The 114,791-nt window shown below is 64.8% G+C and carries 107 protein-coding genes (2 of these 107 running past the window's edge); 49 read left to right on the top strand and 58 right to left on the bottom strand.

Annotation, left to right across the window (positions count from 1 at the left end):
* A protein-coding gene (locus tag XI08_RS42675; RefSeq protein ID WP_271579010.1) for a peptidoglycan -binding protein crosses the window boundary here: on the top strand, positions 1-92 show its end. The gene continues 937 nt to the left of window position 1, outside the view; the window shows 92 of its 1,029 coding nt (coding positions 938-1,029); the start codon falls outside the window, past its left edge; its stop codon occupies positions 90-92.
* 117 nt (positions 93-209) lie between these two features.
* Entirely contained in the window at positions 210-650 is a 441-nt protein-coding gene (locus XI08_RS42670) for a GNAT family N-acetyltransferase (protein ID WP_271579009.1), read from the top strand.
* 155 nt (positions 651-805) lie between these two features.
* Here the strand turns inward: XI08_RS42670 and XI08_RS42665 are convergent, their stop codons facing one another.
* Positions 806-2,656 (bottom strand): ABC transporter ATP-binding protein/permease, encoded by a 1,851-nt coding sequence (locus tag XI08_RS42665; protein WP_271579008.1) that lies wholly within the window; start codon positions 2,654-2,656, stop codon positions 806-808.
* A 202-nt stretch (positions 2,657-2,858) separates the two neighbouring features.
* Here XI08_RS42665 and rpmE point away from each other — a divergent pair, with 202 nt between their 5' ends.
* The gene (gene rpmE / locus XI08_RS42660; RefSeq protein ID WP_025034016.1) at positions 2,859-3,086 is read left to right on the top strand and encodes a 50S ribosomal protein L31; all 228 of its coding nucleotides are present in this window, start codon (positions 2,859-2,861) and stop codon (positions 3,084-3,086) included.
* 197 nt (positions 3,087-3,283) lie between these two features.
* Here the strand turns inward: rpmE and rcdA are convergent, their stop codons facing one another.
* Complete coding sequence (rcdA, locus tag XI08_RS42655; protein WP_027544193.1) at positions 3,284-3,793, bottom strand: protease adaptor protein RcdA; 510 nt, start codon at positions 3,791-3,793, stop codon at positions 3,284-3,286.
* 505 nt (positions 3,794-4,298) lie between these two features.
* Positions 4,299-4,490, bottom strand: a complete 192-nt coding sequence (locus tag XI08_RS42650; protein WP_011084320.1) for a DUF1192 domain-containing protein — start codon at positions 4,488-4,490, stop codon at positions 4,299-4,301.
* A gap of 113 nt (positions 4,491-4,603) precedes the next feature.
* On the opposite strand from XI08_RS42650, the gene XI08_RS42645 reads away from it, so the two are divergent.
* From XI08_RS42645 to XI08_RS42635, 3 genes are all read left to right on the top strand, one after another.
* Entirely contained in the window at positions 4,604-5,602 is a 999-nt protein-coding gene (locus XI08_RS42645; protein ID WP_271579007.1) for an NAD(P)H-quinone oxidoreductase, read from the top strand.
* Positions 5,603-5,741: 139 nt separating this feature from the next.
* The gene (locus tag XI08_RS42640) at positions 5,742-8,618 is read left to right on the top strand and encodes an EAL domain-containing protein (RefSeq protein WP_027544196.1); all 2,877 of its coding nucleotides are present in this window, start codon (positions 5,742-5,744) and stop codon (positions 8,616-8,618) included.
* An 80-nt stretch (positions 8,619-8,698) separates the two neighbouring features.
* On the top strand, positions 8,699-9,121 hold the full coding sequence (locus XI08_RS42635; protein WP_271579006.1) for a hypothetical protein: 423 nt from the start codon (positions 8,699-8,701) through the stop codon (positions 9,119-9,121).
* A 71-nt stretch (positions 9,122-9,192) separates the two neighbouring features.
* On the opposite strand, the gene XI08_RS42630 is transcribed toward XI08_RS42635, so the two are convergent.
* Together XI08_RS42630 and XI08_RS42625 are read right to left on the bottom strand one after the other, a co-directional pair.
* Positions 9,193-9,387 (bottom strand): hypothetical protein, encoded by a 195-nt coding sequence (locus tag XI08_RS42630; protein WP_271579005.1) that lies wholly within the window; start codon positions 9,385-9,387, stop codon positions 9,193-9,195.
* Between the two features lie 61 nt (positions 9,388-9,448).
* The gene (locus tag XI08_RS42625) at positions 9,449-9,712 is read right to left on the bottom strand and encodes a DUF7662 domain-containing protein (RefSeq protein WP_167771096.1); all 264 of its coding nucleotides are present in this window, start codon (positions 9,710-9,712) and stop codon (positions 9,449-9,451) included.
* Between the two features lie 153 nt (positions 9,713-9,865).
* On the opposite strand from XI08_RS42625, the gene XI08_RS42620 reads away from it, so the two are divergent.
* Positions 9,866-11,362 (top strand): sensor domain-containing diguanylate cyclase, encoded by a 1,497-nt coding sequence (locus XI08_RS42620; protein ID WP_271579004.1) that lies wholly within the window; start codon positions 9,866-9,868, stop codon positions 11,360-11,362.
* A 227-nt stretch (positions 11,363-11,589) separates the two neighbouring features.
* Here XI08_RS42620 and XI08_RS42615 read toward each other — a convergent pair whose 3' ends face one another.
* Complete coding sequence (locus XI08_RS42615) at positions 11,590-12,465, bottom strand: UTP--glucose-1-phosphate uridylyltransferase (protein ID WP_027544200.1); 876 nt, start codon at positions 12,463-12,465, stop codon at positions 11,590-11,592.
* A gap of 202 nt (positions 12,466-12,667) precedes the next feature.
* Between XI08_RS42615 and XI08_RS42610 the strand changes: the two genes are divergently transcribed.
* Together XI08_RS42610 and XI08_RS42605 are read left to right on the top strand one after the other, a co-directional pair.
* The gene (locus tag XI08_RS42610) at positions 12,668-14,062 is read left to right on the top strand and encodes a lytic murein transglycosylase (protein WP_442869931.1); all 1,395 of its coding nucleotides are present in this window, start codon (positions 12,668-12,670) and stop codon (positions 14,060-14,062) included.
* A gap of 169 nt (positions 14,063-14,231) precedes the next feature.
* A complete protein-coding gene (locus tag XI08_RS42605) occupies positions 14,232-15,944 on the top strand; it encodes an SGNH/GDSL hydrolase family protein (protein ID WP_271579002.1) in 1,713 nt (570 codons plus the stop codon).
* A 112-nt stretch (positions 15,945-16,056) separates the two neighbouring features.
* On the opposite strand, the gene XI08_RS42600 is transcribed toward XI08_RS42605, so the two are convergent.
* Together XI08_RS42600 and XI08_RS42595 are read right to left on the bottom strand one after the other, a co-directional pair.
* Complete coding sequence (locus tag XI08_RS42600; RefSeq protein WP_027544203.1) at positions 16,057-16,431, bottom strand: CsbD family protein; 375 nt, start codon at positions 16,429-16,431, stop codon at positions 16,057-16,059.
* Positions 16,432-16,573: 142 nt separating this feature from the next.
* On the bottom strand, positions 16,574-17,311 hold the full coding sequence (locus XI08_RS42595) for an SDR family NAD(P)-dependent oxidoreductase (protein WP_271579001.1): 738 nt from the start codon (positions 17,309-17,311) through the stop codon (positions 16,574-16,576).
* A 98-nt stretch (positions 17,312-17,409) separates the two neighbouring features.
* On the opposite strand from XI08_RS42595, the gene XI08_RS42590 reads away from it, so the two are divergent.
* A complete protein-coding gene (locus tag XI08_RS42590) occupies positions 17,410-18,189 on the top strand; it encodes an SDR family NAD(P)-dependent oxidoreductase (protein ID WP_271579000.1) in 780 nt (259 codons plus the stop codon).
* A 208-nt stretch (positions 18,190-18,397) separates the two neighbouring features.
* Entirely contained in the window at positions 18,398-19,285 is an 888-nt protein-coding gene (locus XI08_RS42585) for a TauD/TfdA dioxygenase family protein (protein ID WP_271578999.1), read from the top strand.
* A gap of 160 nt (positions 19,286-19,445) precedes the next feature.
* Here the strand turns inward: XI08_RS42585 and XI08_RS42580 are convergent, their stop codons facing one another.
* Entirely contained in the window at positions 19,446-20,090 is a 645-nt protein-coding gene (locus XI08_RS42580; RefSeq protein WP_027544207.1) for a YqgE/AlgH family protein, read from the bottom strand.
* Positions 20,091-20,232: 142 nt separating this feature from the next.
* Here XI08_RS42580 and XI08_RS42575 point away from each other — a divergent pair, with 142 nt between their 5' ends.
* From XI08_RS42575 to XI08_RS42565, 3 genes are all read left to right on the top strand, one after another.
* Positions 20,233-21,075 (top strand): protein-disulfide reductase DsbD domain-containing protein, encoded by an 843-nt coding sequence (locus tag XI08_RS42575; RefSeq protein ID WP_271578998.1) that lies wholly within the window; start codon positions 20,233-20,235, stop codon positions 21,073-21,075.
* A gap of 246 nt (positions 21,076-21,321) precedes the next feature.
* The gene (locus XI08_RS42570) at positions 21,322-22,689 is read left to right on the top strand and encodes a flippase (RefSeq protein ID WP_442869930.1); all 1,368 of its coding nucleotides are present in this window, start codon (positions 21,322-21,324) and stop codon (positions 22,687-22,689) included.
* A gap of 188 nt (positions 22,690-22,877) precedes the next feature.
* Positions 22,878-23,702: a sulfite exporter TauE/SafE family protein gene (locus XI08_RS42565; protein ID WP_271578997.1), complete on the top strand. Its 825-nt coding sequence runs from the start codon at positions 22,878-22,880 to the stop codon at positions 23,700-23,702.
* A gap of 139 nt (positions 23,703-23,841) precedes the next feature.
* On the opposite strand, the gene XI08_RS42560 is transcribed toward XI08_RS42565, so the two are convergent.
* The 12 genes from XI08_RS42560 to cysG form a co-directional block, all read right to left on the bottom strand.
* Entirely contained in the window at positions 23,842-24,630 is a 789-nt protein-coding gene (locus XI08_RS42560) for a 3-hydroxybutyrate dehydrogenase (protein ID WP_027544210.1), read from the bottom strand.
* A 1-nt stretch (position 24,631) separates the two neighbouring features.
* On the bottom strand, positions 24,632-25,807 hold the full coding sequence (locus XI08_RS42555) for a DUF3734 domain-containing protein (protein ID WP_027544211.1): 1,176 nt from the start codon (positions 25,805-25,807) through the stop codon (positions 24,632-24,634).
* Positions 25,808-25,885: 78 nt separating this feature from the next.
* Positions 25,886-26,389: a CAP domain-containing protein gene (locus XI08_RS42550; RefSeq protein WP_271578996.1), complete on the bottom strand. Its 504-nt coding sequence runs from the start codon at positions 26,387-26,389 to the stop codon at positions 25,886-25,888.
* A 125-nt stretch (positions 26,390-26,514) separates the two neighbouring features.
* Positions 26,515-27,549, bottom strand: coding sequence for a sulfate/molybdate ABC transporter ATP-binding protein (locus tag XI08_RS42545; protein ID WP_271578995.1), 1,035 nt, complete (start codon positions 27,547-27,549; stop codon positions 26,515-26,517).
* Complete coding sequence (cysW, locus tag XI08_RS42540) at positions 27,539-28,450, bottom strand: sulfate ABC transporter permease subunit CysW (protein ID WP_271578994.1); 912 nt, start codon at positions 28,448-28,450, stop codon at positions 27,539-27,541. Before cysW ends, XI08_RS42545 begins: the two co-directional genes overlap by 11 nt.
* 10 nt (positions 28,451-28,460) lie before the next feature.
* The gene (gene cysT, locus XI08_RS42535; protein WP_271579125.1) at positions 28,461-29,267 is read right to left on the bottom strand and encodes a sulfate ABC transporter permease subunit CysT; all 807 of its coding nucleotides are present in this window, start codon (positions 29,265-29,267) and stop codon (positions 28,461-28,463) included.
* 70 nt (positions 29,268-29,337) lie between these two features.
* Positions 29,338-30,339 carry a sulfate ABC transporter substrate-binding protein gene (locus XI08_RS42530; protein ID WP_271578993.1) on the bottom strand — a complete coding sequence of 334 codons (1,002 nt, stop codon included), beginning with the start codon at positions 30,337-30,339 and terminating at the stop codon, positions 29,338-29,340.
* A gap of 108 nt (positions 30,340-30,447) precedes the next feature.
* Positions 30,448-31,179 (bottom strand): phosphoadenylyl-sulfate reductase, encoded by a 732-nt coding sequence (locus tag XI08_RS42525; protein WP_271578992.1) that lies wholly within the window; start codon positions 31,177-31,179, stop codon positions 30,448-30,450.
* Positions 31,176-31,691, bottom strand: a complete 516-nt coding sequence (locus XI08_RS42520; protein WP_271578991.1) for a DUF934 domain-containing protein — start codon at positions 31,689-31,691, stop codon at positions 31,176-31,178. The genes XI08_RS42525 and XI08_RS42520 overlap by 4 nt, the downstream gene beginning before the upstream one ends.
* Positions 31,678-33,333: a nitrite/sulfite reductase gene (locus XI08_RS42515; RefSeq protein ID WP_271578990.1), complete on the bottom strand. Its 1,656-nt coding sequence runs from the start codon at positions 33,331-33,333 to the stop codon at positions 31,678-31,680. Before XI08_RS42515 ends, XI08_RS42520 begins: the two co-directional genes overlap by 14 nt.
* 28 nt (positions 33,334-33,361) lie before the next feature.
* Positions 33,362-33,670 carry a DUF2849 domain-containing protein gene (locus XI08_RS42510; RefSeq protein WP_027544220.1) on the bottom strand — a complete coding sequence of 103 codons (309 nt, stop codon included), beginning with the start codon at positions 33,668-33,670 and terminating at the stop codon, positions 33,362-33,364.
* A complete protein-coding gene (gene cysG / locus XI08_RS42505; protein WP_271578989.1) occupies positions 33,667-35,091 on the bottom strand; it encodes a siroheme synthase CysG in 1,425 nt (474 codons plus the stop codon). Before cysG ends, XI08_RS42510 begins: the two co-directional genes overlap by 4 nt.
* A 245-nt stretch (positions 35,092-35,336) precedes the next feature.
* On the opposite strand from cysG, the gene cysD reads away from it, so the two are divergent.
* The 4 genes from cysD (at position 35,337) to XI08_RS42485 (ending at position 41,070) form a co-directional block, all read left to right on the top strand.
* A complete protein-coding gene (cysD, locus tag XI08_RS42500; protein ID WP_027544222.1) occupies positions 35,337-36,131 on the top strand; it encodes a sulfate adenylyltransferase subunit CysD in 795 nt (264 codons plus the stop codon).
* 20 nt (positions 36,132-36,151) lie between these two features.
* Positions 36,152-38,068, top strand: a complete 1,917-nt coding sequence (cysC, locus tag XI08_RS42495; RefSeq protein ID WP_271578988.1) for an adenylyl-sulfate kinase — start codon at positions 36,152-36,154, stop codon at positions 38,066-38,068.
* Between the two features lie 396 nt (positions 38,069-38,464).
* A complete protein-coding gene (locus XI08_RS42490; protein WP_271578987.1) occupies positions 38,465-40,630 on the top strand; it encodes a malate synthase G in 2,166 nt (721 codons plus the stop codon).
* A gap of 239 nt (positions 40,631-40,869) precedes the next feature.
* Positions 40,870-41,070, top strand: a complete 201-nt coding sequence (locus tag XI08_RS42485; RefSeq protein WP_027544225.1) for a CsbD family protein — start codon at positions 40,870-40,872, stop codon at positions 41,068-41,070.
* 129 nt (positions 41,071-41,199) lie between these two features.
* On the opposite strand, the gene XI08_RS42480 is transcribed toward XI08_RS42485, so the two are convergent.
* Positions 41,200-41,355 (bottom strand): Thivi_2564 family membrane protein, encoded by a 156-nt coding sequence (locus XI08_RS42480; RefSeq protein WP_042335954.1) that lies wholly within the window; start codon positions 41,353-41,355, stop codon positions 41,200-41,202.
* Positions 41,356-41,627: 272 nt separating this feature from the next.
* Between XI08_RS42480 and XI08_RS42475 the strand changes: the two genes are divergently transcribed.
* A complete protein-coding gene (locus XI08_RS42475) occupies positions 41,628-43,721 on the top strand; it encodes a methyl-accepting chemotaxis protein (protein WP_271578986.1) in 2,094 nt (697 codons plus the stop codon).
* Between the two features lie 246 nt (positions 43,722-43,967).
* Here the strand turns inward: XI08_RS42475 and XI08_RS42470 are convergent, their stop codons facing one another.
* Together XI08_RS42470 and XI08_RS42465 are read right to left on the bottom strand one after the other, a co-directional pair.
* Entirely contained in the window at positions 43,968-44,621 is a 654-nt protein-coding gene (locus XI08_RS42470; protein ID WP_271578985.1) for a DUF2865 domain-containing protein, read from the bottom strand.
* A gap of 17 nt (positions 44,622-44,638) precedes the next feature.
* The gene (locus XI08_RS42465) at positions 44,639-45,424 is read right to left on the bottom strand and encodes a L,D-transpeptidase (RefSeq protein ID WP_271578984.1); all 786 of its coding nucleotides are present in this window, start codon (positions 45,422-45,424) and stop codon (positions 44,639-44,641) included.
* Positions 45,425-45,631: 207 nt separating this feature from the next.
* Here XI08_RS42465 and XI08_RS42460 point away from each other — a divergent pair, with 207 nt between their 5' ends.
* The 6 genes from XI08_RS42460 to XI08_RS42435 all read left to right on the top strand — a co-directional run bounded on the left by XI08_RS42460 (position 45,632) and on the right by XI08_RS42435 (position 50,353).
* The gene (locus tag XI08_RS42460) at positions 45,632-46,744 is read left to right on the top strand and encodes an AI-2E family transporter (protein ID WP_271578983.1); all 1,113 of its coding nucleotides are present in this window, start codon (positions 45,632-45,634) and stop codon (positions 46,742-46,744) included.
* Between the two features lie 77 nt (positions 46,745-46,821).
* On the top strand, positions 46,822-47,193 hold the full coding sequence (locus tag XI08_RS42455; protein WP_271579124.1) for a DUF883 family protein: 372 nt from the start codon (positions 46,822-46,824) through the stop codon (positions 47,191-47,193).
* 77 nt (positions 47,194-47,270) lie between these two features.
* Entirely contained in the window at positions 47,271-47,726 is a 456-nt protein-coding gene (locus XI08_RS42450) for a hypothetical protein (protein ID WP_027544231.1), read from the top strand.
* A gap of 322 nt (positions 47,727-48,048) precedes the next feature.
* Positions 48,049-49,191, top strand: a complete 1,143-nt coding sequence (locus XI08_RS42445; RefSeq protein ID WP_271578982.1) for an OpgC domain-containing protein — start codon at positions 48,049-48,051, stop codon at positions 49,189-49,191.
* An 84-nt stretch (positions 49,192-49,275) separates the two neighbouring features.
* Positions 49,276-49,884 (top strand): TetR/AcrR family transcriptional regulator, encoded by a 609-nt coding sequence (locus XI08_RS42440; protein ID WP_049823339.1) that lies wholly within the window; start codon positions 49,276-49,278, stop codon positions 49,882-49,884.
* A gap of 109 nt (positions 49,885-49,993) precedes the next feature.
* Positions 49,994-50,353: a RidA family protein gene (locus XI08_RS42435; RefSeq protein WP_049823340.1), complete on the top strand. Its 360-nt coding sequence runs from the start codon at positions 49,994-49,996 to the stop codon at positions 50,351-50,353.
* A gap of 12 nt (positions 50,354-50,365) precedes the next feature.
* Here the strand turns inward: XI08_RS42435 and XI08_RS42430 are convergent, their stop codons facing one another.
* The 15 genes from XI08_RS42430 to urtA form a co-directional block, all read right to left on the bottom strand.
* Complete coding sequence (locus tag XI08_RS42430; protein ID WP_027544235.1) at positions 50,366-52,024, bottom strand: CHASE domain-containing protein; 1,659 nt, start codon at positions 52,022-52,024, stop codon at positions 50,366-50,368.
* A 301-nt stretch (positions 52,025-52,325) separates the two neighbouring features.
* Positions 52,326-52,949, bottom strand: a complete 624-nt coding sequence (gene ureG / locus XI08_RS42425) for an urease accessory protein UreG (RefSeq protein WP_027544236.1) — start codon at positions 52,947-52,949, stop codon at positions 52,326-52,328.
* A 161-nt stretch (positions 52,950-53,110) separates the two neighbouring features.
* Entirely contained in the window at positions 53,111-53,839 is a 729-nt protein-coding gene (locus XI08_RS42420) for an urease accessory protein UreF (protein WP_333929537.1), read from the bottom strand.
* Positions 53,820-54,473, bottom strand: coding sequence for an urease accessory protein UreE (locus tag XI08_RS42415; protein ID WP_271578981.1), 654 nt, complete (start codon positions 54,471-54,473; stop codon positions 53,820-53,822). Before XI08_RS42415 ends, XI08_RS42420 begins: the two co-directional genes overlap by 20 nt.
* Before the next feature lie 14 nt (positions 54,474-54,487).
* Positions 54,488-54,787: a putative quinol monooxygenase gene (locus tag XI08_RS42410; RefSeq protein WP_027544239.1), complete on the bottom strand. Its 300-nt coding sequence runs from the start codon at positions 54,785-54,787 to the stop codon at positions 54,488-54,490.
* A gap of 121 nt (positions 54,788-54,908) precedes the next feature.
* A complete protein-coding gene (ureC, locus tag XI08_RS42405; RefSeq protein WP_271578980.1) occupies positions 54,909-56,624 on the bottom strand; it encodes an urease subunit alpha in 1,716 nt (571 codons plus the stop codon).
* 37 nt (positions 56,625-56,661) lie between these two features.
* Complete coding sequence (locus tag XI08_RS42400) at positions 56,662-57,201, bottom strand: HD domain-containing protein (RefSeq protein WP_271578979.1); 540 nt, start codon at positions 57,199-57,201, stop codon at positions 56,662-56,664.
* Positions 57,202-57,431: 230 nt separating this feature from the next.
* The gene (locus XI08_RS42395; RefSeq protein ID WP_271578978.1) at positions 57,432-57,737 is read right to left on the bottom strand and encodes an urease subunit beta; all 306 of its coding nucleotides are present in this window, start codon (positions 57,735-57,737) and stop codon (positions 57,432-57,434) included.
* A 112-nt stretch (positions 57,738-57,849) separates the two neighbouring features.
* The gene (locus XI08_RS42390; RefSeq protein ID WP_007605424.1) at positions 57,850-58,152 is read right to left on the bottom strand and encodes an urease subunit gamma; all 303 of its coding nucleotides are present in this window, start codon (positions 58,150-58,152) and stop codon (positions 57,850-57,852) included.
* Between the two features lie 24 nt (positions 58,153-58,176).
* Positions 58,177-59,007: an urease accessory protein UreD gene (locus tag XI08_RS42385; protein WP_271578977.1), complete on the bottom strand. Its 831-nt coding sequence runs from the start codon at positions 59,005-59,007 to the stop codon at positions 58,177-58,179.
* Positions 59,008-59,039: 32 nt separating this feature from the next.
* Positions 59,040-59,735, bottom strand: a complete 696-nt coding sequence (gene urtE / locus XI08_RS42380) for an urea ABC transporter ATP-binding subunit UrtE (protein ID WP_271578976.1) — start codon at positions 59,733-59,735, stop codon at positions 59,040-59,042.
* A 3-nt stretch (positions 59,736-59,738) separates the two neighbouring features.
* Positions 59,739-60,500 (bottom strand): urea ABC transporter ATP-binding protein UrtD, encoded by a 762-nt coding sequence (urtD, locus tag XI08_RS42375; protein ID WP_027544245.1) that lies wholly within the window; start codon positions 60,498-60,500, stop codon positions 59,739-59,741.
* Positions 60,497-61,675 (bottom strand): urea ABC transporter permease subunit UrtC, encoded by a 1,179-nt coding sequence (urtC, locus tag XI08_RS42370; RefSeq protein ID WP_027544246.1) that lies wholly within the window; start codon positions 61,673-61,675, stop codon positions 60,497-60,499. Before urtC ends, urtD begins: the two co-directional genes overlap by 4 nt.
* Complete coding sequence (gene urtB / locus XI08_RS42365) at positions 61,672-63,279, bottom strand: urea ABC transporter permease subunit UrtB (protein WP_271578975.1); 1,608 nt, start codon at positions 63,277-63,279, stop codon at positions 61,672-61,674. Before urtB ends, urtC begins: the two co-directional genes overlap by 4 nt.
* A gap of 84 nt (positions 63,280-63,363) precedes the next feature.
* Positions 63,364-64,686 carry an urea ABC transporter substrate-binding protein gene (urtA, locus tag XI08_RS42360; protein ID WP_271578974.1) on the bottom strand — a complete coding sequence of 441 codons (1,323 nt, stop codon included), beginning with the start codon at positions 64,684-64,686 and terminating at the stop codon, positions 63,364-63,366.
* 481 nt (positions 64,687-65,167) lie between these two features.
* Here urtA and XI08_RS42355 point away from each other — a divergent pair, with 481 nt between their 5' ends.
* The 3 genes from XI08_RS42355 to XI08_RS42345 all read left to right on the top strand — a co-directional run bounded on the left by XI08_RS42355 (position 65,168) and on the right by XI08_RS42345 (position 67,564).
* Positions 65,168-66,760 carry a DEAD/DEAH box helicase gene (locus XI08_RS42355; RefSeq protein WP_271578973.1) on the top strand — a complete coding sequence of 531 codons (1,593 nt, stop codon included), beginning with the start codon at positions 65,168-65,170 and terminating at the stop codon, positions 66,758-66,760.
* Between the two features lie 23 nt (positions 66,761-66,783).
* Positions 66,784-67,074 (top strand): translation initiation factor IF-1, encoded by a 291-nt coding sequence (gene infA, locus XI08_RS42350; RefSeq protein ID WP_027544250.1) that lies wholly within the window; start codon positions 66,784-66,786, stop codon positions 67,072-67,074.
* A gap of 277 nt (positions 67,075-67,351) precedes the next feature.
* Positions 67,352-67,564, top strand: a complete 213-nt coding sequence (locus tag XI08_RS42345; protein ID WP_011084262.1) for a cold-shock protein — start codon at positions 67,352-67,354, stop codon at positions 67,562-67,564.
* Between the two features lie 203 nt (positions 67,565-67,767).
* Here the strand turns inward: XI08_RS42345 and XI08_RS42340 are convergent, their stop codons facing one another.
* Positions 67,768-68,259, bottom strand: a complete 492-nt coding sequence (locus XI08_RS42340; RefSeq protein ID WP_027544251.1) for a pilus assembly protein N-terminal domain-containing protein — start codon at positions 68,257-68,259, stop codon at positions 67,768-67,770.
* 156 nt (positions 68,260-68,415) lie between these two features.
* Entirely contained in the window at positions 68,416-69,243 is an 828-nt protein-coding gene (locus XI08_RS42335; protein ID WP_271578972.1) for a sterol desaturase family protein, read from the bottom strand.
* A gap of 268 nt (positions 69,244-69,511) precedes the next feature.
* On the opposite strand from XI08_RS42335, the gene XI08_RS42330 reads away from it, so the two are divergent.
* From XI08_RS42330 to XI08_RS42285, 10 genes are all read left to right on the top strand, one after another.
* On the top strand, positions 69,512-69,676 hold the full coding sequence (locus XI08_RS42330; protein WP_027544253.1) for a Flp family type IVb pilin: 165 nt from the start codon (positions 69,512-69,514) through the stop codon (positions 69,674-69,676).
* A 76-nt stretch (positions 69,677-69,752) separates the two neighbouring features.
* Positions 69,753-69,893, top strand: coding sequence for a hypothetical protein (locus XI08_RS42325; protein ID WP_271579131.1), 141 nt, complete (start codon positions 69,753-69,755; stop codon positions 69,891-69,893).
* A gap of 117 nt (positions 69,894-70,010) precedes the next feature.
* Positions 70,011-70,535, top strand: coding sequence for an A24 family peptidase (locus XI08_RS42320; RefSeq protein ID WP_027544254.1), 525 nt, complete (start codon positions 70,011-70,013; stop codon positions 70,533-70,535).
* 128 nt (positions 70,536-70,663) lie between these two features.
* A complete protein-coding gene (cpaB, locus tag XI08_RS42315) occupies positions 70,664-71,464 on the top strand; it encodes a Flp pilus assembly protein CpaB (RefSeq protein WP_027544255.1) in 801 nt (266 codons plus the stop codon).
* An 11-nt stretch (positions 71,465-71,475) separates the two neighbouring features.
* The gene (locus XI08_RS42310) at positions 71,476-72,951 is read left to right on the top strand and encodes a type II and III secretion system protein family protein (protein WP_271578971.1); all 1,476 of its coding nucleotides are present in this window, start codon (positions 71,476-71,478) and stop codon (positions 72,949-72,951) included.
* Between the two features lie 20 nt (positions 72,952-72,971).
* Positions 72,972-73,706 (top strand): CpaD family pilus assembly protein, encoded by a 735-nt coding sequence (locus XI08_RS42305; RefSeq protein ID WP_027544257.1) that lies wholly within the window; start codon positions 72,972-72,974, stop codon positions 73,704-73,706.
* Positions 73,703-74,971 carry an AAA family ATPase gene (locus XI08_RS42300; protein WP_271578970.1) on the top strand — a complete coding sequence of 423 codons (1,269 nt, stop codon included), beginning with the start codon at positions 73,703-73,705 and terminating at the stop codon, positions 74,969-74,971. The genes XI08_RS42305 and XI08_RS42300 overlap by 4 nt, the downstream gene beginning before the upstream one ends.
* 21 nt (positions 74,972-74,992) lie before the next feature.
* Positions 74,993-76,456 carry a CpaF family protein gene (locus XI08_RS42295; protein WP_271578969.1) on the top strand — a complete coding sequence of 488 codons (1,464 nt, stop codon included), beginning with the start codon at positions 74,993-74,995 and terminating at the stop codon, positions 76,454-76,456.
* Between the two features lie 16 nt (positions 76,457-76,472).
* The gene (locus XI08_RS42290; protein ID WP_271579122.1) at positions 76,473-77,450 is read left to right on the top strand and encodes a type II secretion system F family protein; all 978 of its coding nucleotides are present in this window, start codon (positions 76,473-76,475) and stop codon (positions 77,448-77,450) included.
* 9 nt (positions 77,451-77,459) lie between these two features.
* Entirely contained in the window at positions 77,460-78,434 is a 975-nt protein-coding gene (locus XI08_RS42285; protein ID WP_027544261.1) for a type II secretion system F family protein, read from the top strand.
* A gap of 61 nt (positions 78,435-78,495) precedes the next feature.
* Here the strand turns inward: XI08_RS42285 and XI08_RS42280 are convergent, their stop codons facing one another.
* The 3 genes from XI08_RS42280 to XI08_RS42270 all read right to left on the bottom strand — a co-directional run bounded on the left by XI08_RS42280 (position 78,496) and on the right by XI08_RS42270 (position 81,401).
* Entirely contained in the window at positions 78,496-79,308 is an 813-nt protein-coding gene (locus XI08_RS42280) for a tetratricopeptide repeat protein (RefSeq protein WP_271578968.1), read from the bottom strand.
* Between the two features lie 90 nt (positions 79,309-79,398).
* Complete coding sequence (locus XI08_RS42275) at positions 79,399-80,901, bottom strand: metallophosphoesterase family protein (RefSeq protein ID WP_271578967.1); 1,503 nt, start codon at positions 80,899-80,901, stop codon at positions 79,399-79,401.
* Between the two features lie 296 nt (positions 80,902-81,197).
* Positions 81,198-81,401, bottom strand: coding sequence for a hypothetical protein (locus XI08_RS42270; RefSeq protein ID WP_027544264.1), 204 nt, complete (start codon positions 81,399-81,401; stop codon positions 81,198-81,200).
* A 204-nt stretch (positions 81,402-81,605) separates the two neighbouring features.
* On the opposite strand from XI08_RS42270, the gene XI08_RS42265 reads away from it, so the two are divergent.
* Complete coding sequence (locus XI08_RS42265) at positions 81,606-82,979, top strand: leucyl aminopeptidase family protein (protein WP_271578966.1); 1,374 nt, start codon at positions 81,606-81,608, stop codon at positions 82,977-82,979.
* Positions 82,972-83,826, top strand: a complete 855-nt coding sequence (locus XI08_RS42260) for a C40 family peptidase (RefSeq protein WP_271578965.1) — start codon at positions 82,972-82,974, stop codon at positions 83,824-83,826. The genes XI08_RS42265 and XI08_RS42260 overlap by 8 nt, the downstream gene beginning before the upstream one ends.
* Positions 83,827-83,955: 129 nt before the next feature.
* Here the strand turns inward: XI08_RS42260 and XI08_RS42255 are convergent, their stop codons facing one another.
* The 6 genes from XI08_RS42255 to XI08_RS42230 form a co-directional block, all read right to left on the bottom strand.
* Positions 83,956-85,593, bottom strand: coding sequence for an ABC transporter ATP-binding protein (locus tag XI08_RS42255; protein ID WP_271578964.1), 1,638 nt, complete (start codon positions 85,591-85,593; stop codon positions 83,956-83,958).
* 4 nt (positions 85,594-85,597) lie between these two features.
* Entirely contained in the window at positions 85,598-86,776 is a 1,179-nt protein-coding gene (locus XI08_RS42250; RefSeq protein ID WP_027544268.1) for an ABC transporter permease, read from the bottom strand.
* Entirely contained in the window at positions 86,776-87,885 is a 1,110-nt protein-coding gene (locus XI08_RS42245; RefSeq protein WP_092186685.1) for a microcin C ABC transporter permease YejB, read from the bottom strand. The genes XI08_RS42250 and XI08_RS42245 overlap by 1 nt, the downstream gene beginning before the upstream one ends.
* 2 nt (positions 87,886-87,887) lie before the next feature.
* Positions 87,888-89,774 (bottom strand): extracellular solute-binding protein, encoded by a 1,887-nt coding sequence (locus XI08_RS42240; RefSeq protein ID WP_271578963.1) that lies wholly within the window; start codon positions 89,772-89,774, stop codon positions 87,888-87,890.
* 14 nt (positions 89,775-89,788) lie between these two features.
* Positions 89,789-91,705, bottom strand: coding sequence for an extracellular solute-binding protein (locus XI08_RS42235; RefSeq protein ID WP_271578962.1), 1,917 nt, complete (start codon positions 91,703-91,705; stop codon positions 89,789-89,791).
* 210 nt (positions 91,706-91,915) lie between these two features.
* Positions 91,916-92,470 (bottom strand): c-type cytochrome, encoded by a 555-nt coding sequence (locus XI08_RS42230; protein ID WP_027544272.1) that lies wholly within the window; start codon positions 92,468-92,470, stop codon positions 91,916-91,918.
* Positions 92,471-92,689: 219 nt separating this feature from the next.
* Between XI08_RS42230 and XI08_RS42225 the strand changes: the two genes are divergently transcribed.
* Together XI08_RS42225 and XI08_RS42220 are read left to right on the top strand one after the other, a co-directional pair.
* Positions 92,690-93,430 carry a 3-deoxy-manno-octulosonate cytidylyltransferase gene (locus XI08_RS42225; protein ID WP_271578961.1) on the top strand — a complete coding sequence of 247 codons (741 nt, stop codon included), beginning with the start codon at positions 92,690-92,692 and terminating at the stop codon, positions 93,428-93,430.
* 21 nt (positions 93,431-93,451) lie between these two features.
* The gene (locus tag XI08_RS42220; protein ID WP_271578960.1) at positions 93,452-94,312 is read left to right on the top strand and encodes a prephenate dehydratase; all 861 of its coding nucleotides are present in this window, start codon (positions 93,452-93,454) and stop codon (positions 94,310-94,312) included.
* Positions 94,313-94,457: 145 nt separating this feature from the next.
* On the opposite strand, the gene XI08_RS42215 is transcribed toward XI08_RS42220, so the two are convergent.
* Positions 94,458-95,474, bottom strand: coding sequence for an LLM class flavin-dependent oxidoreductase (locus XI08_RS42215; protein WP_271578959.1), 1,017 nt, complete (start codon positions 95,472-95,474; stop codon positions 94,458-94,460).
* Positions 95,475-95,850: 376 nt separating this feature from the next.
* On the opposite strand from XI08_RS42215, the gene metF reads away from it, so the two are divergent.
* From metF to XI08_RS42200, 3 genes are all read left to right on the top strand, one after another.
* Positions 95,851-96,771, top strand: a complete 921-nt coding sequence (gene metF / locus XI08_RS42210; RefSeq protein WP_271578958.1) for a methylenetetrahydrofolate reductase [NAD(P)H] — start codon at positions 95,851-95,853, stop codon at positions 96,769-96,771.
* A 4-nt stretch (positions 96,772-96,775) separates the two neighbouring features.
* Complete coding sequence (gene metH / locus XI08_RS42205) at positions 96,776-100,633, top strand: methionine synthase (protein WP_271578957.1); 3,858 nt, start codon at positions 96,776-96,778, stop codon at positions 100,631-100,633.
* A gap of 366 nt (positions 100,634-100,999) precedes the next feature.
* Complete coding sequence (locus XI08_RS42200; protein ID WP_271578956.1) at positions 101,000-102,004, top strand: DUF3592 domain-containing protein; 1,005 nt, start codon at positions 101,000-101,002, stop codon at positions 102,002-102,004.
* 16 nt (positions 102,005-102,020) lie between these two features.
* Here the strand turns inward: XI08_RS42200 and XI08_RS42195 are convergent, their stop codons facing one another.
* Entirely contained in the window at positions 102,021-102,650 is a 630-nt protein-coding gene (locus tag XI08_RS42195) for a glutathione S-transferase family protein (RefSeq protein WP_271578955.1), read from the bottom strand.
* Positions 102,651-102,799: 149 nt separating this feature from the next.
* The gene (locus XI08_RS42190) at positions 102,800-103,102 is read right to left on the bottom strand and encodes an ArsR/SmtB family transcription factor (protein ID WP_027544280.1); all 303 of its coding nucleotides are present in this window, start codon (positions 103,100-103,102) and stop codon (positions 102,800-102,802) included.
* Positions 103,103-103,165: 63 nt separating this feature from the next.
* On the opposite strand from XI08_RS42190, the gene XI08_RS42185 reads away from it, so the two are divergent.
* Complete coding sequence (locus XI08_RS42185) at positions 103,166-104,113, top strand: threonine/serine dehydratase (protein WP_442869920.1); 948 nt, start codon at positions 103,166-103,168, stop codon at positions 104,111-104,113.
* The gene (locus XI08_RS42180; protein WP_333929443.1) at positions 104,074-104,553 is read left to right on the top strand and encodes a DUF6636 domain-containing protein; all 480 of its coding nucleotides are present in this window, start codon (positions 104,074-104,076) and stop codon (positions 104,551-104,553) included. The genes XI08_RS42185 and XI08_RS42180 overlap by 40 nt, the downstream gene beginning before the upstream one ends.
* Before the next feature lie 115 nt (positions 104,554-104,668).
* Here the strand turns inward: XI08_RS42180 and XI08_RS42175 are convergent, their stop codons facing one another.
* The 4 genes from XI08_RS42175 to glpK form a co-directional block, all read right to left on the bottom strand.
* The gene (locus XI08_RS42175; RefSeq protein ID WP_271578952.1) at positions 104,669-106,843 is read right to left on the bottom strand and encodes a DnaB-like helicase C-terminal domain-containing protein; all 2,175 of its coding nucleotides are present in this window, start codon (positions 106,841-106,843) and stop codon (positions 104,669-104,671) included.
* Between the two features lie 612 nt (positions 106,844-107,455).
* Positions 107,456-108,049, bottom strand: coding sequence for a GNAT family N-acetyltransferase (locus XI08_RS42170; protein ID WP_271578951.1), 594 nt, complete (start codon positions 108,047-108,049; stop codon positions 107,456-107,458).
* 93 nt (positions 108,050-108,142) lie between these two features.
* The gene (locus tag XI08_RS42165) at positions 108,143-110,590 is read right to left on the bottom strand and encodes a penicillin acylase family protein (RefSeq protein ID WP_271578950.1); all 2,448 of its coding nucleotides are present in this window, start codon (positions 110,588-110,590) and stop codon (positions 108,143-108,145) included.
* Positions 110,591-110,663: 73 nt separating this feature from the next.
* A complete protein-coding gene (glpK, locus tag XI08_RS42160; protein ID WP_271578949.1) occupies positions 110,664-112,169 on the bottom strand; it encodes a glycerol kinase GlpK in 1,506 nt (501 codons plus the stop codon).
* 196 nt (positions 112,170-112,365) lie between these two features.
* On the opposite strand from glpK, the gene XI08_RS42155 reads away from it, so the two are divergent.
* Positions 112,366-113,724 (top strand): MBOAT family O-acyltransferase, encoded by a 1,359-nt coding sequence (locus tag XI08_RS42155; protein WP_271578948.1) that lies wholly within the window; start codon positions 112,366-112,368, stop codon positions 113,722-113,724.
* Between the two features lie 11 nt (positions 113,725-113,735).
* Positions 113,736-114,623 (top strand): hypothetical protein, encoded by an 888-nt coding sequence (locus XI08_RS42150; protein ID WP_271578947.1) that lies wholly within the window; start codon positions 113,736-113,738, stop codon positions 114,621-114,623.
* Positions 114,624-114,626: 3 nt separating this feature from the next.
* Here XI08_RS42150 and XI08_RS42145 read toward each other — a convergent pair whose 3' ends face one another.
* Positions 114,627-114,791 carry the end of an SDR family NAD(P)-dependent oxidoreductase gene (locus XI08_RS42145; RefSeq protein ID WP_271578946.1) on the bottom strand. 609 nt of this gene lie beyond the right edge of the window, so only the last 165 of its 774 coding nucleotides appear in the window; the start codon falls outside the window, past its right edge — the gene reads right to left on this strand; its stop codon occupies positions 114,627-114,629.

The following is a 114,791-nucleotide window of genomic DNA, read 5'->3' as shown; positions in this document are numbered from 1 at the left end:
GCTTCGGCGAATTCCAGCCGCTCGACACCGCCAATACGGAGGACGCCTACAAGCGCAACCGCCGCATCGAGCTGAAGCTGACGGAGCGGTAGGGTGTCGGATACACCACAGCTCGTCATTGCCGGGCTTGACCCGGCAATCCATCAAGGAAGATTCTTTCGACGTGGATGGATGGCCGGGTCGAGCCCGGCCATGACGAGTGTCCACCGATGATCCACCTCCGCCCCTACCGCCCCGAGGACGAGGCCGCCGCCATCGACCTCTGGCATCGCACCTGGCAGCAGGCCTATCCGCAGATCGACTTCGCCGCGCGGCTGGACTGGTGGCGCGAGCGCTGGCGCAAGGATCTGGTGCCGAAGGCCTCGATCGTCGTCACCGAGCAGGATGGCGCGCTGACCGGCTTCGTCACCATCGACGGCGAAGGCTATCTCGACCAGCTCGTGGTCGATCCCGCATCCTGGGGTTCGGACGCGGCACGGCTGTTGGTGGACGAGGCCAAGCGCCTGTCGCCTTCAGGCGTCACGTTGCTCGTCAACAAGGACAACGCCCGCGCCATCCGCTTCTACGAGCGCAACGGCTTTGCCCATGCCGGCGACGATTTGAATCCGACCTCGGGTCGGCCAGTGCTGAAGATGGTGTGGAGGCCGTAGAGGTTTGCTGCCCACCCCACCCTCCGCTGTCATGCCCCGGCTTGGCCGGGGCATCCAGTACGCCGCGGCTTATCGGTTGATCACTATCGTCGCGGAGTACTGGATTCCCCGCCTTCGCGGGGAATGACACCGTAAGTGAGGCTGCGCTCAGCGCCTTACGCCCCCTCGAACTGCAGCCTCGCCAGCCTCGCATAGAGACCGTTCGCGGCCACGAGCTCGGCATGCGTGCCCTGCTCGACGATCTTGCCGTGGTCCATCACCAGGATGCGGTCGCAGGACAAGACGGTTGCGAGGCGGTGCGCGATCACCAGCGTGGTGCGGTGGCGCATCAACTCTTCCAGCGCGGTCTGCACCAGCGTCTCGCTTTCGGCATCGAGCGCGGAGGTGGCTTCGTCGAGCAGCAGCAGCGGCGCATCGCGCAGGATCGCGCGCGCGATCGCGATGCGCTGGCGCTGGCCGCCGGACAGCGTCACGCCGCGCTCGCCGAGCGGGGAGTCGAAACCTTCGGGCAGGCGGCGGATGAACTCGGCGGCATGCGCGAGTTCGGCGGCGCGCTCGACCTCGGCATCGGTCGCATCGGGCCGGCCGAAGCGGATGTTCTCGCGGGCACTCGCGGCGAACACGCTCGATTCCTGCGGCACCAGCGCGATACGGGAACGGAAATCACGCGGATCGGCCGACCTGACCGGCACGCCGTCGAGCGAGATCGCGCCGCTGCGCGGATCGTAGAAGCGCAGCAGCAGATGGAAGATCGTACTCTTGCCGGCGCCGGACGGACCGACGATCGCGACCTTCTCGCCGGGCCGCACGGTGAACGACACGGCGTCGAGCACCTTGACGTCGAGCCGCGCCGGATAGGCGAAGCTGACCTGGTCGAACCCGACCTCGCCGCGCGCCGGCACCGGCAACGCGCGCGGGGTCGCGGGCGCCTTGATGTCGGGCTGCACATGCAGGATCTCGAACAGGCGCTCGGCAGCGCCGGACGCCGCCGAGACCTCGCCCCAGACCTCGCTGAGCTGGCCGAGGCCGGCGGCCGCGAACGCGGCATAGAGCACGAACTGGCCGAGCCGGCCCGGCGAGATCGCGCCGGTGAGCACGTCGCGCGAACCGATCCAGAGGATCGCGACCACGCTTGCGAACACGATGAAGATGATGATGGCGGTGAGCACGGCGCGCGCCTGTGTCGAGGTGCGCGCGGCCTCATAGGCCTGCTCGACCTCGCCGCCGAACCGCTTCTCGGCAAACCGCTCGCTGGTATAGGCCTGCACGGTGCGGATCGCGCCGACCAGCTCGCCCGCATAGGCGGAGGCCTCGGCGAGCGTGTCCTGCGCATTGCGCGACAGACGCCGCACCCAGCGCCCGAAAGCGACCAGCGGCAGCACGATCAGGGGAATGGCCAGCAGCACGAAGCCCGACAGCTTCGGGCTGGTGATCACCATCATCGCCGCGGCGCCGAAGAACATCATCAGGTTGCGCAGCGCGATCGACACCGAGGCGCCGACGGCGGATTTGATCTGGGTGGTGTCGGCGGTGAGCCGCGAGATCAGTTCGCCGCTGCGCGCGGAATCGAAGAAGGCGGGCGAGAGCGACAGCAGATGAGCGAAGACGTCGCGCCTGAGGTCGGCGACGATGCGCTCGCCGATCGTCATCACGAGGTAGTAGCGCGCGGCGCTCGCCAGCGCGAGCACGGCGACGACCGCGATCATCACCGAGAAATAGCTGTTGATCAGCTCGATGCCCTCAGGCGTCAGGCCGAAATCGATCATCCGGCGCACCGCGACCGGCACCAGCAGCGTGGTCAACGCGGCGATCGTGAGCGCGACGAAGGCCAGCGCGGCCCGGCCGCGATAGCGGGCCACATAGGGCGCGAGCGCCAGCAGCGGCCGCAGCTTGGCGCGGCCCTTGGCGGGCTGCTCGATCAGCTCGGCTTCGATGGACGGGGCCTCAGGCGGCGCGGCATCGCGCTCGTCGCGGTACTGGTCGTCAAGCCGTTCCACAGCGCTCATGAGATCGGACCCAGGGAGACAGATGTGATCCACATAGGCCGGTGCGGGGGGAGTGGCAAATCCGGGATGTCCCTTAGGGGGCGGCCCGGTTCTCCTTTGCCCACAATGGCTTGTTTTGAAGGGTCCTGTGGGGTATAGAGCCGGCCAAATCCGTCATTCGATAGCCACTCAAGCAAGGCGCCGGTCGCCCCAGGGAATTGCCATGAAAGCCGAAATTCATCCGAATTATCATACGATTAAGGTCGTGATGACCGACGGAACCGAGTACCTGACCCGCTCGACCTGGGGCAAGGAAGGCGACACTCTGAACCTCGACATCGACCCGAAGTCGCACCCGGCCTGGACCGGCGGCAACGCCCAGATCATGGATCGTGGCGGCCGCGTCTCGCGCTTCCAGAAGAAGTTCTCGGGCTTCCTCAAGAAGGATTGATCCGGCCGTTTCGGCCGCGACGAAAAACGCCCCCGGGAAACCGGGGGCGTTTTTGTTTTTTCGGCTGTCATTCCGGGGCGGCTCGCAGAGCCGAACCTCAGGTGCGCAATTGCGCACCGGGGAATCTCGAGATTCTCTGGTGCGCAAGTGCGCACCATAGTTCGATGCTTCGCATCGCCCCGGAATGACGAAATCGCTTACCGCTCGAACGCGGCCTTCAGCGCGTTGAGGTGCGGCACCAGCGGGTTGCCGATCGCGATGTGCTCGGCCGGCGGGGTGTGGATGGTGGTGTCGAGGCGGCGCACGCGGGTCTGCAGGCTCATCGAGCGGTGGATCAAATCCTGCAGCTGCAAGGGCAGCTTCTCGATGGTGTCGGCGGGGCCCGGATCGGCCGCGCTGAGCTTGACCTTGGTCTTCTCGCGGTTGGCTTGGACCAGCGTCATCTCGCCTTCCTTCACCGCGCGGTGCAGCAGCAGCCAGGAGGCGAGCTGCATCAGGCGGGTGGTCAGGCGCATGCTCTCGGTCGCGTAGGTGAGGCTGACGGCGCGATCGAGCGCCTTGGCCTCGGTGCGGCCGGCACCGTCGAGATAGGCGGCGGTCTCTTCGACGAGGTCCATGCCCTCGCGGAACAGCGTGCCGAACGCCGCAGAATTGGTGAACCGCTCGCTGAGTTGAACGAGAGCGCCGTCGGCCTGCAAACGTTCCATGGTTAACGCCCCTTACGCAACTGTTTACCTGTCCGGCTTTGCGCCGGCTTATGATGAACAAATCATTGCGCGGGCGGGACGCGGAGTCCAGCGACAAGCACGGATATGGTTTCCGCGGGTCTTTCCTCGGAATTCAACCGCAACGAGACGCAAAAAAGAGCCGCCGGAAGACCGGCGGCTTTGAAAGTTGATAACAGGGAGGCGTCAAACAGAGTGGACAGGAGCCACTCGGTGTCCAAACGAGGACAGTTCTAGTCATAAACCCGAAAGCTTAATCGACCGTAAACGAACTAATTTTTTGAGATTTCGTTAGCCATGTCGGTCAGTGGCCGAGTGCACTGCGGAACAAAACCCTCTCCGTCGCCCCGGCGAAGGCCGGGGCCCATAACCACAGGGTGGAGTTGTCGCGCCAGCTGGTAATTACGAGTGATCGCCAAATGACTTGCACGGAGCATGGGTCCCGGCCCCCCGTGCGCAATTGCGCACTAGGCCGGGACGACAACGATTACGACTTGAAAATACTGTTCGCCGCATCGCGCGAGGCGCGCTTCTTCGCGGCAGCTTCTTCCAGCCTTGCGATCTCGGTCTTGAGCAGGGCGACGCGCTCGGTCAGTTCCTCCACGGACAAAAGTGAGAGATCCTGTCCGATTTCATGCGTGATCTTCTTGCGCGGGCGGTCGTCGTCTTCCGTCGCCATGATCGTTCCTCCTGCGTTCGCACCGGTCACACGGCTGAGGCGGTTGCCAGCTTGGACCGCGCTGGCTAAGCAATGGCCTCGTTTCCTCCCGCACCTTTGCTCAAGGACACATCATGGACAAGCTGCCCGCGCAAATGACCGTGGTCGCCATCTCCAAGCCCGGCGGACCGGAGGTGCTGGTGCCGGAACAGCGGGCGCTGCCGCAGCCCGGTCCCGACGAGATCCTGGTCAAGGTGCAGGCCGCCGGCGTCAACCGGCCCGACGTGGCGCAGCGCTCCGGCGCCTATCCGCCGCCGCCCGGCGCCAGCGACCTGCCGGGCCTCGAGATATCAGGTGAAGTCGTCGCCGTCGGCAGCAATGCCAAGCGGCACAAGATCGGCGACAAGGTGATGTCGCTGGTCGCCGGCGGGGGCTATGCGCAGTACTGCATCGCCCAGGACGCCCAGGCGATGAGCGTGCCGCCGGCGCTGTCGATCAAGGAAGCCGGCGCATTGCCGGAAACCCTGATGACGGTCTGGCACAACGTGTTCGAGCGCGGCGGCCTCAAGGCCGGCGAGACGCTGCTGATCCATGGCGGCTCCTCCGGCATCGGCACCATGGCGATCCAGCTTGCGAAAGCCTTTGGCGCGAAAGTGTTCGTCACCGTGGGCTCGCAGGACAAGATCGATGCCTGCCTCAAGCTCGGGGCCGACCGCGCCATCAACTACAAGACCGAAGACTTCGTCGCCGTGGTGAAGGCAGAGACCGGCAATGCCGGCGTCAACCTGATCCTCGACATGGTCGCCGGCGAGTATGTGGACCGTAACTACGACGCCGCCGCGGTCGACGGCCGCATCGTCCAGATCGCGACCCTCAACGGCCCAAAGGTCAGCGTCAACATCGCCAAGGTCATGGTCAAGCGCCTGACCCATACCGGCTCGACGCTGCGCCCCCGTAGTAATGCGGACAAGGCGGCGATGGTGGCCGCGATCGAGGCGAAAGTGATGCCGCTTCTGCGCGAAGGCCGGGTCAAACCGGTGATGGACAGCGCTTTCCCGCTGGAAAAGGCGGCCGATGCCCACCGGCGCATGGAGACGAGCGCACATATTGGCAAAATTGTGTTGGAGGCATAGGCCTCTGACCCACAGGGCAAGGCGGAAACCCTTTGATTTTCCTCGCTTTCGTGGCATCTATCGCGACGCACCGAACCAATTCTGTCCGGTCTGAAATCGCCTTGCACACGAAGTTTGCGTCGAACGCGGAGAACTGACCTTGCGTCTGATCAGGTGCCTCGCGCCCATCGCGCTGGGCCTCATGATTGTTGTCGCCGCGCTCCCGGCGCGCGCGCTCGACGCCGTCAGCGTCCGCGGTGACGCGCCCGCGATCGACCTCACCGGCGTGCTCGAGCATCAGCGCAGCGATGCCGACCGCATCCAGGTCTCGACCGCGCCCGGCACCGACGGCATCGTCCGCCGCATCGAGGTGCGCGCCCGCGAGGGCGGCCAGAACTGGGTGGTGTTCGCGCTCGCCAACAACACCGACGACCAGCTCGACCGCCTGATCGTCGCCCCGCATTACCGCATCGTCTCGTCAGGCCTGCTGTGGCCCGACCTCGGGCTGTCGCGCATCGCGACCATCACGCCCTCGACCGGCGACCGGCCGGAGCGGCAGGAAAGCCCGACCGCCGACGTCTTCCGCGTCACGCTCGACCCCGGCGCGGTCATCACCTTCGTCGCCGAGCTGCGCACCGACAAGCTGCCGCAACTCTATCTGTGGGAGCCCGAGTCCTACAAGGACAAGGTCAACTCGTTCACGCTCTACCAGGGCATCGTAATCGGCATTTCGGGGCTCCTGGCTCTCGTCCTCACCATCCTGTTCGTCGTCAAGGGCAGCATCATGTTCCCGGCGGCCGCGGCGCTGGCCTGGGCGGTGCTGGTCTATATCGGGGTCGATTTCGGCTTCTGGGGCAAGGTGCTCGACATGTCGAACAACGCCGAGCGCATCTGGCGCGCGGCGGGTGAAGCGATCCTGGCGGCGACGCTGCTGGTGTTCCTGTTCGCCTATCTCAACCTCAGTCGATGGCACGTGCGCTATTCGCACATTACGGTGGGCTGGCTCGCCTTCCTCGGCTCGCTGGTCGCACTCGCGCTGTTCGACCCGGCGGTGGCCTCCGGCATCGCGCGCATCTCGCTGGTGCTGATCGCCTTCGCCGGCTTCGCGCTGATCGTCTATCTCTCCACCCACGGCTTCGACCGCGCGGTGCTGTTGATCCCGACCTGGTTCCTCCTCGTGGTCTGGGTGGTCGCGGCCGGCATGACGGTGGCAGGCTCCGTCACGAACGACATCGTCGGCCCGGCGCTGCTCGGCGGCCTCGTGCTGATCGTGATGCTGATCGGCTTCACGGTGATGCAGCACGCCTTCGCCGGCGGCGGCGCCACCACCGGCGTCGTCTCCGACATCGAGCGGCGCGCACTGGCGCTCGCCGGTTCCGGCGATCTGATCTGGGACTGGGACGTTTCCGCCGACAAGGTCTTCACCAGCCCCGAGACCGAAGCCCTGCTCGGCCTCAAGCGCGGCACGCTGGAAGGCCCGGCGGCATCGTGGCTGGAAGTGCTGCATCCGCTCGACCAGGACCGTTTCCGCGCCGCGCTCGACAGCGTGCTCGACCAGCGCCGCGGCCGCCTGGTGCAGGATTTTCGCCTGCGCACGCCGGACGGTCACTTCATGTGGTTCGCGCTGAAGGCGCGGCCGGTGGTCGGCTCCGACGGCGAGGTCTCGCGCGTGGTCGGCACGCTCACCGACGTCACCGAGCTGCGCAACGCCGAGGAGCGCCTGCTGCACGATTCCGTGCATGACAACCTCACCGGCCTGCCCAACCGCAAGCTGTTCATGGACCGGCTGGGTGGGGTCGCGCATTTCGCCAAGACCATGCCGACGCTGCGGCCGACGCTGATGGTGATCGACCTCGACCGCTTCAAGCAGGTCAACGATTCCGTCGGCATCGCTGTCGGCGATTCCATCCTGCTGACGCTGGCCCGCCGCCTCACCCGCATCCTGAAGCCGCAGGACACGCTGGCGCGGCTCGCCGGCGACCAGTTCGGCCTGATCCTGCTCTCGGAGCAGGATCCCGCCCGCATCACCGCCTTCGCCGAGACCATCCGCAAGACCATCCGCGCGCCGATCGCCTTCAACGAGCGCGAGATCTTTCTCACGGCCTCGATCGGGCTCGCGCTTTCCGATCCTCAGACGCAGTTGACGGACGAGATCATCAAGGATGCCGAGCTGGCGATGTATCACTCCAAGCGCATCGGCGGCGACCGCATCGACGTCTACAAGCCGGCGATGCGCGCCCGCAAGACCGACCGCCTGACGCTGGAGAGCGAGCTGCGCCGCGCCATCGAGCGGCAGGAGCTCACCATCCTCTACCAGCCGATCGTGCGGCTGGAGGACCGCTCCGTCGCGGGCTTCGAGGCGCTGGCGCGCTGGGACCACCCCAAGCTCGGACGCATGGCGCCGTCAGAATTCATCACCATCGCGGAAGAGACCGGCCTGATCGTCGACCTCGGCATGTTCGTGCTCGACCAGACCGCAAAGCAGCTCTCTATCTGGCAGCGCGCGATGCGCTCGCGCGAGCCGATCTTCGCATCCGTCAACGTCTCCTCGCGGCAATTGCTGCGCCATGACCTGATCCACGACATCCGCACCGTGCTGTCGCGCTCCTCGGTGGCGCGCGGCACGCTGAAGCTCGAATTGACGGAATCGCTGGTGATGGAGAATCCGGAGCACGCGGCGCAGATGCTGACGCGCATCCGCGAGCTCGGCACCGGGCTGTCGCTCGACGATTTCGGCACCGGGCACTCCTCGCTCGCCTATCTCCAGCGCTTCCCGTTCGACACCATCAAGATCGACCAGTCGTTCGTGCGCACCACCAACCGCGGCACCCGTCCGGTGATCCTGAAGTCGATCATCGCGCTCGCGCACGACCTCGGCATGGACGTGGTGGCGGAAGGCGCCGAGACCGATTCCGACGCGGTCGAGCTCTACCAGATGGGCTGCGAATACGCGCAGGGCTTTGCCTTCGGCGAGCCGATGGACGCCGATGCGGCGATGCGCCTGCTGACGGAAGTGCGGCTGGAAGCGGCGAGCTAACCTCCCTCTCCCTTTTTTGAGGCGCCGCCCGCGAAGCGCGCGGGGTGAGGTGCCGATGAGGCCGTGCTTGATCCAGATCAATGGGCCTCTGCTCAACCGCCGCGAAAAATGGCGCGCAGCATTCGATCCAGAACGGTTTCGTCATCGAGGTCGTTGGGCTCACCACTGTCGTTCTCGGCGTGCCCACACGCGTCAAGCGCAACGGCTCGGATGAGCAAACCAAGCGTCCTTCTCAGGAGTCACGGATGACCCGGCACCTTTTCTACGCGATCACCCTCATAGGCACCGGAATGTTCCTCGCCTCGTCGGCCGAAGCAGTGACGGCTGCACGATGCGAGGATCGAGGCGCAAACTGCGTCGGCACATGTGCCGACTACACCGGCGGGGCCGGTGACGTTCGGGGCCGCCAGAACGTGTGCGTGCGCGCCTGCGACCGGCAGACGACCCGATGTCTGATACGAGCACACGCCGCCGACGAACGCTGGCCCCGTGAGCGCCAATGAAGGCCTTGGTTCGGCACCGCGGCTAGCGGCAACCGTTCTCACGCTCGCGGCGGATCGCGCGTCCACCTGATCTAGCTCGGCCTGCGGCGCAACCCCATGACCAAGCCGAGACCAACCAGTAGCGAAATCGCCGCAAGACCGCCCCAGACCATTCCCGCCTGCTCGAGATAGACGTCCTGCGAGACCGGGTCGTAGCAGCGGCCGAGCTCGTTAAAGCAGTTGCGCCAGCGCCAGTAGCGGGCCTCGAAGGCCAGCGCGAAGAGCACGCCCAATCCGATCAGCGCTGCGCCAGAAACCCCCTCAGCCAGCGCAGGATCATGCGGCTCGCTACCACCGTTTCTGCGACTTCTGCTTCCTGAATCGCACGCTCTGGCCGTCCGGCATCCGTGTCGCCACGAACCCGGCGGCGAGGCAGGCCTCGCGCTGCGGCATCTGGATGTCGGGGCTGCGCAGGCTGTCCCACCATGAGGCGCGGTTCGCCGCGCGCGGCAGGGCCGCGCCGATGATCTCCTCGATCTGTTCAAAGCTCAGCACGAATTCGTCCTGCTTCTGCCGCAGCAGATAGTCGCGCAACGCGTCGTAGTCGTTCACCGTCGTCCTCTCGTCCGAAGCCGGGTTTGCCCGATCAGGCCTGCCCAAAACCGTGAGCCGCATCAACCGTTTCTTAACTCATTGCGGCAGTGCCGTCCTACCTTAAACACTACTCAAGCTTTCGGGCGCATCCACTAGGATCGGGAGCAAACGATGCTGTCTGGATGGCGCGAAGTCATGGCCCGCCGGCCGTGGCGAGTCTCGGCGAAATTGCTGATCATCTCGTCCGTGGTGACGGTGATCGGCTTTTCCGCCATTTGCGTCAACGTCATGCTCGACATGCGCCGCGGCGAGGAGGCGCTCGCCCGCCAGACGCTGGAAAACCTGGCGACGACCATCGAGTCCGACGTCAGCCGCAACATCGAGATCTACGACCTGTCGCTGAAGGCGGTCGCCAACAACATGCTGCTGCCCGAGCTCGCGACAGTCTCCAAGACGGTCCGCCACCTCATCCTGTTCGACCATGCGACCACGGCACGGCATTTCGGCGCGATCCAGGTATTCGATCCCGACGGCAGGCTGACCATCGACGCCTCCTCGCTCGATCCCCTGCCTGAGGTCAGGAGCGACGAGGATTACTTCAGGGTTCATCGCGACAATCCGGAAGCCGGGCTCTTCATCAGCCGGCCGATGCTGTTCCGCGGCGCCTATTCCATCGTGCTCAGCCGGCGCATCAGCGACACCGACGGCGGCTTCCTCGGCGTCGTCGCCGGCTCGATCCGCTTCAGCTATTTCCACGAATTGTTCGAGCGCCTGAGCCTGGACCCTGACGACACCATCACCGTGCTCAGGCGCGACCGCACAATCATCATGCGGCGGCCGTTCGATCTCGATGTGATCGGCAAGAACCTCGCCGAGCGGCCGGCCTGGAAGGCCGACAATCTGAAGGTCGGCAGCGCGTTCGCCGGACAGGGCCCGGTCGACGCGACCCCGCGGCTCTACGTCCGCAGCAGCGGGTCCAGTCCGCTGTTCGTGGTGGCCGGCAAGCCGCTGAGCGCCGTGTTCGCACTGTGGCAGAAGGAGGCAATCCGCATCGGCGCCGTGGTGCTGGCGCTTGCGCTGTTCGTGCTGGGATCGACGCTCGTGCTCGCACGCGAGATCGGCCGACGCGCCGAGGCCGAGCGCAAGCTCGAGGAGATGGCAACGACGGACGCGCTCACCGGCCTGAAGAACCGCCGCAAGTTCGATGCTGTCATCGACGTTGAATGGCGGCGCGCGATGCGCCAGAAGACGCCGGTCGCGCTCCTGATGATCGATGCCGATCACTTCAAGACCTACAACGACACGTTCGGCCACCAGGCCGGCGACCAGCTGCTGGTCGGCATCGCCATCTGCATTTCCGATTCGGTGAGCCGCGCCGGCGACTGCGCCGCGCGCTATGGCGGCGAGGAATTCGCGGTGCTGCTGCCGAACACCTCCATCACCGAGGCCTTCAGGATCGCCGAGGCGATCCGCGGCAAGGTGCTGGGCTGGTCCGACGATACGGCGACGTCGACGGTCTCCTGCGGCATCGCCAGCCTCGTCCCTGCCGCCGGCATGGACTGGTCGATCCTGGTCGCCGCCGCCGACAAGGCGCTCTATGCCGCCAAGGCCGGCGGCCGCAACCAGTCCGTGGTCGCGAGCCTTCCGAAGCTGTCGCTGGTGGCGTGAGGAGCGGCGCGTCGTAAGCGGTGCCGCACACCACACTCACGGTGTCGTCCCGGCGCAGGCCGGGACCCATACCGCGTGATCTATCGTTGCGGACGATAGCAGTACCGAACGACGAATCTTCGCCAAACCACTCCCTGGGGTTATGGGTCCCGGCCTTCGCCGGGACGACATCGTGGAGGGATGGTGGCTTCCCAAACTCGAGATGCGTGCGCGGAAATAGCCCCGCGCTACTGCCCCAGATACTTCTTCATCTCCGCGATCAGTCCGTCGCGCAGCTCGGGGCGCTTCAGGCCGTATGCGATGTTGGCGCGGAGGAAGCCGGGCTTGGAGCCGCAATCATGGCGCTCGCCCTCGAATTCGACGCCGTAGAATTTCTGCGACCTGGCGAGGCCGATCATGGCGTCGGTGAGCTGGATCTCACCGCCGGCGCCGCGCTCCTGGGTCTCCAGGATCTTGAAGATCTCCGGCTGGAGGATGTAGCGGCCGGTGATGGAGAGGTTGGAGGGCGCGGTGCCCTTGGCCGGCTTCTCGACCATGCCGTCGACCTCGAACATCTTGCCGCTGCGCTTGCCGACGCCGCAGATGCCGTATTGATGGGTGAGATGGTCGGGCACCGCCTCGACCGCAACCAGGTTGGATTTCTCGCCGAGCGAGGATGCCATCTCGATCATCTGCTTCAGGCAGCCCGGCGTGTTGAGCACGAGCTCGTCGGGCAGTACGACCGCGAACGGCTCGTTGCCGACGATGTCGCGCGCGCACCAGACCGCGTGGCCGAGGCCGAGCGGCGCCTGCTGGCGGGTGAAGCTGACGGCGCCGGCTTCCGGCTGGTTCTGCGCCAGGATCTCCTGCTCGGCCTTCTTGCTGCGCGCAGCCAGCGTCGCGTCGAGCTCGAACATCTTGTCGAAATGATCTTCGATGACATTCTTGTTGCGGCCGGTGACGAAGATGAAGTGCTCGATGCCGGCTTCCCTCGCCTCGTCATAGACGTACTGGATCAGCGGCTTGTCGACGATGGTCAGCATTTCCTTCGGCATCGCCTTGGTGGCGGGCAGGACGCGGGTGCCGAGGCCGGCGACGGGGAATACGGCTTTGCGAATTTTCATGGGATCGATCGAATACCTGAGGACGTGAACGGAGCAATGTGATCTTGCTAGCTTGTTTGCAGCCGCTAACAAAGGCGGATGTGGGGCCTCGCCCTCATGGAGTTGAGAAAAAGGCCGACACCAAAATTTCATCTTTGTTAGGCTATTGGCAACCGCACCGGGCCTCCTGATGGCGGATTTTTGGCCGGACAGGTGGGACATGATGCAATCAGTGGCAGGGCTGGCAAAACGTGCTGGATCCGTGACCAGCGGAGCGTTGGTTGCGGCTGCCTTGCTGCTGCCGGCTTGCGCGCAGGCCCAGGCGCAGAACGGCCTGTCGAACCTGTTCGGCGGTATTTTCTCCGGCTCGAATCCGGCGCCTGCGCAAGCCCCGCCAGGCCCCGGCGGCGCGCAAACAGGAGCCCAACCTTGGAGCGGCGAGGACGGTGCCTCGGGCCATCCGCTGATGACGGCGGCGGCGATCCGCGAGGCCGCCGGCAATTTCAACAATTGCGTTGCAGGGATGTGGCCCGATGCCGCACGGCGCGGCATCACCCAGGAAAATTTTCAAAGCTTCACCGCAGGGCTCGCGCCCGACCTGCGCATCATGGACCTGATGGACTCGCAGCCGGAGTTCACCAAGTCGATCTGGGACTATCTCGACATCCTCGTGAACGACAACCGCCTCGCCAAGGGCCGCGAGGTGCTCGCCAAGTACAAGGCGCAGTTCGATGCCACCGAGAAGGCCACTGGCGTCGATCGCTACATCATCGCCTCGATCTGGGGCATCGAGTCCAATTACTCGACGCAGATGGGCGACCGCAGCGTGCTGCAATCCACTGCGACGCTCGCCTGCATCGGCCGCCGCCAGGCCTATTTCAAGGACGAATTCCTCTCCGCGCTGGAGATCCTCAATCGCGGCGATCTGCGCCCTGAGCAGATGCGCGGCTCCTGGGCCGGCGCCTTCGGCCCGACCCAGTTCATGCCGACCGCGTTCAAGCGCTTTGCCGTGGACGGCGATGGCGATGGACGGCGCGACGTCGTCGACAATCCCACCGACCTGATCGCTTCCACCGCCAACAACCTGAAGAAGGACGGCTGGCAGGCCGGCCAGACCTGGGGCTTTGAGGTCGTGGTGCCCCAGGGATTCAACTACATGCAGGCCGACCGCGCCAAGGCGATGCCGATCGCGCAGTGGGAGAAGCTCGGGCTCAAGCGCCCGACCGGCCAGCCCTTCCCGCATCCGGCCGAGAAAGCCTATCTGCTGGCGCCGGCGGGCGCGCAAGGGCCGGGCTTCCTGATGCTCCAGAACTACCGGGTCATCATGAAGTACAACCCGGCCGAGGCCTATGCGCTGGCGATCGGTCATTTCGCCGACCGCCTGCGCGGCGGGGCGCCCTTCGTGCAGCCCTGGCCGCGGCAGGAACGCGAGCTGTCGCGGACCGAGCGGCTGGAGCTCCAGCAGCTGCTGGCCCAGCGCGGCTTCTACAAGGGCACCCCGGACGGCCAGTTCGGCGGCCAGACCCGGGAGGCGCTGCGCAACTTCCAGGCCTCGATCGGGGTCCCCGCCGACGGTTTTGCCTCCTCGGACGTGCTGGAACGGCTGCGCGGACGGTAGAATCGGGCCGAAAGTAACCCTGAACGGGGATTTTGCCTGCCGGCCTTGACGGGAGCCGCTGTTCCCCGGTGTATGGCCAAAGAATCTGCAACGGAATCTGCCCGTTTGGCGCCTGATTCCGTTATTATATCGAGCCTATCCAGACCCCGTTGCGCGTGCCCGAGATCGCATGTCGAAGAAGTCCCTGTTCAAGGCGCTGACCGAGACCGGCCCGTTGATCGCGCTGGGGACGGCGCTTGCGATTCTGGTGTCGGTCGCAGGACCCGCCTCGGCGCAATTCTTCAACTTCCCCGGCTTCGGCGGCCCGCCGCAGCGCTCGGCGCCGCCGCCACCGCGTAGCGGTGGAGGTGGAGGCGGCGGCGGCTGGTTCGGCGGCGACTTCTTCGCGCCGTTCCAGCAGCAACAGCCGCAGGCGCCGCGCCAGGATTTTTCGCGCGCGCCGGCGCCCGCCAAACGCGACACGATCCCGGACAAGAACGTGCTGGTGATCGGCGACGCCATGGCCGACTGGCTCGCCTACGGCCTGGAAGACGCCTACAGCGAGCAGCCCGACATGGGCGTGATCCGCAAGCACAAGACCACGTCCGGCCTGATCAAGTACCAGCCGAAGGGCGAACCTTCGGACTGGGCGGCTGCTGCCAAGGGCATCCTCGAGACCGAGAAGCCCGACATCATCGTCGTCATGCTCGGCCTCAACGACCGCATCGCCATCCGCGAGCCCGTCGCCGACAAGCCGGCAGACAAAGACAAGAAGAACGACAAGAACGACAAGGGTGCGCGCGCCAAGCCGCAGGGCAAGCCGGGCGATGCAAAACCCAACAGCCCCGACACCGCCGCCAAGCCGGACGACAAGCCGGCGGATACCGATCTGCCGCAGGATGACGCCGACAACGCCGACGCGCCGCAGACCGCGGCTCCCGAGAAGACCGCGCGCAACCCGAACGGCCTCTACGAATTCCGCGACGACCGCTGGGTCGAGCTCTACGGCAAGAAGATCGAGGAGCTGGCCAACGTGCTGAAAGCCAAGGGCGTGCCGGTGCTCTGGGTCGGCCTGCCCGCGATCCGCGGCCCGAAGGGCACGGCGGATATGCTGTTCCTGGATTCGCTCTACCGCGAGGGCGCGGCCAAGGCCGGCATCACCTATGTCGATGTCTGGGACGGCTTTGTCGACGAAGCCGGCCGTTTCCTCCAGAAGGGCCCGGACTTCGAGGGCCAGATCCGTCAGCTCCGCACCTATGACGGCGTCTTCTTCACCAAGCCCGGCGCGCGCAAGCTGGCTCACTATGTCGAGCGCGAGATCACGCGCCTGCTCGCCGGCCGCTCCGGCCCGATCGCGCTGCCGAGCGAACCGGCAACGCCCGACACCAGCGCCGAGCCCGGCAAGCCCGCACCGCGGCCGCTCGCCGGCCCGATCGTGCCGCTGGTTGCCGCCTCGATCTCGACCGATCAATTGCTGGGCGGCCCGGGCTCGCGTCCTGCCGCCGTCGATGCGCTCGCTGCGAAGACGATGGTGAAGGGCGAGCCGCTGGCGGCCCCCGCAGGCCGCGCCGACGATTATGCCTGGCCGCGCCGAGAAGTCGGCCGCGAGCAGGCCAAGGGCGATATGCCGATGGCCGCGACCACGCCTGACGGCAGCGCTGCTGCTCCCGGCACACCGAGTGCGGCCGCCGCGATCGCGCCGCCGAAACTCGCACCGAAGAAGCCGCCGGTGGTGCAGCAGCCGGCCCAGGCGGCGCCGTCGTTCCGTGATTTCTTCGGCTTCGGCTCGCCGCAGCCAGCGCCGCGTCAGTTGGCACCGGCGCCAGGGCCGCGCAATCCAGCTCAAAACCCCGCGATCCCGCGTCCGCCGGGCAATGTCGGGCGAGCGGCGGAAGTCCGGTAGTCCTTGCTCTGAATTGAGGTGTCATTCCGGGCGCGCCTCTTGGCGCGAGCTATGGTGCGCAATTGCGCACCATAGCTCGCGCTTCACGCGGCCCGGAATGACGGCACGGTTTCTAGCCGTAATAGCGCCAGCGCGGCGGCGGGCGACGTGCGGGCCGTGACATCAACAGCGCGAGCGCGAAGCCGATGCCGCCGGCGATCAGCAGTGAGCCGAGCGGATTGTCCTGCACCTTGCGCGCAATCGCCTGCGTGCCATCGCGAAAAGTCTCGCCGCTGTTGTCGTAGGCATCCTTGGCGTAGCCGGCCGCTACCTCGCCGGCGTCACGCACGGCGTCCTTGGCCTGGCCGTAGAGATTCTGCACGGTGCCGGCGGCCTCGCGCGCCTTGCCCGATGCTTCTGTCTGCGCATCGCCCACCAGATCTCCGACTGCGCCTTCCGCGCGGCCAGCGAATTCCTTGGCCGATCCGACAATTCGATCCTTGTCCATGTGGTCCTCCTCGGGGGTCAGCCGGAGTAACCGATCAGGCGCAGCGCAGTTCCAAGTGATGACGAAAGTGTAGCCCGGGTGAGCGTCGCGATACCCGGGAACGGTGCAAGCAAGGTCCCGGATGTCGCTGCGCTCATCCGGGCTACAAGATCAGCCCGCCATCGACGACCAGCGTCTGGCCGATGATGTAGGACGACAGCGGCGAGGCCAGGAACAGCGCCGCGCCCGCCATGTCGGCCGGCGTGCCCAATCGCCGCAGAGGAATGCGCGACAAGGCACCTTCGAGCCGCTTGGGATTGTCGGTCGTGACCTTCGTCATCTTGGTGTCGACGAGGCCGGGCGCGATGCCATTGACGCGAATGCCGTCCTCGGCCCAGGCCTCCCCTAACGTGCGCGTCAATCCGACCGCGCCGGTCTTCGACGCGTTGTAGGCGGGGTTGCCCATGGTGGAATGATAGGCCGCGGTCGACGACACCATGATCAACGCGCCCTTCGCATCCCGCAACATGGAATGAAACCGCGTCGCACAGGCCATCAGGCTCATCAAATTGACCTCGACCACCTTGCGAAAACCGCTCATCTCGAACTCACCACGACGATAGATCACCGCGCCCTGTGCCAGCACCAGGATGTCGAGCCGATCGAAGGACGGCTTGAAGGCTTCGATCGCACTGTGGTTGCTGACGTCGAGCTGCGCGTAAGCAAGACCGGCGAGATCGGAGCCTTCCTCCGCCGAATATTCCGCAGGCTGAGCACGTGTACCGCAAACCGCGACACGCGCGCCCCTGGCGCGAAAGGCCTGTGCGATGCCGTTGCCGATGCCGCTGGAGCCGCCGACAACCAGCACCTGCTTGCCTGTGAAATCGAGCTCGTTCGCCATCGCGGCCTCCCCTTTTGTCTTGCTTGTTTGACCTGTCTGCGGATCGATGCCAGCCTTGTCCATCTCATAACAAGAAACAAGAGACGCGAGGAAACGGCATGTCCGAATTCAAGGAGCTCAGCCGGTCGGTGAAGGGCCTGACCGTTCTCGTCACGGGTGCGGCGAGCGGCATGGGGCGCGCGACGGCGCGCGTGTTCGCCGCCGAAGGCGCGAACGTTGCCGTCACCGATTACGACGAGCAAGGCGCGATCGCCGTCGCGAAAGAGATTGCCGCGAACGCCGGATCAACGAAGGCGTGGAAGCTCGATGTCGCCGACGGCGGCGAGATCAAGCGCGTGGTCCATGACATAGCAGCGCATTTCGGCGGGCTCGACATCGTCGTCAACAATGCCGGCATCTCCGTGCGCGTCGCGATCGATGACGAGACGTACGAAGATGCCTGGGCCAAGGGCATCGCGGTGATGCTGACGGCGCATCCGCGCATCATCCGCGCCGCGCTGCCACACCTGCGCAAGTCGAAGAGCCCGCGCATCGTCAACATCGCCTCGACCGAGGCGCTCGGCGCCACCGCATTGCACAGCCCCTATTCGGCGGCGAAGGGCGGCGTGGCGAGCCTGACCCGCTCGCTCGCGGTGGAGCTCGGCCGCGAAGGCATCACCGTCAACTGCATCTGCCCGGGCCCGATCCGCACCGCCATCACCGACCGCATCTCGGAGGAGCACAAGACCATCTATGCCAAACGCCGGACGGCACTCGGCCGCTACGGCGATCCCGAGGAGGTCGCACATATGACGCTGAGCCTGTGCCTGCCGGCCGCGTCGTTCCTGACCGGCGCGGTGATCCCGGTCGACGGCGGCCTGATGGCCCGGAACGCGTAAGAGGCATCCAAAGGGCGTAGCCCGGATGAGCGAAGCGACATCCAGGACTTTGCCTGCACCGTTCCCGGGTATCGCTGCGCTCACCCGGGCTACATCTTGCCTGCTACTGGCTGCCATGCGCCCCGAGCGTTGACAACTACGAGTGCGGGAGTAGCTTTTTCGGCAACAGAGCGGGAGCAACCGCTCGCGGTCCGCGGGAGAAAACGCCATGACGATCGCCATCCGGCAGCTTCAGACGCATTTTGCCGGCGAGGTTTCCGGCCTCGATTTGCGAAAGCCGCTCACGCCGGATGAGGCCCGCGAGGTCGAGTCCGCCATGGACAAATACGCGGTGCTCGTTTTCCACGACCAGGACATCACCGACGAGCAGCAGATGGCTTTCGCGCTGAACTTCGGCCAGCGCGAGGATGCACGCGGCGGCACGGTCACCAAGGAGAAGGACTACCGGCTGCAATCCGGCCTGAACGACGTCTCCAATCTCGGCAAGGACGGCAAGCCGCTGGCCAAGGACAGCCGCGCGCATCTGTTCAACCTCGGCAATTGCCTGTGGCATTCCGACAGCTCGTTCCGCCCCATTCCTGCAAAATTCTCGCTGCTGTCGGCGCGCGTCGTGAACCCGAAGGGGGGCAACACCGAATTCGCCGACATGCGCGCCGCCTATGACGCACTGGACGAGGAGACCAAGGCCGAGATCGAGGACCTCGTCTGCGAGCATTCGCTGATGTATTCGCGCGGCTCGCTCGGCTTCACCGAATACACCGACGAAGAGAAGCAGATGTTTAAGCCGGTGCTGCAACGCCTCGTCCGCACCCATCCCGTCCACCGCCGCAAGTCGCTGTATCTCTCGTCGCATGCCGGCAAGATCGTCAGCATGAGCGTGCCGGAGGGACGGCTGCTGTTGCGCGATCTCAACGAGCACGCCACGCAGGCCGAGTTCGTCTACGTCCACAAATGGAAGCTGCATGACCTCGTGATGTGGGACAACCGCCAGACCGTGCACCGCGTCCGCCGCTACGACCAGTCCCAGCCCCGCGACATGCGCCGCGCGACGGTGGCGGGGACGGAGCCGACGGTGCAGCAGCAGGCGGCGGAGTAGCGCTTCACACACCGAACGTGGTCATCGTCCGGCTTGACCAGGCGATCCAGTACTCCGAGACGGTTGTGATAGATCCGAGACGCCGCGGCGTACTGGATGCCCCGCCTTCGCGGGGCATGACAGCGAGGTTAACGCACGACACCCGAATGTGCCGCACCAGCTACGCGTGTCCCGCCTCGTTCGAGAGCATGCCGGGATCGATGCCGATCTTGCGCAAGGCGCGGCCGTATTTTTCGTCGACGTCGTCGCCGAAGATCAGGTCCGCATCCGCATCGCAATGCAGCCAGCCATTGCTCTGGATCTCGGTCTCGAGCTGGCCCGGCGCCCAGCCGGCATAGCCGAGCGCGAGGATGGCGTGCTTGGGGCCGGAACCGTTGGCGATCGCGCGCAGGATATCGACGGTTGCAGTGAGGCAGACGCCGTCGTCGATCCGGAGCGTCGCGTTCTCGATGTAGAAATCGCTGGAATGCAGCACGAAGCCGCGCCCGGTATCGACCGGACCGCCGCGCAGCACCTTCATGCTTTCGGCGTTCTCCGGCAGCTTGATGTGCTCGCCCTTCCTGATGATGCCGAGCTGCTGCAACAGTTCGGGGAAGTCGATGCTGCCGGCGGGATGGTTGACGATGATGCCCATGGCGCCTTCGGCCGAATGGGCACAGAGATAGATCACCGAGCGCTCGAAGCGCGCATCGCCCATCACGGGCATGGCGATCAGGAGGCGGCCGTCGAGGTAACCGGCCGAACTGGGGGGCGCGGGACCCGTGCTGCGGGTGCTTTCGCCCGTCCTCTTGCCTGTGGGAGCCATCGGTGAAGCACTCCGGTTTCAATTCCTATCCTGATGTTGGGCCCGGCCGCTGTCAAATCAAGGCTTGCAGAGACTTGATTCGAGTGCATCCATCACAAGCAATTCAATGGTTTGCCCCGGGTTGCCCCTGTAAAGACGTACCATGCTCACAAGAGTTCCCCTGCGTGCGGCGATCGGCGTCGCGACAACCCTGCTTGCGTCGTCGCTGGCCCCCGCAGCTCGCGCCGACGACGCCTCGCCCTGGCAGCGCGACGGACATTCCGCGGTGCGCCTATTGGCGGGATCACGCAGCGGCGCCGTGCTGCTCGGCGGTATCGCCTTCCAGCTCCAGCCGGGCTGGAAGACCTACTGGCGTACGCCCGGGGATTCCGGCGTTCCTCCCCGGTTCGACTTCTCGAAATCGGAGAATGTCGAAGCGGTGACGGTCATGTGGCCGGCGCCGCTGAAATTCGACGACGGCGCGGGCGGCCACTCGATCGGCTATCGCGACCAGGTCGTGCTGCCCCTGCGCATCGTCGCCAAGGCCGCTGACAAGCCGGTGACCTTGCGCGCCGAGATCAACTACGCGGTGTGCGAAAAGCTCTGCATTCCTGTCGAGGCCAGCGCCGAGCTCGGCTTCAACAGCGTCGCCTCGACCGAGGACGCGAACTTGCGTGCAGCGCTCGACACCGTGCCGAAGCCCGCAAATATCGGCGACCCCAATCCGCTGACCATCCGCGACGTCAGGCGCGACGGGCCCAAGAACGTGGTGGTCGACGTCGTCGCGCCGGCGGATGCGCGCAAGGTCAATTTGTTCGTCGAGGGGCCGACGCCGGATTGGTCGCTGCCGATCCCGGCACCGGTCGAGCCCAGCCCGCCCGGCGTGAAACGCTTCTCCTTCGAGCTCGACGGGCTGCCGCCGGGCGCCAAGCCCGACGGCGCGGCGCTGAAATTCACGCTGGTCGCGCCGGATAAGTCGTACGAGTTCAATACGAATTTGGAGTGACTGTCGTCCCGGCCTAGTGCGCAATTGCGCACGGGGGCCGGGACCCATAGCCACCGAGCCTGGTTTGGCGAAGACTAGTCGTACGGGATTGTCACCGCACCCCATCGATAGATCACGCGGTATGGGTCCCGGCCTTCGCCGGGACGACACCGGTGACCCAACCGAATCTTAACGAATGGTTGCTAATTCCCAGGGTTACTGCAGCAAGGCTGCCGCTGCATGCGGGACGCCTGGGGACTCTTCGAATTGGCCGTGATGGATGCAGAACCCGCAACGAGCGGACCGGCCGGGCTGATCGCGCGGCTGCGGGCTAAGCTCTCGGGCGGATCGAGCGAAGCGTCGCTGACGCGGCGGCTGGCCGGCACCATCTTCATCATCCGCGTCATCAGCGCGGGCCTTGCCTATTTTTCGCAGGTTCTGCTCGCGCGCTGGATGGGTACGTCCGACTACGGCATCTATGTCTATGTCTGGACCTGGGTGCTGCTGCTCGGCAGCATGATGGACTTCGGCATCTCGGCCTCCGCACAGAAGATCATTCCGGAGTATCGCACCAACGGCGAGCACGCGCTGCTGCGCGGCTTTCTCTCCGGCAGCCGCTGGCTGACCTTTGCCGCCTCCACGCTGATGTCACTCGGCCTCGCCGGCATCGTCAAGCTGCTCTCGCCCTGGATCGATCCGGCCGAGGTGCTGCCGCTCTATATCGGCTGCATGACGCTGCCCGCCTTCGTCGTCGCCAACACCCAGGACGGCATCGCGCGCTCGCATGACTGGATGCAGCTCGGCCTGATGCCGCAATTCATCATCCGCCAGGCGCTGATCATCGGCATCACGGCCTCTGCCTTCCTGCTCGGCTATCATCTCGGCGCGGCCGCCGCGATGGTCGCGAGCCTAGGTGCGGTGTGGATCGCGATGACCGGGCAGATGGTGGTGCTGAACCGCAAGCTCGCCGGCCACGTCGAGCCCGGACCGAAGGCCTATGATGTCGGCGGCTGGCTCGCCGTCTCGCTGCCGATCCTGCTGGTGGAGAGCTTCTACCTGCTGCTGTCCTACACCGACGTGCTGGTGCTTCAGCAGTTCCGCCCCTCCGACGAGGTCGGCGTCTACTTCGCGGTAGTGAAGACGCTGGCGCTGGTCTCGTTCATCCACTACGCGATGTCGGCAACGACAGCGCACCGCTTCGCCGAATACAACGCTAGCGGTGACAAGGCACGGCTGTCGGCCTATGTCGCGCATGCCATCAGCTGGACGTTCTGGCCGTCGCTGGCGGCGACCATCGTGCTGCTCGCGCTCGGCAAGCCGCTGCTCTGGCTGTTCGGGCCGCAATTCGTGGTTGGCTACGACATCATGTTCGTCGCCGCAATTGGCCTGGTCGTGCGCGCCGCGATCGGACCGGTCGAGCGACTGCTCAACATGCTCGGCCAGCAGAAGATGTGCGCGCTGGCCTATGCGCTGGCCTTCGTGATGAACGTCGTGCTCTGCATCGCGCTGGTACCGCGCTACGGCGGCCATGGCGCCGCGGCCGCGACCTCGATCTCGCTCAGCTTCGAGACGGTGCTCTTGTTCTGGATCGTGCGGCAGCGCCTCGGCCTGCACGTGCTGGCGTTCGGCAAATAGACCCCTCGCCGGCCCTGCCCCTTGGGGAATGCCTGTTGCGTAACAGGCCCGGGAACGAGGCGAAACGACTGCCGATCGGCAGTCGGTAGCATGATTTTTCTTATTTGGTCCAGGTGGTTGCCTCCCAGGGAAAATTTATTCTACGTCGTATTGCCCAACCGACAAGATAAACCTAAGATTCCCGGGACATGATTGATCCACTCTACGTCGCCTCCGGCTTCGGCGTCGGCCTGCTTGTCGGGATGACCGGCGTTGGTGGCGGCTCGTTGATGACGCCGCTGCTGATCCTGCTGTTCGGCGTCCATCCGTCCACCGCGGTTGGCACCGACCTGCTCTATGCCGCGGCCACCAAGACCGGCGGCAGCTTCGTCCATGGCTGGTCGCGCAGCGTGCACTGGCCGGCGGTGCTGCGGCTCGCCTGCGGCAGCCTTCCGGCAAGCGCCCTGACGCTGTTCGTGCTGTGGAAGCTCGATCTCAGAAGCGATTCCGAGCGCAGTCTCGTCAATCTCGTGCTGTGCTTCGCCCTGCTGCTGACCGCAACGTCCCTGATCTTCCGCAAGGCGATCATGGAACGCTACCGCAGGAAGCTGGAGCGCGTCGACGAGCGCACCACGGCGATTGCGACCGTGGTCACCGGAATCGTGCTCGGTGTGCTGGTGTCGATTTCATCCGTCGGCGCCGGCGCAGTCGGCGTGACCGTGCTGCTGCTGCTCTACCCGCGCCTGCCGATGGCGACCATCGTCGGCTCCGACATCGCCCACGCGGTGCCGCTGACGCTGGTCGCGGGCATCGGACATTGGGCGCTTGGCGACGTCGATTGGGCCCTGATGGGCGTGCTGCTGCTGGGCTCGCTGCCCGGCATCATCGTCGGCAGCTTCAGCGCGACGCGCGTCCCCGAGACGGTGCTGCGCCTGACGCTTGCCAGCGTGCTGTTCGTGGTCGCCGGCAAGATCATGTTTGCGGAGCTGAACCTGTCATCCGCGTTCGTGACGGCTCTGGCCTGGACGCATTAGGCCAGAGACGGCGCCCCACTCTCACTGTCGTCGCCCGGCTTGACCGGGCGACCCAGTACTCCGAGAAGGCCGTGGTCAAATCGATAAGCCGCGGCGTACTGGATGCCCCGGTCAAGCCGGGGCATGACCAAGAGTGGATTTACTCCGCGGTCCAGCCACCGTCGATCGAGAGGTTGGTGCCGGTGATCTGCGCGGCATCGTCGCTGCACAGGAACAGCGCCAGTGCGGCGACCTGCTCGGAGGTGACGAACTCCTTGGTCGGCTGCGCGTCGAGCAGCACGTCGTTGATGACCTGCTCACGGGTGAGATTGCGCGCCTTCATCGTGTCGGGAATCTGCTTCTCGACCAGCGGCGTCCAGACATAGCCGGGGCTGATGCAGTTGCAGGTGATCTTGTGGGTCGCGACTTCCAGCGCCACGGTCTTGGTGAGACCGGCGATGCCGTGCTTGGCCGAGACGTAGGCCGACTTGAACGGCGAGGCGACCAGCGAATGCGCGGAAGCTGTATTGATGATGCGGCCCCAGCCCTTCTTCTTCATGCCGGGCACCGCGGCGCGGATGGCATGGAAGGCCGAGGACAGGTTGATCGCGATGATCTGGTCCCATTTCTCCGGCGGAAATTCCTCGATCGGCGAGACGAACTGGATGCCGGCATTGTTGACGAGGACGTCGACCGAGCCGAAGGTCTTCTCGCCGAGCGCGATCATCCCGGCGATCTCGGCCGGCTTGGTCATGTCGGCGGGCGAGTAGATCGCCTTCACGCCAAAGTCCGACTCGATCTTCGCGCGTTCCTTCTCGATGTCCTCGGGCGAGCCGAAGCCGTTGATGACGACGTTTGCACCGGCCGCCGCGAAGGCGCGGGCATAGGCGAGCCCGATGCCGCTGGTCGATCCGGTCACGACGGCGTTCTTGCCTGACAGACTACCCATTCTATTCGCTCCTTTTTGCCGGGGGTGCGGAGACGTCCCCCGTGAGATCGTAGGTCACCATGGTCTCGCCGGATTGCGGCTGATCGAGCGTGTCCTTGTGGCGCATCGACATGTGCACGTCGCGCACGCCGGCTTCCCAATGCTCGACCATGGCCACGTGCGAGAAATCGTAGTCCTTGGACGAGGATTCGTAGTTCTTGCTGCGGTAGATCAGGTGCACCACGGTGACCGTGCTCTCACGAGCTGCCTTCGCAAGGAATTCGACGGAAGGGTCGTTCTTGAGATAATCGGGCAATTTGGAAATCAGGTCGCGCACCGCCCTGCGGGCGTTGTGGATCTGCTTGTTCTTGTCGGTGTTCATCCGCGTGCGGCTGGAGAAGCGGATGTCCTTCTCGCGCTCGGTGGCCTCCAGCAGCGAATTCGGCAGGTCGCCGCGGGCGCTGAACAGATCGACCTGGAAGATCAGCATGTCGCGAGCCAGCTCGGCATCGAGCACGTAATCGAGCGGCGTGTTGGAGGCGATGCCGCCGTCCCAGTAATGCTCGCCGTCGATGACGACGGACGGAAAGCCCGGCGGCAGCGCGCCGGAGGCCATGATGTGCTCGGGACCGATCTTCTTGCCGAGCTTCTTGAACTCGTAATTGTCGAAATATTTGAAGTTGCCGGAGGTGACGCCGACGGCGCCGACGGAGAAGCGCGTCTTGAGGTCGTTGATGCGGTCGAAATCGACCAGCCGCTCCAGCGTCTTCTTCAGCGGCGCGGTGTCGTAATAGCTCTCCGCCTCGGGATGGCCCGGCGGCCACATCGGCGCGGGCGGCACGCGCGGGACGAAGAAGCCGGGCACGCCGAAGGTCGCGATCAGCGCGGCGCTGGTGGAGTTGAACAGTTCGCGGCTGTGGTCGCTCTTGCCGATCGGCTTCCACGGCACCGGCGCCGACACCATCTCCCAGAATTCCTTCAGCCGCTTGACGCGGGTGTGGCCTTCATTGCCGGCGATGATGGCGGCGTTGACCGCGCCGATGGAGATGCCGGCGACCCATTCGGGCTCGAAGCCATAGCCGCACAGCGCCTGATAGGCGCCGGCCTGGTACGAGCCAAGCGCGCCGCCGCCCTGCAAGACGAGGACGCGTTGCGCATTCGCGGGGACGCTGGCGGATTGCGGACTATGATCTGTCATCGGGGAACAATAGCAAATGGCGAGCCACCGTGGCGACAGTCCGCCGCGGCGTCAATGCATCCCGGGATCAAGTCTGGCTTATCGGGGATCCGTCGAGGCCAGGATCATGGTCCAGAACACCTTGTACTTGGTGTTCGGAGCATAGCCGGCCGCAATGCCCAATTTTGTGACACCGCTCTTGAGCATGTTGGCCCGGTGCGGGGGCGAGTCGCGCCAGCCGGAAAACGCTTCCGCCAGCGTATGATAGCCCGCCGAGACGTTTTCGACCGCCACGGTCGCGGGATAGCCGCCGGCACTGAGCCGCTTTGCCAGGGGCGCGCGAACGTCATGGTCCATCTTGTTGGCCGCAGCCATCGCCTGGGACTGGGATTCGGCGAGCAGCATCAGGTCGGGGTCGACCACGACGGTGCCGAGGGCGTTGTTCTGGCGGTATTGCGAGATCATCACCGCGGCCGCCTGCGCGTCGAGCTTGGCGCCCGGGACCGCCATATCGGCATACATCGACGGCTGCTGGACCGGCGCTTCGTTGCCGGCACAGCCGGCGAGCAGCAAAGTGATTGATATTGCGGCCGCAGCGCGCATGAATCGGGGCCCCCAAATGAAGGGCCGTTGTTGCATACCAACCGTGGCTGAAAGGTGAATTTTGCGGAAAATCGTGCCCGTCATTCCGAGGCAGTGCGCAGCACTGAACCCGGAATGACGATGCCTTAGCCCGCAAATATCCGGTAGCGGCGAGGCTCGAGGCCAATCCTGTCGCCGACATGCAGTTCCCTGCCGCGGGGAGCATCGATCTCGATGGTCTCGCCGCCCGATAGCGCCACCTCCGCGCGCTGCACCGGCCCGAAATTCCGGACGTGCTGCACGGCGCCTTCGAAGGCGCCGCTGCCAGGCGGGCCGACCAGCATGTCATGTCGCCGCACGAACAGTTTTGACGCGCCAGGAGCAAGGCCGTCTACCGCGAGCTGGAGCGGTCGGTCGCCGAGCTGGACCACGCCGTTGGAAATCTGGACCGGAAGCTCGATGGATTCGCCGATGAAGCCGTGGACGAAGGCGGTCGCGGGGCTCTCGTAGACGTCATCGGGCGAGCCGATCTGCTCGATCCTGCCCTTGTCCATCACCACGACGCGGTTGGCGACTTCCAGCGCCTCCTCCTGGTCGTGGGTGACGAAGATCGAGGTGACGTTGATCTCGTGATGCAGCGAGCGCAGCCATCGGCGCAGCTCCTTGCGCACCTTGGCATCGAGCGCGCCGAACGGCTCGTCGAGCAGCAGGATGCGCGGCTCGATCGCGAGCGCACGGGCAAGCGCAATGCGCTGGCGCTGGCCGCCGGAGAGCTGGCTCGGATAGCGGTCGGCGAGCCAATCGAGCTGCACGAGGTCGAGCAGCTCTTTCACCCGGGCGCGGATCTTGGTCTCCTCTTTCCGGACCGCGCGCGGCTGCACGCGCAGGCCGAAGGCGACGTTCTCGAACACCGTCATGTGGCGGAACAGCGCGTAGTGCTGGAACACGAAGCCGACGTGGCGCTCACGCGCGCCTTGCGCCAGTGCGTCCTCGCCGTTGAAGGAGACTTCGCCCGAATCCGGCCAGTCGAGGCCGGCGATGATCCGCAGCAGCGTGGTCTTGCCGGAGCCCGAGGGTCCGAGCAGCGCCAGCAACTCACCATTGTCGACCTTGAGGTCGACGCCGTCGAGGGCGGCAAAACTGCCGAACTTCTTGACGAGATTCCTGACTTCAATTGTCACTTGCGTCGTCTCCTTCGTCCAGATGACGTTCGAGAACGGTTTTTGCGATCAGCGTGATCAGCGCCAGCATCGCCAGCAGCGAGGCGATCGCGAAGGCGGCGACGAACTGGTACTCGTTGTAGAGAATCTCGACCAGCAGCGGCATGGTGTTGGTCTCGCCGCGAATATGGCCCGACACGACCGACACCGCACCGAACTCGCCCATCGCGCGCGCGTTGCAGAGCAGGACGCCGTAGAGCACGCCCCATTTGATGTTCGGCAGCGTGACGCGGAAGAAGGTCTGCAGGCCGGAAGCGCCGAGCGAGATCGCGGCTTCCTCCTCCTGCGTGCCCTGTTCCTGCATCAGGGGGATCAGCGCGCGTGCGACGAAGGGGAAGGTCACGAAGGTGGTCGCGAGCGCGATGCCGGGCACCGCGAACAGGATCTGGATGTCGTGATCCCTAAGCCAGCCGCCGAAATAACCCTGCGCGCCGAACAGCAGCACGAAGACGAGGCCCGAGATCACCGGGCTGACCGAGAACGGCAGGTCGATCAGCGTGATCAGGAAGGTCTTGCCGCTGAAATCGAACTTGGCGATGGCCCAGGCGGCGACGAGGCCGAACACGAGATTGAGGCCGACCGAGATCGCCGCGACCAGCAGCGTCAGCTTGATCGCGGCCAGCGCCTCCGGCTCGGCGAGCGCGGCGAGATAGGCGAGGATGCCCTTTGAGAACGCCTGCGCGAACACGACGACCAATGGCAGCACGACGAAGACCGAGAGGAACAGCACCGCCAGCGTGATGATGGCGATGCGCACCGCCCTCGGCTCGGTGCGAAGGTTGTCACGCGCCGCCGCCGCGTGCGCACGCGCCTTCGCATCGGGCGAGGAGAGCGAAACGGAATCTGCGATCTGCATCGTCATCGCATCCTCCTCAACGCGCCGGGATCCGGCTCTGCGCCCAGCGCTGGAGCCGGTTGACGGCGAAGATGGTGACGAAGGACACGACGAGCATGACCACCGCGATGGCGGTCGCATCGGCGTAGCGGAATTCGGAGAGACGGATCACGATCAGCAGCGGCGCAATCTCGGAGACATTAGGCAGATTGCCGGCGATGAAGATCACCGAGCCGTATTCGCCAACGGCGCGCGCGAAGGCGAGCGCGAGGCCGGTGAGCAGCGCCGGTCCGAGCGAGGGCAGGATCACGCGGCTGATGGTCTGCCAGCGGCTCGCGCCCAGGCTGCCCGCGGCCTCCTCGATCTCGGGGTCGAGATCCTGGAGCACCGGCTGCACCGTGCGCACCACGAAGGGGATGCCGATGAAGATCATGGCAACGAAGATGCCGACCGGCGTGAACGCCACCTTGATGCCGAGCGCCGCGAGCGGCGCGCCCAGCCAGCCCTTCTCGGCGAACAGCGAGGTCAGCGCGACGCCGGCGACCGCCGTCGGCAGCGCGAAGGGCACGTCGACGATGGCATCGAAGATTCGCCGGCCGGGAAAGCGGTAGCGCACCAGCGCCCAGACGATGATGCTGCCCATCACCAGATTGACGCAGGCCGCCGCGAAGGCGAGGCCGAACGAGACCCGCAGCGCGTTCAGGGTGCGGCGGCTCGAGAGGATGTTCCAGAACTGCTCGGGGCTCAGCTCGAGCGATTTCAGGAACAGGCCGGCGAGCGGAATCAGGATGATAATCGACAGCCAGGAAAGCGTCAGTCCCATGGTGAGACCAAAGCCCGGCAATGTCCGGCGTCGTGCTGCTGCAACTGCGCTCACCAGGCCCCCTGCTAAAGCCTCCTAAAACGGCGCCCGATCAGTTCTTGTAGATCTGATCGAAAATGCCGCCGTCGGCAAAATGTTCCTTCTGCGCCTTGGTCCAGCCGCCGAAAACGTCGTCGATGGTGAAAAGCTCGACCTTCGCGAAGGAGTTTTCATATTTTTTGGCGATCTCGGCGTCGCGCGGACGGTAGAAATTGCGCGCGGCGATCTCCTGGCCCTCCTTGGTGTACCAGTACTGGAGGTAGGCGTCGGCCGCGTTGCGGGTGCCCTTTTTATCGGCAACCTTGTCGACGATCGCGACCGGCGGCTCCGCGAGGATCGATTGCGGCGGCGCGACGATCTGGAATTTTTCCGGACCGAATTCCTTGAGCGCGAGATAGGCCTCGTTCTCCCAGGCGAGCAGCACGTCGCCGACGCCGCGCTCGACGAAGGTCACGGTGGCGCCGCGCGCGCCGGTATCGAGCACCGGCACCTGCTGGTAGAGTTTGCCGATGAACTCCTTGGCCTTGTCGGCTGATCCGTATTTCTTCTGCGCGAAGCCCCAGGCCGCCAGATAGTTCCAGCGCGCGCCGCCCGATGTCTTCGGGTTCGGCGTGATCACGGCAACGCCCGGCTTGAGCAGGTCGTCCCAGTCCTTGATGCCCTTCGGGTTGCCCTTGCGCACCAGGAACACGATGGTCGACGTGTAGGGCGATGAATTCTGCGGCAGACGCTTCTGCCAGTCGGCCGTCGTGAGGCCCTTGCTCGCGATCGCATCGATGTCATAGGCGAGCGCGAGCGTCACCACATCGGCCTGCAATCCGTCGATCACCGCGCGCGCCTGCGAACCGCTGCCGCCATGCGACTGCTTGATCTCGACGCTCTTGCCGGTTTCCTTCTGATAGGCACCCGCAAACGCCTTGTTGAACTCGGCATAGAGCTCCCGCGTCGGATCGTACGAAACGTTCAACAGGTTGATGTCGGCGGCGAGAGCCGAGCTTGCCCAAAGCAGTCCTGCCACGAGCGGAACGATACGGCGCAGCATGTCCATCTCCATTCACCTCGACGACGTCGGCGTCATCGATGGCAGGCATAACTCGGGGCGAAACGCGCTTAAGTCAACGGAACCGGATTTTCTTGTTCGCGGCGTCGCAGCCTGACTGTGCTACGAAGTCTTCATCGTGTGGATGCCGCATTCTGTCTTGGCCCGGCCACGCCAGCGACCGGCGCGTGCATCCTCGCCTTCGGCCGTTCTGCTGGTGCAAGGCATACACCCAACCGACAGGAAACCGGAGGCAGCCAGTGGATGACGCGGCAATTTGGCGCGGACGAAAATCGCATCGAGTTCCTCGCGCGAGACGTTGGCGAAGGGGTTGAACTTCAGCCGCGTGCCGTCGTCCTCGACCACCGGAATGTCGGCGCGCGCATTGCCCTGGAAGCGCTTGCGGCCGTTGATCCAGGCATCGAACGGCTTCAGCGCGCGCGCCAGCGGCTCCACCTTGCGGATGCGGCAGCAGGCGTCGGGATCGGAGAACCAGAGGTCGCGCTCGGGATCCTCGCGCGACAGCGTCTCCTCCGCCGGCTTGATCGAGCGAACGTCCTTGAGACCCAGCGTCGCGACCAGCGTGTCGCGATAGGCGAGCGTCTCCTCGAACAGCCAGCCGGTGTCGAGGAAGATCACGGGGATCGCAGGATCGACGTCCGCCATCACCTTCAGAAGCGTCGCCGATTCCGTGCCGAAGGACGACACCACCGCAAGCTTGTCGCGGCCGACCGTCTTCAGGGCCGCGGCGATGATTTCCGCGGGCGAGGCGTCGCGCAACGCGCGATCGAGCACCTCGGCCGAGGGCAGCGCGGAAACGGACACCGGAGATAGCTGAGGCGCAATGGCGTTCACGTGCCGACACCTTCCGAGTGACGCAACTGCATGCGCCGGTGCAGCGCAGTGATGCGGCCGTCGCCGGTCGGCTGGTAGAACACCGAATAGCGCTTTGCGGTCTGCATGAAGGCTTCCGCATCGGCCTGCTTCTTGACCTCGAAGGAATCGAAGCCCGCGCGCAGCATGAACACGAACTGGTCGCGCAGCACCTGTCCCGTCGCACGCAACTCGCCGCGATAGTTGTAGCGCTCGCGCAGCAGCCGCGCCTGACTGTAGGCACGCCCGTCGCGGAAAGTCGGGAACACCAGCGCAACGGCGGCGACCTTGCCGAGATACGGCACGAGCTCGTCGATGTCGCGATTGTTCGGCCAGATCACGCCGACCTTGCCGGCACGCTTGAGCAACGCATCCGCCTCGCCGACGAAGCGCTCGGCCGGCACCAGGATGTCGCCGCCCTCGGGCAGCGGCGTGTCGACGGCCAGCTTGACGAAGCTGTCGTCGGCGATTTTACCGCCGTTAACGAGTGGCATAGACACGCTCCTTGAAGGGTTCGACGCCGAGGCGCTTCACCGTGTCGATGAACAGCTCCTCCGGACGCTCGCGCAGCGCGAGATAGGCTTCCACGATGTCCTCGACGACGTCGGCGACCTCGTCGAACTTGACGCCGGGGCCGATCAGATTGCCGAGCGCGGCGCCCTCGTCGGCGCGGCCGCCGATGGTGATCTGGTAGACCTCCTCGCCGTTCTTCTCGACGCCGAGAATGCCGATATGGCCGACATGGTGATGGCCGCAGGCATTGATGCAGCCCGAGATGTTGATGTGCAGCCGGCCGATCAGGTTGGCGAGCTCGTGATTGGCGAAGCGCCGCGTCAGCTCTTGCGCGATCGGGATCGAGCGCGCATTCGCCAGCGAGCAATAGTCGAGCCCGGGGCAGGCGATGATGTCGGTGATCAGATTGACGTTCGGCGTCGCCAGCCCGAGCTTGTCGAGCGCCTTCCACAGCGCCGGCAGGTCGCGCTTGGCGACGTGCGGCAGCGCCAGATTCTGCTCGTGGCCGACGCGGATTTCGCCGAAGGAATATTTGTCGGCGAGATCGGCGAGCGCATTCATCTGCTCGGCGGTGGCATCACCCGGAGGCGCGCCGATCGGCTTCAGCGAGATCGTGACGATGGAATAGCCCGGGTTCTTGTGCGCGGCGACGGAGTTCTTGCGCCACGCTTCGAAATCAGGATCGGCCGCGGCCTGCCGCAACTCGTCCGGCATGTGCGGCAGCTTCTCGTACGCCGGATAGATGAAGCGCGAGCGGATGTCCTCGATCACCTCGTCGTCGATCTGGAGCGAGGAGTTGCGGATGTGCTGCCACTCGTCCTCGACCTCGCGGGAGAATTTCTCGATGCCGAGCTCGTGCACCAGGATCTTGATACGGGCCTTGTAGATGTTGTCGCGGCGTCCGTACTGATTGTAGACGCGCAGGATGGCCTCGATGTAGCTGAGGAGATCGCGGCCGTGCACGAAGTGCTTGATGGTCTTGCCGATGAACGGCGTGCGGCCGAGACCACCGCCGACCAGGACCTCGAAGCCGGTTTCGCCCTTCTCGTTCTTGATCAGGCGCAGGCCGATATCGTGGACCTTGATCGCGGCGCGGTCGTGGTCCGACGCGGTGATCGCGATCTTGAACTTGCGCGGCAGGAACGAGAATTCCGGATGCAGCGTGGTGTGCTGGCGGATCAGCTCCGACCAGATGCGGGGATCCTCGATCTCACCGGGCGCGACGCCGGCCCACTGGTCCGAGGTGACGTTGCGCATGTTGTTGCCGGAGGTCTGCATCGCGTGGATGCCGACCTCGGCGAGATCGGCCAGCGCGTCCGGCAGGTCCGACAGCTTGATCCAGTTGAACTGGATGTTCTGGCGCGTGGTGAAATGGCCGTAGCCGCGGTCGTATTTGCGCGCGACATGGGCCAGCGCCCGCAACTGGTTCGACGCCAGCGTGCCGTAGGGAATCGCGACGCGAAACATGTAGGCGTGGAGTTGCAGATAGACGCCGTTCTGCAGGCGCAGCATCTTGAACTCGTCCTCGGTGAGCTCGCCGGAGAGGCGCCGCTTCACCTGGTCGCGGAATTCCGAGACGCGCTCGTTGACCAGCGTGCGGTCGATTTCGTCGTAAGCGTACATGAAGAATGCCTTAGAGCTCTGCCAACATTCAGACGGGCAAGCCGATCGTCACGCCATCGCGGCGAATCTGCTCACGCAGATTACCCGGCAGGATCTTGCCGGCCTCGTCGACTTGCACCGGCGCGATATAGGGGCCGATCGCGCCGACGTCATCGGCCACGGCCTCGGCGAGCAAGGCTTTCGCTTCGTCGGAGTTTCGCACGATCGCGGCATCCGTCAGTTCCACGGACCAGCCCTTGGCAGCCGTGCGATAGACGACGACGCCGTCCCAGGTCCGGTTGGCGGTCACGACGGAGGGACCCGTAATTTTCAGCTTTTGTTGCAGAGGAGAGGTCATTCGGCAGCATCCAGGAGGTCAGAGATGATTTGCTTGGGTGTTTGGCGGCGAAGCGAGCCGGCATGCCGGACCACGTCACCGATGATGAGGATGGCGGGACCGCCATGGGTCCGCCGCACGAGCTCGGGCAGGTCGCGCAGTGTGCCGATCGCGCCTTGCGCATCCGGCCGCGTGACGCGGGCGAACACACCGACCGGCGTTTCCGGCGAGCGGCCGGCGGCGAACAGGCCGGCGCGGACGGCGGGCGCCGCGGTCATGCCCATGTAGACGACGACGGTCATTTTGGTGTCGGTCAGCGTCGACCAGTCCACGGCTTCCGCATCGCGCGCCTTGTGCGCGGTGAGGAAGGTGATGCGGGTCGCTTCATGACGATAGGTGAGCGGCACCTCGAAATCGGCGGCACCGCCGAGCCCGGCGGTGATGCCGGGAATGATCGAATAGGCAACGCCCGCCGTGCGCAGCGCTTCGACCTCTTCGCCGCCGCGGCCGAACACGAAGGGATCGCCGCCCTTCAGCCGCACCACGCGCTGGCCGGATTGCGCGGCCTCGATCATGCGCTTGTTGATGGCGTCCTGGCCGATACCGGGCTTGCCAACGCGGCGGCCGACCGCGACGCGCGTGGTGTCGCGGCGGATGCGGTCGAGAATTTCAGGCGAGACCAGCTCGTCATGGAAGACGATGTCGGCGTCCTGGAGCGCACGCAGCGCCTTGATGGTGAGAAGGTCGGGATCGCCGGGACCGGCGCCGACCAGCGCCACCGAGCCTTCCGGCTTGTCGGCACGCGCGAATTCGGAGGGATTTGAGATAGCCTTGAGCGTCGCATCCGCCTCGCCCTTGCGGCCGGCGAGCACGGAGGCACCGATCGGGCCGTCGATGACGCGCTCCCAGAAGCGACGGCGCAGCGGAAACTCGGCAATGCGCTCGTTGATGGATTTGCGGAAACCGCCGATGAACTCGGCGAGTTCGCCGATGCGCGCCGGCAGCAGCGCCTCGATCTTCTCGCGTACGCGCCGCGCCACCACCGGGGACGTGCCGCCAGTGCCGACCGCGACCACGACATCGCCGCGATCGACGATGGCCGGGAAGATGAAGCTGGAATGCTCGAGATCGTCCATGACGTTGACGGGCAGGCCGAGCGCCTTCGCCCGCGCCGACATCGCAACGCCGACATCGCCCGCACCCGCGCAGACGATGGCGATGACGCCTGAGAGATCGGCGGTGAGCGGATCGCCGGTCGCGATCTCAACGCGCGCGGCGTCCTCGGAGCTGAGGCTCAGATCCCGATTGCCATCGATCGCATGCACGCGGATGCGCGCGCCGGCAGCGGCGAGCACGCGCAGCTTGGCGCGCAAAAGCTCACCCGCGCCGATGAGAACCACCGGACCGGCCTTGAGATCGAGGAACACGGGCAAGAACCGCATACGATACTCGCTTCCCCCACATCCGGGGTTGACTGGAATTATTTTCTATATATGTGTCGTTTCGAGCGCGCAAAGAGAAAATTTTTTCTTCTCTTCTGCGCTGCAACTATAGAATTTTCGCCTCCAAACGCAAAGTGGCAGAGATGCATCTTCTCAAGGACGATTCCGCAGCTGTCGGAGTGAGCAGCCCCGCCCTCGTCGGACGCTCGGGCTCGCAAGAATTTTCTGCTGATGTTGCGCCCAGCATGGACCATCTGGACCAGCTCGAGGCGCAGAGCATCTACATTTTCCGCGAGGCCTTCGCCCGCCTGAAGAAGATCGCCCTGCTGTGGTCGCTCGGCAAGGACTCCAACGTCATGATCTGGCTGGCGCGCAAGGCGTTCTTCGGCCGCATGCCGTTCCCGGCCCTCCATGTCGACACCGGCAAGAAGTTTCCGGAGATGTATCGCTTCCGCGATCATTACGGCAAGGAGTGGGATCTCGACCTGCGCGTCGAGCCCTGCCCGCCCATCGATGCTGTCGACCCAACGCTTCCGCCGGCCGCCCGTTCCGCCGCGCGCAAGACCGAAGGTCTCAAGATGGCACTCGGCAAATACGGCTTCGACGGCCTGATCGCCGGCATCCGCCGCGACGAGGAGGCCACCCGCGCCAAGGAGCGCGTGTTCTCGCCGCGCGGTCTCGAAGGCAATTGGGACGTGCGCGACCAGCCGCCCGAGTTCTGGGATCATTTCAACGCCTCGCCGCCGCAAGGCGCGCATTTGCGCATCCATCCGATCCTGCATTGGACCGAGGCCGACATCTGGGCCTACACCAAGCGCGAGAACATCCCGATCATCCCGCTCTATCTGTCGCAGAACGGCAAGCGCTACCGCTCGCTGGGCGATCAGGACATCACCAATCCGGTCGTTTCGACCGCGTCGACCATCGACGAGATCCTGGTCGAGCTCGAGCAGACCAAGGTGCCGGAGCGCGCGGGACGCGCGCTCGACCACGAGACCGAAGACGCCTTCGAGCGTCTGCGCGTCGCCGGCTATCTCTGACCTCAGGACGCACCGCGGCCATGAACATGATCGTCACCCCCGCTTCGCCCGCGACCCCGAACGGCACCACGCGCCCGCAGGTCCGCATCGTCATCGTCGGCCATGTCGACCACGGCAAGTCGACGCTGGTCGGCCGCCTGCTGCACGAGACCGGCAGCCTGCCCGACGGCAAGCTGGAGATGCTGAAAGCCGTCAGCGCGCGGCGCGGCATGCCGTTCGAATGGTCATTCCTGCTCGACGCGCTCCAGACCGAGCGCGACCAGGGCATCACCATCGACACCACGCAGATCCGCTTCCGCACCAATTCGCGTGACATCGTGCTGATCGACGCGCCCGGCCATGCCGAATTCCTGCGCAACATGATCACCGGCGCCTCGCAGGCCGACGGCGCGGTGCTGATCATCGACGCGCTCGAAGGCGTGCGCGACCAGACAAGGCGGCACGGCTATCTCTTGCATCTGCTCGGCGTGAAGCAGGTCGCGATCGTCGTCAACAAGATGGACCGCGTCGACTTCTCTGCTGAACGTTTCAAGGAAATCAGCGACGAGATCTCGGCGCATCTGCAAAGCCTCGGCGTGAAGCCCACGGCCGTGATCCCGATTTCCGCACGCGACGGCGACGGCGTCGCGGAGCGCACCGACCGCATCGGCTGGTACAAGGGTCCGACCGTGGTCGAGGCGCTGGACCAGCTCGAGCCGGCGCGCCCGCTGGAAGCGCTGGCGCTGCGGCTGCCGGTGCAGGCGATCTACAAGTTCGACGACCGCCGCATCGTGGCGGGCCGCATCGAATCCGGCAGCCTGATTGCCGGCGACGAGATCGTGATCATGCCGGCCGGCAAGATCGCCAGGATCAAGACGGTCGAGAGCTGGCCGGCGACGCCGATTGCCGGACGTCAGGGCGCGGGCCGCTCGGTCGGCATCACGCTCGACCGCGAATTGTTCATCGAGCGCGGCGACATCGTCGCGCATACAGGCAGTGCCCCGCGCGAGACGCGCCGCCTGCGCGCGCGCATCTTCTGGCTGCACGACAAGCCGCTGGCCAAAGGCGACCAGCTCCTGGTCCGCTGCGGACCGAAGGAAAGCCGCGCCACCGTCGTCGCCATCGAGAAGGCGGTCGATCCCGGCGAATTGTCGAGCGTCGAGAACAAGGCGATCGGCCGCAACCATGTCGGCGAGATCGACATCTCTCTTTCGAATCCGATTGCCACCGATCCCTACACCGAGAATCCGCGCACCGGACGTCTCGTGATCGAGGTCTCCGGGCGCATCGCCGGCGGCGGCCTCGTGCTGTCGGTCGATGCCGGCCAGCGCGCGGTGCCCGTGGACATCGTGCCGGTGGAATCGGCGCTCCGTCCCGACGAGCGCTCTGCGCGCTATCAGCACAACGGCGCCGTGGTCTGGCTCACCGGCCTGCCGGCCTCCGGCAAGTCGACGCTGGCGAAGGCGCTGGAACGGCGGCTGTTCACCAATGGCGGCTCGCCGATCCTGCTCGACGGCGACACGCTGCGCGCAGGCCTCAACGGCGATCTCGGCTTCTCCGCCGCCGACCGCAGCGAGAACATCCGCCGCCTGGCTGAAGTCGCGACGCATCTCGCCCGCAACGGCCACATCGCGATCGTCGCCGCCGTCTCGCCCGCCCGCGAGGACCGCGCCACCGCGCGCCGCATCGCCGACACCGCGTTCCGCGAGATCCATGTCGCGACACCGGCCGGCGTCTGCGAGGAGCGCGACCCCAAGGGCCACTACAAGAAGGCCCGCGCCGGCGCGCTGGCGTCGTTCACCGGCATCGGCAACGACTACGAGGTGCCGCAAGCGGCCGAGCTCGTGATCGACACCTCGACACGGACGGTCGCCGAGGCGGCAGACGAGATCGAACAGATGCTGAAGACATCAGGCGTGCTGTTCGACGAAGTCGTGGATCTCGCCGCGAATATTTGAGGCGCCGATTATCGCGCCACATCATCGGTGTCGTCCCGGCCTAGTGTGCAATTGCGCACGGGGGCCGGGACCCATACCGCGTGATCTTTCAGTGGGGATGAGGTGCGAGTCCCGGACTACTAATCTTCGCCAAATTTCTCCCTGTGGTTATGGGTCCCGGCCTTCGCCGGGACGACGCCGGGGAGAGAGCGCGCCCGTTGCTTTGGCATTTGACGCCAAGTGCCGCCCTCGCTGGCCTCCACCTCTTCTTGACATTTTGACAAACCCCTGGGGGTCTTCTCACCGCCCCGTTTTTGGGGCTAATAGGACCCCGAAAGCCGCTCCCTTGGAGCGCATTTTGCTGCTGTCGGGTCAAAAGCAGCCAAAAAACAGCCATTTCCAACAAGAAAGACCATCATGAAACGCGTCGACGCCCACGGATTGAAGATCGCTCCCGTCCTGTTTGACTTCATCGCCAAGGAAGCGGCCCCGAAAACGGGGATCGCGCCGGATGCGTTCTGGGCCGGGGTTGCCGCCATCATCAAGGACCTCGGGCCGAAGAACCGGGCGCTGCTCGCGGTGCGCGACACGCTGCAAGCCAAGATCGACGACTGGCACCGCGCGGGCAAGGGCAAGGCGTTCGACCTCAATGCCTATACCGCCTTCCTGAAGGAGATCGGCTATCTCGTCCCGGAGCCGGCGACGCAGAAGGTCGAGACCGCCAATGTGGACGAGGAGATCGGTAAGATCTGCGGCCCGCAGCTCGTCGTGCCCCTCACCAATGCGCGCTATGCGCTGAACGCGGCGAACGCGCGCTGGGGCTCGCTCTATGACGCCTTCTACGGCACCGACGCGATCCCGCACGATCCGTCCGAGAGCGGCAAGGGCTACAACAAGGCGCGCGGCGACAAGGTGATCGCGAAGGCCAAGTCCTTCCTCGACGCCGCCGTGCCGCTCGCGACCGGCAGCCACACCGACGTCACCGCCTACAGCGTCGTCGCGGGCCAGCTCGCGGTGAAGCTGAAGAGCGGCAATGCGACCGCGCTGAAGAACGCGGCGCAGTTCGCCGGCTTCCAGGGCGATGCGGCCGCGCCGAGCGCGGTGCTGCTCGTCAACAACGGCCTGCATGTCGAGGTGACGATCAACCGCAACAGCGCGATCGGCAAGGACGATCCCGCCGGCGTCGCCGACATGGTCATGGAGGCCGCGGTCTCGACCATTCTCGACATGGAGGACTCGGTCGCCGCGGTCGACGCCGAGGACAAGGTGCTGGTCTACCGCAACACGCTCGGCCTGATGAACGGCACGCTCTCGGCCGACTTCGAGAAGGGCGGCAAGACGCTGACGCGTTCGCTCAACGCCGACCGCAGCTACAAGACGCCGGACGGCAAGGGCGAGGTCAAGCTGCACGGCCGCAGCCTGCTGCTGATGCGCAATTGCGGTCACCACATGTTCACCGATGCGGTGCTGGACGAAAAGGGCGAGGAGGTCCCGGAGGGCCTGTTGGATGCCGCCGTCTCCGGCCTGCTCGCCATCCACGACCTCAAGGGCAATTCGAAGGTCAAGAACAGCCGCACCGGCTCGGCCTATATCGTCAAGCCGAAGATGCACGGCCCGGACGAGGTGTCGTTCACGTGCGAGATTTTCGACCGCGTCGAGAAGATGCTCGGCCTGCCGGAGAACACGCTGAAGGTCGGCATCATGGACGAGGAGCGGCGCACCACCGTCAACCTCAAGGCCTGCATCCAGCGCGCCTCCAAGCGCATCATGTTCATCAACACCGGCTTCCTCGACCGCACCGGCGACGAGATCCACACCTCGATGGAAGCGGGCCCCATGATCCGCAAGAACGAGATGAAGGCGCAGGCCTGGATCAAGGCCTACGAGGACTGGAACGTCGACATGGGCCTGATCGACGGGCTGCCCGGTCATGCCCAGATCGGCAAGGGCATGTGGGCTGCGCCCGACAAGATGGCCGACATGCTTCAACAGAAACTCGCCCATCCGCAGGCCGGCGCCACCACCGCCTGGGTGCCCTCGCCGACCGCCGCGACGCTGCACGCGCTGCACTACCACCAGGTCAACGTCATCGCGCGCCAGGAGGAGCTGACCAAGGGCGGGCCGCGCGCGAAGCTGTCCGACATCCTCACCATTCCGGTGTCGAAGTCGAACTGGGCGCCCGACGACGTCAAGCAGGAGATCGACAACAACTGCCAGGGCATCCTCGGCTATGTCGTGCGCTGGATCGACCAGGGCGTCGGCTGCTCCAAGGTGCCCGACATCCACGATGTCGGCCTGATGGAAGACCGCGCCACCTTGCGCATCTCGAGCCAGCATCTCGCCAACTGGCTGCATCAGGACGTCATCACCGAGGCGCAGGTGATGGAATCGCTGAAGCGCATGGCCGTCGTCGTCGACAAGCAGAACGCCGGCGATGCCATCTACAAGCCGATGGCGCCCGCCTTCGACGGCGTCGCCTTCAAGGCCGCCTGCGACCTCATCTTCAAGGGCCGCGAGCAGCCGAACGGCTACACCGAGTACATCCTCACCGCGCGCCGCCGCGAGGCGAAGGCAGCGGGGTAAGCCCGGATACGCAAACAGCAAAAGCCCCGGCTCACGCCGGGGCTTTTTTGTTGAGCACCCGTAGCCCGGATGGAGCGAAGCGCAATCCGGGGCCGGCAGGTGCTTGGGGCAAGACCCGGATTACGCTTCGCTCCATCCGGGCTACGATACGAGAACGCGGCGGGCGAAACGTCGCGGCGCGAGGAGGAACGGCTGCGCGCCGCTCGCGTTGTCGGGCCATCAACCAACGGGAGATCGTCATGGACTGGAATCGCATTGAAGGGAACTGGAAGCAGTTCAAGGGTTCGGCCAAGGAGAAGTGGGCCAAGCTCACCGACGACGACCTCAAACTGATCGAGGGACGCCGCGAACAGCTCGAGGGCCGGCTCCAGGAACGCTACGGCAAGGCCAAGGACCAGGTTCGTCAGGACGTCGACGACTGGCTCAAGACGCTGCACTAGACGCGGCAAATAAAGCCCCGGCGTAAGCCGGGGCTTTTTTGTTGAAAGAGCCGTAGCCCGGATGAGCGAAGCGACATCCGGGACGGCGGGTCCCGCATATCGCTTCGCTCATGCGGGCTACAGGCCTCGCTAGAACACCGTGAGATATTTCAGCAGCGACACCACGCCGATGATGATCACGATCACGCGCGCGATCTGCTTGGCGCGGCCGTCCATCGGCAACATGTTGATGAGATAGAGCACGAGAATAACGACGAGAAAGGTGACGAGTACGCCGACCAGCATCGCGAGGCCCCCTTCAGGCAGATTGCTAACGATATCCTAACGTCTGTCTCGCGCGCAGGTTCCATCCGGGCAACCCATTGCAACTTCTAGTAAATGCGTACTTCTACCGGCAGGCCAGCGGCCGAAAACTTTACCCTTTTCCTTTCAGATGCAGAAACCGTTTGAGCCCCTGAGGCGCAAACGGCGTGCGATTGCCGATCTGCCGCGCCCCCGTTTGCCGATGTTGCCGGGCGTCTTCACGAAATTTGCAATGGGAATTTGGGGGGACTTCGATGCTCAATCGTCTGACCGTATCCGCGCTGCTGAAGGCAGTGATCGCGATCACGTCGGTCTGTGTGGTGATCGTACTCTCGCTCACCGCCTATGAATCCTGGGATCGCCTGAAGACCGCCAACCGCATTTCGCAGATCGCGGACGCCTCCGCCGATCTGTTCAAGGCGATGCACAATCTGCGCACCGACCGCTCGACCACCAACCGGCTCCTCAACTCGACCGACCCGATGGACGGCGAGATCGAGAAGTATCTGCGTGCAATCCGCGACGCCCAGATGCCGGCGATGGCACGCGCGCTGGAGCTGTTGCCGACCATGGACTTTCCGCAGTCCGGCACGCTGGTGCCGGAGCTCGCGCGCCTCTACAAGTTGCTGAGCGAGGAGCAGAAGCAGTTCTGGGAGGACGTGGCCAAGCCCAAGGACCAGCGCCGCGCGGGCCTGCCGAAGGAATATATGGAGACGACGCAGGGCCTGCTCGAGACGCTCGACAAGCTCTCGAGCGTCCTGGCCGCCACCGTCAACCACCAGGACGCCGTGATCGACCAGCTGCTGTCGATCAAGCAGAGCGCCTGGCTGCTGCGCAACACCGCGGGCGAAGCCTCGCTGATCGTCTCGACCGGACTCACCGCCGGCCGCATCGCGCCGGAGACCCGCCTCGCCTATACCCAATTTGTCGGCGGAACGAGCGCGATGTGGAAGGCGCTGGAATTGTCGACGTCGGGCATGCAGCTCCCGCCCGCATTGTCGTCCGCCGTGGCGGCGGCCAAGAGCGCCTATTTCGATCCGCAATATCTGGCCCTTCGCGACCGCCTGGCCAATATGCTTGCCAATGGCGAAAAGGCCGAGATGACCGCGAACCAGTGGACACCGGTTACGGTGGGCCGTCTGGCCAGCGCGGTTGCCGTCGCCGAGACGGCACTCGACGCCGCCAAGAGCCATACGCTGGAACAGCGCTCCGCAGCTCAACGCGCGCTCATCATGCAGCTCGCACTTCTGGCGCTCGCCATCGCCCTCGCCGTGGGCGCCATCATGCTGGTCAACCGCCGCGTCATCCATCCGCTCAACACCATCCGCGACGCCATGCTGAAGGTCGCCGGCGGCGACCTTGCCGTGGACAGCGGCTATCTCGACCGCAAGGACGAGATCGGCGCGCTCGCCGGCGCGCTGGAAGCCTTCAAGCAGCAGGCGACCGACAAGCTCAAGATCGAGGAGCAGGAGCGCGCGCGCAATGCGGGCGCTTCGGCACGCCAGCGCGCGATCGAGGTTTATGTCGGCGAGTTCGAGGGCGCGGTGCGCAAGACGCTCGGCGAATTGAGCGAGGCCTCCGGCGCGATGCGCAAGACCTCGGGCGACCTGTCAGCGGTGTCACGCCAGACCAACGACCGCGTGCAGGTCGCCGGCAAGGCCTCCAATGACGCCTCCATGAGCGTCGACAGCGTGGCCGCCGCCGCCGAGGAGCTCTCTGCCTCGATCAACGACATCAGCCAGCAGGCCGCCCATGCCGCAGGTATCGCCGGCCGCGCCGTCACCCAGGCGCGCGAAACCGACGGCACCGTGCAGGGCCTGGCAAAATCCGCCGGACGCATCGGCGAGGTCGTCGGCCTCATCAACACCATTGCGGCGCAGACCAATCTGCTCGCGCTCAACGCCACGATCGAGGCGGCGCGCGCCGGCGAAGCCGGCCGCGGCTTTGCCGTGGTCGCCTCCGAGGTGAAGTCGCTGGCGAGCCAGACGGCCAAGGCCACCGAGGAAATCTCCGAGCAGATCGCCGACATCCAGCGGGTGGCCGGCGACGCCATCAACGCGATCCAGACCATCGGCGGCATCATCGGCGAGGTGAACGAGGTCGCAACCGCGATCGCGGCCGCCGTGCAGGAGCAGGGCGCGGCGACGCAGGAGATCACCCGCAGCACGCAATTTGCGGCGCAGGGCACCAAGAACGTCTCGGACAACATCACCGGCGTGAAGGCCGATGCGGACGCCGCCGCGGCGGCCGCGGACAACGTCAAACACGCCTCCGAGATGCTGGAGAGCCAGAGCCGCCAGCTCGGCGAGGACGTCACCGGCTTCCTCGGCAAGATCCGCGCGGCGTAGGGAAGCGGGGTTGGAGAGAAGGCTGTAGCAACCCCCTCGGTGTCGTCCCGGACAAGCGAGCACAGCGAGCGCTGATCCGGGGTCCATACCCCCGGCGGACCATTGTCGCGCGAGCTGGCAACTCCGAGTCTTCGCCAAACCACGCCCTGTGGATATGGATCCCGGATCTACGCGCGCTTCGGGCGCGCTTGTCCGGGACGACGATTTAGGATTGAGGCACCACATCGCATCACACGCGATGCGACCCTATTCCTTCGCCACCACCGGCACCTGGCGGAACTTGGCGCGGACCGAGTCCGGCAGCGGGGAGAAGTTCATCGCGACGCCGCGGCGATCGCCAGCGTTGCGGCCGGCGACCACCAGGCCATCGGCGCCCGCGACGATGTCACCCTTGCGCAAGGTGGGGTCGTCCTCGACCTTGATCTGGGCGAGACCGACCGGATCCCTGCCGTTGCAGGTGCAGCCCGACACGATCTCGTTGCGGTAGCGGAAGGCGTTCGGCAGGTCGGAATACGACTTTCCGCTCTCGGTCGTGGCGTCCTCGATGTTGCTGCCATAGACCAGCGAGGTTTCCGAGGTCGGGCAGAAGCTCTTGCAGGATTGCGCCTTGCTCTCGGCGTCATTTCCCTGCGCGGGGAAGTAACGGCCATCGCAACCGCGCACGCAATAGGCGGCGCCGCCGCCATAGGCAGCCCGCTGCCGCGGCGTGTCGTAGCGCGGCATGTCGTCATTGGGGAACGGCATCCGGAGCTCCGGCGGCGGGCGCATCCGGAAGCCGCCGAACAGCGCCGAGAAGAAATCCTCCGCATGCGCCGCCGGCATCAGCGCGAGGCCGAGGGATGCGGTGGAGAAGATCGCCGCGGCGCCACCGGCCAGTCTGCTGATCGAACGTCTCTTCATGCGCTTTCACCCAGTTCTCAGTTCACGGCCGACGTCGAGATGTTCAGGGCCTGCCGGCCCGAGGGTAGCGTCGTCGCCGCAGGGCGCTTGCGCCAAGAATCACTCCCCTTGTCGCCGCCTTTCGCCATCAGCGGCACGTTCTTCGGCAGCACCACGACCCTGGCGCCGATATTGACGCGGCTGAACAGGTCGGTGACGTCTTCGTTGGTCATGCGGATGCAGCCCGAGGAGACGAACTTGCCGATGGTGGTGGGATCGTTGGTGCCGTGGATACGGTATTCGCTCGAGCCCAGATACATCGCACGCGCGCCGAGCGGATTGCCGGGTCCGCCGGCAACGAAGCGCGGCAGGTAGGGCTGGCGCGCGATCATCTCGGCCGGCGGATGCCAGTCCGGCCATTCCGCCTTGCGGCTGACGCTCTGCACGCCCGACCAGGTGAAGCCCTCGCGGCCGACGCCGACGCCGTAGCGGATCGCCCGGCCGTTGCCGAGCACGTAATACAGGTAGGTATTGCCGGTATCGATCACGATCGTGCCGGCCGGCTCGCCGCGGTCGAAGCTGACGACCTGCTTGCGCAGCCGGTCGGGCAATTGGGCATCCTCGTCGGCCGTTTGCGCCGGCTCGCTGATATAGCCCTGCGAATAGCTCGGGCCTTGTTGATACGCCTGCGGTAGCATCGGCACATAGCCCAGCGTCTGCGCGCTTGCGCTGGCGAAGGGCACCGCGAGCAGAGCAGTTGCGAAGGCAAAAGCTGCGGCGGCGCGCGGCGAGAAGCTGCGACGGACTAAAGAGACCTTTGTCATGTGCTGCCCCATTGGATACGTGCATCTCAGGTGATGCGGCTTCCCAACAAACGCAGCCGGGCCGACTCAAGTTCCGCCGCCATCTGCGGCGGCGACGTCACAGTCAAGCGAGCGCAACTTCACGAAGCCGCGATGGAACCGCGGCGCCCCTCCGGCGTTTCCCGATGACCAATGGGCGCCCGGACACCTCCGTGCGGGAGAGATATTGTGCGCGTCCTTCCCAGTGAACGTCTGATTTCCGGCAACGGCGAAGGCGCCCCACTCCCCGACAGCCATAGCGAGCTGCCGCCGATCATTCGCCGCACCGAGTTCGTCGCCTATGCACTCGCCGGCCTGCTTCTGATCGCCGTGATCGGGGTGCTGTATTTCGCCAAGGCGTTCTTCCTCCCGGTGGTGATGGCCGTCGTCGCCGGTACCATGCTCTCGCCGGCCGCAGGCTTTCTGGAACGGCGGGGCGTGCCGCGCGCGCTCGGCGCCGTGCTGCTCGTGACCGCGGTGACGACGGTGGTCGCCTTCGTCGTCGCGCTGATTGCCGTGCCCGCGATGGAATGGAGCTCGCGCCTGCCGGAACTGGGCGCGCAGTTGAAGGAGAAGCTGCACGTTTTCGACCGGCCGCTGGCGCTGTGGAAGGAGCTGCAAACCATGGTCGGCGGCTCGGAGGGTCTGCCAAGCCTGCCGCTGCCGAAGGCCGAATGGGTGCAGCCGACGCTGGAATTCCTGTCGCCCACCTTCGCTGAATTCCTGCTGTTCTTCGCCACCCTGATCCTGTTCATCGCAAGCTGGCGCGACCTGCGGCGGGCGCTGATCATGAATTTCGGCGACCGAGACGCGCGGCTGCGCACGCTGCGGATTCTCAACGAGATCGAGGTTCATCTCGGCAACTACCTGTTGACCGTCACCGTCATCAATATCGGCGTCGGCGTCGCGACCGGCATCATCTGCGCCATCACCGGCATGCCAAATCCGGCCGGGCTCGGCGCACTCGCGGCGGCGCTCAACTTCATACCGATCATAGGACCGGTCGCCATGTTCGTGGTGCTGGCCCTGATTGGGCTGATTGCCCTCCCGACCATTGGCGGCGGCCTGATGGCGGCCCTCGCCTTCGGCGGCATCACCTTCCTGGAGGGACATTTCATCACGCCGACCATCATCGGCCGCAGGTTGTCGCTGAACGCACTCGCCGTCTTCATCGCGCTGGCCTTCTGGACCTGGCTGTGGGGACCAATGGGCGCGTTTCTGTCGTCGCCGCTCCTGATCGTGGGCCTCATCATGAAGGAGCATCTGTTGCCGGAAGATTCGCCGCAGCTCCCGCAGGCGTGACGGGCTCCCGCGAACGGAACTTCCGTCACGACGAAACGTTTTCCGCCCATCTCACCGCCAACAGTTCGGAGTTTGCGATGTCAATAGCCGACGGCGAAACCAGGATGAGAGACTGGATCGACAAAGCCACCGCAGAACGCCTCGAGAAGGATGTAGCAGCCGTGAAAAACGATATCGCCGCCCTTACCGACCAGATAACCGACGCGCTCAATGCCTTTGCCAATTCGGCGGGAAAGCAGGCCCGGCGAGGCTACAAGCAAGCGCGCGAGAACGTGGATTCGACGCTCGACGACATGTCCGAGCGCGGCAGCGCCATGATGGGCGCGGCGCAGGATGCCTATGGCTCGATCGAGGAGACGCTGGAAGACGCCATCACCGCGCGGCCGCTCGCGACCGTCGGTATCGCGCTCGGCATCGGCTTCCTGATCGGCGTCGCCTGGCGCCGGTAAAGCGCGGGACGGTCCCTGAGATCGCGGCGGCGCGGCCGCCGTCGCCTCGGGCTTGTGGGGGATTGAGGAGCAAGGGCATGTTTCAGCGTATTATCGACGGCATCAGCGCATCGACCGGGACGACGGTCCGTCTGACGTCGCTCGCCGCAGGCGCCGCACTCGCGCTCTTCATCACGACATGCTTCCTTTGCGCGGCCGCGTTCATCTCGGTGCTGGAAAAATACGGACCGGTGCAGGCCTGCCTCGCCGGCGCCGGCATCTTCTTCCTGCTGACGCTCACCGCGGCGGGTACCTATTGGGGCTACAAGCGCGAGGTGCAGAAGCGCGCCCAGATCGCGGCCGAGCGCGCCGCGAAGTCGGCGGCCTCGAGCATGCTCACCGATCCCGTGCTGCTCGCCACGGGACTCCAGATCGTTCGCGCCATTGGCGTCAAGCGGCTGTTGCCGATCCTGGCGATCGGCGGCGTCGCACTCGGAATCATGGCGAGCCGGGCCGGCGTATCCGACGAGGCATCGGCTGAACCTGCCGAGTAACGGTACGGGCACCACGCCGATTTGAATTATCTCCAGCTGCCGGCAGGGCGATCATGGAGGGTCCGAGCGCGCGGACTGTGAACCTCCCGCCGCCAGGGGTTGCCGACCTCGGAGGCGCGGGCCGCGATCGCAGGGCAGGTCCGCTTCCTTTGCAGAAATTGCGTCCCAGACGGGCTGAGGGCGGACACGCGAACGCACCGGCGCGTCTTGCATAATTTTTCGCCAATCGGACAAACCTGACCTACTCACGCAAACGCTACTCGGATAGGTAGGTGGTTGCCGCTAAAAGCAGCGCCCCTGATTCCGAAAGTCATTTTCCGCGATGAAACCGTCCGTCAAGGCGAACCTCGCCGCATTCCATCCCGACGCCAGGCTGTATTTGACGCTCGGCATCGCCAACTGGTCGGTGTTCGTCGACCACATCCCGAACAACGTCGTCAACCTGCTGACGCTGCGCAATTTCGGCTTCAGCGGCGCCGCCGACCTGTTCGTGTTCGTGGTGGGCTACGGCGTCGCCATCATCCACGGCAGGATGGCGTTGGAGCGCGGCTACATCGTCGCGGCAACGCGCGTCTTTCGCCGCGTCTGGCGGCTCTACGCCGCCTATGTCGTGCTGTTCGTGATCTACATCGACGCCATCGCCTACGTCGCCTCGCAATCGATGGCGCCGGAGATCATTCACGAATACAACATCTCAGGGATTCTCGAGCACCCGCTGCGCATCCTGGTCCGTGGCCTGGTGCTCCAGGAAGAGCCGCTGAACCTCGACCTCCTGCAACTGATGATCCCGCTGATGGCGTTCTTTCCGCTCGTGCTGTGGGGGCTGCTTCGATGGCCGCACCTGACGCTGGCGGCATCGGTCGGGCTGTACGCCGCGGCGCGCTGGTTCGACTGGAATTTCCGGGTCTATCCAGACCAGGAGTGGACCTTCAATCCGCTGTGCTGGCAGATGCTGATGGTGCTGGGCGGCTGGTTCGCCGTGACAGGCGCCCCCGGCCGTGCGCTGCGTGGCATGTCCTGGCTGCGGAGCCTCGCAGGCGCCTATCTCGTCTTTGCGATGGCCGTCACCCTGATGCGCCATTCGCCGACGCTGTCCGCCCATTTGCCGGACCTCCTTCTCAACAGCATCGCGCCGACCGACAAGGAAAACCTCGCGCTCTATCGCGTGGTCCACTTCCTCGCGCTCGCGCTCATTGCGACCCATCTCATTCCGGCCGATCATCCCGGCCTGAAATGGCGGCCGCTTCAGGCGGTGATCATATGCGGCGAGGAATGGCTCGCGGTGTTCTGCGTCGCAGTGTTCCTCTCCTTCGCCGGCCATCTCCTCCTGATCACGGGGCCGAACCTGGTGGTGATGCAGGTCGCGGTGAGCATCGTTGGCTTCGCCGCGATGATCGCGGTCGCCTATTACATCATCTGGTCGAAGCGGCAGGACCTGCCTGCGGCCCTGCGGCAGCAGACCTGACAACATAATCGTGCGATTCTGCTAGGCCGAGACCTGTGGCTGCGCTATGCGGAGGAACTCTGCGTGAGGAGACCGGGCGTGGCGATGGCGAAAGGCGGGGGTGAAGAGGCTGACAGCGCGCCCAGGCGCGGCCGGCCGCGGTCGATCGAGACCTCCAACGCCATCCTTGAAAGCGCCTATGCGCTGATGGCCGCCACCGGCCTTGCCGCCACCACCATCGACGCGGTCGCGCGCCACTCCAGCGTCTCCAAGATGACGATCTACAAATGGTGGCCATCGCGCGAGGCGCTGCTGATCGACGCCTTTCTCCACCATGCCGCGCAAATGCTGCCGCTGCCCCCGGTGAGCTCCGGCACGCCCGCGGCACGCGCGCGCCGCCATGCCGCGGCCTATGCCGAGGCGCTCCAGGGCGAGTTCGGCAAGGTGCAGCTCGCCGTCATCTCCGAATGCATCTCCAAGACCGGCTCGGCCGAGCTGTTCTACGCACGCTACCTGCAATTCCGCCGCGACGCGCTGGTGGAGATGATCGCCGCGGGCCAGAAGGACGGCAGCGTCCTGGCCGAGGGGGCGCCTGAGGACCTCTATGACGCGATCTATGGCGGCCTGTTCTACCGCTACGTCTTCGGCATCGCGCCGATCACGCCGGCTTACGCACGCAGTCTGGTCGATCTCGTATTGCGACCGAAGGGCTAGATCAGGCGCTGAAAATGCCCGCCGTCCGTCCCCGCCTCAAGTTCCACGCCTTGGTGATAAGAACGCGTGGACATCTCATGTCTTTTCCCACAGGAGCATCAGTCTCATCATGATCAAACGCATCTTGCCATACGAAGGATTGCTCCACGAAGTGGTCGAGCATGGAGGCGTGCTTTACATCGGCGGAATCGTCCCTGAGGACACGAGCCTTGACATGTCAGGTCAGGCAAACGATGTGCTTGGCCAGCTGTCGCGTCTCCTGGAGACTCTCGGATCTGACCTGGCCAACGTCTTGCAGGTGACTATTTTCATGACGAATCTGAGCGAGAAGGCTGCGTTCAATGCGGCCTGGAAGGCGCACTTCGCAGAAGCTCATCTGCCTGCGCGCGCCGCCGTCGGCGTGGCCGATCTCGGTTCAGGCGTCAAGCTCGAGATGACCGCAATCGCTGCTCGACCGACCTCGAGCTGAAGTGCGCGAGGTTTATCGCACAGGCCTCACCGGGGCCGAGAGCTTGTCCGTGCGGTCGCGCTCGGACATATCGACGACCGTCTCCATCGGAGCGGTCAGCTCGTAGACATAGGAGACGTCGGTGAAGTAGCGCTTGGCGGTTCCGCCGAGCGCTTCGGGCGCGACGCGGTCGAGCAGGATCAGGCCGAAATCGGAATCCGGGCGGCGCGTCGCCTCGCTGGTGTTGAACTCCTCCCAGCGGAAATGGAAGACCTCATCGGTCCCCTCGCCCGTCACCGTCCAGTTGGCGGTGATGTGCGGATGCTTGCCGACCAGCGACAGGCCTTCGTCCGAATGCGAGGCGAGCTCGAAAAACAGAAGTGACAGGCTCTGCGCCGCGCGCGCGCTCACCGCGATGTCAGGACCGGTGACGGCGATGCGGTCCGCATGCGGAATGGCGCGCGCCTCGAACAGGCCCTTCAGCTTGACGCCCTGCCACTGGCTCTCGCTGAGCAGCGAGACCACGTTGGACATGGCGTGGATGCGGCCGATCAGCAGCTCGCGCGCGACGTCGATGTCCGAGCCGTGGCGCAGCGTGCGCGTCACGATCGACTGGATCACCGCCAGGATGTTCTTGACCCGGTGGTTGAGCTCGTCGATGACGGCGGTCAGGCGGCGCTCGAAGCCGATCCGCACCTGGATTTCCCGGCTGAGCCTCAAATTGTTGTAGGCGACATAGCCGAACAGGCCGCACACCATCGCGGTGATCGCAAAGCCGATCGCTGCCACGATGACCGCAGTCTGCTCGGCACGCCGCGCCGAATTGGTTTTGGCGTAATAGCCGAGCTGCCAGTCGCGGCCGCCGAAGCTCACGGTGCGCGTCGCCGATGGCGCCGGCCCGTCCACCGCCGTCATGCGCGTGGAGACAATGCCCTGGTCGTTGGCGACGAGCTCGCCGCCGTCCTTGCGTGGATCCTTGAGCGCGACCGCGAACAACGACATGTCGTCGTTGGTCAGCATCAGCGAGGCGAGCTCGTAGGAGAATGTGACGAACCCGGCCGGCTCCGTTGCCCCCTCGGGAATCACTGGAGCAGCCACGATGATGCCGATCGGACCATTCCCGCGCAGCAGCGGCACCGGGTCGGAGGCAACCGACCGCTTCTCGATCCGAGCCCGGGCGAGCATCGCGCTGCGCACCGGATCCTGGTCATAGCTGCGGCCGGGCAGCGCCTTGGTCTCGTCGCTGCGCGGCTCGAGATCCATCAGCACGTCGATCGGATGGGTGAGGCTCGCGGGGGCGATGGGCTTGTCGCTGTAGTCCCGGATCTGCGGCTTCGGGAAGCCGGCGGCCGCGATCGCGGCCTGCGCCGCAACGAGCTCGTTCGGCTGCAGCCGGGCGACCCAACCGGCCACCACGAAATCGGTCTTGAAGGCGTAGATCGCCGAGCGCAGCGGCTCCAGCATGTTGGGCTTGAGCACCGACGGCGCGCGGAATAGGCCGGAGGCGACACGCGCGAGCAGCTCGCGCTCGGTCAGCCGGTCCTGCACCAGGCTCGCATGGACGTCGATCGCACGCGCGAGCGCGATCCGGTCCAGCGCCAGCTCCTGGTCGTGGACGCGATAGGCGGCAAGCCCGGAAAGCAAGGCTCCGAGCAGGGCAATGAAGCCGATGATGAAACCCAGCCGGACCACGCGACTACTCAGACCGAAGCAGGAGGTCGGCAATAAACACGGAGCATATGAACGCCGCTCGAACGGCCAAGTGCCGAAACAGGATGAACCCCGATGGCGGAGATAATGGAGGAGGAGGCATCAGTACGCAACTTGGGTCGCCTGATAAGCTTAATCCGCCCGGCCGGCCGGTCGTCCGTCCGGAATGGATTTGCCCCGGGTACCGGAGGTAATCAATCGCCGTGTCCCAAATTTGTTCCGCGGATACGGTCTGCCTCAGGCGTTAACGGCGGAAAAGGCCTGTGCCAAGTCGTCGCGTCCGTCAGCCCGCCCGTTTCAGGCCGCCTTTGGCCTCGATGAAGCCGACGATGCGGTCGAGCCCCTCGCTCTTCTTCAAATTGGTCATGACGAAGGGACGCGCGCCGCGCATCCGCTTGGCATCCGTCTCCATCTTCTCCAGGGAAGCACCGACATGGGGCGCAAGATCGATCTTGTTGATGACCAGGAGGTCGGACCGGGTGATGCCGGGGCCGCCCTTGGACGGGATCTTGTCGCCGGCCGCCACGTCGATCACGTAGATGGTGAGGTCGGCAAGCTCCGGGGAAAAAGTGGCAGCGAGATTGTCGCCGCCGGATTCGATCAGCACGAGGTCGAGGCCGGGGAATTTCGCGCGCATGTCCGCGACCGCTGCGAGGTTCATCGAGGCATCTTCGCGGATCGCGGTGTGCGGGCAGCCGCCGGTCTCGACGCCGGCAATGCGATCCGGCGTCAGCGAGCCCGAACGCACCAGGAATTCCGCATCCCATTTGGTATAGATGTCGTTGGTGATTGCCGCGATGTCGTAGTGTTCGCGCATGGTCTTGCAGAGCAGATCCATCAGCGCGGTCTTGCCCGATCCGACCGGACCGCCGACGCCGACACGCAAGGGGCCGTGAGATTTCGACATGTAGCTCGCTCTCTCCTAGTGTCGTCCCGGCGAAGGCCGGGACCCATAGCCACCGAATGCAATTGATGCGGTAGGCTGTGGCTGCAGTTGTGTATCGCCACAAAGACTTGTGGTTATGTGTCCCGGCCTTCGCCGGGACGACGGAATGCGGCGCGACCCGCTCACGACCTGAACAGCCGCGTGTACTGCGTCTCGTGCCGCAGGCTGGCGAGGTCGGCGCGAAACGTCGCGCTGCCGAGATCGTCCAGCGTCGCACTCAGCGCACGATTGGCGGTCGCGGCAACCGCTGCTTCCAGCCGCACCAGCACGCGCTGGCTGTCGGTCTGGCCGAGCGGAATGAGGCGACTGGCCGCGGAAATCCAGTTCGAGACCACAGCGTGCAGGAAGGCGTGCAGCGTCGGCGCCAGCGGAACGCCGTGCATCGCGGCGACCACGCCGACCGCGACGGGATAGACCAATGGCGTGCTGCATGCCGCAACCACGGCATCCAGTCCCTCAGCATCCCACGCGGCGCGGGCGATCTCGATGAAGGCGCGGCCCTGCGAGCTCGTTTCGAGCTGCCGCTCGCGCGACGGCACGAACGCCGCGGCGAGCTCAGCGATGTCGCGCAAGGCGGTCTCCTCGCCCGCTTCAGTGGCGCGATAAGCCTGGACCAGGAACGTCGCATCGCAGAAGCCCGAACCGTCGCCGAGCATCGCATCGAGCCAGTCGGCGAGCGTCGCCGTGTCGGTGATATCGCCCGCCTCGACCGCCCATTCGATCCCGCTGGAATAGGAGAAGCCGCCGACGGGAAACGCCGGCGACAGCCAGGTCATCAGCCGGTACAGCGCCGCCGCCTCGCACGCGGCGAGGTCACCGGCATTGACCGGCTCATTTGTGGTCATGAGCATGTTTGTGGCCGTGGTGGTGGTCGGGATGGTCGCAATGCTCGTCGTGATGATGGTGATCGTGCCCATGGTCATGCGCGGCATGATCATGGGCATGGTGATCGTGGCCATGATGATCATGGCCGTGGTGATCATGATGATGGTCGCCATGATCGTGATGGCCGTGATCATGATGCGCATGGTCATCGTGCCCGTGCGCATGACCGGCATCGGCGTAGGCGCCGCCTTCGGGATCGAACGGCGCCTCGATCTCGACGACACGCGCGCCAAGCCCCTTCACCATGGCCTCGATGACGTGGTCGCGGCGGATGCGCAAGGCTTTGGCCATGATCTGCGTCGGCAAATGACGGTTGCCGAGGTGCCAGCCGACGCGGATGAGGTGGTGCGGATCACGGCCGCGGATCTCGAGCAGCGGCTCGGGCACCGCAACCACTTCGACCAGCCGGCCGTCCTCCAGCACCAGCGCATCGCCGCCGCGCAGTGCAACGGCGTTCTCCAGGTCGAGCAGGAATTCGAGCCCCCGCGTCCCCGTCATCGCCATGCGGCGGCGGTGCCGATCGTCGAAATCGAGCACGACCGTGTCCGCTGGTGCTTCGGTGAAGCGGTGCTGTCCCCTAACCTGCGTCGCCCGGATCATTCGCTTCTACCCTGTTACCGTGTCTCGACCTTCTCGGGCGTGATCACTTCGACCTTCGGCGGCGCCGTGAAGCACTTCACCGCAATGCGGCCGAACGTCTTCATGTGCTCCATGCCACGGTGCGGCACCAGCGCCTCGGCATTCTCCCACTGCTCGACGAACACCATCTTGGTCGGATCGGTGACGCTTTCATGCATATCATAGGCGATATTGCCGGGCTCTTTCCGCGTCTCCTTGATGCAGGCGGTGGCGGCTGCAATGAACTCGGCGCGCGTCTCGGGCTTGATGGTCAAGGTGGCAACGACGTAAATCACGAGAAATCCTCCCGGCTTTTCTTCTGGGTTCAAGGTACCGGGCGGGACATTAGACCAGGCGGGATCGAACGCAACACCGTAAAACCGTCCCCGGACAGGCTCCGGGGACCGGGGCGCTATTTCAGTACATGAAATATCGCTGCGCCATCGGCAGCACTTCGGCGGGCGCGCAGGTCAGGAGCTCGCCGTCGGCGCGGACCTCATAGGTCTCCGGATCGACCTCGATCTTGGGCGTGGCGTCGTTGTGGATCATGCTCTTCTTGGAGATTTTTCCGCGGGTGTTCTGGACGGCATAGAGCTTCTTCTCGATACCGAGCTTGCGCGCCAGCCCGCCGGTGATCGCGGCCTTGGAGGTGAACACCACGGAAGACGCCGTGCGCGCCTTGCCGAAGGCGCCGAACATCGGCTGGTAGTGCACCGGCTGCGGCGTCGGGATCGAGGCGTTGGGATCGCCCATGGGCGCGGCAACGATCGTGCCGCCCTTGACGATGCAGTCCGGCTTGACGCCGAAGAAGGCCGGCGACCACAGCACGAGATCGGCGAGCTTGCCCTTCTCCACCGATCCGATCAGCTTCGAGACGCCATGGGCGATCGCAGGGTTGATCGTGTATTTGGCGATGTAGCGCTTGACGCGGAAATTGTCGTTGTCCTTGCCCTTGTCCTGCGGCAGCGACCCGCGCTGCTTCTTCATCTTGTCGGCGGTCTGCCATGTGCGGATGATGACCTCGCCGAGGCGACCCATGGCCTGGGAATCCGAGGACATCATCGAGAGCGCACCGAGATCGTGCAGGATGTCCTCGGCCGCGATGGTCTCTTTCCGGATACGGCTTTCGGCGAACGCCAGATCTTCCGCGATCGAGGGATCGAGGTGGTGGCACACCATCAACATGTCGAGATGCTCGTCGATAGTGTTGCGGGTGAACGGCCGCGTCGGATTGGTGGATGACGGCAGCACGTTCTTCAGCCCGGCGACCTTGATGATATCAGGGGCGTGACCGCCGCCGGCGCCCTCGGTGTGGAAGGCGTGGATGGTCCGCCCCTTGAACGCCTTGATCGTATCCTCGACGAAGCCGGATTCGTTCAGCGTGTCGGTGTGGATCATGACCTGGATGTCGTAATCGTCGGCCACCGACAGGCAATTGTCGATCGCGGCCGGCGTGGTGCCCCAATCCTCGTGCAGCTTCAGCGCGCAGGCGCCGCCCTTGATCATCTCGACCAGCGGCGCGGGGCGCGAGGCGTTGCCCTTGCCGGAAATGCCGAGATTGACCGGGAACGCGTCGAACGACTGGATCATCCGCCCCATGTGCCACGGGCCCGGCGTGCAGGTCGTCGCAAAGGTGCCGTGCGAGGGACCGGTGCCGCCCCCGAGCATCGAGGTGACGCCGCTCATCAGCGCATGCTCGATCTGCTGCGGGCAGATGAAATGGATGTGGCTGTCGAAGCCGCCGGCGGTGAGGATCTTGCCCTCGCCCGCGATCACGTCGGTGCCGGGGCCGATGATGATGGTGACACCCGGCTGGATGTCGGGATTGCCGGCCTTGCCGATCGCGGAGATCATGCCGTCCTTGATGGCGACGTCGGCCTTCACGATGCCCCAGTGGTCGACGATCAGCGCATTGGTGATGACGGTGTCGGCCGCGCCCTGCTTGTTGGTCACCTGCGACTGCCCCATGCCGTCGCGGATCACCTTGCCGCCGCCGAACTTCACCTCCTCGCCATAGACAGTGAAATCCTTCTCCACCTCGATGATGAGATCGGTGTCGGCGAGCCTGACCTTGTCGCCGGTGGTCGGGCCGAACATGTCGGCGTAGACGGAACGCTTTATTTTGACGGACATCACAAGCCCCGTTTGCGTTTGAATGTTGTGTGAGTGCTCACAGCGAGGCCCTCGCTCGTCGCACCATGTTGTCGAATGTTGTGTCGAGCCACGAATTGCCGCCGCGACAACCGGCAACGACCTGCTCGGCCCAGCCGGTGTAATCGACGAGATCGTCGCGCTCTTCAGTAGTTGGATCGAGCTGGATCCGCGCGCCGATATTGCTGATCTTGTCGGCGATCTTGATCAGTTTTGCGCCCGCAGATTTCTTCGGCGCATCGACCACCTGTCGCTGCCGGCGCTCGGCCTTGGGCAAGCTCATGTCGTCCGTACATTCAACAACGAGAGAAGCCACGCGGTCCGAGAATTTTTGCGCAAGCTCCTCGCGCGTCGTCTCAGTGTCCTCGATCGCATCGTGAAGCCAGCCGGCGGCGACGAGTTCGGCATCCCCACCATCGGTCGCGGTCGCAAGCAAGTTCGCGACTTCGGCGAGATGATTGATATACGGCTCCTGGCCCCGCCCCTTGCGCGCCATGCCGTTGTGCCGGCGCGCAGCCAGCTCAGCAGCTTCCGAAATGAGGCGGACGGCGGGCAGCATGCTTATGCCTCCTCGTCACCGTTGGACGCACCGCTCTCTCCGTTAGTTAGGGGCGCATCGCTGGAAGGGCGGGTCATCTCGCGCCTCAATCGTTTGGCGCGGGTTCTTTGTAACGGAGAGACCTCGTCGTGTGGCATACCCCTCTCCCCAACCCTCCCCCGCAAGGGGGGAGGGAGCCTGACCATTGTGCTCACCTCACTGTCGATCACGCCGCGCGCCTCAGTTTACACTCACAGCTTCCCCATCACGTCGCCGCGGAAACCGTAGATGGTCTTCTTGCCGGCGAGCGCGACGAGCTGGACGTCGCGGGTCTGGCCGGGCTCGAAGCGGACGGCGGTGCCGGCGGCGATGTCGAGGCGCATGCCGCGGGCTTTCTTGCGGTCGAACTTCAGTGCCGGATTGGTTTCGAGGAAATGGTAGTGCGAGCCGACCTGGATCGGGCGGTCGCCGGTGTTGGCGACCGTGAGCGTCACGGTCTTGCGGCCGGCATTGAGCTCGATCTCGCCGTCCTGGATGAAGAGTTCGCCGGGGATCATGTCTGTCTTCCTCCGTCATTCCGGGGCTCGCGAAGCGCGAACCCGGAATCTCGATCAACAATCTCTGGATTCCGGGTTCGCCCTGCGGGCGCCCCGGAATGACGAATTTGAATCACCTGATCGGCTCGTGCACGGTGACGAGCTTGGTGCCATCAGGGAACGTCGCCTCGACCTGGATGTCGTGGATCATCTCGGGGATTCCAGGCATCACCTGGTCGCGGGTCAGCACCTGCGCACCGGATTGCATCAGCTCGGCGACGGTGCGGCCGTCGCGCGCGCCTTCGAGGATGAAATCGGAGATGATCGCGATCGCCTCGGGATGGTTGAGCTTGACGCCGCGGTCCAGCCTGCGGCGCGCCACGATGGCCGCCATCGAGATCAGAAGCTTGTCCTTTTCGCGGGGAGACAGGTTCATGCGAAATCTCTTCCGTTCAACACGTCAATTCAACCACAACCGCGGCAACGCGGCACCGGTGCGCGCCAGCACCGCCATCATGTCGGCGCGCAAGCGCGCCGCATCTTGGGCACAGAACCGCGCCATTGCAAAGCCATTCCAGGCCGATATCCCGACCTCGCCGGCGAAGGATTCCGAGGCCTCCCGAATGCGCTCGATGAGCGCCTCGTCGCCGGGGACGATCAGCGCCGTGCCGATCGCAGCGCCCCCCTTGGCCACCGCGGACCTCGCGAGTTTCGCGCCGATATTGCCGTCGAGTCTGACGGTCTCGGCAAAGACCAGCCGGCCGCCGCGGGAGAGCCGCCAGCGGTCGACGAACTCGCCCTGCTCCATCCGCTCACCCATGGCAGTGCGGCCGAACACCACGATCTCGCAGAGCAGGAGCGAGGCCGCCTCGTCGAGCGCGATGTCGAAGCGACGATGGACACGGGCACGATCAAACAGAATGGTCTCCTGCGGCAGCCAGGACAGATGCGCGCCGGCGCCGACCTTCAGGGCGATATTGAGCTCTGCCGCCGGGCCCTGCGCGCGATAGACCTTTTCGGCGGCCGCCGTGGTCAGCGTCAGCCGCGTGGCATCGGCCGCTGATATCTCGACATCGAAGCGATCGCCGCCGGCAACGCCACCGGCCGTGTTGACGAACACGCCGGAGAGCCCCTCATCCTCCGGCGAAGGAAAGCGCACACGCAGCGAGCCGGATTCATGCAACGCACCGCGCCGCGTCACGCCGTCGCGCGCGTGCACGTCGAACCTGACCGCGCCGCGGGCGCGGTTGGCTTCGAATATGGTGGACGTGACTGATAGTTCGCTGCGCATCCGCCTCCCCAGCCGGTCGCGGCACAAATGGCTTACAGAGCCATCTGACGGCTGATCTCGCTCGCGTCGAGATTGGTGCGGTCGCAGGTGAACTTCACCGCGCCGCGATCCATCACGGCGAAACTGTCGCCGAGTTCGCAGGCAAAGTCGAGATATTGTTCGACCAGCACGATGGCGATGTTGCCGAGATTGCGCAAGTAGGAGATGGCGCGGCCGATGTCCTTGATGATCGAGGGCTGGATGCCCTCGGTGGGCTCGTCGAGCAGCAGCAGCTTCGGCCGCATCACCAGCGCACGCCCGATCGCGAGCTGCTGTTGCTGGCCGCCGGAGAGGTCGCCGCCGCGCCGGCCGAGCATGGATTGCAGCACCGGAAACAGCGAGAACACGTCGTCCGGGATGTGCTTGTCCTCGCGCTTGAGCGGACCGAAGCCGGTCTTGAGATTCTCCTCGACCGTCAGCAGCGGAAAGATCTCGCGGCCCTGCGGCACGAAGCCGATGCCCTTGCGCGCCCGCTCATACGGCCTGAGGCCCGTGATGTCGCTGCCGTCGAACACGATCGCGCCCGAGGAGATCGGATATTGCCCAACCATCGCACGCAGCAGCGAGGTCTTGCCGACGCCGTTGCGCCCAAGCACGCAAGTCACCTTGCCGGGCTCGGCCGCGATCGAGACGCCGCGCAGCGCCTGCGCCGCGCCGTAGAACAGGTTGATGTCCTTGACCTCAAGCATGGCTCAGCGTCCCAGATAGACTTCGATGACCCGCTCGTTGGACGAGACCTGGTCGATGGTTCCTTCCGCGAGCACCGTGCCTTCATGCAGGCAGGTCACCTTGACGCCGAGCTCGCGCACGAACGTCATGTCGTGCTCGACCACCATGACGGTGTGGGTCTTGTTGATCTCCTTCAGCAGCTCCGCCGTGAGATGCGTCTCGACGTCGGTCATGCCGGCGACGGGCTCGTCGACCAGCAGGAGCTTCGGATCCTGCGCCAGCAGCATGCCGATCTCGAGCCATTGCTTCTGGCCGTGGCTGAGGCTGCCGGCGAGGCGGTTGCGCGACTCGGTGAGGCGGATCGTCTCCAGCACCTTGTCGATGCGCTCGGACTCGGCCTTGCTGCCGCGCCAGAACAGCGTGCCCTTGACGCTGTGGTCGACATTGAGCGCCAGCAGCAGATTGTCCTGCACGGTCTGGCTCTCGAACACGGTCGGTTTCTGGAATTTGCGGCCGATGCCGAGCTCGGCGATGCGGGTCTCGTCCAGCCGCGTGAGATCGGTGACGCCGTCGAACAGCACGGTGCCCTCGTCCGGCTTGGTCTTGCCGGTGATGATGTCCATCATCGTTGTCTTCCCGGCGCCGTTCGGGCCGATGATGGCGCGCATCTCGCCGGGTGCGAGCGTCAGAGAGAGGTTGTTGATGGCGTGGAAGCCGTCGAACGAGACGTGCACGCCGTCGAGATAGAGCATCGCGGAGGTTGCGCGGGTGTCCATGACGTTCATTGCGCTTCCTCCGCCATCTTGGGTTCGCTGACGCCGTCCTCGGCCGCGGCGCTCACAGTCGTCTCGGCCGGGCGCCTTTCCTGCGACGAAGCCCACCAGGCATTGAAGGTGCCGACGATGCCCTTGGGCAGCAGCAGCGTCACCAGGATGAACAGCGCGCCGAGCATGAACAGCCAGTACGGCGCCAGCATGCCCGAGGTGAAGAACGTCTTTGCGTAATTGACGACGACGGCGCCGAGCGCCGCGCCCACCAGCGTGCCGCGGCCACCGACCGCAACCCAGATCACCGCCTCGATCGAATTGCCCGGCGCGAACTCGCTCGGATTGATGATGCCGACCTGCGGCACGTAGAGCGCGCCGGCGACGCCGGCCATGCAGGCCGACACCGTGAACACGAATAGCTTGTAGGATTCGACACGATAGCCGAGGAAGCGGGTGCGCGATTCCGCGTCACGGACCGCGATCAGCACCTTGCCGAGCTTGGACGAGACGATGGCGCGGCAGATCAGAAAGCCCAGGATCAGCGCCAGGCAGCTCAGCGCAAACAGCGCGGCGCGAGTCCCCTCCGCCTGCACGTTGAAGCCGAGGATGTCCTTGAAGTCGGTCAGGCCGTTGTTGCCGCCGAAGCCGAAATCGTTGCGGAAGAAGGCGAGCAGCAGCGCATAGGTCATCGCCTGCGTGATGATCGACAGATACACGCCGGTGACGCGGGAGCGGAAGGCGAGCCAGCCGAAGCAGAAGGCGAGCAGCCCGGGCACGACCAGCACCATCAGCGCGGCAAACCAGAACATGTCGAAGCCGTACCAGTACCAGGGCAGCTTCGAATAGTTCAGGAACACCATGAAGTCGGGCAGGATCGGGTTGCCGTAGACGCCGCGGGTGCCGATCTGCCGCATCAGGTACATGCCCATCGCGTAGCCGCCGAGCGCAAAGAAAGCGCCGTGACCGAGCGAGAGGATGCCGCAATAGCCCCAGATCAGGTCGATCGCGAGCGCCAGGATGGCGTAGCAGACATATTTGCCCCAGAGCGCGACCAGGTAGGTCGGCACTTGCAGGAACGAGCCCGCGGGCAGCAGCAGGTTTGACAACGGGATCAGCACGCCCAGCGCGGCGACAACCAGCAGGAAGATCGTCGCGCCGCGGTCCAGCGATCGCGTCAGCATGTGAGGGGTCATGCTTCCACCGCACGGCCCTTGAGCGCGAACAGGCCGCGCGGCCGCTTTTGAATGAACAGGATGATGAGAACCAGGATGGCGATCTTGCCGAGCACGGCGCCTGCGACCGGCTCCAGGAACTTGTTGGCGATGCCGAGCGTGAAGGCGCCGACCAGCGTGCCCCAGAGATTGCCGACCCCGCCGAACACCACGACCATGAAGCTGTCGATGATATAGCTCTGGCCGAGATTGGGGCTGACATTGTCGATCTGCGACAGCGCCACGCCGGCGATGCCGGCAATGCCCGAACCGAGGCCGAAGGTGAGCGCGTCGACGCGCGAGGTGGCGATGCCCATCGAGGCCGCCATGCGGCGGTTCTGCGTCACGGCGCGCATCTCGAGGCCCAGCGCGGTGTAGCGCAGCATCGCCAGCAGGATCGCGAACACGGCGAGCGTGAAGCAGAGGATCCACAGCCGGTTATAGGTGATGGTGATCTGGCCGAGCTCGAAGGCACCGCTCATCCAGGAGGGATTGCCGACCTCGCGGTTGGTCGGGCCGAACATGGTGCGGACGGCCTGCTGGAGCACCAGCGACAGGCCCCAGGTCGCCAGCAGCGTCTCCAGTGGACGGCCGTAGAGGAAGCGGATGATGCTGCGCTCGATCAGAACGCCAATCGCGCCGGCGACGAGAAAGGCGAGCGGCACGGCGATCAGCAACGAATAGTCGAACAGGCCGGGATAGCGGGTGCGGATCACCTCCTGCACCACGAAGGTGGTGTAGGCCCCGATCATCACCATCTCGCCATGGGCCATGTTGATGACGCCCATCACGCCGAAGGTGATGGCGAGCCCGATCGCCGCGAGCAGCAGCACCGAGCCGAGCGAGAGGCCGTACCAGGCATTCTGCACCGTGGACCAGACCGCGAGCGAGCTCTGGATCGAGCCGATCGCGCTCGCGGCGGCCTTGGTCACCGAGGCCGGCTGGTCGCCCATGCCGGTGAGCAGAGCCATCGCCTCCTGGTCGCCGCGCGCCTTGAGGGTGGCGACGGCCTCGAGCTTCTCGACCTCGGTGGCGTCGGACTTGAACAGCAGGATCGCCGCGCGGGCGTCGCCGAGCGCAGCCTTGACGGATTTGTTGGTTTCCTTGGCGAGCGCGGCATCGACGGCTTCGAGCGCAGTCTCCTCATGCGACTTGAAGACAGACTGCGCGGCCTGGAGGCGCGTTCCGACATCCGGCGACTGAAGCGTCAGGCTGCCGACCGCGGCATCGACGCTGCGGCGCAGGCGATTGTTGAGGCGGACCGCGCTCGCACTGTCGGGAACGCTGGCGACGGACTGGCCGGTCGCGGCATCGATCGACTTGCCGTCGGTGCCGGTGACGTAGACCTTCTTGCTGTCCGGATCGGCCATGAGGCGGCCGTCCTGGAGCGCGCTGATGATCGGGAAGGCCAGCGGATTGCCGCTGCCCGCGACCACGCCGATCGCTTCTTCCGTGTCGGAATAATCATCGTTGGCGAATTTGGCGACCGCATCCTCGAACGGACCGGCGAAGGCCGGCAGTGCGAACGCGATCAGGAATAACGAGAGCAGGAGCGAACAGAGGCGGGCGGACAAATTGGCTAGCACTGTGAATGACCCCGGCAGAAATGGGTGGAGAAGGCGGCAGGATCGCCGCCTTCTCCAGTCGTGTAGTGGAGCATCAGATCCGGATCAGGAGCCCGAACCGAGGCACTTGTTGGTCTTGGTGTTGAAGTTGCCGCACTTCTTGCCGACCCAGTCGCCGATCAGGTCCTTGGAGCCGTCGAGCTCCTTCGACCAGGCGTCGCCGGCGACGAGACCGGGCGTCTTCCAGACCACGTCGAACTGACCGTTCGCCTTGATCTCGCCGATGAACACCGGCTTGGTGATGTGGTGGTTCGGAAGCATCTTGGAGGTGCCGCCGGTCAGGTTCTTGGCTTCGATGCCCGGGAGAGCGTCGATGACCTTGTCGGGATCGGTCGACTTCACCTTCTCGACCGCCTTGACCCACATGTCGAAGCCGATCACGTGCGCTTCCATCGGATCGTTGGTCACGCGCTTCGGATTCTTGGTGTAGGCCTGCCACGCCTTGATGAACTTCTCGTTCTCCGGCGACTTGATCGACTGGAAGTAGTTCCAGGCGGCCAGATGGCCGAGCAGCGGCTTGGTGTCGATGCCGGCGAGCTCTTCCTCACCCACCGAGAACGCGACCACCGGGATGTCCTTCGCCTTGATGCCCTGGTTGCCGAGCTCCTTGTAGAAGGGAACGTTGGCGTCGCCGTTGATGGTCGAGACCACCGCGGTCTTCTTGCCGGCCGAGCCGAACTTCTTGATGTCGGCCACGATCGTCTGCCAGTCGGAGTGACCGAACGGCGTGTAGTTGATCATGATGTCTTCCTGGGCGACACCCTTCGACTTCAGATAGGCTTCCAGGATCTTGTTGGTGGTGCGCGGATAGACGTAGTCGGTGCCCGCGAGCACCCAGCGCTTCACCTTCTCGTCCTTCATCAGGTAGTCGACGGCGGGGATCGCCTGCTGGTTCGGCGCAGCTCCCGTGTAGAACACGTTGCGCTCGCTCTCCTCGCCCTCGTACTGCACGGGGTAGAACAGGATGTTGTTCAGCTCCTTGAACACCGGAAGCACCGACTTGCGCGATACCGAGGTCCAGCAGCCGAACACGACCGAGACCTTGTCCTTGGTGATCAGCTCGCGGGCCTTTTCGGCGAACAGCGGCCAGTTCGAAGCGGGGTCGACGACGACGGCTTCGAGCTTCTTGCCGAGCACGCCGCCCTTCTTGTTCTGCTCGTCGATCAGGAAGAGGATGGTGTCCTTCAGCGTGGTTTCGCTGATGGCCATGGTGCCGGAGAGAGAGTGAAGCACACCGACCTTGATGGTGTCGTCCGCGGCCTTCGCGCCGGAAATGGAGGCCAGACCGAGCATCAGTCCGGCGGTCGCGGCGAGTAGGCCGCGGCGGCTAAATGACGCCGCTATATCGTGAGTGGATTTGGTAAGCATTTGTGTATCATCTCCCTGACGCAGACGTGAAAACGCTGCGAAACGGCCCCACGGCCGCCTAGCGGTTAACGGAATCGCAAGAACCATGCCATGGGCTGGACACACACCAAGTAATTGGTTTTATTCGCAAAATCTGCAAAAATCAAAATTTAGCCGCAGTCTGATTGCTCAAGACTTGAGCAAATAAATTGTATGCTAATGTGGCAGACAGTTCATTTTTTGAGCAAAACGATGCCTCTGTCTAAATTTCCGGCATAACTATTTTTGCACCGCAAACGCCGTTTCGGGCCAGCCTGCCTTGAAAGCGCCCGCTCAATGTTCCATATGGGCGGTCGAGACCTCTTGCGAATCAAGGGGTCGTTGCGAGCCGCGTGTTCTTAAGCCCTCTACGGGCGTCTGGCTTGCCCCATATCTCCCAAGCCATCCGACACCCCAAACACGCAGGTGTCTTCTCGACACCCGTTTGCGCGCGCCGCGCTGAATGCGCCGGGCGCCCGCCTTTGACATGGAAAGAACCCATCTTTTGACTTCGTTTCAGGACTTCGGCCTCGCCGAACCGATCGCGCGTGCTCTCTCCGAAGAGAACTACGTCACCCCCACCCCCATCCAGGCCCAGACCATTCCCACGGCGCTGACCGGCCGCGACGTCGTCGGCATCGCCCAGACCGGCACCGGCAAGACCGCGTCCTTCGCGCTGCCGATCCTGCACCGCCTGCTCGAGCACCGCATCAAGCCGCAGCCGAAGACCACCCGCGTCCTGGTCCTGTCGCCCACCCGCGAGCTGTCCGGCCAGATCCTCGACAGCTTCAACGCCTATGGCCGCCACATCCGCCTGTCCTCGACGCTCGCCATCGGCGGCGTGCCGATGGGCCGTCAGGTCCGCTCGCTGATGCAGGGCGTCGAAGTGCTGGTCGCCACCCCCGGCCGCCTGCTCGACCTCGTGCAGAGCAACGGGCTGAAGCTTGGCAGCGTCGAATTCCTCGTGCTCGACGAGGCCGACCGCATGCTCGACATGGGCTTCATCAACGACATCCGGAAGATCGTCGCCAAGCTGCCGATCAAGCGGCAGACGCTGTTCTTCTCGGCCACCATGCCCAAGGACATCGCCGAGCTCGCCGACTCCATGCTGCGTGATCCCGCCCGTGTCGCGGTGACCCCGGTCTCCTCGACCGCCGAGCGGATCAACCAGCGTATCCTCCAGGTCGACTTCTCGGCCAAGCCCGCCTTCCTGACCAAGCTTCTGAAGGACGAGCCGATCAACCGCGCGCTGGTCTTCACCCGCACCAAGCACGGCGCCGACAAGGTCGTGAAGACGCTCGAGAAGGCCGGCATTGCCGCCAGCGCCATCCACGGCAACAAGTCGCAGAACCATCGCGAGCGCACGCTCGCCCAGTTCCGCTCCGGCGACATCCGCACGCTGGTCGCCACCGACATCGCCGCTCGTGGCATCGACGTCGACGGCATCACCCACGTCATCAATTTCGACCTGCCCAACGTGCCCGAGACCTACGTCCACCGCATCGGCCGCACCGCGCGCGCCGGCGCTGAGGGCACCGCGATCTCGCTGGTCGCAGGCGGCGAGGAGCTCAGCTATCTCCGCGACATCGAGCGGCTGATCAAGGTGGCGCTGCCGCGCGAAGACCTCCGCACCGATGCCGGTCGCCGCGATGCAGGTCCTCCCCCGCCGCAGCAACGACAGGGCCGGCCGGGCCGCCCCGGCCAGCGTCCGCAAGGCGCAAGGCATGGTGAGCGCCACGGTGACGGACGGCGTGCCGACGAAAGGCATGCCGACGGACGCCACCATAGCGCCGGCAAGCAGGGTGATGGACGGCCCGGTGAAGGCCGGCATGGCGACGGAAGGCATGTTGAAGGAAGGCCTGGCAGCGGCCCGAAGGCCTCCAAGGGGTCTCGTCGCCGCCGCTCCGGCGGTAAGATGCATTCTTCGCCGACCGACCGTCCGGAACAGCGTTCCGCGCATAGCGCTGGGACGTCTGATGGGATACAAGGCGTTGCCTTTTTGCGCCGCGAGAGTCGGCCGAACGGCCAATCGACCCGCAAACCCTACTCGCACTAGCCGTCCACGACCTGGAGATATTCATGGCTAAGGAAGAGCTGATCCAGTTCGAAGGACTGGTCACCGAAATCCTCCCCGACGCCCGCTACCGCGTGCAGCTCGATGCCGGACACGAGATCGTTGCCTACACCGCCGGCAAGATGAAGAAGAACCGCATCAAGACGCTCGCGGGCGACCGCGTGACGGTGGAGATGTCGCCCTACGATCTCGAGAAGGGCCGGCTGATTTTCCGCCACAAGGACGAACGTCCCGCATCATCCGGCGGACCGCCGCGGGGTGGCGCGCAGCGCGGTGGCCAGTTCCGTCGCCGCTAAGCGGCGAACGACCATTCCGCGCGCAAGCGCGGAATTAAAATGCTGACCTGTATGCTGATCTGCCGCGCACGTCGCGGCGGATCAAAAAATCGTGCGCGTCAGGATTGTTTTGAAGCCCCATTTCCAATAAAATGAATTAATCGATTTTCGGCCGGACGACATTGGCATCCACCGGTACAGCCGGTTCAGACACGCTGACGACCCTTCCAGAAATTCGATCTAACCTGCCCGCGCGAGCGGGCTCTTACATTGTGTTATCTGAGAAGGAACTACCCCCGTGAGCATGGGAACCGTGAAGTGGTTTAACGCGACCAAGGGCTTTGGCTTCATCCAGCCCGACGACGGCGGCAAGGACGTGTTCGTGCACATCAGCGCCGTCGAGCGCGCCGGCCTCGGCACGCTGCGCGAAGGCCAGAAGATCTCCTACGAGATCGTTGCCGATCGCCGATCCGGCAAGTCGGCCGCCGACAATCTTCGCTCCGCCGGCTGAGCCAAAGGACCTTCGGTCCGGATCGGCTCGAGCGAGCAAACCAAAACAACAGAAAAGGCCGTGCGCGACGCACGGCCTTTTTTCATGTTCGACGAACCGGGAGAATTCTTCCTCGCCGGAGCGAGAGGCCGGACCGGACCGCACGATCCTGCCCGGCAATCCCGCCTATCGGTCTTGTTCGTTGGTCTTGCTGGTTGGTCTTGCTAGTTGGGCTTGGCGCCGGCGTTGCCGCTGGCATTGTTGCTCAGCGTACCGGCCTGGCTCATCGTGGTGTTGAAGAAATTGTCGCTGTCGCCCAGCGTCACGCGACGCTGGCAAATCGGCATGCAGCTATAGGACTCGCGCTCGACCCCGCGATAGACAGTGACGAGCCGGTCGCTCGGACCTTCGACCTGGATCTGGCGGTCGACCAGGATCTCGCCGCCCCTGTCGAGCGCGATGAAATTGGTGGCGCCGTAGCCCTTCCCGGTCACGACGATCATGCCGCCGGGCTGGAGCGTGACGTCGGCGATCAGGGGATTGCCGACCACGATGGTCGCCACCTTGCCGGGCAGCCGGACCAGCTTGGCCTGATCGACATTGACGGCGATGGTGTCGGCGGTGGATTCGGCAAGACCGGCAGCCGGCGATGCCAGCACCGCGGCCGCAACCAGAAGACACACGCGCGCATGGCGGCGCAGCAGTTCTTTACGCATACTCTTACTCCCGGGACGTCACAAACCGGCAGAAGCGATCAGATAACAGCGGAGCCGGTGCCCGACCGCGCTAACCTGCCCTCAATTCGTGAACGTTCCGCAAATTCGCCGACTATTGTTTGAACGGACTGGCGCTTTGCGGCCTTCGCGGTCGTGCTAGCGGCGAAACGGATAGGCGAGCTGGCCCGCGATCTCCTTGGGCATGGTCGCTTCGTCCTTGCCGTAATCCTGCGGCAGTTGCCCTTCCGGCATGCGGAAGGTGCCGAACAGCACGTCCCAGAGCGGGAAGGTCCCGGCGAAATTGGTGTCGCCGCCCTCCTCGAGCGAGGTGTGGTGCCAGCGGTGGAACACCGGCGTTGCCAGCACGTATTTGAACGGCCCGAAGGTCCAGTTCAGGTTGGCGTGCACGAAGGCCGAGTGGAAGGTCGTGAACGGGGCAAGCCAGACCATGACGTTCGGAGAGATGCCGGCCATCAGCAGCACGACGTCGACCCCGATCGAGCCGAGCATGAGATTGACGGGATGGAAGCGGGCCGCCGAAATCCAGCTTATCTCCTCCGAGGAGTGATGGATCGCGTGATACTTCCAGAACTCGCCGCCGTGGAACAACCGGTGCAGCCAGTACAGCATGAAATCCGACAGGACCAGGAATAGAACAGCCTGGACCCAGAGCGGCAACAGCGCCAGCGGGCCGTGGCCATTGTCGTAGAAGGCGATGAGATCGTCGGCATCGTGGATGTTGAAGAGGAGGCTCGCGCCGACGATCAAGAGCCCGATCCGCATGGTGCGGGCGAACACCGGAACGAAGAACCAGTAGCAGATGTCGGTGACGATCTCGCGTTTGCGCCACCAGGGAGTGCCGGGATTGCAGGCCCAGAAATGCTCGAGCACGGTGAAGACGGCCGCGAGCGCGAGGGTGATGGGGACCACCTTCGCGATGGTCTCGCCGAGCATCAGGGCGACTTGCATGGGCAGGCTCGACATCGTCGCCTCTCTTCCGAATTGCTGGTCCTCCTACGCCTACTCCGCGAAATTTAAGGGAGGGTGAAGCCGGCGACGCACTTGCGCCACGTTCGGAACCGGAGCGAATTCCGGCCGGCGTCTTAAGGTGAAATTCACTCTGGGTAAAAGCATCGCGCAGGAAGCGGGTTTGCACGATCGAATTAACCCCGCCGAAAGAGCTCGGCTTTCATGGTTATCGCGTCAAAGACAGCGCCGAACGAGGCGATCCAACCCCAGATGGAGTTTGTTCATGAAGAACCTGATTGCGCGTTTCGCCAAGGATGAATCCGGCGCCACCGCCATCGAATACGGCCTGATCGCCGCCGGCATCGCGCTGGCCATCATCACCGTCGTCAACAACCTCGGCACCACGCTGAACACCAAGTTCACCTCGATCAGCACGTCGCTGAAGTAAGCGACCGACAAGCGACGGCAAACGCCCCGGATCTCCGGGGCCTTTGTTTTTCCGAGTACGGCGAGTTCCAGTGGCGTTGCGCAAGTACAGAACCGATGCCGCGGTTGCGGCGGGCGAGGCGGAGGCGGCGCAGACCGGCTCACCGACCTACTGGGTCTGCCTTGCACTGCTGGTTGCGACGCTCGCACTCGCCGCGCGCATTGCCAGCCTCTGGTGAGCCCGCCTCTCGCGGGCCCGCCTGCCGCGGCCGCCGTTGTCGGTTTGTTTAGCACTGCCGGCTAGCATCGGGCGACGCCAGATCTCGCGACGAACCTCCGGCCTCAAGACGCAGCCCATGATCCTCGACCTTGCGCGCCTTCTGCTCTTCCCGGCCTTGATGGCGTTCGCCGCCGCGAGCGATCTCTTCACGATGACCATCTCGAACCGCGTCTCGCTGGTGTTGGTCGCGGGCTTCTTCGCGCTCGCCCTCGCCGGTGGCATGGCACCTTACGAGGTGCTCGGTCATGTCGGCGCCGGCGCGCTTGTCCTGGTCGGCGCCTTCACCTGTTTTGCGATGGGCTGGGTCGGCGGTGGCGACGCCAAGGTCGCGGCCTCCGTCGCGCTCTGGTTCGGCTTCGCACAGCTGATGAACTTCCTGCTCTACGCTTCGCTGTTCGGCGGCGCGCTGACGCTGCTCCTGCTCCAGTTCCGGCAATGGCCGCTGCCCTACGGCCTCGCGGGCCAGGCCTGGCTCGCGCGACTGCACGCCAAGGAGAGCGGCATTCCCTACGGCATCGCGCTCGCACTGAGCGCGCTGATGGTCTACCCGGAGACCGAATGGGTGAAGGCGATCGACCTCGCTCATCTCGCACTGCGCTGAACATTCCGGGTAAACCCGGCGTTAAGCCGATTTAGATACGCCTCATTAACCATGCTTTGACGAATAGCTGGTCAACTGCCGATTACGGCGGCGGCTGCGTCGCGGCGTTTTGTTGGAAAGTGAAGCGTATGAATAGGGCACGCATTGTCGTCCTGACGGTCGCCATCTGCGCCGGCGGTGTCGCCGCGTACCTGGCGAGCGGCTCGGACAATTCTGCGCCGCCTCCGGCGGCCCCGGTCGCGCAGCTTCCAACCGTCGACGTGCTGGTGGCCAAGAACGACATCGGCCTCGGCCAGACCGTGAAACCGGAAGACGTGCAATGGCAGACCTGGCCGGCCGCGACCGCCAGCGCCACCTTCATCCGCCGCAACGAGCGCCCCGAGGGCGTGACCCAGGTGACCGGTTCGATCGCGCGCGCCCCCTTCATCCAGGGTGAGCCGATCCGCGACCAGAAACTGGTCAAGTCCGAAGGCTCCGGCTTCATGGCGGCAATCCTGCCCACCGGCATGCGCGCGATCTCGACCGAGATATCGCCCGAGACCGGCGCAGGCGGCTTCATCCTGCCCAACGACCGCGTCGACGTGCTTCTGACGCGCCGCCTCAAGAACCCGGACCCGAACAGCGGCGCCCCTGATATCGTCACGTCCGAGATCATCCTGGCCAACATCCGCGTCCTGGCCATCGACCAGGCGCCGAAGGAGAAGGACGGCCAGAATACGGTGGTCGGCAAGACCGTCACCCTCGAGCTCAATCCCGCGCAGACGGCGACGCTTTCCGCCGCCCGCCAGAGCGGCACGCTGTCGCTGGCGCTGCGCAGCATCGTCGACGTCAAGATGAGCGAGATCACGCTCGATGATTCCGCACAGAAGCGCGATGGCGTTTCGATCATTCGCTACGGTATCCCAAGCTCGACGGCGAAGGCACGATGAGGGCAGTCGATATGAAATGCAGGGCAGATTTGGCGACGATGCGAACCTCAATGGTCCGCGCCCTGTCGTTTTCGGCCGCTCTCGCGCTGGTGCTCAACCCGGCGCTGACCCCCGTGGTCGCCGCCGACTACCGCCCCGTGGCGCCGGTCGCGGCCGACGGCCAGATGAACGCGCGCTTCCTCTCCCTCGGCGTCGGCAAGTCCATCGTGATCGACCTCCCGCGCGACATCAAGGATGTGCTGGTCGCCGATCCCAAGATCGCCAATGCGGTGGTCCGCTCGTCGCAGCGCGCCTACATCATCGGCGCCACGGTCGGCCAGACCAACATCGTGTTCTTCGATTCCGCCGGCCAGCAGATTGCGGCCTATGACATCGCGGTCAAGCGCGACCTCAACGGCGTGCGGGCGGCGCTGAAGCAAATCCTGCCCAATTCCGACATCCAGATCGACGGCCTCGGCGAAGGCGTCGTGCTGACCGGCACGGCCGCGAACCCGATGGAAGCGCAGCAGGCCAACGATCTCGCCGCGCGCCTCGCCGGCGGCGCCGACAAGGTGGTGAACTCGATCGTGGTCCGCGGCCGCGACCAGGTCATGCTCAAGGTGACGGTCGCCGAAGTCGCGCGCAACATCGTCAAGCAGCTCGGCATCGACCTCACCGCCAACCTGAACTACGGCACGTCTGTGGTGAGCTTCACCAACTCCAACCCGTTCACCGCTCTTGGCAAGAACCTGGTGGACGGCAACAGCCTGACCACGAAGTTCGGCGCGACGCCGTCGGTGCAGGCCACGCTGCGCGCGATGGAGACCGCCGGCGTGATCCGGACGCTGGCCGAGCCGAACCTGACCGCGATCTCCGGCGAATCGGCGACCTTCATCGCCGGCGGCGAATTCCCGGTACCGGCGGGCTACGCGTGCGATCCCACGACGCATGTCTGTACCACCCAGATCAGCTTCAAGAAGTTCGGCATCTCGCTCAACTTCACGCCCGTGGTGCTGACCGAGGGCAAGATCAGCCTGCGGGTGATGACCGAGGTTTCGGAACTGTCGAACGAGAATGCGATCACGCTGTCGCAGGCCGTGACCTTGTCGACGGTGAACTCGCTCACCGTGCCTTCGATCAAGACCCGCCGGGCGGAGACGTCGCTGGAGATTCCCTCTGGCGGTGCGATGGCGATGGCCGGCCTGATCCAGCAGCAGACCAAGCAGGCGGTCAGCGGGCTGCCGGGCATGATGCAGCTGCCGATCCTCGGCGCGCTGTTCCGCAGCCGCGACTTCGTCAACAACGCGACCGAGCTGGTCGTGATCGTGACGCCCTATATCGTTCGCGCCGTGGCGCAGAAGGACCTGTCGCGGCCGGATGACGGCTTCTCCGCGCCCGCCGATCCGCAGGTCGAGCTGCTCGGCAACATCAACCGCATCTACGGCGTGCCTGGCCGGACCGAACCGGCCCGGAACTACCGTGGCACCTACGGCTTCATCACCGACTAAAGCGCAACGGGGACTTCGTTATGACCACAAGACCACCCCAGATTCGCAGAGGCGCCATCGGCTTCGGTGGCGCGCTCGTCGGCATTGCGCTTGCGCTCGGTGGCTGCCAGCACGACGAAGCGGTCACCGCCTCCATTCCCGACAGCTACAAGCAGCGTCACCCGATCGCGATCGAGGAGCAGAACCGTTCGATCGTCGTCTTCGTCGGCCACGCCCGCGGCGGGTTGACCGCGGCCCAGCGCGCCGACGTGATGGGTCTGGCATCGGCCTGGCTGCATGAAGGCACCGGCGCCATCCATATCGACGTGCCGTCCGGGACGCCCAACGCGCGTCCGGTCGCCGAGTCGATGCGTGAGATCCAGGCGATGCTGGCGGCGGCGGGCGTTCCGCCACGCGGCATCATCGCCCGCCCCTACCAGCCGGAAGACAAGCGCTTCCTGCCGCCGATCCGGCTGACCTATTCCAAGATCGCCGCGGTCGCGGGCCCCTGCGGGCTGTGGCCGGAGGACATCGGCCCCTCGATCAAGAACAAGAGCTGGTTCGAGAACAAGGAATACTACAATTACGGTTGCGCCTATCAGCGCAACCTCGCAGCCATGGTCGACAATCCGTCGGACCTCGAGCAGCCGCGGCCGGAGACTCCCTCCTATACGATACGGCGCACCGCTGCGTTCGAGAAGTATCGCAAGGGAGTACCGACGGCGGTCGCCTATCCTGAGGCCGACAAGGCCAAACTCAGCGACACCGGCAGATGATCAGCTACGCCAGGCAACCACACGAAGAGCAGCCGGAAGCAGCTTCGCCACCGGTCGAGGAGCATATTGCGCCTGCGCCGCGCGTCTCGGTCCAGGCCTTCTGCGAGACCGTGGAAACCGCTGCCGCGGTACAGTCGGCCGGCGAGGATCGCCGTCTCGGCAAGGCTCACCTGAAGATCCAGATGGGCGGCATGGCGGCTGCGGTCGAAGCCTACCGCTCGGCGCCCACGCCGAACGTGATCGTGCTCGAGAGCGACGGCCGCAACGACCTCCTGGGCGGGCTCGACCAGCTCGCCACCGTCTGCGACGCCGGCACCCGTGTGGTCGTGATCGGCCGCATCAACGACGTCACGCTCTATCGCGAGCTGGTGCGCCGCGGCGTCAGCGACTACGTGCTCGCGCCGGTTGGCGCGATCGACGTCGTGCGCTCGATCTGCAACCTGTTCTCCGCGCCGGAAGCCAAGGCGGTCGGCCGCATCATCGCCGTGGTCGGCGCCAAGGGCGGCGTCGGCGCGTCCACCATCTCCCATAACGTCGCCTGGGCGATCGCGCGCGACCTCGCGATGGACGCGGTCGTCGCCGATCTCGACCTCGCCTTCGGCACCGCCGGGCTCGACTACAACCAGGACCCGCCGCAGGGCATTGCGGACGCCGTGTTCTCGCCCGATCGTGTCGATACCGCCTTCATCGACCGCCTGCTGTCGAAATGCACCGACCACCTCAGCCTGCTGGCGGCGCCGGCGACGCTCGACCGGGTCTATGATTTCGGCACCGATGCCTTCGATGCCGTATTCGACACGCTGCGCTCCACCATGCCCTGCATCGTGCTCGACATCCCGCACCAATGGTCGGGCTGGACCAAGCGCGCTCTGATCGGGGCCGACGACATCCTGATCGTGGCGGCGCCCGACCTCGCCAATCTGCGCAATGCCAAGAACCTGTTCGACCTGTTGAAGGCCGCGCGCCCCAACGACCGGCCGCCGCTCTACTGCCTGAACCAGGTCGGAGTGCCGAAACGTCCCGAAATCGCCGCTGCGGAGTTCGCCAAGGCGATCGAGAGCCAGCCGGTCGTCTCGATCCCGTTCGAGCCGCAGATCTTCGGCTCGGCAGCCAACAACGGCCAGATGATCGCGGAGATCTCCGCCAACCACAAGTCGATCGAGATGTTCCTCCAGATCGCCCAGCGCCTGACCGGCCGCAGCGAAACGAAGAAACAAAAGTCGTCCCTGCTTTCACCCCTGATTGAGAAGTTGCGGGGAAAATAAGCCGCCGCATGGAGTCGTTAAGTGTTTGGTAAGCGTAGCGGAACAGACACCGACCTTCGGGCCCCAAAGCCCGGCGCCGTGTCGCCAGAGCCTGTCCCGGCTCCGGCGCCGACGGTGTCGCGCGCGCCGCCCCCGCCGGTCGTCGCCTCGCCGCCGCTTGCCCCGGCGAGGCCTGCGCCGGCCATGGAAACCCGCCGCTCGGACAATTACTACGAGGTCAAGGCGACCATCTTCGGCGCGCTGATCGAGGCCATCGACCTCGCCCAGCTCGCCAAGCTCGACTCGGAGTCGGCCCGCGAGGAAATCCGCGACATCGTCAATGAGATCATCGCGATCAAGAACATCGTGATGTCGATCGCCGAGCAGGAAGAGCTGCTCGACGACATCTGCAACGACGTTCTGGGCTACGGTCCGCTCGAGCCGCTGCTGTCGCGCGACGACATCGCGGACATCATGGTCAACGGCGCCAACACCGTCTACATCGAGGTCGCCGGCAAGATCCAGCGCACGGGCATCCGCTTCCGCGACAACCAGCAACTCCTCAACATCTGTCAGCGCATCGTCAGCCAGGTCGGCCGGCGTGTCGACGAATCCTCGCCGATCTGCGACGCGCGTCTCGCCGACGGCTCCCGCGTCAACGCCATCGTGCCGCCGCTGTCGATCGACGGGCCCACACTCACCATCCGCAAATTCAAGAAGGACAAGCTGACGCTGGATCAGCTCGTCAAGTTCGGCGCAATCTCGCCGGAGGGTGCGGAAATCCTCCAGATCATCGGCCGCGTCCGCTGCAATGTGCTGATCTCCGGCGGTACCGGCTCGGGCAAGACCACTCTGCTCAACTGCCTGACCAATTATATCGAGCACGACGAGCGCGTCATCACATGCGAGGACGCGGCCGAGCTCCAGCTCCAGCAGCCCCATGTGGTGCGGCTGGAAACCCGCCCGCCCAACATCGAGGGCGAAGGCCAGGTCACCATGCGCGAGCTGGTGCGCAACTGCCTGCGTATGCGCCCCGAACGCATCATCGTCGGCGAAGTCCGCGGCCCCGAGGCGTTCGACCTGCTTCAGGCCATGAACACCGGCCACGACGGCTCGATGGGCACGCTGCACGCCAACAACCCGCGCGAGGCGCTGTCGCGCTGCGAATCCATGATCACGATGGGCGGCTTCTCGCTGCCGTCGCGGACCATCCGCGAGATGATCTGCGCCTCGATCGACGTCATCGTCCAGGCCGCGCGCCTGCGCGACGGTTCGCGCCGCATCACCCACATCACCGAGGTGATGGGCATGGAAGGCGACACCATCATCACCCAGGACATCTTCCTCTACGACATGGTCGGCGAGGACGCCAACGGCAAGATCATCGGGCGGCATCGCTCGACCGGCATCGGCCGTCCGAAGTTCTGGGAACGCGCTCGCTATTACGGCGAGGAGAAGCGCCTTGGCGCCGCGCTCGACGCGGCCGAAGTGGCGCAGCAGACGTGAGCAGGTCAGCGCCGCCATGAACATGCAGGTCCTCGCCCTCGCCTTCCTCGCCACCGCCGCTGTCGGCGGCATCGCCTGGGTCTTCCTCTATCCGTTGCTATCCGGGGAGCGGCAGGCGGAAAGCCGCCGCGCCTCGATCGCGCGCGCCGACGCGCCCATGGCCAAGCAGACCGAGAAGAGCCAGCGCTCGCGCCGTGAACAGGTCGAGACTTCGCTGAAGGATCTCGAGGCCCGACGTCAGCAGGAGAAGAGCGTTCCGCTCAGCGTCCGCCTGTCGCAGGCGGGGCTGGACTGGACGCCGCAGAAATTCTGGATCGCGTCCGCCGTCGTGGCGGGCGTGCTGTTCGCGATTGCCATGTTCGTCGGTGGCGGCCTGCTCGGCGCCGCCGGCCTCGCCTTCGCCGGCGGCTTCGGCCTGCCGCGCTGGGCACTCAGCTTCCTGAAGAAGCGCCGCGAAAACAAATTCCTGGCGGCGCTGCCCGACGCCGTCGACGTGATCGTCCGCGGCATCAAGGCGGGCCTGCCGCTGTTCGAATCGATCAAGGTGGTCGCCGCCGATTCGCCCGAGCCGCTGCGCAGCGAGTTCCTGGCCATCATCGAGACACAGGCGATCGGCATGCCGCTCGGCGAAGCCTGCTCGCGCCTCTACGATCGCATGCCGCTGCCGGAAGCGAATTTCTTCGGCATCGTGATCTCGATCCAGCAGAAGTCGGGCGGCAACCTCTCCGAAGCGCTGGGCAACCTCTCCAAGGTGCTGCGCGACCGCAAGAAGATGAGGGAAAAGATCCAGGCGATGTCGATGGAGGCCAAGGCCTCGGCCGGCATCATCGGCTCGCTGCCGCCGATCGTGATGTTCCTCGTCTATCTCACGACACCGCACTACATCTCCCTGCTGTGGACCCATCCTACCGGCCAGCTCATGCTGGTCGCCTGCGTCGTCTGGATGTCGATCGGCATCATGGTGATGAAGAAGATGATCAACTTCGATTTCTGACGGTGGCGTATGGTCGAATTTCTCGTTTCGAAACTGCATGACGTCCGCTTCATGACCATGCTGCTGGCGGCCATCGCCGCCAGCGCCACCGTCTATACGCTGGTGATGCCCCTGTTCGCAGGCGAGGGCCTCTCCAAGCGCATGAAGGCGGTGGCGAGCGAGCGCGAACGGATCCGGCAGCGCGAGCGCGAGCGCCTCAACAAGAGCGAGAAGGTCTCGCTGCGCCAGACGCCGAAGCAGCTCGTCTCCAAGGTCGTCGAGGATTTCAACCTCACCAAATGGCTCGCGCAGGAGGCGGCCCGCGACAAACTCATCATGGCCGGCTACCGCGGTCAGGCGCCGTACATCACCTTCCTGTTTGCGCGCATGGTCGCTCCGCTCACCCTGTTCGTGGGCTCGGTCCTGTACGTGTTCCTGATCGCGCATATGGACAAACCGACGCCGGTCAAGATCGGCATCTGCGTCGGCGCCGCCTATCTCGGGCTTCAGGCCCCGATGCTGTTCCTCAGGAACGCGATCTCCAAGCGCCAGCTCTCGATCAAGCGCGCCTTTCCCGACGCGCTCGACCTGTTGCTGATCTGCATCGAATCCGGCATGTCGGTCGAAATGGCGTTCCGGAAAGTCGCCACCGAGATCGTCGGCCAGTCGATCGCGCTGTCGGAAGAGTTCACGCTGACCACCGCCGAGCTGTCCTATTTGCAGGACCGCAAGGTCGCCTATGAGAACCTGGCGCGACGCACCGGGCTCGAGGGCGTCAAGTCGGTGTGTCTGGCGCTTCAGCAGGCGGAACGTTACGGCACTCCGCTCGGACATTCCCTGCGCGTCATGGCGCAGGAAAACCGCGACATGCGCATGAACGAGGCCGAGAAGAAGGCCGCCGCGCTGCCGCCGAAGCTGACGGTGCCGATGATCCTGTTCTTCCTGCCGGTGCTGTTCGTCGTCATTCTCGGGCCGACCGGCATCAAGATCTCCGAGATGCAATAACGCAAGACGTGGCCGCGCGCGGTTCGCGCGAGCGGCTTCAGGATGAGACGATCAGGTCGGATCAGTCGGGCCGGGTGAGCGCAGCGACCGGAGTCCGCTTCGGCGTACCGCGCGGGGCGTCGTTGCGGCTCAGCATTTCCTTCAGATAGGCGACATTGGCCGCGGCCTGTTCCGGCGGCAGGTCCGCCTTCACGATGGTTTCGGCTTCGGCAAAGCGGCCCTGGAGACCGACGACCAGGCCGAGATTCTGCCGCACCCGCGCGTTCGCGCGCGGCGAGGCGTGGGCCTGCCGCAACGCCTCTTCGGCCTTCGGCAGGTCCTTCGACAACATGTAGGACAGACCGACATTGGAGAGCACGCCGGGATCGCCCGGCGCGATCCTCAGCGCACTCGCATAGTAGGAGCGCGCCTCCTCGTGACGGCCCATCTGATCGAGCGCCGTGCCCTGCACCGAGAGCAGGCGCCAGTCCGGATTGTCGGGAGAATGCGCTTTCGACAGCACGTCGAAGGCCTGCTGGAAATTGCCGTTGTCGGCGAGTGCACGGCCGTACTGGGCGAGCAGCGGCTTGTTGCCGGGATTGGCGATGGTCGCCTGCTCGAGGACGGCGGCGGCCTGGGCGCGCTGGCCGTTGGCGCGCAAGGCCTGGCCATAGCCGAGCGCGGCCTCGGCATCCTTGGGATTGGCACGATAACGCTCGCCATAGACTTCGGCGGCGCGCGCGGGATCGCTGGGAGGGGCCTCCGCGCGCGACCCGATCGAGCCGGTGACGTCGGAGAGCTTTGACATTGCCGTGCAGCCGCCGAGGCTCATGGCCACCACCGCGACGAGCGAGGCAGATGCGAGAAGCCGGGCAGGACTGAACTGTTGACGCATGACGCTTTGACTCTCGCGCGGATGGATCGAGCCGAACGCGCCAGCAATAGACTGTTAACCCTAATGGCCGGTTAACGCCGGGGTGCCTCCTCACGGCGGCGTCTGCGGCGGCACCTCTCCGCCGAGACCTAGGTCGAGGCCGAGCGCCTTCACCTGCTCGTTCAGGTCCCGCAGCAATTGCAGCCTTTCCTGCGCCTGCGCCTCGACGTCGACGTCCGTGCGCGGCATCCCGGGCCATTCGCGCCGGAGGTCGTCGCGATTGACCAGACGCTTCGCCCGGAGCTCGTCAAGCCGAAGCGGATCGATGCCGAGCACGCCGGCGGATTGCCCGATCAGCCGGCACAGCAGCACGGTCACCGCGGCAACCGCATCGGCCTCATGCTTGCGCCCGAACCTCGAGAACTTGCCGTCGAGATCGGCCCAGGCATGGGAGGTGACGAGATAGGCGTGGAGCGCATTCGCCCAGTCCGGCTCGCCGCATGCATAGAATGCGCGGCGCATCAGGAGCCGGCGCGCCAATGCGGCGACCTGATCCCGCTTCAGCGTCGCGATTGAAGCGATCTCGATTGCCGACTGGACGGCCGGGTCGCGGGAATAATCCCGCCGTGCCGGCAACCAGATGATGCCGCCCGGCAGATTCGAGTCGAGCAGGCGGAAGCCGCCATCGTTGCGCGGCCGCGAATAGCGCGCGATTGCAAATCCATGTTCGGAGTTGCCTGCATCGGACATTGGACCGAAATGGACGATGTTGAAGCCGGCATCGTCGCCGCCCTGCCCGGTCGAGGACGGACAGGACAGCACGTAGATCGTGCGCCAGAACGCTTCATCGCCCCTGCTCCGCGTCGCACGCGGATCCGGAATCGAGTAGCGGGTCAGCCCCTCGACATGCCGGTGACCGTGCAGGACCAGATCGACGTTGAGCGAGGTGGCCGCTTCGAGGAAGGTCGCGGGCGCGGCGAGATACATCAGCGGTTCATCGGGGGTGCCGAGAAAGCGCTTTCCTTCGCCGGTCGCCTGCGGCAGCGGATGATGGTGCAGCGCCAGCACCCGCACGAGGTTGTCTGCCGGCTCGGCGTAATCGGCGCGTCCAGCCGATCCAAGGCTGCCCGCAAGCTCGACGCTCAGCCGGGCGGAATCCGCAACCATGGCGTGGTAGATGCCTTGGTCGATATTGCCGTTCGCAAGCATCGTGAGGCTGGCGCGGTTGGAATCCAGCAGCACCAGATCGAGGCCGGCCCGGCGGTAATAGACGCTCTTCGAGGTCCGCGGCAGATGCAGGTAGTCATAGACGTCGTGGCGGCCCGCGCGCTGGCTCGGACGCTTGGCGTCGTGATTGCCGGCAATCGCCTGGATGTCGGTGAACACACGGCTCCGCCGCAAGGACGCGATGACGGCGAGCGCTTCGTCGAGCGCGCGCGGCGTCGGGTCGTCCACGAGATCGCCTGTGATCAGCAGGATGCGATCGGGAACGTCCGCGAAGGCCGCCATCCTCTCGCGCAGAGCGGCGCTCAGTGTCTCGATCGCCGCAAGCAGCCGCCCTGACCCGTCCAGATGCAGGTCGGAAATCTGCGCAATAACGAACGATCTATCCATGTTGCGCCGCTCGTTGCGGATGCTGCGCCGCCCAATACGATGAGAGAAATGCCTTCGACGAACGGGTTCAGGCCGGTCTCGGCCCGGGCAAGGACGAACCCCGGGGCAAGTATCAACCGCGTGCCACTGCGTTCCTGCACTCGATGCATGCAGAGCCGAGCGTCGCAATCTAAAATATTCGCCGATAATGCCACAACCACAGCGCTAGTAAAGCCCTGCGGCCGTGCGCGCGTGAACGGCAGTTCTCAGCATGGATGGGTACGAGATCTGCCCGTCGCCGGTTTCGTTTCACCGGATCAATATTCGATGGCAAGCCGCTTGCGGATTTCGTCGACGCGCTTGTCGAGCGCATCGAAGCGCGCGTGTACGGAGCGGTCGTGGAGATAGAAGACGTAGCCGCCGGCAAGAAACGCGAAGATCCAATGATGATGCTCGACATAGCTGAAGATCGCCTCGACGGCCTGGCCGATGAATGTGACCATGCTCCACACGACGTCCATTGCATTTCCTCCCGGCAGGCTTCGCCTTCGGCCGCCGGCGATCCGTTTGCATCTGGCGGCCGTTGCCGGAACCTAGCATGGGCCCCGTGCTGCGAGTAGCGGCTCGCTCAACGGTGACAGCAAAGCCGATTGCGGCCACGGCAAAACTCTGCGAAGTCTCCTTCATCCGCATAACCAGCCTGATCTGACGACCCGGACCCGCCAATGCCTTCTGTCTTCGAGACGTCCCCGACCGCCATCCCGATCACCTTCGTCACCAAGTCGAGCTGGGATCAGGTCGCCGAGACGCTGCCGCCGGCGCAACGCCAGTTCGCAACGGCGAGCGCCTTCACCGCCAAGCCGAGCGGCTATCTCGCCCTGCCCGCCCCCGACGGTGCGATCGCGCAGGTGCTGTTCGGCCTCGAGGACGAGGGCGCAATATCCCGCGACCTGTTCCGGCCGGGCGCCCTGCCCGGCCTGCTGCCGCCGGGCACCTATCGCTTTGCCAATGCACCGCACGATGTGCGGCTCGCCGCACTCGCCTTCGCGCTCGGCAGCTACCGCTTCGCCCGCTACCGCAAGGCTGATAGACCCGATGTCCGTCTGGTGCCGCCTGACGGCGTCGATGCGATCGAGATCAGCCGCATGGCGGATGCCGCGATGCTGGCGCGCGACCTCATCAACACGCCGTCCAACGACATGGGGCCGGAGGAGCTCGCTGCAGCCGCGCAGGAGCTCGCCGGCGAATTCGGCGCGAGCTTTGCCTGCATCATCGGCGAGGATCTGAGGACAGATTTTCCGCTGATCCACGCCGTCGGCATGGCCTCGGACCGCGCGCCGCGGCTGATCGACATCGGCTGGGGCGATCCCGCCCATCCCAAGGTGACGCTGGTCGGCAAGGGCGTGTGCTTCGACACCGGCGGGCTCGACCTGAAGCCGTCGAGCGGCATGCTGATCATGAAGAAGGACATGGGTGGCGCGGCCAACGTTCTGGCGCTCGCGCGCATGGTGATGGACGCGAAGCTGAAGGTCCGGCTGCGCGTGCTGATTCCGGCGGTCGAGAATGCGGTCGCTGGCAATGCCTTCCGCCCGCTCGACATTTTTACATCGCGCAAGGGCATCACGGTCGAGATCGGCAACACGGACGCCGAAGGCCGGCTCGTGCTCGCCGATGCACTGGCGCTCGCCGACGAGGAGAAGCCCGACCTGCTGATCGATCTCGGCACGCTGACGGGAGCTGCACGCGTCGCGCTGGGGCCGGATTTACCGCCCTTTTACACCAATGATGAGACGCTTGCCGCCGACGTCGCGCGCTGCGCCGTCAAGGAGAACGATCCGTTGTGGCGCATGCCGCTGTGGCCGCCCTACGATGCGTGGCTGGACTCCAAGACCGCCACCATCACCAACGCACCGTCGGGCGGCTTTGCCGGCTCGATTACCTGTGCGCTGTTCCTGCAACGCTTCGTCGAGCAGGCCAAGAGCTGGCTGCATGTCGACATCTATGGCTGGACGCCGTCGGCGAAGCCGGCGCGCCCCGAAGGCGGCGAGTGCCAGGCCGCGCGCGCCATCTACACATTGCTGAGCGAGCGCTATGCATGATCCAGGACACGATCCAAGGCTGACACCGGCGCGGGCCGACCTCGCCGCCAAATATCTCGAAGGCAAGGTGCAGGCGGAGCGCTTCGTCACCGGCGAGGAATTCGAGGTGACGGAGGCAATTGCAGCGGTGCGCGAGCAGCCGTCCTCGGGCGCGATGCTGATGACGGAGGCGCTGCGCGGCGAGCGCGTCACGGTCTACGATCGCAATGGCGAGGGCTGGGCCTGGGGCCAGCTTGGCGGTGACGGCTATGTCGGCTGGCTTCCCGATGCGGCGCTGATGAGGCCGACGGCCGCCCCGACGCACAAGGTCAGCGCGCTCAGGACGTTTGCGTTCCCCGGCCCCTCGATCAAGCTGCCGCCAGCCGGCACGCTCGTGATGGGATCGAAGCTGGCGGTGGCCCGCGAGGACGGCAGCTTCGCGGTGACGCGTGACGGAGCCTATGTGCCGAAGGCGCATCTCGCCGCGCTCGATCATCGCGAGCCGGACTTCGTCGCAGTCGCCGAACGCTTCGTCGGCACGCCCTATCTCTGGGGCGGCAAGAGCAGCCTCGGCATCGACTGCTCGGGCCTCGTGCAGGTCTCGCTGACGGCGGCCGGCACCGGCTGCCCGCGCGACAGCGACATGCAGCAGACCGGGCTTGGACGCGGCCTGGAGGCGCATGAACGAAGCAGCTTGCTGCGCGGCGATCTGATCTTCTGGAAGGGCCATGTCGCGATCGTCCGCGACGGCGGCACCATGGTTCACGCCAACGCGCATCATATGGCGACGGTGATCGAGCCGATCGAACCGGCGATTGCGCGGATCAAGCAGGCCGGCAGCGAGGTCGTCGCGATCAAGCGGCTCTGATTATTGCAGTCATTCCGGGGCACGCGCATCGCGGGTGAACTATGATGTGCAATTGCACATCTGAGAATCTCGCCCCACAATCTCTGGATTCCGGGTTCGCGCTTCGCGCGCCGCCCCGGAATGACGAGATCAAGTCGCCACCGATCCATTCCCAGCCGTCTCCAGCCGGAACGCCGCCGCGAACAGTGCGCGCGTGTAGTCGCTCTTGGGGTTCTTGAACAGCTCGGCCGCCTGCCCCTCCTCGACCACCTTGCCGCCGCGCATCACGATGAGATGGCTGGCGAGCGAGGCGACGACGCGCAAATCGTGCGAGATGAACATGTAGGTGAGATCGCGCTTGCGCTGAAGTTCGCGCAACAGATCGACCATCTGCGCCTGGAACAGCATGTCGAGCGCGCTGGTCGGCTCGTCCAGCACGACGAAATCCGGTTCCAGCACCACCGCGCGCGCGATGCTGATGCGCTGGCGCTGGCCGCCGGAGAACTCATGCGGGTAGCGGTAGCGGGTGTCGGGCTTCAGCCCGACGTCCTCGAGCGCCTTGACGACGCGCGCCTCTCGCTCATCGCGCGACAGTTTCGGCTGATGCACGGAGAGGCCTTCGGCGATGATGTCGGCGACCGACATGCGCGGACTGAGCGAGCCGAACGGATCCTGGAACACGATCTGCATGTCGCGCCGAAACGGCCGCATCTCCTTGAAGCGCAGGCCCTGGATGTCTTTCCCCAGGAACACGATGCGCCCGTTCGAGGAGATCAGCCGCAGCAGCGCCAGCCCCAGCGTGGTCTTGCCCGAGCCGGATTCGCCGACAACGCCGAGCGTCTCGCCCTTGCGCACGGCGAGGCTGACGCCGTCGACCGCCTTGATGTGGCCGACCGTCTTGCGCATCAAGCCACGCTTGATCGGAAACCACACTTTCAGGTCGTCGGCCGACATCACCACCGGCGCATCCGGCTGCGGCGGCGCGGGATCCGGCTTCGGCTCGGCCGCGAGCAGGTCGCGCGTATAGGGGTGCTTCGGCGTCTTGAACACCTGCTCGACCGGTCCCTGCTCGACGATCTCGCCGCTCTTCATGACGCAGACGTGGTCGGCGATGCGGCGCACGATGCCGAGATCATGGGTGATGAAGAGCAGGCTCATGCCGAGCCGCGCGCGGATCTCTGCGAGCAGCGCCAGGATCTGCGCCTGCACGGTGACGTCGAGCGCCGTGGTCGGCTCGTCCGCGATCAGCAGATCGGGCTCGTTGGCGAGCGCCATCGCGATCATCACGCGCTGACGCTGGCCTCCGGAGAGCTGGTGCGGATAGCTGTTGAGCCGCGTCTCCGGATCGGGGATGCCGACCTGGGTCAGCAGCTCCAGCGTCCGCTTGCGCGCCAGTGCGTTGCTGGTCGGATTGTGCAGCTGGATGATTTCGCCGATCTGCGCCTCGATCGTGTGCAGCGGGTTGAGCGAGGTCATCGGCTCCTGGAAGATGATGGAGATGTCGCTGCCGCGGACCTCCCGCATCTGCTGCTCGGACTGGTCGATCAGCTCCTGTCCCTTGAAGCGGATGCTTCCCGAGGGGTGCGAGGCGTTCGGATAGGGCAGCAGCTTCAGGATCGAGAGCGCGCTGACGGACTTGCCGGAGCCGGATTCGCCGACCAGCGCCAGGCATTCGCCGCGCTTGATCTGGAACGAGACCTTGTCGACCGCGAGTGTCGTGGCACCACCCTGGTGGAAGGCCACCGAAAGGTCGCGTACGGCAAGCAGGGGCTGGTTGATCGCGTCCATTGACCTACCTGAACGTCTTGCGCGGATCGAAGGCGTCGCGCACGGCTTCGCCGATGAAGATCAACAGCGACAGCATGATCGCGACCGAGAAGAAGCCGGAGAAACCGAGCCACGGCGCCTGCACGTTGGACTTGGCCTGCGACAGCAACTCGCCGAGCGAGGGTGAGCCGGGCGGCAGGCCGAAGCCAAGGAAGTCGAGTGCTGTCAACGTCATCACCGACGAGGAGACGATGAACGGCAGGAACGTCATGGTCGCGACCATCGCGTTCGGCAGCAGGTGGCGGAACATGATGACCGGGTTGGAGACGCCGAGCGCCCGCGCGGCCTGGATGTATTCGAAGTTGCGCCCGCGCAGGAACTCGGCCCGCACGAGACCGACCAGCGAGACCCAGGAGAACAGCAGCAGGATGCCGAGCAGCACGAAGAAGCCGGGCACGAGGACCGAGGACAGGATCAAGAGAAGGTAGAGCGACGGAATTGCCGTCCATATCTCGATGAAGCGCTGGAAGATGAGATCGACCCGGCCGCCGAAATAGCCCTGCACCGCCCCCGCTGCGATGCCGATGACGGATGAGATGATCGTGAGGCAGAGGCCGAACAGCACCGAGATGCGGAAGCCATAGATCAGCCGCGCCACCACGTCGCGCCCCTGATCGTCCGTACCCAGCCAGTTGTATTCGAGGTCGCGGCAGCTCTTCAGCCCCTTCTTCTCGACGACAAGCTTGCACTGCGCTTCCGTCAGCATCCAGGTCGGCGGCGATGGCGCCGGCGTCGGCAAGTCGAGATTGTGGGTGTCGTAGGAATAGCGGATCAGGGGCCAGACGATGGCGCCGCCCTTGTCCTTGATGAGCTTCTGCAAGTAGGGGTCGCGGTAGTCGGCCGCCGTCTCGAAATCGCCGCCGAAGGTGGTTTCCGAATAGGTCACGAAGGCAGGCCAATAGAGACGGCCGTCGAATTTGACCAGGAAAGGCCGATCGTTGGCGATCAGCTCGGCGAACAGCGAGACCACGAACAGGGCGATGAATATCCAGAACGACCAGTAGCCGCGGCGGTTGGCCTTGAAATTCTGCCATCGCCGCCTGTTCAGCGGCGAAGGGGCGAACGGCTTGCCCGTGATCGGAACGACCTCGCCCAGCGGAGACTGGGTCGTGGTTTCGATCGGCGTCGGCGCGATAACCGTCATCAGACCTCCCGCGCCTCGAAATCGATCCGGGGGTCGATCCACATATAGGTCAGGTCGGAGATCAGGTTGATCACGAGGCCGACCAACGAAAAGATGTAGAGCGTGCCGAACACCACGGGATAGTCGCGGTTGAGCACACTCTCGAAGCTGAGCAGCCCGAGCCCGTCCAGCGAGAAGATGGTCTCGATCAGAAGCGAGCCCGAAAAGAAGGCGTGGATGAAGGTCCCGGGGAACCCGGCGATCACGATCAGCATCGCATTGCGGAAGACGTGGCCGTAAAGCACCCGGCCCTCGCTGCAGCCCTTGGCGCGCGCGGTCATGACGTATTGCTTGCGAATCTCGTCCAGGAACGAATTCTTGGTCAGGAACGTCATGGTGGTGAACGCGCCGAGCCCCATGGCGATCAGCGGCAACGTCAGATGCCAGAAATAATCGAGGATCTTCCAGTACCAGGGAAACTGCGACCAGCCGTCCGAGGTCAATCCGCGCAGCGGGAACCAGTTGAAGAACGAGCCGCCGGCAAACAGGATGATGAGGAGGATTGCGAACAGAAAGCCTGGAATGGCATAGCCCAGCACGAGAATGGTCGACGTCCAGGTGTCAAACCGCGTGCCGTCCTTGACGGCCTTACGGATGCCGAGCGGGATCGAGATCAGATAGGTGATCAGCGTCAGCCAGATGCCGAGCGAGATCGAGACCGGCAGCTTCTCCTTGATCAGCTGTATCACACTGACGTCGCGAAAATAGCTCTTGCCGAAATCGAAGCGGGCGAAATTCCACACCATCAGTGCGAAGCGTTCCGGTGCCGGCTTGTCGAAGCCGAATTGCGCCTCCAGCTTCTTGATGAAATCAGGATCGAGCCCCTGCGCGCCGCGATATTTCGAGTTGATGGCGTCGCCACCGGCGCCGACCTGCCCCGGGGCACGCTGCGCAAAGTCGCTACCGCCCGAAATGCGCGAAGTGCCGCCGGTATCGGCGCCGGAGAGTTGCGCAATCACGCGCTCGACCGGACCACCAGGCGCGAACTGCACGACGACGAAGGAGACGAAGAGGATCCCGAGCAATGTCGGGATCATCAGGAGGATGCGGCGGGCGATATACGCGCTCATGACTATTTCGCCTGCTCGAGCTTGGCCGCCTTGGCGGGTTCATGCCACCAAATGTCGGGCGCGCCGACGCCGTTGGCATAACGTGGCAGCTTCTGCGGATGACCGAATTGATCCCAATAAGCGAGCCGGTGCGTCTTGTTGTACCATTGCGGCACCCAATAGCGGCCGGCGCGGAACAGGCGATCGAAGGCGCGGCAGGCGATCGTCAGGTCCTCGCGGTTGTCGGCCGCCATGATCTTCTCGATCATGGCGTCGATGGCCGGGCTGGCAACGCCGGCGAGATTGTACGAACCCTTGGTCGCGGCGACCTGCGAAGAAAAGAATGCGCGCATGGCATCGCCCGGCGTCGCCGACATGCTGAAGCGCTGGATCGTCATGTCGAAGTCGAAATCCTCCTGGCGCGCCTTGTGTTGCACGGCATCGACGAGGCGCACGCTCGCTTCGATGCCGAGCGTGCCCAGGTTCTTGATGTAGGGCGCATGGTGCGGCTGGAAGGAGGGCTCGTCCAGCAGGAACTCGATCCTGAAGACGTCGCCGTTCGGCAGCACCCGTTTGCCGTCCTTGATCGGCACGCCGGCCTCGCTCAGCAGTTGCTGCGCCTTGCGCAACAGGCTTCGATCCTGCCCGGAGCCGTCCGAGACCGGCGGCGTGAACGGTGCGGCGAACACCTCATCGGGAACCTGACCGCGGAACGGCTCCAGCAGCTTCAGCTCTTCCGGCGAAGGCGCGCTGTCGCCCGCCATGAGATCGGAGTTCTGGAACGGCGACACCGTACGGGCATAGGCGCCGTACATGATGGTCTTGTTGGTCCACTCGAAGTCGAAGGCATTGATCAGGGCCTCGCGCACGCGCGGGTCTTTGAACTTCTCGCGCCGCGTGTTGATGAACCAGCCCTGCGCGCCAGACGGCGTGTCGTCGGGTACGACTTCGAGCTTGACGCGATTGTCCTTCACGGCCGGAAAGTCGTAGCGCGTCGCCCAGATGCGGGAGGTGAACTCTTCGCGGTAAAGATAACTCTTGCCGGTAAAGCCCTCGAAGGCGACATCGCGGTCGCGATAGAACTCGTAGCGCACGACGTCGAAATTGTAGCTGCCGCGGCAGGGCGGCAGATCGGCCGCCCACCAGTCCTTCACCCGCTCGTACTCGATGTAACGATTGACCTCGAATTTCCCGACCTTGTAGGGACCCGAACCCAGCGGGATCTCCAGAGACGTTTCGTCGAACGGACGAGACGCATAGTAAGCCTTCGAGAAGATCGGCAGGCCCGCGACATAGAGCGGCACGTCGCGCGCGCGTCCCTTGGCGAAGGTGACGACGAGCGTCGCATCGTCGATCGCTTCCGCGCTGACCATGTCACGCATCTGCACGATGATCAGCGGATGGCCCTTGGTCTTCAGCGCCGTCAGCGAAAACGCCGCGTCGTGGGCGGTGAGCTTCGTGCCGTCGTGGAATTTCGCCTCGGGCCGCATCGTGAAGCGATAGACCAGCCTGTCCGGCGATATCCGCACGGACTTGGCAGCAAGCCCGTACATTGCGTCCGGCTCGTCGTTCGCGCGCACCATCAGCGGCACGAACGTCATGTCCATGCCTTGCGCGCCGTCGCCCTTCAGGATGAAGGCGTTGAGCGAGTTGAAGGTCTGGTAGGACTGGTTGTACGCCTTCACCGACGGAATGAGCGAGAACGTGCCGCCCTTGGGCGCGTCGAGGTTGACGTAGTCGAAATGGCGGAAGTCGGCGGGATATTTGAGATCGCCGAATGCCGAGATGCCGTGCGCCTCGGTCCCCGCCTCCGATGCGCGCGCGCCGCGTAACAGCGGCGCGCCAAGGGTCGCACCGAGGGCACCGCCGGCACCCAAAGCCAGCACATGGCGGCGAGACATCTGCGTCATGCGGGAAATGTCCTTCACGACTTCTTTGCGATCCGTGCCGCCTTGTCTGCGTCGTACCACCAGATGAACGGGAAGCCGGACTGACCGTATCTGGGCAATTCCGACGGCCGGCCGAAGCGGTCCCAGCGCGCGGTGCGCACCTTGGTATACGTCCACTGCGGCACGACGTAGTGATTCCACAGCAGCACGCGGTCGAGGGCCTTGGTCGCAGCGACGAGATCGTCGCGATCCCTCGCGTAGATCACCCGCTCGATCAGCTTGTCGATCGCCGGATTCTTGATGCCGGCAATGTTGCGTGAACCGGCGATGCCGGCCGTCTTGGACGACCAGAATTCGCGTTGCTCGTTGCCCGGCGACTGCGACTCGCCCCATGAGTTGGTGACGACGTCGAAATCCCAGTCGCGCGTCCTGTTCTCGTATTGCGTCGGATCGACTGTCCGCACGCTGACCGCGATGCCGAGCCGCTCCAGCGACGGCTTGTAGAACAGCGTGATCCGCTCAAAGCTCGGATCGGAATTCAGCAATTCCAGGGAGAACTGCGTGCCGGTCTTGACGTCGATCAGCTTGCGGTCGCGCACCTCATAGCCGGCCTCCTTGAACAGACGTAGCGCCTCACGCAGATTGTCGCGCACGGCTTCCGGACTGCCGCCGACCGGATTGGTGTAGGCCGTCGTAAAGACTTCGGGCGGCACTTCGGCGCGAACGGTCTCGAGGATTTCGAGCTCCTTCCCCTGCGGCAAGCCGGTCGCCATGAGCTCGTCGATACCGTCGAAATAGCTGCTGATGCGCTTGTATTGACCGTAGAAGATCTGCTTGTTCATCTCCTCGAAGTCGAACGCGTAGTTGAGCGCACGGCGAACGCGGGGATCGCTGAACTTGGCGCGGCGCAGGTTCGGCACGAAGGCCTGCATCACGCCCGAGCTGCGATTGGCGAACTCCTCGAGGATCACGCGCTTTTCGGTGACGGCCGGGAAGTCGTAGGCGGTCGCCCAGTTCTTGGCGCTGTTCTCCGTGCGCCAATCGACCTGGTCGGCCTTGAAGGCCTCGATCGCAACGGTGGCGTCGCGGAAATACTCGTAGCGCAGCTCGTCGAAATTGTTGCGACCCACATTGGCGGGCAGGTCGCGGCCCCAATAGTCCTTGACGCGCTCCAGCGCGATCGACCGTCCGGCAACGAATTCCTTGACCCTGTAGGGACCGCAACCAAGCGGCACTTCGAGCGTGGTGGCGGAAACATCGCGCTTGCGGCCCTGCGCGTCCGTTCCCTCCCACCAGTGCTTCGGCAGGACCGTGAGCTGCCCGACAATCTGCGGCAGCTCGCGGTTGCCGGGCGCGTCGAACACGAATTTCACCTCGCGCTCGCCGACCTTCTCGGCCTTCACCACATGACTGTAGTACGCCGAGTACATCGGGTGGTGCTTCTTGAAGGAATCGAGCGAGAAGATCACGTCATCCGCGGTGACCGGCTTGCCGTCATGCCATTTGGCTTGCGACCGCAAACGATAGGTAACGAACGAGAAATCGTCCGGGTGGCTGACGGCTTCGGCCAGCGCGCCATATTCGGTCGAGACTTCGTCGAGCGCCGGCGTCAGCAGGGATTCGTAGATGAATGCGACGGCGCCGGCGACCTGCCCCTTCACACCGGAGACGACGATGTTGAAATTGTCGAACGTGCCGACGGCGATCTGGCGCGCGACCCCGCCCTTGGGCGCTTCCGGATTGACGTAGTCGAAGCGCTTGAAGTCGGCGGGGTACTTGACCTTTCCGAACAGCGACAACGCATGGCGCCATGGGAGCGAACTTGAAGCCGCTTCTCCGGCCGATTGCGCCGCAGCCGTGCCGATGACGGGAATGCCCGCTACGGAACCGAGGGCGGGGAGCGCTGCGGCCGCAGTGCCGGTGAGCAGGAGATCGCGTCGGGTAATGGCCAAATCAACATTCCTGTCTTGAAGGAGGCTACTCCTTTAAGGTCCCAATATAGGCGAGGTTTCGACGGAATATGTTGCTTTTTCCTCATCTTGGGAGCCGGCCCCGCCATTCGCTGCGGCCAAACGCCCCGATAACGACCTCGCGAGGCCCGGATAAGGAAACGGCCAGGCTTTTCAGCCTGGCCGCATATTCCAAGACGGGTTTTTAAGGCCTTACTTCGACGCCGTCGGCAGCGGCTTGGGATGCTCCGACAGCGAGTTCAGATAGGCGATGACATCGGCGCGCTCGGAATCCTTCGGGATACCGGCGAAGCCCATCGCGGTGCCCGGGATGAAGCCCTTCGGATTGGCGATGAACTTGTTGAGGTCGTCGAACGTCCAGGTGCCGCCCTTGCCCTTCATGGCCGCCGAGAAGTTGAAGCCATTGCGGCCCTCGCCCCGTGCCTCGCCGACGACGCCATAGAGGTTCGGACCGACGCGATTCGGGCCGCCCTTCTCGAAGGTGTGGCAGGCGCCGCACTTCTTGGCGGCGGCAGCGCCCTTCTCGACGGAGGCGGTCTGGAGCAGCTTTTCAATGGGTTCGGAAGCCGCAGCGGCAGCGCCGCCTTCCTTGCCGTGGCCGGCGTCTTCCTTCACGGCGATCTCGAAGCCCGGCTTTTCCGGCATCTTGGGCGAGAACAGCGCACTCGCGGTGAAGCTCGTGACCAGCAGAATGAGACAGGTGCCGAGCACGGCACCGAGAATCTTATTGAGTTCGAAAGAGTCCATTTCCGGCCAGGCCCCACACCGCTGAGAAGGATTGAGCGGCCGGGCGGCCGCCAGGACGAGCCTCAGGAGAATCACACGTTCCTTGTCTTTCCCCCGAGTTTTGCCATTGAGATATCGGTTTGCCCGGGGTCTGGCAACCCGTATAAGCGAGCCGGCTTTGAACCCGTCCCCACCCATTTCTCGGCGCGGAAAACGCCCCGTTTCCAGGCTCTTGACCCGATGACCGATCCCCGCATCCTGGTGCTGATCCCGGCCCGCATGGCCGCTACCCGCCTGCCCGGCAAGCCGCTCGCCGATATCGCGGGCCTGCCGATGATCGTGCATGTGCTGCGCCGTGCGGAAGCCGCCGGCATTGGCCGGGTCGCGGTAGCCACCGACACAGACGAGATCGCCGCGGTCGTGACGGCCCATGGCGGCGAGGCCGTGATGACCCGCGCCACGCACCCCTCCGGCTCCGACCGTGTCCACGAGGCGATGCAGAAGCTCGATCCCGAAGGCAGGGCCGAGATCGTGATCAATCTCCAGGGCGACTTCCCGACGATCACGCCGCAGACCATCCGCGAGGTGCTGCCGCCCTTTGCCGACCCCGCGGTCGACATCGTGACCCTGGCCTCGCAGATCCACACCGAGGAGGAGGACCTCGCGCCGAGCGTCGTGAAGGCCGTCGGCTCGCCGATCGGGCCGCGGCGGATGCGGGCACTATATTTCACCCGCGCCACGGCCCCTTACGGCAACGGACCGCGTTACCACCACATCGGCCTTTACGCCTACCGCCGCGCTGCGCTGGAGCGGTTCGTGTCGCTGCCGCCTTCGCCCCTAGAGCTTCAGGAAAGCCTGGAACAGCTCCGGGCGGTAGAGGCCGGCATGCGCATCGACATCATGATCGTCGACAGCGTGCCCCGCGGCGTCGACACACCGCCCGATCTCGAAACCGCCCGCAGCATCCTTTCCAAATCCTGAGCCGCTGCTACAAGGCCGACCATGAGCAAGATGAAGATCGCATTCCAGGGCGAACCCGGAGCCAATTCCCACATCGCCATCGCCGAGGCCTATCCCGACGCCGAGCCGATGCCATGCGCCACCTTCGAGGACGCCCTGTCGGCGATCTCGTCGGGCGAGGCCGATCTCGGCATGATCCCGATCGAGAACTCGGTCGCCGGCCGCGTCGCCGACATCCATCACCTCCTGCCGGCCTCCGGCCTGTTCATCATCGGCGAATGGTTCTTGCCGGTTCGCCATCAGCTGATGGCGGTGAAGGGGACCAAGATCTCTGACATCAAGTCCGTCGAGAGCCATGTCCACGCGCTCGGCCAGTGCCGGCGCATCATCCGCAAGCTCGGCATCAAGCCGATCGTGCACGCCGACACCGCCGGCAGCGCCCGCGACATCTCCGAGCGCAAGGACAAGAGCGTCGCCGCGATCGCCTCGCGCCTGGCCGCAAAAATCTACGGCCTCGACATCCTCGCCGAGGACATCGAGGACGAGGCCCACAACACCACGCGCTTCGTGGTGCTGGCGCGCGAGCCGAAATGGGCGGCGCAGGGCTCGGGCTCGCTGGTCACCACCTTTGTATTCCGCGTGCGTAACCTTCCCGCCGCGCTCTACAAGGCGCTCGGCGGCTTTGCCACCAACGGCGTCAACATGACCAAGCTCGAGAGCTACATGGTCGACGGCAATTTCTTCGCCACGCAGTTTTACGCCGACGTCGACGGCCACCCTGAAGACAAGGGCCTCGCCTTCGCGATCGAGGAGCTGAAATTCTTCTCGCGCGAATTCCGCATCGTCGGCGTGTATCCCGGCCATCCGTTCCGGGCGACGTTCAGCGAGACACAGCAGGATTAGTGGTCGCCCCGGCCTAGTGCGCAATTGCGCACGGGGGCCGGGGCCCATAACCACCAGCCTCGGCTGGCGCGCACACTGTCCAGTTGCCCATCTTCGCCAAACGTCTGCCTCGGCGTATGGGTCCCGGCTTCGCCGGGACGACAAACTAAGCCGCCGCCTTCGCCAGCCCCAACGCCGCCGCCAGCAGCGAATACGACTTCTTCCGCGCCTCGTGGTCGTACACCGCCGTGATCACCATCAGCTCGTCCGGCTTGCTGGAATCGATCAGCGGCTGGAGCTTCTTCTGCACGGTCGCAGGGCTGCCGACGAACAGGCGCGAGCGGTTGCGGGTGATCGAGGTGCGCTCGGCGTCCGTATAGGGATAGGCCAGCGCCTCCTCGACGCTCGGCAGCGGAAGATATTGGCCGCGGTCGCGGCGCAGGCGATTGAGATCGAAGGATGTCGCGAGCTTTTCAGCTTCCTCGTCGGTCTCCGCCGCGATGACGGCGACGGCGAGGATCGCGTGCGGCGTGGCGCGCCAGGCCGAGGGCTGGAAACGGTTGCGGTAATGCACCATCGCATCGATCGCATCATGGGATGCGAAGTGGTGCGCGAAGGCGAAGCCCATGCCGACTTGCGCGGCCAGTTCCGACGAATAATCGCTGGAGCCGAGCAGCCAGATCGGCGGCAGCCTGGTGTCGTCGGGCATCGCGACGACGTTGTTGTAGGGATGGCCCGACGGGAATTCGCGGGTCTCCCACAGGATCAATTCGTGCAGCCGCTCCAGGAAATCGTCGCCCTCGCGGCGGTCGAGCCGGCTGCGCAGCGCGTAGGCGGTGGCGCCGTCGGTGCCGGGGGCGCGGCCGAGGCCGAGGTCGATGCGGCCGGGAAACAGCGCCTCCAGCATCTTGAAGCGTTCGGCCACCACCAGCGGGGCGTGGTTGGGCAGCATCACCCCGCCGGAGCCGACGCGGATGTGCTTCGTCACCGCCGCGATCTGCCCGATCATCACGTCGGGCGCCGGGCTCGCCACCGAGGCGAGGTTGTGATGCTCGGCGAGCCAATAGCGGACATAGCCGAGCCCATCGACATGGCGCGCCAGATCGATGCTGTTGCGCAGCGCCGCGGCGGGTTTTGTGCCTGTGGTGACGACGGAGAGGTCGAGGACTGAGAGCGGGATCATGGCGCGTTAACGTAGTGGAGCGCCGCGCGGCGGCAATGGGCAGACAGCGCAGGTCTGGCGTGTGCGAGCCGATGCGCCCCGCCGAACGAGACGTTGGGATAGGCCGCACCGCAGTGACCACAGATTCATCCTGCCCATCGCGATGGCTAACCATCAGATTACCGCATGACGACATATCTTATTGATATTACGTAATTTATCGAATACACGAATTTCCCACAATTTATCCTGAAAGTACAAAAATTCAACACTTCCACGGTCAAGTGGGCGACTTCCCATCCCCGATGGGCTGTCGGGTGCGGCCGCTTTGGCTTATCTTGGCTATTCCCAATCTAGACCTGACCGCAGGCTGCGAAGACCTGGAGTGAGTGGCGCCATGACTGATCTGACGAAGCCTGCGACAGCCGACGGGCAAGACGGGCACCTGAAGCGGCCTGCGATCTCCTTCGAGTTCTTTCCGCCCAAGACCGAGGAGATGGAGCGCAATCTCTGGGAGACCATCAACCGGCTCGCCCCGCTCGACCCGAAATTCGTCTCGGTGACCTATGGCGCCGGCGGCTCGACCCGCGAGCGCACCCATTCGACCATCGCGCGCATCCTCAAGGAGACCGCACTGCTGCCGGCGGCGCACCTGACCTGCGTCGGCGCCTCGCGCGGCGAGATCGACGAGATCGTCGACCGCTACCACGAGGTCGGCGTCCGTCACATCGTCGGCCTGCGCGGCGATCCGCCCGGCGGCATCGGCACGCCCTATTCCAGCCATCCCGACGGCTACCAGAGCTCCGCCGACCTCGTCGCTGGCATCAAGAAGCGGCACGGCGACATCGAAGTGTCGGTGTCCGCCTATCCCGAGAAGCACCCTGAAGCGCGCGATTTCGATGCCGACATCGACACGCTGAAGGCCAAGGTCGATGCCGGCGCAACCCGCGCCATCACACAGGTGTTCTTCGATAACGACCTCTACTTCCGCTATCTCGACCGCGTGCGTGCCCGCGGCATCAATATTCCGATCGTGCCGGGCATCATGCCCATGCACAATTTCAAGCAGGCGAGAGCCTTCGTCACGCGCGCCGGCACCTCCGTGCCGGACTGGCTCGCCGAAAAATTCGACGGCCTCGATGACGACGCCGAGACCCGCAAGCTGGTGGCGGCCACCGTCGCCGCCGGCCAGGTGCAGAAGCTGGCGAAGCGCGGCGTCGACACCTTCCATTTCTACACCATGAACCGCGCCGATCTCGTGTTCGCGATCAGCCATTTGCTCGGCATCCGCGCCAAGAGCGCGCAGAAGGCGGCGTAAGACAATGACCGTACCCACCTCTCCGAAGCGAACTGCTCTGCTCAAAGCCGCCCGTGAGCGCATCCTGGTGCTCGACGGCGCCATGGGCACGATGATCCAGAACCTCCAGTTCGACGAGGCCGCGTTCCGCGGCGAGCGCTTCAAGAACTTCCATCGCGACCTGCGCGGCAACAACGACCTGTTGATCCTGACCCAGCCGCAGGCGATCGAGGACATCCACGCCGCATACTTGCGCGCAGGCGCCGACATCGTCGCGACCAACACCTTCTCCTCGACCTCGATCGCGCAGGCCGATTACGACCTCACCGGCATCGTCTACGAGATGGCGCGCGAAGGCGCCCGCCTCGCCGGCAATGCCGCACGGCGCGTCGAAGCCGAGGATGGCAAGCCGCGCTTCGTCGCCGGCGCCATCGGCCCCACCAACCGCACCGCCTCGATCTCGCCCGACGTTTCCAACCCCGGCTACCGCGCCGTCACCTTCGACGATCTGCGCAAATCCTATGGCGAGCAGATCCGCGGCATGCTCGACGGTGGCGTCGACCTGCTGCTGGTCGAGACTATCTTCGACACGCTGAACGCCAAGGCGGCGCTTTACGCGATCGCCGAGATCACCGAAGAGCGCGGCATCGACATGCCGGTGATGGTGTCGGGTACCATCACCGACAAGTCCGGCCGCCTGCTCTCCGGGCAGATGCCGGAAGCGTTCTGGAATTCGGTGCGGCATGCCAAGCCCATCACCATCGGATTCAACTGCGCGCTCGGCGCCGAAGACCTGCGCGCCCATATCGCCGACATCGGCCGCGTCGCCGACACGCTGGTCTGCGCGTATCCCAATGCCGGCCTGCCCAACGAATTCGGCCAGTATGACGAGACCCCGGAATACATGGCCCGCCTGGTCGGCGAGTTCGCGCGCGATGGCCTCGTCAACATCGTCGGCGGCTGCTGCGGCACCACGCCGGATCATATTGCCGCAATCGCCGCGGCGGTTGCCCCGCACAAGCCGCGCATCGTGCCGGAGATCGAACCGCGCTTGAGGCTCTCCGGCCTCGAGCCCTTCATTTTGACCGACGCCATTCCCTTCGTGAACGTCGGCGAGCGCACCAACGTCACCGGCTCTGCCCGCTTCCGCAAGCTGATCACCGCCGGCGATTACACCGCCGCGCTGCAGGTCGCGCGCGACCAGGTCGAGAACGGCGCGCAGATCATCGACGTCAACATGGACGAGGGCCTGCTCGACTCCGAAGCGGCGATGGTGACGTTCCTCAATCTCGTCGCCGCCGAGCCCGACATCGCCCGCGTCCCCGTGATGGTCGACAGCTCGAAATTCTCGGTGATCGAGGCCGGCCTGAAATGCGTGCAGGGCAAGCCGGTCGTCAATTCGATCTCGATGAAGGAGGGCGAGGAGAAGTTCATTCACGAGGCCAAGATCGCGCGGCGCCATGGCGCGGCTGTCGTGGTCATGGCCTTCGACGAGGTCGGCCAGGCCGATACGTTCGCGCGCAAGACCGAGATCTGCAAGCGCGCCTACGACATCCTGGTGAACCGCGTCGGCTTCCCGCCCGAGGACATCATCTTCGATCCGAACATCTTCGCGATTGCGACCGGCATCGAGGAGCACAACAATTACGGCGTCGACTTCATCGAGGCGACGCGCTGGATCCGCCAGAACCTGCCGGGCGCCCACATTTCTGGTGGCGTGTCCAACCTCTCGTTCTCTTTTCGCGGCAACGAGCCGGTGCGCGAGGCCATGCACTCGGTGTTCCTGTATCACGCCATCAAGGCCGGCATGGACATGGGCATCGTCAATGCCGGGCAGATGATCGTCTATGACGACATCGATGCTGAACTGCGCCAGGTGTGCGAGGACGTCATCCTCAATCGCGATCCGGGCGCATCGGAGCGGCTGCTGGCGCTTGCGGAAAAATTCCGCGGCAACAAGACCCAGACCAAGGAAGCCGACCTCGCCTGGCGCGAATGGCCGGTGGCGAAGCGGCTGTCGCATTCGCTGGTGCACGGCATCACCGAGTTCATCGAAGTGGACACCGAGGAGGCCCGCAAGGCGTCGTCGCGCCCGCTCGACGTGATCGAGGGACCGCTGATGGCCGGCATGAACGTCGTCGGCGACCTCTTCGGCGACGGCAAGATGTTCCTGCCGCAGGTGGTGAAGTCCGCCCGCGTGATGAAGCAGGCGGTCGCCTGGCTGATGCCGTTCATGGAGGAAGAGAAGGCGCGCAACCTTGCCAATGGCATCGGCACCGAAGGCTCCTCTTCCGCCGGCAAGATCGTGCTCGCGACCGTCAAGGGCGACGTCCACGACATCGGCAAGAACATCGTCGGCATCGTGCTCCAGTGCAACAATTTCGAGGTCATCGACCTCGGCGTGATGGTGCCGGCGGCCAAGATCGTCGAGACCGTGAAGGCGGAGAAGGCCGACATCGTCGGCCTGTCCGGCCTGATCACGCCGTCGCTCGACGAGATGGCGTTCTTCGCCGGCGAATTGCAGCGTGAGGGCCTCAAGCTGCCGCTGCTGATCGGCGGCGCCACCACGAGCCGCGTGCATACGGCGGTCAAGATCGACCCGAGCTACCGCGCCGGTCCCGTCGTGCACGTCAACGATGCCAGCCGCGCCGTCGGCGTCGCCTCCGCGCTGCTCTCGCCGGAGAAGCGCGTGGCTTATGCCGCCGAGGTGCGGGCCGAATACGCCAAGATCTCCGACGCGCATCTGCGCGCGCAGGCGGACAAGAAGCGGCTGAAGCTGGCAGACGCCCGCAAGAACCGCGTGCCGGTCGACTTCACATCGAACAAGCCGGTGAAGCCGACCTTCCTCGGTACCAGGAGCTTCGACGCATACGACCTCGCCGAGCTCGTGCCCTATATCGACTGGACGCCGTTCTTCCAGACCTGGGAGCTCGCCGGCCGCTTCCCCGCGATCCTCCACGACGCCAAGGTCGGCGAGGTCGCGCGCTCGCTCTATGACGACGCGCGCAAGATGCTCGACCTGATCGTCAAGGAGAAATGGTTCCGGGCGCGCGCCACCGTCGGCTTCTGGCCGGCGAATGCGGTAGGCGACGATATCGTGCTTTATGCCGACGAGAGCCGGACCAAGAGCATCGCGACGCTGCACACGCTACGCCAGCAGCTCGAGAAGCGCGAGGGCCGTTTCAACGCGGCACTCGCCGACTTCGTCGCTCCTGTCGGCACCGGCGTGCCCGATTATGTCGGCGGCTTCGTCGTCACGGCCGGCATCGGCGAGGATGCCGTCGCCGACCGTTTCAAGATGGCGAACGACGACTACTCCTCGATCCTGTGCAAGGCGCTGGCCGACCGCCTCGCCGAAGCCTTCGCCGAGCGCATGCACGCCCGCGTGCGCCGCGAGTTCTGGGCCTACGCGCCGGACGAAGCACTCTCCTGCGACGATCTGATCCTCGAAAAGTACCAGGGCATCCGCCCCGCGCCCGGCTATCCCGCGCAGCCCGATCACACCGAGAAGGCGACGCTGTTCGAGCTGCTCGATGCCGAAGCCACCGCCGGCGTGAAGCTGACCGAGAGCTTTGCGATGTGGCCGGGCTCGAGCGTGTCCGGGCTCTATTTCGCCAGCCCCGAGAGCTATTATTTCGGCGTCGGCAAGATCGAGCGCGACCAGGTCGAGGATTATGCCGCGCGCAAGGGCATGACGGTCGCGGAGGCCGAGCGCTGGCTCGCGCCGGTGCTGAACTACATCCCGGCGCGAGAGGGGACCGACAAGGCCTTCGCGGCGACGCCGGCGAACGACGAGACGTCAAAGGATCTCGCCTCGCATCCGCCGGGCTGCACCTGCGCGGTGCACCTCGTCTGGCAGAAGAAGCGCGCGGGGGCGGGGTAGGCGCGCCCCCAAAGCAAATATGAGAAAACAACCCCATGCACAGTAGAAGTGGGGTTGAAAGGCTTGAGGAATTTCGGTTCCACCGAACGACTTGCGGCGTCGGGCAAAACACCTGTATCAATGCATGATCGGCTGCCGCGCCCGGCCGGTACCGTCCGCCTCGCTTATCGCCGTCATTCCGGGGCGCCAGCGGCTGCACGATCTCCTTGCTGCGCTCGGAATGACGAGGGGCGAGAGCGCTTCTAGCGCCAACTCACAAACAACAGGCACGGCTTCGCATTTGTCGCGGCGCGTTCCGCAGCGCCGTGAACGCAACGCGCGCTCGCCGCGACCAATGGCGATCGCCACCGAAAAGCAGGGAATCGGATGCTGAACGCCCAACAATTGATGTGGACGCAGATTGCCGCCGGCATCTCGGTGCTGCTGTTTGGATTGATGCTGTTCAATCTGGTCCGCATGCGAGGGCGGATGCAGGCCGCGCGGAGCTGGGACAAGGTGGAGGGCATCATCACGGTCTCCAGGGTCGATCAGCCGGCGACGCACGCCTCGGACGATCGGAACGACGCCAAGCCTGTCATCCGCTATCGCTATCAGGCCGGCGGCCAGGAGCTGGAAAGCGACAAGGTCTTTGTCGGCGGCACCGTCATCACGACGAGGGTACTGGCCGCAAAACTGATCGGACGATATCCGGTCGGCGCGCATGTCGACGTCCATGTCGATCCGAAGCAACCGACCGAGGCGTTGCTCGAACCTGCTGCCGCGCAGAATGTCGCGGCACTGGTGGCGTTCACCATCGTGTTCGGCTGCATTGCCGCCACCCTCACCGCGCATTCGCTCGCGGGTCACGTGCTCTACACCAACAAGGGCGTTCCGCTGTTCGCGTTCGCGTTGCCGATCATCGTGCTCCTAGGCGGCGTGTTCTGCGTCGCAGAGTATGTCCGGACGCGCCGGCTGGCGAGCGCGAGCCTGCGCTGGCCGACCGCGGCCGGCAGGGTCACCCGTTGCGACGTGATCGAGGAAATCATCGAGGAGAAGAGCGACGACGACAAGTCCCGGTCCAGCAAGCTCCAACACCGCTATCAGGTCGACCTGCGCTACGCCTACAGGGTCGACAAGCGCGACTTCATCGGCACCGAAGTCGATTGGGGCGGCACCATGATCTCCGGGCTGCGCGAGGTCGCCGAAAAGGCCGCAGCGAAATATCGTCCCGGGCAGAACGTCAAAGTTTACTACGATCCGGAACAACCGGGACATGCGGTGCTGGAGCCTGCGAGCCGGGAAGGCGCGCTGGGGCCGCTGATCGGTGCCGCGGTCTGCGCGGTCGTCGGAGGCCTTTTTCTGACAATCCTGATCAAGGTCGGGTTCGCATAGAGGCGCTTGATGCCGCTCACCCTTTCGGCGGCGCCAGCGGCTGCACGATCTCCTTGAACGGCGCCAGCGCCTCGCAGCGGTCGGCATGCGCCGCAAGCGCCGGATAGCGCGCCGCGTCGAACAGAAGCGGATGCGCTTCGCGGGTGAAGCGCACGACGCAGGCCACCGCGATATCGGCATGGCCAATGCGCTCACCCAGCCAATACGGCGTCGTCACCTTGGCGCGCTCGGCGTCGAGCACGCCGAGCACGTCGCCGATCTGCGCCTGGCAGCGCTCGACCCACAGCGCAAGCTGCTCCTTCCGCAGCACGCGCTCATAGAGCAGGCTCACCGCCTTGTCGCCGAGACCGGAGGCGAGCGCGCAGATGCGCAGGTGCTTGCGCCGCTCGGCGCCGCCGCGCGGCAGCATCGCCTTCCTCTCGCCGACCAGTTCATCGAGATAATCCAGGATGATCGTGCTCTCGATCAGCGCCTCGCCGTCGTCGAGCACCAGGGTCGGGACGCGGCGCAACGGGTTATAGGGCGCGATCTTGTCGGCATCGCCGAAGGTGGACCACGGCCTGTGCTCGAAGGCGAGCCCGTAAAGCCGCAGCGCGATCGCGACGCGACGGACGAAGGGGGAATCATATTGGCCGATCAGGAACATGGTTCTCGCTCTTCTCGTTGGTGGGACACGGCGGGGCCGATCAGTTTCCACGACCAGATCGGCGCGGCGCAAGAAAGAATATGGAAATGGAGCATTGCGCCGGTTGCAACGGCACCTGCAACATCACGCGCAAGGTGCGCGCTACGCGATCAAAGGCCGTCCTGGATCGAGCGCTTGATGGCGGCGATCGCGGTTTCGTTGCGCTTGTACATCGTCCACTGCTTGATCCGCTTGGCGCGCACCAGCTTTGCGGCCGTCAGTACCCGCATGTGCTCGCTCACGGTCGGTGCGCTGACGCCGAGCTTCTCGGCGATCAGCAATCCGCAGACGCCGTCCTCGACCAGGTCGCCATCGGCCTGCTCGCGAAAATGCCTCCGCGGATCCCGCAGCCAATCCAGAATCTGCAGGCGGCGTTCGTTGGCCAGCGCGCGCAGGGCGACAGTGATTTTCATTTAGCCATTTTGCTAATTACCTAATTGATGTCAACTCCAGGATGGGCTATCAAGGACGGCATCATGACAGCAACAACGGACATCACGCGGGAGCGGATTGCGGCGACCGAGGCCGTCATTCGTCCGCACGTAAGGCGCACGCCCCTCATTGTGGCCGATCTCGCCGATTTCGGCCTGCCGGCGGCGCCCATCACGTTCAAGCTCGAGATGCTGCAGCATTCCGGATCGTTCAAAGCGCGGGGCGCATTTGCCAATCTGCTGCTGCGACCGGTGCCGGAGACGGGCGTGGTCGCCGCATCCGGCGGCAATCACGGGGCGGCGGTCGCCTATGCGGCGCAGCGGCTCGGCATTCCCGCCACGATCTTCGTGCCCGATATCACCTCGCCAGCCAAGGCCGAGCGGATCAAGGGGTATGGTGCGAAACTCGTGATCGCGGGCAGCCGCTACGCCGATGCGCTCGCCGCGAGCGAAGCGCATGTTGCACGGACCGGTGCAATGGCAGTTCATGCCTACGACCAGGCCGAGACCCTGCTCGGCCAGGGCAGCGTCGGACTGGAGCTGGAGCAGGACGCGCCCGGCATCGATACGCTGCTGGTGGCGGTCGGCGGCGGCGGGCTGATCGGCGGCATTGCCGCATGGTACAAAGGCCAGACGCGCATCGTCGCGGTCGAGCCCGAACAATCGCCGACCCTGCACGCCGCTATCGCCGCGGGAGCACCGGTCGATGCGCCGGCCGCGGGCCTTGCCGCCGACAGCTTGGCGCCGCGGCGCGTCGGAGAATTGATGTTCCCGATCGCGCAGGCCCATGTCGAGCGGGTCGTCCTGGTCGGCGACGAGGCGATCCGGCAGGCCCAGGCAGCTCTATGGTCGAGCCTGCGTCTCGTGGCCGAGCCCGGCGGCGCGGCCGCATTTGCCGCGCTGCTGTCTGGCCGCTATCGTCCGTTGCCCGGCGAACGCGTCGCAGTGCTCGTTTGCGGCGCCAACACCACGGCGGTCAAGTTCGACAGCTAGTCTCAAGGGGAATTGGCGCCGTCATCCTGGCATCGACCCTGTTTGCGTTGATCAGAGCCGCCGCCGCACACGCACAGGATCGCCCGATCGACTTCCTGACGCCGTCGAAAAACATCGTCTGCCAGTTCTTTGCCGATAGCAGCCAAACGAACGACAAAGCCGTGCTCCGCTGCGACATCATGAACATGGAGGCACGCCCGCGCCGGCCCGCCGATTGCGAGCTCGACTATGGCCACGCCTTCGAGATGAGTGCGAAAGGCGGTGCCGGCCGCATCTGCGCCGGCGACACGGTGATGGACCCATCGCTGCCGGTGCTCGCCTATGGCGAGGTGTGGCAACGCGCGGGCTTCACATGCCGGTCGGAGCAGACCGGGCTGACGTGTTTCAATGCGATGCAGCGCGGGTTCTCGCTGGCGCGGGCGGAGCAGAAGGTGTTTTGACGGCGAAGCCTTGTGGCAACAGCTGTGGCTTTTTGCGAGCAGCCGTTTCATGCAGCTACACGGACTGGACGAGCGATACTTTTGACTTAGCCGGCCCGTTGGCTTTGTAGTGGCCCTAAGTTGCCAGATCGTTGAATGATCCCGTAGTTGCATCAAAGTAGACGGACACCGTGCCCGTTGCTCCGTTCCGGTGTTTGGCGATGATTATCTCGGCCAAGCCATAAGCCGCTTCCATGCGCTTTACCCAAGCCTCATACTCGTATCCTCCAAACGGCGGCTCTTCTTTGGTCAAATAGAAATCATCGCGATGAAGCAGGAGGACGACGTCCGCATCCTGTTCAACTGATCCTTTGTCACCGAACTCCTCAAGTCGCGGCCGCGGTTCGTAGCGCTTCTCGATTTTTGACGGTAGTTGGGCCAGCACCAAAATAGGTATCGCCATCTCTCTTGCGATCTTCTTCAATTCGCGAGTGATTTGAAGCGAAGCATCCTTGGATGCTCCGAAATTATTACGGGCAGCAGCCCTCAAGAGATCTAGATTATCAATTATGAGTAGATCAAGACCCTTTTCAGATTTTAGGCGATGCGCTCTAGCTGCAAGTTGCTCGATCGAGAGAGTTGCGGTCTCGTCAATGAAGAATGGTAACTTCTGAAACTCTATAGCTTTATTGCGAATAGCCTCAAAATCGACCTCCGAGATCGCACCTTGCCGAATGGTCCCGATCGGAATTCCACTCTGCTGAGAGATCACGCGCGTGGCTATCTGCTCCGAAGACATTTCTAAGGAAAAGAAGCCGACGATGCCGCCGTCACGTACAGGACTGTCATTATGACCATCGCTTTTCCATAGGCGAGCAACGTTATAGGCGATATTCGTTGCCAGCGCTGTTTTTCCCATGCCCGGCCGACTGGCGAGCACAACTAACTCTGACGGCTGCAGCCCCGCGATCTTGCGGTCCAAGTCTCGGAAGCTAGTCTTGATGCCGGAGCCAGTGCTGACAAAGGCTCTTGCTGCGAAGTCAACAGCATGCACGAGCGCCCGAGAGAATTGATGAAATCCGCGCGCAGATGGAAGGTCAAAAGGAAGCCCTGGCTCTTTACTCTCACTAGGCCGCGTTAATTCCTGGAGCTTCGAGGTCGCGTTCTCGGCCTGAGCGAAACCCCCGCTTTGATTAGAAGCTGCCTCAACGATCTGCTGACCTAGTCGGATCAATTCCCGACGGAAGTAGAGGTCGGTTAGCGACCGACCAACCAGAGCTAAGTCAACACCACCAACCGCATCATCACGAAGACGCCCCACGTACTGACCAACGGTCATTCCACCAATATCAACATCAAAAGGAAGCTTAAGACGCATTGTTTCCGGTGTTGCAACTCGTCCTTCCCGGATCACTTCGGCCAACGCCTCAAAGATAGTTTGATGCAAGGGTTCATAGAAATATCTCGCTTCGAGGAAATCAGATACCACGAAGAAGGTCTCGTTGCTCTTAAGGATCGCGCCTATGAGTTTCTGTTCGACCTCGATATCATGAGGCGAGCGGACAACTTCCGTATCCGAGACTTCCGTAGCGGGTGCCTCGCCCACTTCGGGCTTTGCGCTCTCCTCTACGATGGGTAGAGTTACAATCGATCCAGCATTAGATCCATGTCGCCTGATCGCCCGATTGTCCAAAAAGCTAGTCCCAATTGGGTCTAAGACAAATCGCGTCACCCACACAGGTGGATGGCTTAGCAGTTCGCTTTGAGGAACTCGTCCTGAGCGCACCGTACTACGATAGAATACTAGTCGCGGGACAGCTTCTATTGTGCCCACAACACTATTGTCAAAAATGTATGATTTGTCCGATGCCCTTATAGCTTGCTGAAGCAGCGCCATGGTCCGCAACCAGCGTTCCCGAATCTTATCATCCGGAACAGGGTGCCCTCCTTGGGCCACTCTGAGGGCAACACGCTCGACATTGGTCTGGGGATCATCTGTCCCGACGAAATACAGTATGACCGTGTAGCCTTCCTCCTTCGCCCTAACCAAGATATCAATTTTGGATGGGTGAGACATCACCGTCTCAAAACTAAAGCTACGACGAGCTCTTATACACTCGTTCCTTCGTTGATCTGCGATGGCTTGGGCTTGCCGACTTCTCTGAAGTAACGTTCCAGTCAGCCCCTCGGCAATATCGTCGGGATTGATGTACTCGCCAAGATCAATGCCCTTTTGCAAAAGATGCCGCGTAAGCGTTGTCTTACCAGCTCCGTTAGGCCCAGCGATGATGAGCAGAAACGGTTCAGTCAACTATCGCCCCCGCGATTTACGCCACCGAGCGTCCCGACTTTTCCTTTTTGCCTTCGGTCTCGTCAGGCGGAAGGTCGGTAACGGGACCCAAGTCTTCTATTCTGCCATCCGAATAGTACCGGATCCTTCGGCCATCTCTTGATCCTGTAATCGGATGACCGGCGGCCAAGGCGTTCCGCGCGGCAGCCGCCCACGCGTCGTTTGCGAGTTCGATCAACTCGGTAGTTGTTATGTCTACTACCCGTTTCATGCCCCCAATATATAGGCATGGAGAGACAAAACAAAGCACGCAAAATGGTTAACTTTGAAGCTTGGGCAGGGATCACTCAGTCCCCCTGGTCACTCGCCAGCACGCCCTTCACTGCCCTCGCTCAGCCTGCAAGCTTCCGCTCCCGTGTCGCCCGGTAGGGCTTGAAGCGGTGCTCGAGGCGCCAGTTGTCGGCGAATTTCGTCGGCTCGGGATAGACGCCGGCCTGGAGGCCGCGAGATAGGCCGTGCCCTCACTCCGTCATTGCGAGCGCAGCGAAGCAATCCAGAATCTTTCCGCGGAAACAGCCTGGATTGCTTCATCGCAAGGGCTCCTCGCAATGACGGTGTGGAGGCAGCCGCGCACTACTCGATGATCGGCACGTGCTTCGCCGCGTCGCGCGGCGCGGTGCCGTCGAGACGCGGATCGTCGGCGATCTCGATCTGGCGGCGGAACGGGCGGAAGCCGGAGCGCTGATAGAACGCGACGGCGGAGGGATGGTCGAAGGTACAGGTGTGCACCCAGACGCGGTGCAGCTCGCGTGACCATGCGAGCTCCAGCGCGCGGTTCATCAGGAAGCGGGCGGCACCCGTCCCGATCAAGCCGGCGGTGACGCCGAAATAGACCAGCTCGCACTGGCCGGCCTCGCGGAAATCCAGCTCCAGCAGGCCTTCGTCGCGGCCATCCGCGACCAGGGCGTAGACCTCGACGCCCGGCGCGTGGATGATTGCGGCGAGCTCGGCATTGTTCATGCGGGCGCGCGAGAACCACAGCCACTCCTCGCCGACGCGGCGATGGAGGTCGCGATACCAATCGAGCGGGGGCGCATCGACCTTGCGCAGGGTCAAGGCGCCGGGCGGATCGTCACGGCGCGCGGGCGGTGCGGCCATCTCGAGATGTGTGACGACTGCGGCGATCTTGCCGGCGGGGATGTCGGAATAGCCGTCGGGGATGGTCATGGGGCTGACCCGTTCAGTTTAGGCCAAAGCGGCGGCCATACAATCAGTGTCGTCCCGGCGAAGGCCGGGACGACGGTGTGGATGCGCCGCCACTCATCGCGGCGTCAACGAGATCGCTTCCGCGGTCGCGGCTTCGACGGCCGAACGGCTGTAAAGCAGCGGAACATATTGGCCGGCGGCCCAGAGCGGGGCGAGGTCGCGATAGTGGGCGCTGAAGGGATCGCCGGATTGTCCGGGCGTGTTGATGGTGCGGCTCGCATCCCAATTGCCGACGTCGAGCACCATGCGGAACGAAGCGCCGGCGAACAGCTGGTAATCGGCGCGGCGATAGGTGGCCGCCCGCGGCACATTGGCGGCGCCGCCATAGGCCAGTGGGCCCACAGAGAGCTGCGCGGCGGTCGCCTTGTCGGCAAGCGGCATCAAGGCATGGTCGAATTTTGCGACGTGCAGCCGGCCCCAGCGCCAGGTCGATGAATCGGGCCCGAGCTTGCTCGTGACATCGGCCACCGCGGAACCAATGCTGTCGCGCAGGACCTGGTCGCGTGCGGCAGCGGGATCAGAACCGAGCGACGCATCCGGGGATTCCAGATAGGCGACGAGCGCCGAAATGCTCGACGCCTCCGGCGCAATCAGATCGGCGGCCTTGGGAGCCGTGGTCTTCAGCAGCCTTGGGCCGAGATGATTGGCGATCCAGACCTCGAACACGGCAGCCGCCGCGCTGTCGGCGGCATCGCGCGCGTCCCATGGCTTGAGCAGCTCGAGACCCTTCTTCACATTGGGATCGTCGGAGGTGAGCGGCTGCAACAGCTTGACGAGGCGCCGCCCCAGCATCGCGGTGTCGTCGTTCTGCAAATCCATGGCGTCGGCGAGCGTCACCTTGCTGTTGGCCGCGAGCACCTCGGTGATGCGTTGCCAGCGCGCGCTGTCGGACCATTCGAAGCCGACCTTGCGCTCGGCTATCGGGTAGTCGGCCGGCAGGTTCATCTGGTTGGCAGTGGCGAGAAAGCCCTGCTTGGGCTGATAGGCCTTCGGCAATTCGTCGAGCGAGAGAAAGCCCTGCCACTCGTAGCGGCCGTCGCCCGGCACCGGCATCAGGCCGTCGAAATTGCCGCGGCGCGGCGTCTTGCCGGCCGCAACCCAGCCGATATTGCCGCGCGTGTCGGCATAGACCTGGTTCTCCGACGGCGCGCCCCAGCGCCGCATGGCGGCGAGGAAGCCGTTCCAGTCCTTCGCGGTCATGTAGTCGGAGGAGCCGAAATAGGCGGAGGTGCCGGGCTCGAACCAGATCGAGCGCACGGCAAAGGCACGCTTGTTCGCATCGTCCACGAAGATGACGGGACCGTGGCGGGTGAACTTCAGCTCGAGGTCGCGATCGGCCTCGCCCTTGACCTGCTCGGTCTCGTGAACGATGCGCATGTCTTCCCAGCCGTTGCCGTAGCGGTACTGGTTGGGGTTTTGCGGATTGAGCTCGTAGACGTAGAGGTCTTCCTGGTCGACGTTGAAAATCGTAAGGCCGAAGGCGATGGTGCCGTTATGGCCAATCGAGATGCCGGGCAGCGCCGGCTCGCCGGCGCCGATCACCGAAAGGCCCGGCGCATTGAGGCCGACGATGTAACGCAGCGAAGGCACGCTGTGCTCGCGATGCGGATCGTTGGCGAGGATCGGGCGGCCCGTCGCCGTGCGCGATGCCGCGATCACCCAGTTGTTGGAGCCGATGGTGTCGCGCTGCTGGTCGGCCTCGGTGAGGTATTTGTCGGGATCGTGCGCGAGCGCGGCCTGCCTGTCCTTCGGTGCCGCGAAGGCGACCGGGCGCGTCGCGAGATCGTAGGCCGCGAGCACGGCCTTGGGTACGCTGCAGGGGTCGAGACCATCAGGGACTTTCGTCGACCATGCCGGCTCAAGCTTGACGCGGAAGCGATCGGCGTCGAGGCCGGCCGCGCAGGCAACCAGGGAGCGTTTGACCTCGGAGGCGACATTGCGCGTCAGGCCGTGGCTGCGGATGCGGACGACGTCATCCGCCGTCCACGCTTCCGGCATGGTGCCGGCGATCCTGAACTCGATCGGCAGCGCACGTTTTCCCGCGCGCACGTCGGCGACATAGGCGTTCACGCCGGCGACGAAGGCGTCCGCATAGGTCTTCGCCTTGGGACCGTAGGCCGCCCACTCCGCGTTCATGTCGCCGCGATAGAGGAACAGCCGCAGCGCCTTGTCCTGCTCGGCATAGGCCGGGCCGAAATCCTTTGCGAGCAGGCCGAGCCCGCGCTTGCGCCAGAGATCGATCTGCCAGAGCCGGTCGCGCGCGGCGTTGAAACCTTGCAGGAAGAACAGGTCGTGCTCGTTGCCGGCATAGATGTGGGGAATGCCCCAGACATCAACCAGGATCTGGGCGGGGGCATTGAGACCGGCGACGTCGGTCTTGAGCTGCCGCGCGCTTCCGAGCGGGTTCGCCTTCTCGCGCGCCATTGCGGTCGAGGTGAGCAGAGCGGCGCAGATCGCTGCGCCACAGAGCTTCTGGATGACCCGGTTGAAATCCGTGTTCATTGTCTTCTCCCGTTGTTGTTGGTGTTTGGGGCGCTTGCTTGGCGAGTAGCCCGGATGGAGCGACGAGATCCGCCTACGCTTCTCCCTCGTCGCTCGCCAGCACGCCCTTCACGGCGCGCGCCCAGCCCGCGAGTTTTCGCTCGCGCGTCGCCTCGCTCATGTTCGGCTTGAAGCGGTGCTCGAGGCGCCAGTTGTCGGCGAATTTGGTCGGCTCGGGATAGACGCCGGCCTGGAGGCCGGCGAGATAGGCGGCGCCCAGCGCCGTGGTCTCCTGGATCACGGGGCGGTCGACCGGCGCGTCGAGGAGATCGGCGAGCCGCTGCATGGTCCAATCGGACGCGGTCATGCCGCCGTCGACGCGGAGCACGACGCTGGCCGTCTCCGAGCTCGGCCAGTCGGCGCGCATCGCGGCCCAGAGGTCGAAGGTCTGATAACAAACACTCTCCAGCGCGGCGTGGGCGAGCTCGGCAGGCCCGGTGTTGCGGGTGAGGCCGAACAGGGCGCCGCGCACGCGCGGATTCCAGTAGGGCGCGCCCATGCCGACGAAGGCGGGGACGAGATAGACGCTCTGCATGGAGTCCGACTGATCGGCAAGAGGTCCGGTCTCCGCGGCCTGCTTGATGATGCCGAGGCCGTCGCGGAGCCACTGCACCGCGCTGCCGGCAACGAAGATCGAGCCTTCGAGCGCGTAGGTGCGTTTTCCCGCGAGCTGATAGGCGACGGTGGTGAGCAGCTTGTTCTTCGACACCACGGGCGTGGTGCCGGTGTTGAGCAGCGCGAAGCAGCCGGTGCCGTAGGTGGACTTCATCATGCCGGGGCGGAAGCAGGCCTGGCCGATGGTCGCGGCCTGCTGGTCGCCGGCGATGCCGGAGATCGCGATCGCGCCGCCGAACAGGTCGGGCACGCTCTCGCCGAAGCAGGCGGAGGAATCCTTCACCTCTGGCAGCATCGAACGCGGCACGCCGATGATCTCGAGCAGCTCGTCGTCCCATTGGCCGGTGTGGATGTTGAACAGCAGCGTGCGCGAGGCGTTGGTGGCGTCGGTGGCGTGCACCTTGCCACCGGTGAGGCGCCAGAGCAGGTAGCAGTCGATGGTGCCGAACATCAATTCGCCGCGCGCGGCACGCGCCCGCGCGCCGGGGACGTGGTCGAGGATCCAGGCGACCTTGGTGCCGGAGAAATAGGGATCGATGATCAGGCCGGTCTTCTGCGAGATGACCGGCTCGCGGCCGTCGGCTTTCAGCTTGGCGCAGATGTCGGCGGTGCGGCGGTCCTGCCAGACGATGGCGCGGTGCACGGCCTGCCCGGTGGCGCGGTCCCACACCACGGTGGTCTCGCGCTGGTTGGTGATGCCGATCGCGGCGATGTCCTTTGCGGTGATGCCGGCCTGCTCGATTGCATCGCGGCAGACCGTCACGGTCGAGGTCCAGATGTCCTCCGGCTCATGCTCGACCCAGCCCGAGGCCGGAAAATGCTGCGGAAACTCCTGTTGCGCGCGCGCCGCAATCGAGATGTCGCTGCGGAAGACGATGGCGCGCGAGGAGGTGGTGCCCTGGTCGATGGCGAGAACGAAAGACATGGTAGCTACCTTGGCGTTTTCTTGGCGTTTCCCTGGAGGCGGTCAGTGTGTCGGGCCAAAAGGAGCGGATTAGGGCGGGAAGGTCAAGGCCGCCACACCCGCCGAGGCGGTTGACGGTGCACCGCCCGGGCGGGCCGGGAGGCTAGGACGGCGGGAGCGAAGATGATACATGCCGGGCCGGGTAAATCGGGGCGACATGACATTCACTTCCCTTCAGTTTGGCCTCTTCGTCGCGGTCGTGTTCGGCGCCTATTATCTGCCGCCTTTGCGCCGCTTCCAGGTCCAGCTGCTGGTGCTTGCGAGCCTGGTGTTCTATGGCTCGGGCCAGCCGGCGCTGCTGCCGCTGCTGCTCCTCGCCGTGCTCGGGACCCATCTCTGCCTGGTGCTGGCCTTCGACGACCGCGCGATCTGGATGCCGGCTGGAATCGTCTTCAATCTCGCGCTGCTGGCGTTCTTCAAATACAAATTCCTGCTCGTCGATGCGTCCACGGCTTACCCGATCGGCTTCGCGCCGCTGGATTTCCTGTTGCGGCTGCCGCTGCCGATCGGCATCTCCTTCTTCGTGTTCCACAACATCAGCCTTCTGGTCGACCTCACGCGCGAGAAGCGGCCGCCGCCGCTGCGGGACGTCTTCCTCTACATCATCTTCTTCCCGCAGCTGGTGTCGGGACCGATCACGCGCGCGGGCCAATTCATGCCGCAGATCGTCCCCAAACAGCTCGCCGACGTCGATTTCGCGGAAGCCGCCAAATGGATCCTGACTGGCTTCTTCTTCAAGCTCTACGTCGCCAACAATCTCAACGAGATGACGTCCTACATGGACTATCCGCTCTATGAGACGGTGGCCACGCAGGACCGCTGGCTGCTCGTGTTCCTGTACAGCTACCAGATCTATGCCGACTTCTTCGGCTATTCGGCGATCGCGCTCGGCCTCGGGCTGCTGTTCGGCTACCGCCTGCCGGTCAACTTCGACCTGCCCTACATCTCGGCTTCGTTCTCCGAGTTCTGGACGCGCTGGCATATCTCGTTGTCCAGCTGGCTCAGGACCTATCTCTACATCCCGCTCGGCGGCAACAGGAAGGGACCGGCCAGAACCTGCCTCAATCTGATGATCGTGATGACGCTTGGCGGCCTCTGGCACGGCGCGAGCCTGAGCTACGCCTTGTGGGGCATGCTGCACGGCCTCCTGCTCGTCGTCGAGCGGCCGTTTCTGAAGGTGCTGGGCGAAGCCGGCCCTGTCGTGCGCGTCGCCCGCATGGGCGTCGTCTTCTTCTGCGTGACGATGCTCTGGATCTTCTTCAAGCTGCCGAACTTCGATCACGCGCTCGGCTACCTTGCAGGTATGTTCACGCCGACGGATAATCCCAATCCGACAAAACTGTTTCGCAACATGGCTCTGCTCTACGCCCTCCCCGTTCTCATCCAGCATCTCGGCCTCGGCGCGCTCGCCAGTGGCAGGTTGCGGCGATGGGAGCCGTATCTCTATGGCGCGCTCGCGGCGTTGGCCTATCTCGAGGCGGGGCCAGACGCCGCCTTCATCTATTTCCAGTTCTGATGATGGCGCAGATGTCCGGACTTCCATGGTTGATCAGATGTGCGGCTGCGGCCGTGGCGCTGCTGCTGGTCTGCGGTCTTGCCACGGCGCGGTTCGGCTCCGCGCTCCAGCAGCCGTCCGTCACGACCCGCGACGGCAGCCTCATCACCCTCCACCGCTATCTGAGAGAGCCGGTGCCGGACATCGTGCTGGTCGGCAGCTCGGTCGCCTGGCGGCTCAAGGAGGAATATTTCTCGCTTCCCCGTTTCCGCAATCTCGCGCTGGCCGGGGGCTCGCCGGTCACCGTCCTCGAAATCCTCGCGAAACAGCCGAGCTTGCCGAAGATCATCCTGATCGAGACGAACATCCTGTCGCGCGAGCCCGACCGCGAGCTGATCGGACAATTCTCCGGTCGCACCCGCGCGGAAGCGCCGTTCCTGCGTCCCGTGCGCGCGGCGGTTGCGGCCCACGAGACGTGGAATCACGCGCCGCCCAATGCCGCACAGGCTCGCGCCGAACAGGATCGCCTGCTCAGGGAGCCGCCGAGCACGTTCGACAACAAGCCCTATCTCGACCTGGCGCTGCGACAGATGAATGAAGGGGAGCCGACAGGGCCGGTGCGCGCCAATGTCGCGCGCGTCAGCGAGCTGATCGACGACGTCCAGCGGCGTGGATCCCGTGCCTTCCTGATCGAGATTCCGTTCGAGGCCGGGATCGAGGACTCCCGCCTCGTCACCATGAGCAAGGCGATCGTCCACGCAGCTTTTCCGGATCAGTCGCCGTGGCTACCGATCAATCCGCCGCGGGGCGAATTGCGCTGGGCCGACGGTGTGCATCTCGACGAGCGATCGGCTCTGATCGTCGTGCGCGCCATCGAAAGCGCGCTCGCTGAGCGCGACGGCGCACGCCGGGACAAGTGACAGCTACACCGCCGCGGTGGTGACGCCGCCGTCGATGACGATGGTCTGGCCGGTCATGAAGCTCGACGCATCGGAGGCGAGGTAGGCTACCGCGCCTGCGATCTCGTCGGGCTCGCCGATGCGGCGCAGCGGCGTGGTGGCGGTGCGGCGCTTCAACATGGCTTCGTC

Origin of the sequence: Bradyrhizobium sp. CCBAU 11361 (assembly GCF_028128935.1) — a bacterium.
Lineage (GTDB): Bacteria > Pseudomonadota > Alphaproteobacteria > Rhizobiales > Xanthobacteraceae > Bradyrhizobium > Bradyrhizobium niftali.
Note: the sequence above shows the minus strand (reverse complement) of the source record. Positions and strands in the feature narration are given on the sequence as shown.

Coding starts and splice junctions, on each gene's coding strand:
- XI08_RS42670 (WP_271579009.1), top strand. CDS start 210: ATGATCCACCTCCGCCCCTACCGCCCCGAGGACGAGGCCGCCGCCATC.
- XI08_RS42665 (WP_271579008.1), bottom strand. CDS start 2,656: ATGAGCGCTGTGGAACGGCTTGACGACCAGTACCGCGACGAGCGCGAT.
- rpmE (WP_025034016.1), top strand. CDS start 2,859: ATGAAAGCCGAAATTCATCCGAATTATCATACGATTAAGGTCGTGATG.
- rcdA (WP_027544193.1), bottom strand. CDS start 3,793: ATGGAACGTTTGCAGGCCGACGGCGCTCTCGTTCAACTCAGCGAGCGG.
- XI08_RS42650 (WP_011084320.1), bottom strand. CDS start 4,490: ATGGCGACGGAAGACGACGACCGCCCGCGCAAGAAGATCACGCATGAA.
- XI08_RS42645 (WP_271579007.1), top strand. CDS start 4,604: ATGGACAAGCTGCCCGCGCAAATGACCGTGGTCGCCATCTCCAAGCCC.
- XI08_RS42635 (WP_271579006.1), top strand. CDS start 8,699: ATGGGCCTCTGCTCAACCGCCGCGAAAAATGGCGCGCAGCATTCGATC.
- XI08_RS42620 (WP_271579004.1), top strand. CDS start 9,866: ATGCTGTCTGGATGGCGCGAAGTCATGGCCCGCCGGCCGTGGCGAGTC.
- XI08_RS42615 (WP_027544200.1), bottom strand. CDS start 12,465: ATGAAAATTCGCAAAGCCGTATTCCCCGTCGCCGGCCTCGGCACCCGC.
- XI08_RS42610 (WP_442869931.1), top strand. CDS start 12,668: ATGCAATCAGTGGCAGGGCTGGCAAAACGTGCTGGATCCGTGACCAGC.
- XI08_RS42605 (WP_271579002.1), top strand. CDS start 14,232: ATGTCGAAGAAGTCCCTGTTCAAGGCGCTGACCGAGACCGGCCCGTTG.
- XI08_RS42600 (WP_027544203.1), bottom strand. CDS start 16,431: ATGGACAAGGATCGAATTGTCGGATCGGCCAAGGAATTCGCTGGCCGC.
- XI08_RS42595 (WP_271579001.1), bottom strand. CDS start 17,311: ATGGCGAACGAGCTCGATTTCACAGGCAAGCAGGTGCTGGTTGTCGGC.
- XI08_RS42590 (WP_271579000.1), top strand. CDS start 17,410: ATGTCCGAATTCAAGGAGCTCAGCCGGTCGGTGAAGGGCCTGACCGTT.
- XI08_RS42585 (WP_271578999.1), top strand. CDS start 18,398: ATGACGATCGCCATCCGGCAGCTTCAGACGCATTTTGCCGGCGAGGTT.
- XI08_RS42580 (WP_027544207.1), bottom strand. CDS start 20,090: ATGGCTCCCACAGGCAAGAGGACGGGCGAAAGCACCCGCAGCACGGGT.
- XI08_RS42575 (WP_271578998.1), top strand. CDS start 20,233: ATGCTCACAAGAGTTCCCCTGCGTGCGGCGATCGGCGTCGCGACAACC.
- XI08_RS42565 (WP_271578997.1), top strand. CDS start 22,878: ATGATTGATCCACTCTACGTCGCCTCCGGCTTCGGCGTCGGCCTGCTT.
- XI08_RS42560 (WP_027544210.1), bottom strand. CDS start 24,630: ATGGGTAGTCTGTCAGGCAAGAACGCCGTCGTGACCGGATCGACCAGC.
- XI08_RS42555 (WP_027544211.1), bottom strand. CDS start 25,807: ATGACAGATCATAGTCCGCAATCCGCCAGCGTCCCCGCGAATGCGCAA.
- XI08_RS42550 (WP_271578996.1), bottom strand. CDS start 26,389: ATGCGCGCTGCGGCCGCAATATCAATCACTTTGCTGCTCGCCGGCTGT.
- cysW (WP_271578994.1), bottom strand. CDS start 28,450: ATGACGATGCAGATCGCAGATTCCGTTTCGCTCTCCTCGCCCGATGCG.
- XI08_RS42530 (WP_271578993.1), bottom strand. CDS start 30,339: ATGGAGATGGACATGCTGCGCCGTATCGTTCCGCTCGTGGCAGGACTG.
- XI08_RS42520 (WP_271578991.1), bottom strand. CDS start 31,691: ATGCCACTCGTTAACGGCGGTAAAATCGCCGACGACAGCTTCGTCAAG.
- XI08_RS42515 (WP_271578990.1), bottom strand. CDS start 33,333: ATGTACGCTTACGACGAAATCGACCGCACGCTGGTCAACGAGCGCGTC.
- XI08_RS42510 (WP_027544220.1), bottom strand. CDS start 33,670: ATGACCTCTCCTCTGCAACAAAAGCTGAAAATTACGGGTCCCTCCGTC.
- cysG (WP_271578989.1), bottom strand. CDS start 35,091: ATGCGGTTCTTGCCCGTGTTCCTCGATCTCAAGGCCGGTCCGGTGGTT.
- cysD (WP_027544222.1), top strand. CDS start 35,337: ATGGACCATCTGGACCAGCTCGAGGCGCAGAGCATCTACATTTTCCGC.
- cysC (WP_271578988.1), top strand. CDS start 36,152: ATGAACATGATCGTCACCCCCGCTTCGCCCGCGACCCCGAACGGCACC.
- XI08_RS42490 (WP_271578987.1), top strand. CDS start 38,465: ATGAAACGCGTCGACGCCCACGGATTGAAGATCGCTCCCGTCCTGTTT.
- XI08_RS42485 (WP_027544225.1), top strand. CDS start 40,870: ATGGACTGGAATCGCATTGAAGGGAACTGGAAGCAGTTCAAGGGTTCG.
- XI08_RS42480 (WP_042335954.1), bottom strand. CDS start 41,355: ATGCTGGTCGGCGTACTCGTCACCTTTCTCGTCGTTATTCTCGTGCTC.
- XI08_RS42475 (WP_271578986.1), top strand. CDS start 41,628: ATGCTCAATCGTCTGACCGTATCCGCGCTGCTGAAGGCAGTGATCGCG.
- XI08_RS42470 (WP_271578985.1), bottom strand. CDS start 44,621: ATGAAGAGACGTTCGATCAGCAGACTGGCCGGTGGCGCCGCGGCGATC.
- XI08_RS42465 (WP_271578984.1), bottom strand. CDS start 45,424: ATGACAAAGGTCTCTTTAGTCCGTCGCAGCTTCTCGCCGCGCGCCGCC.
- XI08_RS42455 (WP_271579124.1), top strand. CDS start 46,822: ATGTCAATAGCCGACGGCGAAACCAGGATGAGAGACTGGATCGACAAA.
- XI08_RS42450 (WP_027544231.1), top strand. CDS start 47,271: ATGTTTCAGCGTATTATCGACGGCATCAGCGCATCGACCGGGACGACG.
- XI08_RS42445 (WP_271578982.1), top strand. CDS start 48,049: ATGAAACCGTCCGTCAAGGCGAACCTCGCCGCATTCCATCCCGACGCC.
- XI08_RS42440 (WP_049823339.1), top strand. CDS start 49,276: ATGGCGAAAGGCGGGGGTGAAGAGGCTGACAGCGCGCCCAGGCGCGGC.
- XI08_RS42435 (WP_049823340.1), top strand. CDS start 49,994: ATGATCAAACGCATCTTGCCATACGAAGGATTGCTCCACGAAGTGGTC.
- ureG (WP_027544236.1), bottom strand. CDS start 52,949: ATGTCGAAATCTCACGGCCCCTTGCGTGTCGGCGTCGGCGGTCCGGTC.
- XI08_RS42420 (WP_333929537.1), bottom strand. CDS start 53,839: ATGCTCATGACCACAAATGAGCCGGTCAATGCCGGTGACCTCGCCGCG.
- XI08_RS42415 (WP_271578981.1), bottom strand. CDS start 54,473: ATGATCCGGGCGACGCAGGTTAGGGGACAGCACCGCTTCACCGAAGCA.
- ureC (WP_271578980.1), bottom strand. CDS start 56,624: ATGTCCGTCAAAATAAAGCGTTCCGTCTACGCCGACATGTTCGGCCCG.
- XI08_RS42400 (WP_271578979.1), bottom strand. CDS start 57,201: ATGCTGCCCGCCGTCCGCCTCATTTCGGAAGCTGCTGAGCTGGCTGCG.
- XI08_RS42395 (WP_271578978.1), bottom strand. CDS start 57,737: ATGATCCCCGGCGAACTCTTCATCCAGGACGGCGAGATCGAGCTCAAT.
- XI08_RS42390 (WP_007605424.1), bottom strand. CDS start 58,152: ATGAACCTGTCTCCCCGCGAAAAGGACAAGCTTCTGATCTCGATGGCG.
- XI08_RS42385 (WP_271578977.1), bottom strand. CDS start 59,007: ATGCGCAGCGAACTATCAGTCACGTCCACCATATTCGAAGCCAACCGC.
- urtE (WP_271578976.1), bottom strand. CDS start 59,735: ATGCTTGAGGTCAAGGACATCAACCTGTTCTACGGCGCGGCGCAGGCG.
- urtD (WP_027544245.1), bottom strand. CDS start 60,500: ATGAACGTCATGGACACCCGCGCAACCTCCGCGATGCTCTATCTCGAC.
- urtC (WP_027544246.1), bottom strand. CDS start 61,675: ATGACCCCTCACATGCTGACGCGATCGCTGGACCGCGGCGCGACGATC.
- urtA (WP_271578974.1), bottom strand. CDS start 64,686: ATGCTTACCAAATCCACTCACGATATAGCGGCGTCATTTAGCCGCCGC.
- XI08_RS42355 (WP_271578973.1), top strand. CDS start 65,168: ATGCGCCGGGCGCCCGCCTTTGACATGGAAAGAACCCATCTTTTGACT.
- infA (WP_027544250.1), top strand. CDS start 66,784: ATGGCTAAGGAAGAGCTGATCCAGTTCGAAGGACTGGTCACCGAAATC.
- XI08_RS42340 (WP_027544251.1), bottom strand. CDS start 68,259: ATGCGTAAAGAACTGCTGCGCCGCCATGCGCGCGTGTGTCTTCTGGTT.
- XI08_RS42335 (WP_271578972.1), bottom strand. CDS start 69,243: ATGTCGAGCCTGCCCATGCAAGTCGCCCTGATGCTCGGCGAGACCATC.
- XI08_RS42330 (WP_027544253.1), top strand. CDS start 69,512: ATGAAGAACCTGATTGCGCGTTTCGCCAAGGATGAATCCGGCGCCACC.
- XI08_RS42320 (WP_027544254.1), top strand. CDS start 70,011: ATGATCCTCGACCTTGCGCGCCTTCTGCTCTTCCCGGCCTTGATGGCG.
- cpaB (WP_027544255.1), top strand. CDS start 70,664: ATGAATAGGGCACGCATTGTCGTCCTGACGGTCGCCATCTGCGCCGGC.
- XI08_RS42310 (WP_271578971.1), top strand. CDS start 71,476: ATGAAATGCAGGGCAGATTTGGCGACGATGCGAACCTCAATGGTCCGC.
- XI08_RS42305 (WP_027544257.1), top strand. CDS start 72,972: ATGACCACAAGACCACCCCAGATTCGCAGAGGCGCCATCGGCTTCGGT.
- XI08_RS42300 (WP_271578970.1), top strand. CDS start 73,703: ATGATCAGCTACGCCAGGCAACCACACGAAGAGCAGCCGGAAGCAGCT.
- XI08_RS42290 (WP_271579122.1), top strand. CDS start 76,473: ATGAACATGCAGGTCCTCGCCCTCGCCTTCCTCGCCACCGCCGCTGTC.
- XI08_RS42285 (WP_027544261.1), top strand. CDS start 77,460: ATGGTCGAATTTCTCGTTTCGAAACTGCATGACGTCCGCTTCATGACC.
- XI08_RS42280 (WP_271578968.1), bottom strand. CDS start 79,308: ATGCGTCAACAGTTCAGTCCTGCCCGGCTTCTCGCATCTGCCTCGCTC.
- XI08_RS42275 (WP_271578967.1), bottom strand. CDS start 80,901: ATGGATAGATCGTTCGTTATTGCGCAGATTTCCGACCTGCATCTGGAC.
- XI08_RS42270 (WP_027544264.1), bottom strand. CDS start 81,401: ATGGACGTCGTGTGGAGCATGGTCACATTCATCGGCCAGGCCGTCGAG.
- XI08_RS42265 (WP_271578966.1), top strand. CDS start 81,606: ATGCCTTCTGTCTTCGAGACGTCCCCGACCGCCATCCCGATCACCTTC.
- XI08_RS42260 (WP_271578965.1), top strand. CDS start 82,972: ATGCATGATCCAGGACACGATCCAAGGCTGACACCGGCGCGGGCCGAC.
- XI08_RS42255 (WP_271578964.1), bottom strand. CDS start 85,593: ATGGACGCGATCAACCAGCCCCTGCTTGCCGTACGCGACCTTTCGGTG.
- XI08_RS42250 (WP_027544268.1), bottom strand. CDS start 86,776: ATGACGGTTATCGCGCCGACGCCGATCGAAACCACGACCCAGTCTCCG.
- XI08_RS42245 (WP_092186685.1), bottom strand. CDS start 87,885: ATGAGCGCGTATATCGCCCGCCGCATCCTCCTGATGATCCCGACATTG.
- XI08_RS42240 (WP_271578963.1), bottom strand. CDS start 89,774: ATGACGCAGATGTCTCGCCGCCATGTGCTGGCTTTGGGTGCCGGCGGT.
- XI08_RS42230 (WP_027544272.1), bottom strand. CDS start 92,470: ATGGACTCTTTCGAACTCAATAAGATTCTCGGTGCCGTGCTCGGCACC.
- XI08_RS42225 (WP_271578961.1), top strand. CDS start 92,690: ATGACCGATCCCCGCATCCTGGTGCTGATCCCGGCCCGCATGGCCGCT.
- XI08_RS42220 (WP_271578960.1), top strand. CDS start 93,452: ATGAGCAAGATGAAGATCGCATTCCAGGGCGAACCCGGAGCCAATTCC.
- XI08_RS42215 (WP_271578959.1), bottom strand. CDS start 95,474: ATGATCCCGCTCTCAGTCCTCGACCTCTCCGTCGTCACCACAGGCACA.
- metF (WP_271578958.1), top strand. CDS start 95,851: ATGACTGATCTGACGAAGCCTGCGACAGCCGACGGGCAAGACGGGCAC.
- metH (WP_271578957.1), top strand. CDS start 96,776: ATGACCGTACCCACCTCTCCGAAGCGAACTGCTCTGCTCAAAGCCGCC.
- XI08_RS42200 (WP_271578956.1), top strand. CDS start 101,000: ATGCTGAACGCCCAACAATTGATGTGGACGCAGATTGCCGCCGGCATC.
- XI08_RS42195 (WP_271578955.1), bottom strand. CDS start 102,650: ATGTTCCTGATCGGCCAATATGATTCCCCCTTCGTCCGTCGCGTCGCG.
- XI08_RS42190 (WP_027544280.1), bottom strand. CDS start 103,102: ATGAAAATCACTGTCGCCCTGCGCGCGCTGGCCAACGAACGCCGCCTG.
- XI08_RS42185 (WP_442869920.1), top strand. CDS start 103,166: ATGACAGCAACAACGGACATCACGCGGGAGCGGATTGCGGCGACCGAG.
- XI08_RS42170 (WP_271578951.1), bottom strand. CDS start 108,049: ATGACCATCCCCGACGGCTATTCCGACATCCCCGCCGGCAAGATCGCC.
- XI08_RS42165 (WP_271578950.1), bottom strand. CDS start 110,590: ATGAACACGGATTTCAACCGGGTCATCCAGAAGCTCTGTGGCGCAGCG.
- glpK (WP_271578949.1), bottom strand. CDS start 112,169: ATGTCTTTCGTTCTCGCCATCGACCAGGGCACCACCTCCTCGCGCGCC.
- XI08_RS42155 (WP_271578948.1), top strand. CDS start 112,366: ATGACATTCACTTCCCTTCAGTTTGGCCTCTTCGTCGCGGTCGTGTTC.
- XI08_RS42150 (WP_271578947.1), top strand. CDS start 113,736: ATGTCCGGACTTCCATGGTTGATCAGATGTGCGGCTGCGGCCGTGGCG.